At 55.4% G+C, this 115343-nt stretch carries 93 protein-coding genes, 2 pseudogenes and 2 CRISPR repeat arrays; of the genes and pseudogenes, 61 read left to right on the forward strand and 34 right to left on the reverse strand.

Going from position 1 to position 115343, the window contains the following annotated elements:
- Nucleotides 1–159: 159 nt before the first annotated feature.
- From artJ to ACMWL8_RS19375, 6 genes are all read right to left on the reverse strand, one after another.
- Complete coding sequence (gene artJ / locus ACMWL8_RS19350) at nucleotides 160–891, reverse strand: arginine ABC transporter substrate-binding protein ArtJ (protein WP_015571008.1); 732 nt, start codon at nucleotides 889–891, stop codon at nucleotides 160–162.
- A gap of 179 nt (nucleotides 892–1070) precedes the next feature.
- A complete protein-coding gene (artM, locus tag ACMWL8_RS19355; protein WP_028012513.1) occupies nucleotides 1071–1739 on the reverse strand; it encodes an arginine ABC transporter permease ArtM in 669 nt (222 codons plus the stop codon).
- Nucleotides 1739–2455, reverse strand: coding sequence for an arginine ABC transporter permease ArtQ (gene artQ, locus ACMWL8_RS19360; protein ID WP_045261809.1), 717 nt, complete (start codon nucleotides 2453–2455; stop codon nucleotides 1739–1741). The genes artM and artQ overlap by 1 nt, the downstream gene beginning before the upstream one ends.
- Nucleotides 2456–2461: 6 nt before the next feature.
- Nucleotides 2462–3193, reverse strand: coding sequence for an arginine ABC transporter substrate-binding protein ArtI (gene artI / locus ACMWL8_RS19365; RefSeq protein ID WP_008500032.1), 732 nt, complete (start codon nucleotides 3191–3193; stop codon nucleotides 2462–2464).
- 19 nt (nucleotides 3194–3212) lie between these two features.
- Nucleotides 3213–3941 (reverse strand): arginine ABC transporter ATP-binding protein ArtP, encoded by a 729-nt coding sequence (gene artP, locus ACMWL8_RS19370; RefSeq protein ID WP_008500030.1) that lies wholly within the window; start codon nucleotides 3939–3941, stop codon nucleotides 3213–3215.
- 226 nt (nucleotides 3942–4167) lie between these two features.
- Nucleotides 4168–4686, reverse strand: a complete 519-nt coding sequence (locus ACMWL8_RS19375) for a lipoprotein (protein WP_028012515.1) — start codon at nucleotides 4684–4686, stop codon at nucleotides 4168–4170.
- Between the two features lie 97 nt (nucleotides 4687–4783).
- Here ACMWL8_RS19375 and ACMWL8_RS19380 point away from each other — a divergent pair, with 97 nt between their 5' ends.
- The 3 genes from ACMWL8_RS19380 to ACMWL8_RS19390 all read left to right on the forward strand — a co-directional run bounded on the left by ACMWL8_RS19380 (nucleotide 4784) and on the right by ACMWL8_RS19390 (nucleotide 6830).
- Nucleotides 4784–5107 carry a heavy metal-binding domain-containing protein gene (locus ACMWL8_RS19380; RefSeq protein ID WP_028012516.1) on the forward strand — a complete coding sequence of 108 codons (324 nt, stop codon included), beginning with the start codon at nucleotides 4784–4786 and terminating at the stop codon, nucleotides 5105–5107.
- Complete coding sequence (locus tag ACMWL8_RS19385; RefSeq protein ID WP_045261808.1) at nucleotides 5104–5934, forward strand: N-acetylmuramoyl-L-alanine amidase; 831 nt, start codon at nucleotides 5104–5106, stop codon at nucleotides 5932–5934. The genes ACMWL8_RS19380 and ACMWL8_RS19385 overlap by 4 nt, the downstream gene beginning before the upstream one ends.
- Before the next feature lie 272 nt (nucleotides 5935–6206).
- Nucleotides 6207–6830: a helix-turn-helix domain-containing protein gene (locus ACMWL8_RS19390; RefSeq protein WP_045261807.1), complete on the forward strand. Its 624-nt coding sequence runs from the start codon at nucleotides 6207–6209 to the stop codon at nucleotides 6828–6830.
- On the opposite strand, the gene ACMWL8_RS19395 is transcribed toward ACMWL8_RS19390, so the two are convergent.
- Both ACMWL8_RS19395 and ACMWL8_RS19400 read right to left on the reverse strand, forming a co-directional pair.
- Entirely contained in the window at nucleotides 6831–7469 is a 639-nt protein-coding gene (locus ACMWL8_RS19395; protein WP_241276832.1) for a hypothetical protein, read from the reverse strand. It abuts the gene before it with no gap.
- Complete coding sequence (locus ACMWL8_RS19400; RefSeq protein ID WP_045261805.1) at nucleotides 7469–9034, reverse strand: ExeA family protein; 1566 nt, start codon at nucleotides 9032–9034, stop codon at nucleotides 7469–7471. Before ACMWL8_RS19400 ends, ACMWL8_RS19395 begins: the two co-directional genes overlap by 1 nt.
- A 301-nt stretch (nucleotides 9035–9335) precedes the next feature.
- Here ACMWL8_RS19400 and gspC point away from each other — a divergent pair, with 301 nt between their 5' ends.
- The 15 genes from gspC (at nucleotide 9336) to ACMWL8_RS19475 (ending at nucleotide 25573) form a co-directional block, all read left to right on the forward strand.
- The gene (gene gspC / locus ACMWL8_RS19405) at nucleotides 9336–10067 is read left to right on the forward strand and encodes a type II secretion system protein GspC (protein ID WP_045261804.1); all 732 of its coding nucleotides are present in this window, start codon (nucleotides 9336–9338) and stop codon (nucleotides 10065–10067) included.
- 13 nt (nucleotides 10068–10080) lie between these two features.
- Complete coding sequence (gene gspD, locus ACMWL8_RS19410) at nucleotides 10081–12015, forward strand: type II secretion system secretin GspD (protein ID WP_414751610.1); 1935 nt, start codon at nucleotides 10081–10083, stop codon at nucleotides 12013–12015.
- A 14-nt stretch (nucleotides 12016–12029) separates the two neighbouring features.
- A complete protein-coding gene (gene gspE / locus ACMWL8_RS19415) occupies nucleotides 12030–13508 on the forward strand; it encodes a type II secretion system ATPase GspE (protein ID WP_006809432.1) in 1479 nt (492 codons plus the stop codon).
- On the forward strand, nucleotides 13508–14716 hold the full coding sequence (gene gspF, locus ACMWL8_RS19420; protein ID WP_045261802.1) for a type II secretion system inner membrane protein GspF: 1209 nt from the start codon (nucleotides 13508–13510) through the stop codon (nucleotides 14714–14716). The genes gspE and gspF overlap by 1 nt, the downstream gene beginning before the upstream one ends.
- Before the next feature lie 3 nt (nucleotides 14717–14719).
- Nucleotides 14720–15169 carry a type II secretion system major pseudopilin GspG gene (gene gspG / locus ACMWL8_RS19425; RefSeq protein WP_028012525.1) on the forward strand — a complete coding sequence of 150 codons (450 nt, stop codon included), beginning with the start codon at nucleotides 14720–14722 and terminating at the stop codon, nucleotides 15167–15169.
- Nucleotides 15169–15654 carry a type II secretion system minor pseudopilin GspH gene (gspH, locus tag ACMWL8_RS19430; RefSeq protein WP_028012526.1) on the forward strand — a complete coding sequence of 162 codons (486 nt, stop codon included), beginning with the start codon at nucleotides 15169–15171 and terminating at the stop codon, nucleotides 15652–15654. Before gspG ends, gspH begins: the two co-directional genes overlap by 1 nt.
- Complete coding sequence (gene gspI / locus ACMWL8_RS19435; protein WP_028012527.1) at nucleotides 15647–16024, forward strand: type II secretion system minor pseudopilin GspI; 378 nt, start codon at nucleotides 15647–15649, stop codon at nucleotides 16022–16024. Before gspH ends, gspI begins: the two co-directional genes overlap by 8 nt.
- Nucleotides 16021–16662 carry a type II secretion system minor pseudopilin GspJ gene (gspJ, locus tag ACMWL8_RS19440; RefSeq protein ID WP_045261801.1) on the forward strand — a complete coding sequence of 214 codons (642 nt, stop codon included), beginning with the start codon at nucleotides 16021–16023 and terminating at the stop codon, nucleotides 16660–16662. The genes gspI and gspJ overlap by 4 nt, the downstream gene beginning before the upstream one ends.
- Nucleotides 16659–17669 carry a type II secretion system minor pseudopilin GspK gene (gene gspK, locus ACMWL8_RS19445; RefSeq protein WP_045261800.1) on the forward strand — a complete coding sequence of 337 codons (1011 nt, stop codon included), beginning with the start codon at nucleotides 16659–16661 and terminating at the stop codon, nucleotides 17667–17669. The genes gspJ and gspK overlap by 4 nt, the downstream gene beginning before the upstream one ends.
- A gap of 15 nt (nucleotides 17670–17684) precedes the next feature.
- Nucleotides 17685–18818, forward strand: coding sequence for a type II secretion system protein GspL (gspL, locus tag ACMWL8_RS19450; RefSeq protein WP_028012530.1), 1134 nt, complete (start codon nucleotides 17685–17687; stop codon nucleotides 18816–18818).
- Nucleotides 18815–19300: a type II secretion system protein GspM gene (gene gspM / locus ACMWL8_RS19455; protein ID WP_045261799.1), complete on the forward strand. Its 486-nt coding sequence runs from the start codon at nucleotides 18815–18817 to the stop codon at nucleotides 19298–19300. The genes gspL and gspM overlap by 4 nt, the downstream gene beginning before the upstream one ends.
- Nucleotides 19297–20094: a prepilin peptidase gene (locus ACMWL8_RS19460; protein WP_028012532.1), complete on the forward strand. Its 798-nt coding sequence runs from the start codon at nucleotides 19297–19299 to the stop codon at nucleotides 20092–20094. Before gspM ends, ACMWL8_RS19460 begins: the two co-directional genes overlap by 4 nt.
- 255 nt (nucleotides 20095–20349) lie before the next feature.
- A complete protein-coding gene (locus ACMWL8_RS19465; RefSeq protein WP_045261798.1) occupies nucleotides 20350–23076 on the forward strand; it encodes a glycosyl hydrolase family 18 protein in 2727 nt (908 codons plus the stop codon).
- Nucleotides 23077–23178: 102 nt separating this feature from the next.
- Nucleotides 23179–23619 (forward strand): type III secretion system invasion protein IagB, encoded by a 441-nt coding sequence (gene iagB, locus ACMWL8_RS19470; RefSeq protein WP_045261797.1) that lies wholly within the window; start codon nucleotides 23179–23181, stop codon nucleotides 23617–23619.
- Nucleotides 23620–23752: 133 nt separating this feature from the next.
- Nucleotides 23753–25573, forward strand: coding sequence for a chitinase (locus ACMWL8_RS19475; RefSeq protein ID WP_045261796.1), 1821 nt, complete (start codon nucleotides 23753–23755; stop codon nucleotides 25571–25573).
- Between the two features lie 123 nt (nucleotides 25574–25696).
- Here ACMWL8_RS19475 and ACMWL8_RS19480 read toward each other — a convergent pair whose 3' ends face one another.
- The 4 genes from ACMWL8_RS19480 to poxB form a co-directional block, all read right to left on the reverse strand.
- A complete protein-coding gene (locus tag ACMWL8_RS19480; protein WP_052683057.1) occupies nucleotides 25697–26710 on the reverse strand; it encodes an NAD-dependent epimerase/dehydratase family protein in 1014 nt (337 codons plus the stop codon).
- Nucleotides 26711–26801: 91 nt separating this feature from the next.
- A complete protein-coding gene (locus ACMWL8_RS19485; RefSeq protein WP_045261794.1) occupies nucleotides 26802–28238 on the reverse strand; it encodes an SDR family oxidoreductase in 1437 nt (478 codons plus the stop codon).
- Nucleotides 28239–28248: 10 nt separating this feature from the next.
- On the reverse strand, nucleotides 28249–29250 hold the full coding sequence (ltaE, locus tag ACMWL8_RS19490; protein WP_414751611.1) for a low-specificity L-threonine aldolase: 1002 nt from the start codon (nucleotides 29248–29250) through the stop codon (nucleotides 28249–28251).
- A gap of 38 nt (nucleotides 29251–29288) precedes the next feature.
- A complete protein-coding gene (gene poxB / locus ACMWL8_RS19495; RefSeq protein WP_041910648.1) occupies nucleotides 29289–31007 on the reverse strand; it encodes a ubiquinone-dependent pyruvate dehydrogenase in 1719 nt (572 codons plus the stop codon).
- Between the two features lie 151 nt (nucleotides 31008–31158).
- Here poxB and ACMWL8_RS19500 point away from each other — a divergent pair, with 151 nt between their 5' ends.
- Nucleotides 31159–31593, forward strand: a complete 435-nt coding sequence (locus ACMWL8_RS19500; protein ID WP_045261792.1) for a DoxX family protein — start codon at nucleotides 31159–31161, stop codon at nucleotides 31591–31593.
- Nucleotides 31594–31928: 335 nt separating this feature from the next.
- Here ACMWL8_RS19500 and hcr read toward each other — a convergent pair whose 3' ends face one another.
- The 4 genes from hcr to aqpZ all read right to left on the reverse strand — a co-directional run bounded on the left by hcr (nucleotide 31929) and on the right by aqpZ (nucleotide 36481).
- Nucleotides 31929–32897 carry an NADH oxidoreductase gene (gene hcr, locus ACMWL8_RS19505; protein WP_045261791.1) on the reverse strand — a complete coding sequence of 323 codons (969 nt, stop codon included), beginning with the start codon at nucleotides 32895–32897 and terminating at the stop codon, nucleotides 31929–31931.
- A 10-nt stretch (nucleotides 32898–32907) separates the two neighbouring features.
- Entirely contained in the window at nucleotides 32908–34560 is a 1653-nt protein-coding gene (hcp, locus tag ACMWL8_RS19510; protein WP_045261790.1) for a hydroxylamine reductase, read from the reverse strand.
- Nucleotides 34561–34704: 144 nt separating this feature from the next.
- Nucleotides 34705–35604 carry a lysine exporter LysO family protein gene (locus ACMWL8_RS19515; RefSeq protein WP_028012543.1) on the reverse strand — a complete coding sequence of 300 codons (900 nt, stop codon included), beginning with the start codon at nucleotides 35602–35604 and terminating at the stop codon, nucleotides 34705–34707.
- Nucleotides 35605–35785: 181 nt separating this feature from the next.
- The gene (gene aqpZ / locus ACMWL8_RS19520) at nucleotides 35786–36481 is read right to left on the reverse strand and encodes an aquaporin Z (protein ID WP_028012545.1); all 696 of its coding nucleotides are present in this window, start codon (nucleotides 36479–36481) and stop codon (nucleotides 35786–35788) included.
- Nucleotides 36482–36772: 291 nt separating this feature from the next.
- On the opposite strand from aqpZ, the gene ACMWL8_RS19525 reads away from it, so the two are divergent.
- Nucleotides 36773–38431, forward strand: coding sequence for an ATP-dependent endonuclease (locus tag ACMWL8_RS19525; protein ID WP_041910643.1), 1659 nt, complete (start codon nucleotides 36773–36775; stop codon nucleotides 38429–38431).
- On the opposite strand, the gene ACMWL8_RS19530 is transcribed toward ACMWL8_RS19525, so the two are convergent.
- The gene (locus ACMWL8_RS19530; protein ID WP_045261789.1) at nucleotides 38428–39384 is read right to left on the reverse strand and encodes a VirK/YbjX family protein; all 957 of its coding nucleotides are present in this window, start codon (nucleotides 39382–39384) and stop codon (nucleotides 38428–38430) included. The genes ACMWL8_RS19525 and ACMWL8_RS19530 overlap by 4 nt on opposite strands.
- 159 nt (nucleotides 39385–39543) lie before the next feature.
- Between ACMWL8_RS19530 and macA the strand changes: the two genes are divergently transcribed.
- Both macA and macB read left to right on the forward strand, forming a co-directional pair.
- On the forward strand, nucleotides 39544–40659 hold the full coding sequence (gene macA / locus ACMWL8_RS19535; RefSeq protein WP_041910641.1) for a macrolide transporter subunit MacA: 1116 nt from the start codon (nucleotides 39544–39546) through the stop codon (nucleotides 40657–40659).
- On the forward strand, nucleotides 40656–42596 hold the full coding sequence (gene macB, locus ACMWL8_RS19540) for a macrolide ABC transporter ATP-binding protein/permease MacB (protein WP_045261788.1): 1941 nt from the start codon (nucleotides 40656–40658) through the stop codon (nucleotides 42594–42596). The genes macA and macB overlap by 4 nt, the downstream gene beginning before the upstream one ends.
- Nucleotides 42597–42666: 70 nt before the next feature.
- On the opposite strand, the gene cspD is transcribed toward macB, so the two are convergent.
- A complete protein-coding gene (cspD, locus tag ACMWL8_RS19545) occupies nucleotides 42667–42888 on the reverse strand; it encodes a cold shock-like protein CspD (protein ID WP_006809408.1) in 222 nt (73 codons plus the stop codon).
- Between the two features lie 267 nt (nucleotides 42889–43155).
- On the opposite strand from cspD, the gene clpS reads away from it, so the two are divergent.
- Nucleotides 43156–43476, forward strand: coding sequence for an ATP-dependent Clp protease adapter ClpS (gene clpS / locus ACMWL8_RS19550; RefSeq protein ID WP_006174393.1), 321 nt, complete (start codon nucleotides 43156–43158; stop codon nucleotides 43474–43476).
- 27 nt (nucleotides 43477–43503) lie between these two features.
- On the forward strand, nucleotides 43504–45783 hold the full coding sequence (gene clpA / locus ACMWL8_RS19555; RefSeq protein ID WP_241276713.1) for an ATP-dependent Clp protease ATP-binding subunit ClpA: 2280 nt from the start codon (nucleotides 43504–43506) through the stop codon (nucleotides 45781–45783).
- 101 nt (nucleotides 45784–45884) lie between these two features.
- On the opposite strand, the gene ACMWL8_RS19560 is transcribed toward clpA, so the two are convergent.
- The gene (locus ACMWL8_RS19560) at nucleotides 45885–46364 is read right to left on the reverse strand and encodes an Hcp family type VI secretion system effector (RefSeq protein WP_045261787.1); all 480 of its coding nucleotides are present in this window, start codon (nucleotides 46362–46364) and stop codon (nucleotides 45885–45887) included.
- A gap of 233 nt (nucleotides 46365–46597) precedes the next feature.
- Nucleotides 46598–47299: a hypothetical protein gene (locus ACMWL8_RS19565; RefSeq protein ID WP_045261785.1), complete on the reverse strand. Its 702-nt coding sequence runs from the start codon at nucleotides 47297–47299 to the stop codon at nucleotides 46598–46600.
- Between the two features lie 642 nt (nucleotides 47300–47941).
- Here ACMWL8_RS19565 and ACMWL8_RS19570 point away from each other — a divergent pair.
- From ACMWL8_RS19570 to cas6f, 7 genes and pseudogenes are all read left to right on the forward strand, one after another.
- Nucleotides 47942–48382 (forward strand): hypothetical protein, encoded by a 441-nt coding sequence (locus ACMWL8_RS19570; protein WP_045261783.1) that lies wholly within the window; start codon nucleotides 47942–47944, stop codon nucleotides 48380–48382.
- A gap of 176 nt (nucleotides 48383–48558) precedes the next feature.
- Nucleotides 48559–48947: direct repeats of the CRISPR family, unit length 28 nt; unit sequence GTTCACTGCCGTACAGGCAGCTTAGAAA.
- Between the two features lie 331 nt (nucleotides 48948–49278).
- Nucleotides 49279–50262: a type I-F CRISPR-associated endonuclease Cas1f gene (gene cas1f / locus ACMWL8_RS19575; RefSeq protein ID WP_045261782.1), complete on the forward strand. Its 984-nt coding sequence runs from the start codon at nucleotides 49279–49281 to the stop codon at nucleotides 50260–50262.
- A pseudogene (gene cas3f / locus ACMWL8_RS19580) lies at nucleotides 50259–53492 on the forward strand (type I-F CRISPR-associated helicase Cas3f). The gene cas1f and the pseudogene cas3f overlap by 4 nt, the downstream one beginning before the upstream one ends.
- 16 nt (nucleotides 53493–53508) lie before the next feature.
- Nucleotides 53509–54819 carry a type I-F CRISPR-associated protein Csy1 gene (csy1, locus tag ACMWL8_RS19585; RefSeq protein ID WP_045261781.1) on the forward strand — a complete coding sequence of 437 codons (1311 nt, stop codon included), beginning with the start codon at nucleotides 53509–53511 and terminating at the stop codon, nucleotides 54817–54819.
- Entirely contained in the window at nucleotides 54816–55751 is a 936-nt protein-coding gene (gene csy2 / locus ACMWL8_RS19590; protein WP_045261780.1) for a type I-F CRISPR-associated protein Csy2, read from the forward strand. Before csy1 ends, csy2 begins: the two co-directional genes overlap by 4 nt.
- 13 nt (nucleotides 55752–55764) lie before the next feature.
- On the forward strand, nucleotides 55765–56763 hold the full coding sequence (gene csy3, locus ACMWL8_RS19595; protein ID WP_045261779.1) for a type I-F CRISPR-associated protein Csy3: 999 nt from the start codon (nucleotides 55765–55767) through the stop codon (nucleotides 56761–56763).
- 9 nt (nucleotides 56764–56772) lie between these two features.
- Nucleotides 56773–57327, forward strand: coding sequence for a type I-F CRISPR-associated endoribonuclease Cas6/Csy4 (gene cas6f / locus ACMWL8_RS19600; protein WP_045261778.1), 555 nt, complete (start codon nucleotides 56773–56775; stop codon nucleotides 57325–57327).
- A 22-nt stretch (nucleotides 57328–57349) separates the two neighbouring features.
- Here cas6f and ACMWL8_RS19605 read toward each other — a convergent pair whose 3' ends face one another.
- From ACMWL8_RS19605 to trxB, 7 genes are all read right to left on the reverse strand, one after another.
- A complete protein-coding gene (locus ACMWL8_RS19605) occupies nucleotides 57350–57823 on the reverse strand; it encodes an RES family NAD+ phosphorylase (protein ID WP_045261777.1) in 474 nt (157 codons plus the stop codon).
- Nucleotides 57820–58263, reverse strand: a complete 444-nt coding sequence (locus tag ACMWL8_RS19610) for an antitoxin Xre/MbcA/ParS toxin-binding domain-containing protein (RefSeq protein ID WP_045261776.1) — start codon at nucleotides 58261–58263, stop codon at nucleotides 57820–57822. The genes ACMWL8_RS19605 and ACMWL8_RS19610 overlap by 4 nt, the downstream gene beginning before the upstream one ends.
- 240 nt (nucleotides 58264–58503) lie before the next feature.
- Nucleotides 58504–58893: a CRISPR direct-repeat array (repeat unit 28 nt; unit sequence GTGCACTGCCGTACAGGCAGCTTAGAAA).
- Between the two features lie 171 nt (nucleotides 58894–59064).
- Nucleotides 59065–59283: a translation initiation factor IF-1 gene (infA, locus tag ACMWL8_RS19615; protein ID WP_002211347.1), complete on the reverse strand. Its 219-nt coding sequence runs from the start codon at nucleotides 59281–59283 to the stop codon at nucleotides 59065–59067.
- Between the two features lie 284 nt (nucleotides 59284–59567).
- Nucleotides 59568–60272 (reverse strand): leucyl/phenylalanyl-tRNA--protein transferase, encoded by a 705-nt coding sequence (aat, locus tag ACMWL8_RS19620; RefSeq protein ID WP_041910636.1) that lies wholly within the window; start codon nucleotides 60270–60272, stop codon nucleotides 59568–59570.
- Nucleotides 60273–60317: 45 nt separating this feature from the next.
- The gene (gene cydC, locus ACMWL8_RS19625; RefSeq protein WP_045261775.1) at nucleotides 60318–62039 is read right to left on the reverse strand and encodes a heme ABC transporter ATP-binding protein/permease CydC; all 1722 of its coding nucleotides are present in this window, start codon (nucleotides 62037–62039) and stop codon (nucleotides 60318–60320) included.
- Nucleotides 62039–63805: a heme ABC transporter permease/ATP-binding protein CydD gene (gene cydD / locus ACMWL8_RS19630; RefSeq protein ID WP_048999363.1), complete on the reverse strand. Its 1767-nt coding sequence runs from the start codon at nucleotides 63803–63805 to the stop codon at nucleotides 62039–62041. Before cydD ends, cydC begins: the two co-directional genes overlap by 1 nt.
- Nucleotides 63806–63919: 114 nt before the next feature.
- Nucleotides 63920–64888, reverse strand: a complete 969-nt coding sequence (gene trxB, locus ACMWL8_RS19635; protein WP_045261773.1) for a thioredoxin-disulfide reductase — start codon at nucleotides 64886–64888, stop codon at nucleotides 63920–63922.
- A gap of 544 nt (nucleotides 64889–65432) precedes the next feature.
- On the opposite strand from trxB, the gene lrp reads away from it, so the two are divergent.
- The 10 genes from lrp to ACMWL8_RS19685 all read left to right on the forward strand — a co-directional run bounded on the left by lrp (nucleotide 65433) and on the right by ACMWL8_RS19685 (nucleotide 79470).
- A complete protein-coding gene (gene lrp / locus ACMWL8_RS19640) occupies nucleotides 65433–65927 on the forward strand; it encodes a leucine-responsive transcriptional regulator Lrp (protein WP_000228469.1) in 495 nt (164 codons plus the stop codon).
- A gap of 135 nt (nucleotides 65928–66062) precedes the next feature.
- On the forward strand, nucleotides 66063–69764 hold the full coding sequence (locus tag ACMWL8_RS19645; protein WP_045261772.1) for a DNA translocase FtsK 4TM domain-containing protein: 3702 nt from the start codon (nucleotides 66063–66065) through the stop codon (nucleotides 69762–69764).
- 127 nt (nucleotides 69765–69891) lie between these two features.
- A complete protein-coding gene (gene lolA / locus ACMWL8_RS19650; RefSeq protein WP_028012557.1) occupies nucleotides 69892–70506 on the forward strand; it encodes an outer membrane lipoprotein chaperone LolA in 615 nt (204 codons plus the stop codon).
- A gap of 9 nt (nucleotides 70507–70515) precedes the next feature.
- Entirely contained in the window at nucleotides 70516–71859 is a 1344-nt protein-coding gene (gene rarA, locus ACMWL8_RS19655; protein WP_028012558.1) for a replication-associated recombination protein RarA, read from the forward strand.
- A 92-nt stretch (nucleotides 71860–71951) separates the two neighbouring features.
- Entirely contained in the window at nucleotides 71952–73244 is a 1293-nt protein-coding gene (serS, locus tag ACMWL8_RS19660; RefSeq protein ID WP_045261771.1) for a serine--tRNA ligase, read from the forward strand.
- Nucleotides 73245–73455: 211 nt separating this feature from the next.
- Nucleotides 73456–75900, forward strand: coding sequence for a dimethylsulfoxide reductase subunit A (gene dmsA / locus ACMWL8_RS19665; protein ID WP_045261770.1), 2445 nt, complete (start codon nucleotides 73456–73458; stop codon nucleotides 75898–75900).
- Between the two features lie 10 nt (nucleotides 75901–75910).
- Nucleotides 75911–76528, forward strand: a complete 618-nt coding sequence (locus ACMWL8_RS19670) for a DMSO/selenate family reductase complex B subunit (protein WP_014883208.1) — start codon at nucleotides 75911–75913, stop codon at nucleotides 76526–76528.
- A 1-nt stretch (nucleotide 76529) separates the two neighbouring features.
- On the forward strand, nucleotides 76530–77393 hold the full coding sequence (locus ACMWL8_RS19675) for a dimethyl sulfoxide reductase anchor subunit family protein (RefSeq protein ID WP_045261769.1): 864 nt from the start codon (nucleotides 76530–76532) through the stop codon (nucleotides 77391–77393).
- Between the two features lie 275 nt (nucleotides 77394–77668).
- Nucleotides 77669–78817, forward strand: coding sequence for an MFS transporter (locus tag ACMWL8_RS19680; protein WP_045261768.1), 1149 nt, complete (start codon nucleotides 77669–77671; stop codon nucleotides 78815–78817).
- Between the two features lie 122 nt (nucleotides 78818–78939).
- The gene (locus tag ACMWL8_RS19685) at nucleotides 78940–79470 is read left to right on the forward strand and encodes an anti-virulence regulator CigR family protein (RefSeq protein WP_045261767.1); all 531 of its coding nucleotides are present in this window, start codon (nucleotides 78940–78942) and stop codon (nucleotides 79468–79470) included.
- A 36-nt stretch (nucleotides 79471–79506) separates the two neighbouring features.
- On the opposite strand, the gene pflA is transcribed toward ACMWL8_RS19685, so the two are convergent.
- From pflA to ycaO, 4 genes are all read right to left on the reverse strand, one after another.
- Complete coding sequence (gene pflA / locus ACMWL8_RS19690) at nucleotides 79507–80247, reverse strand: pyruvate formate lyase 1-activating protein (protein WP_028012563.1); 741 nt, start codon at nucleotides 80245–80247, stop codon at nucleotides 79507–79509.
- A gap of 203 nt (nucleotides 80248–80450) precedes the next feature.
- Nucleotides 80451–82733 carry a formate C-acetyltransferase gene (gene pflB, locus ACMWL8_RS19695; protein ID WP_023338210.1) on the reverse strand — a complete coding sequence of 761 codons (2283 nt, stop codon included), beginning with the start codon at nucleotides 82731–82733 and terminating at the stop codon, nucleotides 80451–80453.
- Nucleotides 82734–82784: 51 nt separating this feature from the next.
- Nucleotides 82785–83642, reverse strand: coding sequence for a formate transporter FocA (gene focA, locus ACMWL8_RS19700; protein WP_028012564.1), 858 nt, complete (start codon nucleotides 83640–83642; stop codon nucleotides 82785–82787).
- A gap of 406 nt (nucleotides 83643–84048) precedes the next feature.
- On the reverse strand, nucleotides 84049–85809 hold the full coding sequence (ycaO, locus tag ACMWL8_RS19705) for a 30S ribosomal protein S12 methylthiotransferase accessory factor YcaO (RefSeq protein WP_045261826.1): 1761 nt from the start codon (nucleotides 85807–85809) through the stop codon (nucleotides 84049–84051).
- A 127-nt stretch (nucleotides 85810–85936) separates the two neighbouring features.
- On the opposite strand from ycaO, the gene ACMWL8_RS19710 reads away from it, so the two are divergent.
- The 13 genes and pseudogenes from ACMWL8_RS19710 (at nucleotide 85937) to ACMWL8_RS19770 (ending at nucleotide 100862) form a co-directional block, all read left to right on the forward strand.
- Nucleotides 85937–86629, forward strand: a complete 693-nt coding sequence (locus ACMWL8_RS19710; RefSeq protein WP_028012566.1) for a DUF421 domain-containing protein — start codon at nucleotides 85937–85939, stop codon at nucleotides 86627–86629.
- A gap of 162 nt (nucleotides 86630–86791) precedes the next feature.
- The gene (gene serC / locus ACMWL8_RS19715; protein ID WP_045261766.1) at nucleotides 86792–87880 is read left to right on the forward strand and encodes a 3-phosphoserine/phosphohydroxythreonine transaminase; all 1089 of its coding nucleotides are present in this window, start codon (nucleotides 86792–86794) and stop codon (nucleotides 87878–87880) included.
- Between the two features lie 69 nt (nucleotides 87881–87949).
- Nucleotides 87950–89233 (forward strand): 3-phosphoshikimate 1-carboxyvinyltransferase, encoded by a 1284-nt coding sequence (gene aroA, locus ACMWL8_RS19720; protein WP_045261765.1) that lies wholly within the window; start codon nucleotides 87950–87952, stop codon nucleotides 89231–89233.
- 185 nt (nucleotides 89234–89418) lie between these two features.
- Entirely contained in the window at nucleotides 89419–90102 is a 684-nt protein-coding gene (gene cmk, locus ACMWL8_RS19725; RefSeq protein WP_045261764.1) for a (d)CMP kinase, read from the forward strand.
- A 111-nt stretch (nucleotides 90103–90213) separates the two neighbouring features.
- Entirely contained in the window at nucleotides 90214–91887 is a 1674-nt protein-coding gene (rpsA, locus tag ACMWL8_RS19730; protein WP_008499966.1) for a 30S ribosomal protein S1, read from the forward strand.
- A gap of 170 nt (nucleotides 91888–92057) precedes the next feature.
- Nucleotides 92058–92345: an integration host factor subunit beta gene (ihfB, locus tag ACMWL8_RS19735; protein ID WP_008499965.1), complete on the forward strand. Its 288-nt coding sequence runs from the start codon at nucleotides 92058–92060 to the stop codon at nucleotides 92343–92345.
- 214 nt (nucleotides 92346–92559) lie between these two features.
- On the forward strand, nucleotides 92560–94824 hold the full coding sequence (locus ACMWL8_RS19740) for a ComEC family protein (RefSeq protein WP_045261763.1): 2265 nt from the start codon (nucleotides 92560–92562) through the stop codon (nucleotides 94822–94824).
- 36 nt (nucleotides 94825–94860) lie between these two features.
- Nucleotides 94861–96609 (forward strand): lipid A ABC transporter ATP-binding protein/permease MsbA, encoded by a 1749-nt coding sequence (msbA, locus tag ACMWL8_RS19745; protein WP_028012570.1) that lies wholly within the window; start codon nucleotides 94861–94863, stop codon nucleotides 96607–96609.
- The gene (lpxK, locus tag ACMWL8_RS19750) at nucleotides 96606–97583 is read left to right on the forward strand and encodes a tetraacyldisaccharide 4'-kinase (RefSeq protein ID WP_045261762.1); all 978 of its coding nucleotides are present in this window, start codon (nucleotides 96606–96608) and stop codon (nucleotides 97581–97583) included. Before msbA ends, lpxK begins: the two co-directional genes overlap by 4 nt.
- Nucleotides 97584–97627: 44 nt before the next feature.
- A complete protein-coding gene (locus ACMWL8_RS19755) occupies nucleotides 97628–98857 on the forward strand; it encodes a winged helix-turn-helix domain-containing protein (protein WP_045261761.1) in 1230 nt (409 codons plus the stop codon).
- A gap of 45 nt (nucleotides 98858–98902) precedes the next feature.
- Nucleotides 98903–99085, forward strand: coding sequence for a protein YcaR (gene ycaR / locus ACMWL8_RS19760; protein WP_006174474.1), 183 nt, complete (start codon nucleotides 98903–98905; stop codon nucleotides 99083–99085).
- Entirely contained in the window at nucleotides 99082–99828 is a 747-nt protein-coding gene (kdsB, locus tag ACMWL8_RS19765) for a 3-deoxy-manno-octulosonate cytidylyltransferase (protein ID WP_028012573.1), read from the forward strand. Before ycaR ends, kdsB begins: the two co-directional genes overlap by 4 nt.
- A gap of 141 nt (nucleotides 99829–99969) precedes the next feature.
- Nucleotides 99970–100862 (forward strand): annotated as a pseudogene (locus tag ACMWL8_RS19770) (YcbJ family phosphotransferase).
- On the opposite strand, the gene elyC reads toward ACMWL8_RS19770, so the two are convergent.
- The gene (gene elyC, locus ACMWL8_RS19775; protein WP_028012575.1) at nucleotides 100839–101618 is read right to left on the reverse strand and encodes an envelope biogenesis factor ElyC; all 780 of its coding nucleotides are present in this window, start codon (nucleotides 101616–101618) and stop codon (nucleotides 100839–100841) included. The pseudogene ACMWL8_RS19770 and the gene elyC sit on opposite strands and share 24 nt — an antisense overlap.
- A 124-nt stretch (nucleotides 101619–101742) precedes the next feature.
- Between elyC and cmoM the strand changes: the two genes are divergently transcribed.
- From cmoM to ACMWL8_RS19810, 7 genes are all read left to right on the forward strand, one after another.
- Nucleotides 101743–102522: a tRNA uridine 5-oxyacetic acid(34) methyltransferase CmoM gene (gene cmoM, locus ACMWL8_RS19780; protein WP_028012576.1), complete on the forward strand. Its 780-nt coding sequence runs from the start codon at nucleotides 101743–101745 to the stop codon at nucleotides 102520–102522.
- 3 nt (nucleotides 102523–102525) lie between these two features.
- Nucleotides 102526–103848: a chromosome partition protein MukF gene (gene mukF, locus ACMWL8_RS19785; RefSeq protein ID WP_041910621.1), complete on the forward strand. Its 1323-nt coding sequence runs from the start codon at nucleotides 102526–102528 to the stop codon at nucleotides 103846–103848.
- On the forward strand, nucleotides 103829–104533 hold the full coding sequence (gene mukE, locus ACMWL8_RS19790) for a chromosome partition protein MukE (protein WP_008499954.1): 705 nt from the start codon (nucleotides 103829–103831) through the stop codon (nucleotides 104531–104533). The genes mukF and mukE overlap by 20 nt, the downstream gene beginning before the upstream one ends.
- Nucleotides 104533–108984, forward strand: coding sequence for a chromosome partition protein MukB (mukB, locus tag ACMWL8_RS19795; RefSeq protein WP_045261760.1), 4452 nt, complete (start codon nucleotides 104533–104535; stop codon nucleotides 108982–108984). The genes mukE and mukB overlap by 1 nt, the downstream gene beginning before the upstream one ends.
- Before the next feature lie 178 nt (nucleotides 108985–109162).
- On the forward strand, nucleotides 109163–110986 hold the full coding sequence (gene ldtD / locus ACMWL8_RS19800; protein WP_045261759.1) for a L,D-transpeptidase: 1824 nt from the start codon (nucleotides 109163–109165) through the stop codon (nucleotides 110984–110986).
- A 174-nt stretch (nucleotides 110987–111160) separates the two neighbouring features.
- The gene (locus ACMWL8_RS19805; RefSeq protein ID WP_045261758.1) at nucleotides 111161–111712 is read left to right on the forward strand and encodes a YcbK family protein; all 552 of its coding nucleotides are present in this window, start codon (nucleotides 111161–111163) and stop codon (nucleotides 111710–111712) included.
- Between the two features lie 20 nt (nucleotides 111713–111732).
- Entirely contained in the window at nucleotides 111733–112380 is a 648-nt protein-coding gene (locus tag ACMWL8_RS19810; protein WP_028012581.1) for an MBL fold metallo-hydrolase, read from the forward strand.
- A 48-nt stretch (nucleotides 112381–112428) separates the two neighbouring features.
- On the opposite strand, the gene aspC is transcribed toward ACMWL8_RS19810, so the two are convergent.
- Both aspC and ACMWL8_RS19820 read right to left on the reverse strand, forming a co-directional pair.
- A complete protein-coding gene (gene aspC, locus ACMWL8_RS19815) occupies nucleotides 112429–113619 on the reverse strand; it encodes an aspartate transaminase (protein ID WP_045261757.1) in 1191 nt (396 codons plus the stop codon).
- A gap of 184 nt (nucleotides 113620–113803) precedes the next feature.
- The gene (locus ACMWL8_RS19820) at nucleotides 113804–114910 is read right to left on the reverse strand and encodes a porin (protein ID WP_028012583.1); all 1107 of its coding nucleotides are present in this window, start codon (nucleotides 114908–114910) and stop codon (nucleotides 113804–113806) included.
- Between the last annotated feature and the right edge of the window lie 433 nt (nucleotides 114911–115343).

Below are 115343 nucleotides of genomic sequence, written 5' to 3' on the forward strand. Positions count from 1 at the left end.
TGATAATCGGAGCGATGATGCGTAAGCTGGCGCAGGTGGCGTATGGCGTCCTGAAATCAGGACGCCCGTTCGATGCCACGTTGCATCAGGAAAATGCTTGCATGGCATAACAGTATCTACAGACCACCCCCGTAGGCCAGACCACCCGGCAAAAAGAGATTACTGCGGGAACCACTGCTCGCTGATTTTCTGGTACGTGCCGTCTGCTTTAATCGCCTTCAGCGCGCCGTTCAGTTTTTCCAGCAGGGCTTTGTTATCCGGGCGTACCGCGATGCCGAGGCCTGTACCAAAGTACTGTGGGTCGGTCACTTTCTCGGTCGCCGTACCCAGCTGCGGGTTGGTTTTCAGCCATTCGTTCACCACCGCGGTGTCGCCGAATACGCCATCGATACGGCCGTTTTTCAGGTCGATAATCGCGTTCTGGTAGCTGTCATAGGCCACGGTTTTCACTTCAGGATGTTTGTCCTGCAGGTATTTCTGGTGCGTGGTGCCATTTTCCATCCCGATGCGTTTGCCTTTCAGCTCGTCAAAGGACTTGTAAGCCCCTTTCTTCGCAATCACCACCGCCGAGTTGGCGTAGTACGGGTCGGTGAACGCAACCTGCTTGCTGCGCTCCGGCGTGATGTCCATCCCGGAGATCACCGCATCGTATTTCTTGAATTTCAGCGACGGGATCAGGCTGTCGAAGGCATGGTTGGTAAAGGTGCAGTCGGCCTGCATCTGCTTGCACAGGGCTTTCGCCAGGTCGATATCGAAACCGACGATCTGATTGCTGGCGTCCAGCGATTCAAACGGCGGATAGGTGGCCGAAACGCCAAAATTGATTTTATCAGCAGCGGATGCGCCAGCGGCGAAGGTGGCGAGTAGTGCGGCCAGAACTAACTTTTTCATTGTAATGCTCCCGTCTGTCTATCTTGTCATTATGCGCCGTGTCTGCGGCATGGATGTACAATGCCAGTTAATGAATTTATATGCAATAAATATGATTAAATATTGTATGCGGTATAAAAAAAAGCGGATAAGCCATCGGGTTATCCGCTCTGGTAATTACGTTTTATGCACTCGCGTGATTAATTTCTGCGCTCAAACGCTAACGCTTTACGCTCAATCAGTCGCATCATCAGCGTCAGCAGACCGTTCACCACCAGATAGACCACGCCGGCCGCGCCGAACACCATCACGTCATAGGTGCGCCCGTAAAGCAGCTGCCCGTGACCCATCACTTCCATCAGGGTGATGGTGTAGGCCAGCGAGGTACTTTTGAACACCAGCACCACTTCGTTGGAGTAAGAGGAGAGCGCGCGCTTGAAGGCGTACGGCAGCAGGATCGCCAGCGTGTCTTTTTTGCTCATGCCCAGCGCCCCGCAGGACTGCCATTGTCCTTCCGGGATGGCACGGATCGCCCCGTAAAACAGCTGGGTGGTATAGGCCGCGCTGTTCAGCGAAAGGGCAATCAGAGCGCAGAGCCACGGCTCAGAGAGCAGGTGCCAGATAACCGGATACGCCTGCAGTGACGGGAACTGGCCCGGACCGTAGTATATCAGGAAGATCTGCACCAGCAGCGGCGTACCGGTAAACAGGGTGATGTAGCCGCGCACGATCCACACCAGCACCGGCGTTTTCAGCGTCAGGATGATGGTGAAGATGAGCGCCAGGATCAGCGCCACAATGATGGACGCCACGGTCAGCGTCAGGCTGGTGTGCAGCCCTTTCATCAGCTCCGGGAAATATTCAAGCATCAGCCTGGTCTCCGTTCAAAGCGCGTCGCACGCAGGTCAATACGCTTGAGGATGTACTGACTGAGCAGCGTGATTACCAGGTAGATAGCCGCCGCCACGATGTACCAGGTAAATGGCTCCTGAGTACGGGTGGCGATGCTTTTGGTTTGCAGCATCAAATCGTTCACGCTGATCAGGCTCACCAGCGCGGTATCTTTCAGCAATACCAGCCACTGGTTGCCCAGGCCCGGCAGGGCGTGGCGCCACATCTGCGGCATCACCAGACGGAAGAAGATCGCTGCTTTCGACATGCCCAGCGCCTGACCGGATTCCCACTGCCCCTGCGGTACCGCTTTCAGCGCACCGCGCAGGGTTTGCGACGCGTATGCGGAGTAGAGCAGGGAGAGGGCAATCACGCCGCAGAGGAACGGGCTGACGTCAAAGTTGTCAATCTGCATCTGCACCGGTATCTGCGCAAAGCCGAGATTGATCGTGAAGCCGTCCGACAACGTGAGCAGCAGCTGTGAGGAGCCGAAATAGATGAACAGGACCACCAGAATTTCCGGTAGCCCACGCAGTACGGTGACCAGCGCGGAGCCCGCCCAGGCGACGGGGAACCATTTTGCTGATTCCCACGCCGCAAAGAACATCGCCAGCACCAGGCCGATAATCAGTGCGCAAACGGCAAGGCCGACGGTCATCCCGGCGGCGCTTGCTAAAGGAAAAATTTCATTCATCAGGAATTACTTCTGGAACCATTTTTTGTAGATGGTTTCGTAGGTGCCGTCTTTCTTCACTTTTTCCAGCGCAGCGTTGAATTTCTGCTGCAGCTCGGTGTTGCCCTGACGAACGGCAATCCCCAGACCGGTACCGAAGTAATCTTTGTCGGTCACTTTGTCGCCCACTGGCGCCAGTTTGTCGTTGGCTTTCAGCCACTCGGTCACGACAGCGGTATCACCAAATACGCCGTCGATACGACCATTCTGCAGATCCAGCTTCGCGTTCTGGTAGCTGTCGTACGGAACGGTGGTGATTTCCGGATGTTTATCCATGATGAACTTCTGGTGCGTGGTGCCGTTCTGCACGCCGACTTTCTTGCCTTTCAGCTGATCGACAGAGGTGAATTTACCTTTCTGACCAATAAACAGGGCGGAGTTGTCGTAGTAAGGGGTGGTGAACAGCACCTGCTTTTCGCGCTCAGGAGTGATGTCCATACCGGCCATGACGGCGTCAATACGGCGGAACTTCAGGCTTGGGATCAGGCTGTCGAACGCCTGATTGCTGAAGGTACAGGTTGCGTCGATCTCTTTACACAGGGCGTTTGCCAGGTCTACGTCGAAGCCAACAATTTTGTTGTTCGCATCAATGGACTCAAACGGAGGGTAGGAGGCTTCCGTGGCGAAACGAATGGTCTGGGCTGCGGTAGCGGAAAGGGTAACGCCAGCAAGCAGCACGGCAAGTAATACTTTTTTCATTATATTTCCCCTGACACAATCAATGAGATAAATAGTTTTTGAAGGCATCGGTTTGCGGGTTCGCGAAGCAGCTCGCGTCACCTTGCTCAACGATATACCCGTTTTCCATGTAGACCACACGGCTGGCGGTTTTACGCGCCACTTCCACTTCGTGGGTAACAATGACCTGCGTAATATTGGTTTCCGCCAGTTCGCGAATGATGCTGACGATCTGGGCGGTGATTTCCGGGTCCAGCGCCGCGGTCGGCTCATCAAACAGCAGTACCGCGGGCTCCATCATCAGCGCGCGGGCAATTGCCACGCGCTGCTGCTGACCCCCAGAGAGGTGCAGCGGATAGCGGTCGCTGTAGGGCTTAAGGCGCAGACGCTCCAGCAGCTTTTCAGCACGCGCGATGGCCTGATCTTTGCTTAACCCCAGCACGCGGCACGGGGCTTCAATCAGATTTTGCAGCACCGTCAGGTGCGGCCAGAGATTGTATTGCTGGAAGACCATGCCGACGTTTTGACGCAGTTCGCGTATAGCTTTATCTGACGGGGTTTTCGCGAAATCAAAATGGTTACCGGCGATAGCCAGCGTACCGGAACGGGGCATTTCAAGCAGATTAAGGACGCGCAGAAGGGAGCTTTTGCCTGCACCGCTTGGGCCAAGTAAAACCAGCGTTTCGCCTTCCGGGCAGTTCAGCGTGATGTCAAACAGCGCCTGGTGTGCGCCGTAGAAGCAGTTAATGCCGTTTAGTTTAATACTCATCGGGGCAGTCTTTACTCATCCAGGCAATCTATAGCAATTGAGGCCGCAGATAGTACCGTTGACAGAATAGTTATGCAATATTTCTGCGTTAAAAGTTAAATATAACCCGCATTTCCTCTTAAACATAGCACAAAATAGCGAACGGCAAGGTCGGCGAGTATAAATGTCGGCATTCCGCGTGAAATGCCGGACATTTTACGGGGGTAACATTTTTATCACTAATGATCTAGCGGTTCTCAATCGACTGGCGCAGCGTGCCGGCCGGGGCATGAACGCTGCCGCCGATATAGCGCACATCGTCCACCGCCCAGCACTGGCCTTCACGGATCATCAGCACTTCGTCCTGCCAGGTTTGAGTTCCCTGGGTCAGCTTCACGCGCAGCGGAATATTCCGCGCATCGGTGTTCGGGATGGTTGACGCGCTGGCCACCTCGGCGCTGTCCGGCAGCGTGGTGCGGCTGGAGAACGGATCGGATTTCAGCAGGGCATTATGCTGCGGATCGCGAGTGGCATCGTTGAGCAGTTTTGCAAGATTATCGCTCAGGTACGGGCGCAGGGCGGTAAGATCATTTCCGCGATGCTGAATGCGGTAATCATAGAACTGTTGCGCCACGGTATCCGGGCCGCCGTCTATGCAGGGGCCGCTACGGGTACCGATATCCTTAAAGGCTGGCGTGACCGTGGTAGTACAGGCGCTGAGCACCAGCGCGCAGGGCACTAAAAGTGTTAAAGCAGAGTAGCGCATGTTGATTTCCTTATTTATTAACTATCCTTTCAATCATAGCGTAACGAACCGATAATGCTGTTGCTAACGCATTGAACGCTAAAGAAGGAGAGAAAGTATGCAGTTTTCAACAACGCCAACCCTGGAAGGACAGACCATTACCGAGTATTGCGGCGTGGTCACCGGCGAAGCGATTCTGGGCGCGAACATTTTCCGGGATTTCTTTGCCGGGATTCGTGACATCGTCGGTGGACGCTCCGGCGCGTACGAAAAAGAGCTGCGTAAAGCGCGCGAAATTGCGTTTAAGGAGCTGGGCGAGCAGGCCAAAGCGCTGGGTGCAGATGCCGTTGTAGGAATCGATATTGATTATGAAACCGTCGGCAAAGATTCGAGCATGCTGATGGTGAGCGTAAGCGGCACGGCGGTGAAAACCCGTCGATGAGGCGCTCGCTTTCAACGCTCCTGCTGGCGATGTTGCTGGCAGGATGCGCCCAGGAAAAAGGCATTGTTGATAAAGGTGCCTACGAGCTGGATACCCGCCATCAGGCGCAGGCGGCCTATCCGCGGATAAAGGTGCTGGTGATCCACTACACCGCCGACGACTTCGACACCTCGCTGGCCACGCTGACGGACAAAAACGTCAGCTCCCACTATCTCATCCCCGCAAAACCGCCGACGCCGGACGGGAAACCGCGCATCTGGCAGCTGGTGCCGGAGAGCGAGCTGGCCTGGCATGCGGGCATCAGCTTCTGGCGCGGCACCAACCGGATCAACGACACGTCTGTCGGCATTGAGCTGGAGAACCGCGGCTGGCAGAAGCGCGACGGTGTGAAAGTTTTCGCCCCGTTTGAGCCCGCGCAAATCGCGGCGCTTATCCCGCTGGCGAAAGACATTATCGCCCGGTACGACATCAAACCGCAGAACGTGGTGGCGCATGCTGATATCGCGCCCCAGCGTAAGGACGATCCCGGCCCGCTGTTTCCCTGGCAGGCGCTGGCGAAGCAGGGGATTGGGGCCTGGCCCGATGCCGAGCGCGTGAACTTCTATATCAATGGTCGTCCGCGCTATCAGGAGGTGGATCGTGCAGCCCTGCTCGACCTGCTGATGCGCTATGGCTATGAGGTGCCGGACAACGCCACGGATCAGCAGCAGCAACGCGTTATCACCGCCTTCCAGATGCACTATCGCCCGCAGGTATGGAACGGCGTCGCGGATGTGGAAACGATGGCCATTGCAGAAGCCCTTTTAGAGAAATACGGGCAGGGGTAAACCTTCGGTTTGCGCCCGAATGCGCGTTTTCCCCTTATTTGTGCTTGAGATTAATCTTAAGTACAAACTCAATTCATTTTTAGTAAATTGACTTAAAATTATCCGGATTTAAGATAGACACATAGCTTGCTAAGTAAATCAAAAAAATATTGCTGGCGGCAGGTGTTCTTATTTTCTCCTTGAGCCTTTCATCAGGAAAAGATTGTTGGTTTTCGGTTTTAATGCCGCGGCCATGCTATGTCTAATAAATCTAATCTTAAATGGGTATAACAATGTTAAGCATTTACGGTAAAAAATTACGTCCACAACCTGAAATGGAAGCCATTATTTCTGCCACGGAAGGTTTTGAAGAGAAAACCTTAAAGAAATGGCAGAAAATTTCCACTGCTGACTCTCAGTATATTCATATTATCGTCAGCGGCGAAGTCGAATTCCGTCGTGAATCAGACGAACTCTGCATGTTTACCGTCACCGGACAGTGCGTGTTTGGCCTGTCCGCTATTTTCTATCAGTCAGCCCATATGTACGGCCTGGTCCGCGCAAACACCATGGTACGCAGCATCAAAAAAGAGGCCTTCGCGCAGCTTATGACCGAGAAAAATCTGTGGCCTGAATTGACCAAAGTGCTCTCCTGGTACATCTGCCTGCTGAGCAAACGCGATGATGTTCTGGTCGCCCGTAGCGCCTATTCTGTGGTCCGCGAATTCCTCTACGAAATTAATGAGCTGATTGTTCACCAGCAGCGCGATATTAATATCTATGACTATATTCAGGAATATACCAACCTGGCCCGCAGTACCATTATTAAAATCCTCTCCGACCTGAAAAAAGGTCAATATATTGTGGTAGAGAAAGGTCGTCTGCTTAACCTCACCACGCTCCCTGAAAAATATTAACTACTCCAGCTGGTCTCCTTTTTTACTCAAAGGAGACTGGACGTTATCGTTATGCAACAAACTGCTTTGCGATTGATCCTGCGTTTCGTCAACCGGCGGCGCGGGAATTTTGCCTTGAGAATAATCCTGCTCTTGTTCTTTCAACGCCTGCTTAAACAATTCGGCTAACGAAGCATCCTCACTTCCCGACGACGCGGTGGCGTTTTCGTGCGCCTCGGTTCCCGGCAGGGTATCACGCGAGGTATCGTGCCCGGCATCCTGCGGCACGGTGCTGTCAGGGGCCTGCTGCCAGTCAGCATCATCGGTGCTTATCGGCAGATCCTGCATGGGCGGCATCTCTTCCCGTACCGGCGCCGGTTTAGGATGCGGATGCGGGAACGGTTTACTCACGTACACATAATGCATATCGGAAAGCTGCGTTTCCGGTTTAGCGACGCTCGCTTTTACCGGTTCAGGGGCCGGGTGGCGCAAATTCCAGTAAATATGCGCGTACAGCCCTGCCATGACCAGGGCGCACAAACCCAATACCCATAAAAAGGTATGACCACAAATTTTTCTCAGGCTGGGGAGGCGGTACGAAAACCAGACCGCCTCTCCGGTGGTGTAGCTGCGCTGAGCCGCAAGACAGATGGTAGACATTAGGAATGCTTCTCCTGCGTGTTGGCGTCCGGTGTGGCATGCGTGGCCTGAATCAGCACGCTCGGCGTGGTATGGGTTTCACGCATTAACTGCATCAGCGTATCTTCCCCTGGAATACCATCCACATGCAGATGCATTTTTTGCTGGAACTCGCGGGTGCGTTTCATCATCTCAGCCGTCCAGGTCTGAGCATGGGTTTCAGGCTGGCCAAGAGCCAGACTCAGCGCCTGATCCAGCCAGCCCATGTCTTTCGCATCGCTGGCGGCGCTGATGGCATCTTTGCCTTCCGGCGTCAGGCGATGCAGCTGGGTAAAGTTACCGGTGGCATGCTGGTTAAACCAGCTGCGGCTCACCTGCCAGGTGCGGTTATTCATCAGCAGATCCATCGAGTCATCGCCTACGCGGGCGACAACAGCGTAGTTAAGATGGTTACCGGTTTTGAGTTCACTGACCCACGGATAACCCTCCTGTGCCAACGCATCCGGTGACGCGTTGCCCTGTTTACACATCAGATTGACCTTCCCGGCGTTCTGACACAGCGCATCATCCGCGGAGGCGTCATACCCCCACATCAGGTACAGCTGGTGCATCGCATCCGGCTGATTAACCACTTCATTGTCGATAACCGGCACGACAGGCGCGTCGGCTTTTGGCTTCTGCTGTTTCCAGCTCGCCGGAACGGGAAGCTGAATCGGCAGTTTTGCATTGATTGAGGCGGTTAAATACCATCCGCAGGCGGCGAACAGAACCGAGGCGAACAATCCCACGGTCGCCAGGCGCTTACCGTGTTTTTTCGCCGGGAGGATCTCGCCTGCCGCCAGGCGTAAATGACGCGGGCTGACCTGCGCTGCACGTTCGGTCCAGGCCGCGAGCATTGACAGGTGCGCCAGTTCATTCAGTTTGCTGATGTTGCCTTTGGTCAGCGCGTGCATCTTGCGCACGCGCGCCGGGGTTAGCGGCGAATTCTCGCACCCGTGTTCTTCACACTGCGCCTGCACATAGCTGAGAAATTCCCGGCAGGTCAGGGGACGCAATGTATGACGGGTATGGGCATATTCGCGAAGTTCAGATGGGGGTAAGAGGGCGGCTTCCTGCTCCGCGCTGCCCATCAGCACGATGGAGAGACGGAACTCCAGCTCCTGAGCACGCGTAAGCAACATCCCCAGCACCTCACGGCAGGTCTCCTTCATCGCTTCCGCGTGACGGATGACCAGGGTTTTGCTGCGGTTTTTTCCGCCCTGCCACTGATGCAGCACGGCATCCACCGCCTGAATGCGGCTCTTGCTCTCTTTCGTTCCCGGGTTGAGCTTGTACAGCAGGCTACTGGCACTCAGCTTAGGAAACGCGTTGAAGGCAATGGCGCCAGGAAGGCTGGCCTTCAGCGCATCGCTGAAGTGGCCCAGCAGCGGTGCGTCGTTGCAAAAGAGCCCGATAATTCCCGCCACCTGGCTTTTCTCTTTCAGCAGGTTGAATACGTCCTGATGATAAGGCACCAGAAAATCGCCGGAGAAACCCGTGATTGTTCTGAATGGCGGTTGTTTAAATTTAAAGTGGCTCTGATACATAACGACTTACCGTCTCTGATTAGGAATAGCAACAGGACGAGAAAGTAAAGCAACGCCACAGGGTGGTCAATTTGCGCACAGGGTAAAAATATCCAGTTGCAATGACCTAACATCCCGATTTTATTTGGTCAATAGTTTTTTTTATTAAAGTTAATGGCGAAGTCGATGGTCGTAATTACGGCAGTTAATTACTATTTTTCACACATATTGGCGCAGCCCGACGCTGCTTATTTCCGCTTTGCTAAAGGCCAGATGAAAAATGAGGTTCTCATTTCTGTCACGGTGGATAACGCCTTGTATTATGTTTGTGCTGTTAATTTTTTGCGGCCAGCAAGGATATCTCACGTTTAAAGATTATAAAAAAGTTACGAATAAGTTGGCTAAATCTGATGAACAGCCGCTGAAAAATCGTCGTGAAGAAAAGACATTTACTCTGTTCACGGCTGCGGTGCGTCAGGATAACTTACCGGCTGCCGCAAAAGCCCCGCTGGCAGCGGAAATTGAAGGGATTGTCAGCAGTGACGATGCCTGGCTCTCCTTTGCGGTGATTAAAACCCCGGCAGGCCAGCGCAGCTATCGCGAAGGCGAGCCGCTGACCGGTTTTAACGATGCCTTTATTCAGGAAATTAACAAAGACAATGTGGTGGTTAATTACGAAGGTGCTACGCAGGTACTGGCGTTAAATAAGCCTGACTATTTTAAGGGCGGCGTTGACAGCGGCCCGGTAACCAAATCGACGAAAGATGCAGGCGCGGAAAGCGTGCATCTGGATGATTATCTGGTGTTAAAACCGGTAATCGAAAAAGGCCAGCTGGAAGGCTACAACATCAATCCAAGGAATGCCTCAGCGTTCTTCAGCCATTCCGGGCTGGAAAAGGGCGACGTGGCTGTAAAAGTCAATTCTGTCGATATGACCGATGAAGCAAAGGCAAAAACTATTATTGCCAACTGGTCGAAAATGAAAGAAGCGGAGGTCGTCGTCAGACGTCACGCTCACCTTGAAAATATTCGGGTTAATGTTCTAAACAATTAACAAGTGTACAGACATGAAGAAATTTCCTTGGGCGTGCGTGGCGCTGACCGCATTGTCGTTATATTCCAGTTCGCTGCTTGCAGCTAACTTTAGCGCGAGCTTTAAAAATACCGATATCCGCGAGTTTATCGATACGGTAGGCCGCAATCTTAACAAAACCATTCTCGTCGACCCGTCCGTTCAGGGCACGGTGTCGGTCAGAACCTATAACGTGCTGACGGAAGATGAGTATTACCAGTTCTTCCTGAGCGTGCTGGACCTGTACGGTCTGTCGGTGATCCCGATGGACAACGGCATGGTCAAAGTGGTGCGCTCAAGCGTAGCCCGCACAGCCGGGGCCCCGCTGGCCGACAGCAAAAATCCGGGCAAAGGCGATGAGATCATCACCCGCGTCGTGCGTATGGAAAACGTGCCGGTGCGCGAGCTGGCGCCGCTGCTGCACCAGCTGAACGATGCCACCGGTATCGGTAACGTGGTGCATTTTGAGCCGTCGAACGTCCTGCTGTTAACCGGGAAAGCCTCGGTGGTGAACCGCCTGGTGGATCTGGTGCAGCGCGTCGACAGAGACGGCATTCAGCGTCGTGAAATCGTGCCGCTGCGCTTTGCGTCCGCCAAAGAGCTCTCCGACATGTTGAACAACCTCAACAACGAAGAGCAGAAGGGGCAGAACGCGCCGCAGCTCGCCACCAAGGTGGTAGCGGATGACGAGACCAACAGCCTGGTGATAAGCGGTTCGGAAGATGCGCGCATGCGCACCCGTTCCCTGATCCATCAGCTGGATCGCGAGCAGAACAACGAGGGGAATACCCGCGTCTTCTACCTTAAATACGCCAGCGCCACCAAAGTGGTTCCGGTGCTGACCGGTATTGGCGAGCAGCTGAAAGACAAGGCGGGTACGCCGAAGTCGAAAACCGCCACGGCGGCCAGCGATCTGAATATTAGCGCCGATGAGTCAACGAACTCGCTGGTGATCACCGCGCAGCCTAACGTGATGAACTCCCTGGAGAAGGTGATCGACAAGCTCGACATTCGCCGTCCGCAGGTGCTGGTGGAAGCGATCATTGCTGAAGTGCAGGACGGTAACGGCCTGGATCTCGGCGTGCAGTGGACCAGCAAACACGGCGGCGTGCAGTTCGGCTCAACCGGCCTGCCTATCAGCCAGATTAAAAACGGCACCATGAAGGGGGCAAGCTTCACCGGCCTGGCGACCGGTTTCTTCAACGGCGACTTCGGCGCCCTGATGACCGCGCTCTCCACCGACGGTAAAAACGACATTCTCTCCACGCCGAGCGTGGTCACGCTGGATAACAAAGAAGCGTCGTTTAACGTGGGCCAGGACGTGCCGGTCCTTGCCGGTTCGCAGACCACCAGCGGCGACAACGTCTTTAACTCCGTTGAGCGTAAGACCGTCGGTACCAAGCTGAAAATTGTGCCGCAGATTAACGACGGTGACATGATCCACCTGAAGATTGAGCAGGAAGTTTCCAGCGTTGACAACAGCGCGACGGAAGACGCCAGCCTCGGCCCAACCTTCAACACTCGCACCATTAATAACGAAGTGATGGTCCACAGTGGCCAGACGGTGGTGCTCGGCGGCCTGATGGAAAACGTCACCAAGCAGTCGGTTTCCAAAGTGCCGCTGCTCGGCGATATCCCGCTGGTAGGCCAGCTGTTCCGCTACACCTCGCAGGACACGTCGAAACGCAACCTGATGGTGTTTATCCATACCACCGTCCTGCGTGACGACGACAACTACAGCGCCGCGTCGAAAGAGAAATATGACCAGATCCGCGTTCGCCAGATGCAGCGCGTGGAGGAGAAAAAGCTCGGCATTATTGAGCCAGCGGATAACGCCATTCTGCCCGCGTTTCCGTCTGCCGACACTAAGACGGCCACCCATGCCGCACCGGTGAAAACCAGCGCGACACGCAATCCGTTTAAAGAGTAAGGCGGAGGGGCAACGTGGACGAACTGAGTAAAACACTGTGTAGCAGCAGCTACGCAAAAGATAACGGCGTTTTATTTTATAACAATGACGTCTATATCCGTGATGACACCCCGGCATTTGCACTGCTGGAAGTGCGCCGGGTGCTGGGACGCGCGTTCGTCCCGGTCACCCTCACGCCGGAAGCGTTTGACGAGATGCTGGCCAAAATCTGGCAGCAGAGCAGCGGCGTCTCGCAGCAGCTGGTGGACGATATGGACGCCGATATCGACCTGATGGCGTTAACCGAGGAGATCCCGGATAACGAAGATCTGCTCGATAACGACGAAAACTCGCCGGTAATCCGCCTGATCAACGCCATTCTCGGCGAGGCGGTGAAGGACGGCGCGTCGGATATTCATATCGAAACTTTCGAGCGCACGCTGAGCATTCGCTTCCGCGTTGACGGCGTGCTGCGCCCGGTGCTGCAGCCTGCGCGCAAGCTCGCGCCGCTGCTGGTATCGCGCATCAAGGTCATGTCAAAACTCGACATCGCCGAGAAGCGCCTGCCGCAGGATGGCCGTATCTCCCTGCGCATTGGCCGCAAGGCGATCGACGTGCGCGTCTCGACCATTCCGTCCCAGTACGGCGAGCGCGTGGTGATGCGTCTGCTCGATAAAAGCAATCTTAAGCCTGACATCAACAAGCTGGGCCTGATTGATGAAGAGCTGGAGAAGCTGAAAGGGCTGATTGACCGCCCGCACGGCATTATCCTGGTCACCGGGCCGACAGGCTCCGGTAAAAGTACCACCCTGTACGCCATTCTTTCGGCGCTGAACGGTCACGAACGCAACATTCTGACCGTTGAAGACCCGATTGAATACGAGCTGGAAGGGGTGGGGCAGACGCAGGTTAACCCGCGCGTGGACATGACCTTTGCCCGCGGGCTGCGCGCCATTCTGCGTCAGGACCCGGACGTGGTGATGATCGGGGAAATTCGTGACGGTGAGACCGCGCAAATTGCGGTGCAGGCGTCGCTTACCGGTCACCTGGTCATGTCTACGCTGCACACCAACAGCGCCGCAGGGGCGATAACCCGCCTGCGGGATATGGGGCTGGAATCCTTTTTAATCGGTTCATCGTTGCTCGGTGTCATTGCCCAGCGTCTGGTGCGTCGGCTGTGTACGCACTGCCGGACCACCAGTCCGCTGGATGCCAATGAAAAAGCGCTGTTCAGCTTTATGGACGCGCCGCCAAAAGCAATCTACCGCGCGGTAGGCTGTGAACACTGCCGCCAGAGCGGCTATCAGGGCCGGGCCGGTATTCATGAGTTCCTGGTGGTGGACAGCACCATGCGCCGCGCCATTCATGAAGATAAGGACGAAATGTCCATCGAGACGCAGCTCTTTAAGCAGGCTTACAGCCTGCGTGAAAACGGGCTGCTGAAGGTGATTAGCGGCGTGACCTCGCTGGAAGAGGTGATGCGCGTCACCGCCGAGCGTGGGGGGGATGCGTAATGGCCTTCTACGCCTGGACCGCAACGGACGGCGCGGGGAAAACCCAGCGCGGCACGCTGCAGGCCGAGGGGCAAAAGCAGGTTCGCCAGTGGCTTCGCGAGCAAAAGCTGATGCCCGTCAGCATCAACGAAACCCGCGAGGCGGCGGCGTCCGGTAAAGCGAAAACCGGCGCAAAGCTCTCCACGCCGGTGCTGTCGATGTTTACCCGCCAGCTTTCGACGCTGGTCAACGCCGCGCTGCCGCTGGAGAGCGCCCTGAAGGCTATCTCGAAGCAGACGGAGGACAAAAAGCTGGCGGCGATGGTGGTGGAGATCCGCGAGAAAGTAGTGGAAGGCCACACGCTGTTCGACGCGTTTAGCCAGTTCCCGCGCACCTTCGACAAGCTCTACTGCACCCTGGTGATGGCCGGCGAAAAAACCGGCCACCTGGGCGACGTGCTGGAGAAGCTGGCGGAGTACAACGAGCAGCGCCAGAAGATGAAAAGCAAGCTGACGCAGGCGATGGTCTACCCGATTACCCTGACCGTGGTCGCCATCGCGGTCATCAGCATTCTGCTGGTGGCGGTGGTGCCGCAGGTGATCGAGCAGTTCACCCACATGAAGCAGCAGCTGCCGATCACCACCCGCACGCTGATTGCGGTGAGTGATTTTCTGCAGGCGTATGGGATCTACATCGTGGGGATCCTCGGCGGCGGGTTTGTCGGCTTTAAGACCTGGCTGAGAAACGCCAAAAACCGTTTTCGCTGGCACAGCTGGCTGGTGAACGGATCGCCGATCAAAAAGCTGGTGTGCGCCATCAACAGCGCCCGCTACATCCGTACCCTGAGCATTCTTCAGGCCAGCAGCGTGCCGCTGCTGGAGGGGATGTATATCGCGATGGACGGTATCGAAAACCTCTATGCCCGGCAGGTGCTGGAGCAGGCGGCGGATACCGTGCGCCAGGGGGCATCGCTCTATGCCGCGCTGGAACAGGCGAAATTATTCCCGCCAACCATGCTGTATATGATTGCCTCCGGCGAAGAGAGCGGGGAATTAGGCAATTTAATGGACCGCGCGGCGGAGAACCAGGAATCGGCATTGCAGCATCGAATTACATTAACGCTGTCGGTATTTGAACCGGCGCTGGTGGTATCCATGGCGACGATTGTTTTATTCATCGTGCTGTCAATATTACAACCGCTTCTGCAACTTAATAATATGGTAGGTTAAATCATGGCTTTAAAACGTAAAAACCTGGCGCGTCAGGCGGGTTTCACCTTGCTCGAATTAATGGTGGTCATTGTTATTCTCGGCGTACTGGCGAGCATGGTGGTGCCAAACTTAATGGGCAATAAAGAAAAAGCAGATACGCAAAAAGCAACCAGCGATATTGTCGCGCTCGAAGGTTCGCTGGATATGTATAAGCTGGATAACCACCGCTACCCGACAACCGAGCAGGGTTTACAGGCGCTGGTCACCAAGCCTGAAATCGCGCCAATCCCGAACGGCTACCGTGCTGATGGCTATATCCGTCGCCTGCCGCAGGACCCGTGGGGCGGAGATTATATTCTGGTTAGCCCGGGCGAACACGGCGCGGTCGACGTCTTCTCCGCCGGTCCGGACGGTGAAGCCAATACCGCCGATGATATTACGAACTGGTCTCTGGATAAGAAAGAGAAATAATGAATAAACAACGCGGCTTTACGTTGCTGGAAATTATTCTGGCGCTGGTGATATTTGCCAGCTGCGCCATGATGGTGGTGTCAACAATACCTTCACGCAGCGGTGCGGATATATTTGGCCAGCAATTAAAAGCCCTCGTTGATTATGGTTCAGACCGTGCGGTGATGGACGGAAATATCGTCGGGCTGGTCATCACGACGGATAATTATCAGCTGGTGACGCTCGAGGATAAAAACGGCGAACGTCACTGGGTGCCGTTATCCGCCGGGCGTATTACCACCAAAGGCGATTTCCCGGAAGAGATGCACGTTTCGCTCTCGCCCCAGCGCCTTGCCGCCACGGTAAGCGCCGATCCGCAGGTGCTCTTTTTACCGGACGGCGAAATCAGCCGCTTCACGCTGACGCTGCAAAGCTATGACAAACAGCACCATTTCCGCGTGGTGTCGCAAGGCGCTGCGCCTGTATCGGTAGAGAACGATGGCTAACGGCAAAAAGCAAAAGGGGATGACGCTGCTGGAGGTGATGGTCGCGCTGGTGATCTTCTCCACCGCCGCGCTGGCGCTGATGAACTCCGTCTCCCTGAACGTGCGTTTCACTCACGGCCTGGCCGACACGCTGCAGGCCAGCTGGGTGGCGGAAAATCAGCTGGCGGAAGCGCAGCTCACGAAAACCGACTTCCCGGACGCCGAGGCGCAGGGGACGGAAATCATGGGCGGGCGCAGCTGGAACTGGCGCAAGCAGCGGGTGAAAACCGCCGACAACGGCTGGGCGAACGCCATTCGCGTCTACGCGGAAGGGGACGACAGCCAGCCGGTTATCGCTTTGCAGATCGTTCCGCCGGGAGAGAGCAAGTGAAAAAAACGCGACGCCAGCGCGGGTTTACCCTGCTGGAGATCATGATTGCCCTGACCATTTTCGCGGTGATCAGCACCCTGGCCTGGCAAATTCTGGACGGCGCAATGCGCACCAGTTCGGCAACCGACGCCAGCGCCGCGAAGCTCAATCAGCTGCAGCGGGCCTGGAATCTGATGGAGCGCGATTTCTACCAGCTGCAGGCGCGCGCCCCGCGTAACGAGCCGGATCTGTTTCGTCAGGTGGATGATGCGCTTGAGCTGACCACGCTGAATGGCGTGAGCGGAACGATCCAGCTGGAGCGTGTGCGCTGGCGCCTGGAAGAGGGGCGTCTGTATCGCGACGTCTGGCCGGTGATTGATGGCCCGGTGGACGCGAAGCCCGATGAAGTGCCGATTGTCAGCGAGGTGAAATCCCTGCAGTGGCGTTTTTATCGTCAGGGCTGGCAGAAAAGCTGGAGCGACCCGGCGCATCTGCCGGACGGCGTGGAGCTGACGCTGACCATGGAAAATGGCGATACCTGGCGCTGGGTCTTTACGACCCCGGGCGATATGCCTGAAGCGGCGGCGCCAGCGCCCGCCGCTGCGCCAGAGACCACGCCTGCGCCGGTGGCGGCACCGGCACCGGAAGCAAAATCATGAGTGCATTACGTAAACAGAAAGGGGTAGCGCTGCTGGTGGTGCTGATCCTGCTGGTCATGATGTCGGCGCTGGCCGCCAAAATTAGCCAGCAGTTCTGTCGCAATCTGCAGAAAACCCATTATCAGGTCAGCCAGCAGCAGTTGCGCTGGGCGATGCAGGCGCAGGAGAAGGTGGTGAAGGACCGCCTGCAGACCGACGCCACCGGTGAAAACAAGGCTCTGAACCTGGACGGCGACTGGCACCAGCCGCTGGAGACGCGGGGCGAAGATTACACGGTGGTCAGCCAGGTGGAAGACGCGCAGGACTGCTTTAACGTCAATAACCTGCTGGCCGCAGAGAAAATACCACAGGGGCAAAACGCGCCCGCCGTGCCGGAAAAACCGCGCAACGAGCAGATTGTTGAACAGATCCTGACGGAAAGCGGCATCAGCCACACTACGGCAGAAGAGGTTTATCAACAGCTGGTGGACTATCTCGATGGCGACGCGACGACGGCCAAAGACGGTGCAGAGAGCGATGCCTGGGCGGGCGTTGTGCCCGCCCGACAGCCCGCAAACCAGATGATGCGCACCATTGCGGAGATCAAACAGCTGCCCGCGTTCCCGGTAGCGGCATACCCGAAGGTGAGCAAGCTGCTCTGCGCGCTGCCGGACTCTGCCAGCAAAGTGGATGTGAACACCCTGAAACCGGAACAGGCCGCCTTACTGGCCGCCCTGTTCCCCGGAAAATTAACGGAAGATGATGCCGTTCGCCTGATTGATTCGCGTCCAGAAACCGGCTGGGAAAATATGGAAACCTTCAGCAAAGCGCTGGAGCAGACCTTCCCGCAGTTGAAAGACGATCTCCCGCAGGTGGCTGAGCTTCTCTCCATCAGCAGCCGGTATTTCCGCGTGAACTATACCGGCAATACCGATGAATTAACGCTTCGCGTGGTTAGCCAGCTTCAGGTCAATAACGAGGCCGGTGAGATCGTGACGTGGCAACGTCGTTACCGAATGATTGAATAAGAAAAGTAGATCGCTATGAAACAGGTACTTTTTGTTCGTCCCGATAACCGCGAGGGCGGGAAAATAATGGGGTGCGTCTCCGGCAGCCAGCAGGTTGAGACGCTGGAGAGCCTGGACGCGCTGGCGGATCACCCACTGGCGGCCCGTGTTTGTCTGCTGCTGCCCGCCAGCAGCATGATCTTCCGCCATTTTACGCTGCCGAAGAAAGTCGCCTCTCAGGCGACGGCATTCTCCTGGATGGCGGAAGAGACGCTGATTGGCGAGGTGGATAATCTCCACTGGACGGTGCTGAACAAAAAAGGCGCTGAGGTTGATGCGGTGGCGATAGACGCCGATCTGCTGCGCGGGTGGTTAAGCCGCTGTCAGGAGGCGGGGTTAAAAGTGATCCAGGTGCTGCCGGATGCCTGGCTACTGCCCGTGACGGCTGGCGGAAGTACTCTTGTCGCTCAGGACGACGGCTACTGGCTACGTTTATCACCGCATGTTGCCAGCGAAATGGAAGCGAGCCTGCTGCCGCTTCTGATGCAGAAGGCCGGAGAGGGGGAGGTGTGCTGTTACGGCGAAGCGCCTGCTGGTGTGGACGTCGACATCGCCCAGCCCTGGCAGCATCCGTTGGTGCTGATCCAGCCGCAGTGGCAGGCCTGTCGCGTGAATCTGCTTCACGGTGAATTCAGCCTTAAGGCCGGTAACGGGCGCGTCGCGAAAAGCATGAAAGCCGCAGTGGCAATTGCGGGCCTGCTGTCCGTTGGCCTGCTGCTGGGGCCGCGCATTGCGATGGCCTGGATGCTGGTGCAGCAGGAAAACCAGATACAGGAGGAGATCCTCCAGGTGTATAAGCACCATTTCCCCAGCATGCGTCACCAGACCAACATCAAATATCACTTTGGTCAGAACGTCAAAAAACAGAGTAGGGGGATCTTCCTTCAGCTGGACGAGCTGGCGGCCGCCCGGCAGTCAGTGCCTGCGATGGAAATCGATCTGCTGGAATACGATGCGCAGCAAAACACGCTGACGCTGAGCGTCAGCGCGCAAAACCAGCCCGCGTTGCAGGCGTTTGTTAACCAGACCCGTGAGAATTTCGATTTTACCTTACAGCCTGTTTCAACCACCGAACCCTATACCGCCATGATCGCAGGGAAACATAAATGAAAGAGCGAATCGCGCAGCTGAAATCACGCTACCAGAACTACAGCGCCCGGGAGAAAGTTATTTTAAAACTCTGCATCGTTGCCCTGCTTGGGGCTGCGGTGTATTACGCAGGAGTCATCCCTTTGGATAATATGATTCAAAATAGTAAATCGACGCTTAAAAGACAAAAAGAGACGCTTAACTGGATGCGCAATGAAATTGATAAAAATCATCTTCAGGTTCAGTTAGTCAAAACGGATAATCCACGCACGGTGGTCGAGAAAAGCGCCAATGAAATTAACCTGTCGCTGACGGACGTGCGCCAGGAGGGACAAACTTTATCGTTCGTGGTTAATCGGGTAAATGTTTATGAATTAAAAAACTGGCTGCGCGAAATTAATCAAACCTCCGGCGTCAGATTGCAAAAAATAAACCTTACGCCGGTTGACCATCTCAGCGATGTAAAAGCGCAGGTGCAGCTCACCTGGGCAAAAAACGCATGAATACCTTCTCGCTGATCAGGGAGGCCTGCCCGGTTAGTTTTCCGATAGTGAGTGCGATCCTGGGCGGGATTATGGGCAGTTTTCTTGGCGTTGTTGCCGAGCGCCTGCCGGGGATCGTGATGGATGAAGAGGGAAGCGGCAACCTGCTCTTTCCTGCCTCGCACTGTCCGGTGTGCCAGCACACGCTTGCTGCATGGGAAAATATCCCCCTGGTCAGCTGGCTGTTATTACGGGGACGCTGCCACCAGTGCGGCACGACCATCCCGCTGCGGTTATTTTTGATCGAACTTTTCTCGGCGCTGTTTTTTGGCGTTACGGCCTGGTGCATGCCGGACGTTCAGGGGTTGTTTTCGCTGTGGTTACTCGCGCTGTTTTTACTGCCACTGGCGATGATCGACTGGCAGTATCAGCTTCTCCCGGACTGCCTGACCCAGCCGCTGTTGTGGGCAGGTCTCTTACTCCATGCATTTGACCACAGATTGCCGTTGCAGGACGCGTTGTTCGGTGCGGTAGCAGGCTATCTGTCGCTCTGGCTGCTCTACTGGGCCTTTCGCCTGCTGACAGGGCGGGAAGGGCTGGGCTACGGCGATTTTAAGCTGCTGGCGGCCTTAGGCGCCTGGTGCGGTTGGCAGGCGCTGCCTTCAATTGAACTTGCCGCAGCGTTGAGCGGTATCGCGGGCTATTTCGCGTTAAATAATTTAAATAAAAATAACCTCACTATTTCTTTCGGACCCTATCTGTCATTTGCTGGAATAGTCGTGTTTATTGGACAGCAGTTTGCTTTCATATTTTAAATATACAGGTCAAGTTTTTTTATAAGTTTTTTTGACGGTGGAAGAGAAGGATGTCTCTTTGCGCTCAGTGTATCGTAAAAGATATAAGCTACACGGAATTTGGGCTTGTATCTTTTTATGGAGGAATACAACGCAGCAAGACGTTTTTTGTCACGGTTTTCAGGTTGGTTAAATACGCATTACGCAAATAGACTCCATGCTCTCAAGGAAGACATGGATTATTACGTTACGAATAAATTTATCAGGAAATAAAAAATGAAATTTATGAAGCCTAAATATCTGGCGCTTTTTGTTGCAGCCGCAACAAGCTCAGTATTTGCAGCGGCGCCGGGTACACCGTCAATTACATCAGGCAATGATAAGTTTGCGCTGGTAGAGGTGGATCAGGCGGCACAGGACTACAACAACCTCATCAAAGTGCATAAAGATGGCGTTGACGTGAAGGTGGAGTGGAACGTCTGGAGCGGCGATGCCCCAACGTCTGCAAAAGTTTTGCTGGACGGCAAGACCGTCTGGACCGGTGCGGGTAGTGCCGCAGGCTCTGCAACCTTTAAAGTGAAGAAAGGCGGACGCTATCAGGAGCAGGTTGAGCTGTGTAACGACAGCGGCTGCACCAAGAGCGCCAGCAAGCTGATCATCGTGGCGGATACCGACGGTAGCCACCTGCTTCCTCTGAACACCCCGCTGCTGGAAAACAACAAAGCGTTCGCGCAGCACACCGATAAAGTGGTTGGCGCTTACTTCCCTGAGTGGGGCGTGTACGACCGTAACTTCTCGGCAGACAAAATTCCTGTCGCGAACATTAACCACCTGCTGTACGGCTTCATTCCAATCTGTGGCGGCGACGGCATTAACGACAGCGCCAAATCCTCCGGCGCGCTGGAGTCTCTGAAACGCGCCTGTCAGGGCCGCCAGGACTACACCGTGGCGATCCACGACCCGTGGGCTGCGCTGCAAAAACCTCAGCAGGGCGTAAGCAACTGGGACGACCCGTACAAAGGCAACTACGGCCAGCTGATGGCGATGAAAAAAGCCCATCCTGATCTGAAAATCCTGCCATCCGTAGGCGGCTGGACTCTGTCTGACCCGTTCTATCAGATGGATAACAAAGTGCTGCGCGACCGCTTCGTTGCGTCCGTTAAAGACTTCCTGACCACCTGGAAAGTGTTCGACGGTGTGGATATCGACTGGGAATTCCCGGGCGGCGGCGGTGAGAACGCCAAGCTGGGTAACCCGCAGACCGACAAAGCAACTTACACCGCGCTGATGCATGACCTGCGTCAGATGCTGAACGAGCTGTCTGCGGAAACTGGCCGTACCTACGAGCTGACCACGGCAATCGGTGCAGGTAAAGATAAGATCGAAGACGTGGACTACAACACCGCGCAGCAGTACATCGACCATATCTTCCTGATGAGCTACGACTTCTACGGTGCGTGGAGTAATACCGATTTGGGTCACCAGACCGCGCTGTACGGTGCGTCCTGGAAACCAGATACCAACTACACCACCGATAACGCAGTGAAAGAGATGCTGGCGCAGGGCGTTCAGCCTGGCAAGATCGTCGTCGGTGCGGGCATGTATGGCCGCGGCTGGACCGGCGTTCACGGTTACACGGGTGACAATCCATTCACCGGTACCGCGACGGGTCCAATCAAAGGGACATGGGAAAACGGTATTGTTGACTACCGTCAGATTGTAAACCAGATGCTGGGCAAACCAGGCTGGGAATACAAATACGACGAAGCAGCAGAAGCGCCGTACGTGTTCAACAAATCCACCGGTGAGCTGGTGACATACGATAACGCCCGTTCCGTCAATGCGAAAGGCAAATACGTGCTGAACAAAAACCTGGGTGGTTTGTTCGCATGGTCTATCGAATCCGATAACGGCGATATCCTGAATGCCATGAATGAAAGCCTGCTGGGCGGCAGCTCTACGCCTGTTGAGCCGGTTGTAACCAACCATGCGCCGGTCGCTTCTGCAACCGACATGACGGTAACGGGCCCGGCGACTGTCACGCTCGACGGCTCAGCCTCCAGCGACCAGGACGGCGATGCGCTGACCTATAAATGGACGCAGGTTTCCGGCGCCACCGTGACCCTGGCGAACAGCACCCAAGCGAAAGCCAGCTTCAGCGTACCGGCCGTGACTAGCGATCAGAACCTGGTGTTCCGCCTGACCGTGACCGACGCGAAAGGGTTGAGCAACGCTATCGACGTACAGGTAGTGAACAAAGCGCCTAAGGCCAACCAGGCTCCGGTGATCAATGCCATGGAATCCGTTACCGTTGAATCCGGTGAAGCGATTTCTCTGCATGCACAAGCCTCCGATCCTGATGGCGATGCGCTGACCTACAGCTGGAGCGTACCGGCTGATATGAACGCAACGGGTACCGATACTGCTAACGTTCGCATCACTGCGCCAGAGGTGAACAATACCTCTTCTTACACGCTGAGCGTTGTTGTGACGGATGGTAAAACCAGCGTGCAGTCTAACGTGCAGGTGACTGTGAATCCAAAACCGGCTGACGTAACGCCACCGGCTGATGAGGTGACCCCTCCGGCTGACGATGTGACCCCACCAGCTGACGATGTGACCCCTCCGGCTGATGATGTGACTCCGCCATCTGACGAAGGTTCTGCAACCGGTAGCTGCGACGCGCCTGTCGATGCTAACGCCAGCAAATATGCTGCCTGGGATGCCAGCAAAATCTACAACAATGGCGATACCGTAAGCTTCGACCATCTGGTGTGGAAAGCGAAGTACTGGACGCAGGGCAACCAGCCTGGCTTCGGTGTGGATGCATGGGAACTGGTGAGCAACGTGAAGATGAACTGGCGTTCTGACCTGGTCTATAACGGCGGTGATACCACCACTTACCAGGGCAGCGTTTACCGTGCCAAATGGTGGACCCGTGGTGATAACCCGGCTAACAGCGATGTATGGGTAAAAGAAGGCGCAGCAACAGACTGCAAATAATCTAGCCCAATAATTGCTCCCCCCTTATTGGGGGGAGCAATTCAAACTTCATTTTACAGGATGTTGGCCAGGAGAAATAACCGCAAATGTCAGCAGGTAAAAATGAAAAAGTTAATATTGTTGTTATTGATAATAAGCCAAAGCGCACTGGCAAATTGTTGGGACAGAGCTGCGCATTATTATCATGTCGATCCTTATTTGCTGTATGCCATTGCTAACGTTGAATCCGGGATGAACCCGTATGCGGTTGGGCAAAACCACGATGGCACTCGCGATGTGGGATTAATGCAAATAAACAGCTCGCACTTTACGGAGCTTGAGAGCAAAGGCATTGATGAATATCAGTTGATGGCCGAACCCTGTACCTCAATTATGGTGGGAGCGTCAATTCTCTCAAACATGATTAAGGTCTACGGCTATAACTGGGAAGCGGTGGGTGCCTATAACGCCGGGTTGAAAAAAGAGAATTATCCGCAGCGTATGATGTATGCCCACAAAGTCTGGAAAAAATATCAGGAATTGAAATTAGCAGCGCGTTATTAACGTTTTTTATTTTTGAAGAATTCCTTATGGTGTTCTTCGAAAAGTGAAAACAGCTGTCTGTGGTTTATTTATTAATGGATTAATACATAAACCGGGATTCTTTTTTTAATCTTAACGAAACAGGAATATTGAAATGAACAAAAGGACGTTACTGAGTGTACTTGTTGCTGGTGCTTGCGTTGCACCTTTTATGGCGCAGGCTGCCTCTTTGCAGGCGACCACCGGCGAGCCGTACACCATGAAAGCCAGCGATCTGGCGAAGAAAGAGCAGGAGCTCACTAACTTCCCGCTGATGACCTCCGTTAAAGAGACGATTCAGACCCTTGATAACGCGCAGGTCGAAATGATTGAGCCAGGCCGTGCGGCGAACCCGGACAACGTTAAGCGCGTGGAAGGGATCGTGAAGGCCAGCGACTGGGATTATCTCTTCCCGCTGCGCGCTCAGGCCTATACCTACAGCAACTTCCTGAAAGCCGTAGGTAAATTCCCGGCGCTGTGTAAGACCTATAACGACGGTCGCGACAGCGATGCGATCTGCCGCAAAGAGCTGGCCACCATGTTTGCCCACTTTGCCCAGGAAACCGGCGGCCACGAAAGCTGGCGTCCGGAAGCCGAGTGGCGTCAGGCGCTGGTCCACGTGCGTGAAATGGGCTGGAGCGAAGGGCAGAAGGGCGGCTATAACGGCGAATGTGACCCGAAAGTATGGCAGGGCCAGACCTGGCCGTGCGGTAAGGATAAAGACGGCGACTTCCTGAGCTACTTCGGTCGCGGCGCGAAGCAGCTGTCCTACAACTACAACTACGGTCCGTTCTCCGAAGCAATGTACGGCGACGTGCGTACCCTGCTGGATAAACCTGAGCTGGTGGCGGATACCTGGCTGAACCTGGCGAGCGCGATCTTCTTCTTCGCCTACCCGCAGCCGCCAAAACCAAGCATGCTGCAGGTTATCGACGGCACGTGGCAGCCGAACGATCATGATAAAGCCAACGGTCTGGTCCCTGGCTTCGGCGTGACCACCCAGATCATCAACGGCGGCGTAGAGTGCGGCGGCCCGACTGAAATTGCTCAGTCTCAGAACCGTATCAAGTACTACAAAGAGTTCGCGAACTACCTGAAAGTGCCTGTTCCGGCCAATGAAGTGCTGGGCTGCGCCAACATGAAGCAGTTCGACGAATACGGTGCCGGTGCCCTGAAGATTTACTGGGAACAGGACTGGGGATGGAGCCCGGATACGCCAAACGGTTCAACCTATGCGTGCCAGCTGGTGGGCTACCAGACGCCGTTCAGCGCGTTCAAAGAGGGCGACTACACCAAGTGCGTGCAGAAGTTCTATAACGTGAATATCGTGAATGACGACGGTTCTGCGGTGAAGCCGGACGAAACCCCGGTCACACCAACGCCTACGCCATCTGAAGACGTCACGCCGACCCCAGCGCCAACGCCGGATGAAACCCCTGCTGAACCTGTCGCGGTGAACCACGCGCCGGTTGCGCAGATTGCGGGTCCAATCGGTGCCGTTGAAGCGGGTGCGCAGGTGTCTCTGAGCGCGGAAGGCTCTACCGACGCGGACGGCAACAAGCTGACCTACACCTGGCATTCTCAGGATGGCCAGACTGTGACCGGCGAAGATAAAGCGGTGGTGACCTTCAAGGCGCCTGAGTCCGCAACGGCGCAGCAGATTGAAATCAGCCTGACCGTCAGCGATGGCGAGCTGAGCAATACCACCACTTACCTGCTGAACGTGAAAGCGAAAGCGGCAACGCCATCAGGTGACGAAGGTGCTTACCAGGCGTGGAGCGCGAACAGCAAGTACAACGCAGGTGATATCGTGAACAACCACGGTAAACTGTTCCAGTGCAAACCGTTCCCGTACAGCGGCTGGTGTAACAACTCCCCGGCATACTATGAACCAGGCGCAGGTCTGGCATGGGCTGATGCCTGGACGGCTCTGTAAAAGCAAACGGCAACCGAAAGGTTGCCGTTTTAGTATCTGCACTTTCCCCTCACCCTAACCCTCTCCCCGGAGGGGCGAGGGGATGTAGGCCCGGTAAGGCGAAGCCGCCACCGGGCAAAAAGGCTAGCGGTGCAACTTCCCGTGATCCCGTAACCACGCTGCCGTGCGCACAATGCCTTCATCCAGCGTCACAATCGGCTTATACCCCAGCTCAGTCTCCGCGCGCGTGATATCCAGCGTAAAATCAAAGTTAAGCTTCGATACGCCGTAGTGCGTCAGCGCGGGCTCTTTGGCGGATTTACTGCCAAAACGCTCCATGCTGCGGGCGATCATGTCCAGCATCGGGTAGGGCACGGAACGGATACGGCAGTCGATCTGCAGTTCATTAATCAGCCGCTGCACAATGCTGCGCAACGTGCACGGTTCACCGTTGGTGATGTTATAGGCGCGACCGGAGATAAGCTTATCGCAGTCCGGCTGGCTTGCCAGCCACATGGCGTGGACGGCATTTTCGTAATAGGTCATGTCCACCAGCGCATCGCCGCCGCGCGGCAGCAGCACGCTGCCGTAGTGGTGCATCATCTGCGCCAGACGCGGAATAAACACTTTGTCGTGCGGTCCGAAGAGGCTCTGCGGGCGCAGGACGGTAAAACGGGTATGCGGGTTTGACTGCGCCAGCAGATCGATCACCTCTTCGCTGGCCGCCTTGCTGCGGGCAAACTCGCAGGCAAAGCGAGCAGGGCGGAAATCTTCCTGCACGTCGCGATGGTGGTGATAATCAAAATAGAGCGACGGGGAGGATATATGGATAAAGTTACGCACGCCCCAGGCGACGGCCCATTCGCCCAGACGACGCGTGGCGCGCACGTTGGCGAGATCGAAGGCTTCCTGGGTTCCCCACGGGGAGGTAAAACTGGAGCAGTGCCACAGCGTGTCGATACCGGCGAGCATCACCTTCGCCTGCGAGGAGACCAGCTCCGTCAGGTCGGCATGGACGAACTCCGCGCCCATTTTTTGCAGCAGTTTCCCCATCGCTTCGTTGCGACCGGTGGCCCTGACGCTGATGCCCTTGTTGCGCAGAAATTCGACCGCATTTCGGCCTAAGCCGCTGGTCGCCCCGGTAACCAGTACCTTCATATCAATCCACTGTGTTGAAAAGAATTTCGTGCGCATTCTTTCGTGAATTACGATGTGTTGCAATGGGAAAGGTGAAAGAAAGAGGGTTTTATTAACTTATTTTCGTCTTTTGTTCTGCCAGTTGCGCAATGCGTTTTGCCATACCCCGGAAGATAAACAGATGGGCGGGGATCATAAACAGCCAGTAGAACAGACCCGGCATCCCGTGTGGGTGCCACCAGGCGCGAACGTCCAGTTCCCGATGGTCGCCTTTGTCCTTGAGCGTAAAGCAGAGCCGCCCCAGCCCCGGCGCCTTCATGCCGAACAGTAGCGCCAGCTGTTTTTCCGGCTCGACGACGATCACCTTCCAGCTGTCGACCGCATCGCCTGGCTTAAGATACGGATGCGCCGGGCGGCCTTTCGCCAGCCGGTGACCGACCAGCAGATCCATCGCACCGCGCGTCTGCCAGAGGATATTGCCGAAGAAATAGCGCTCTTTGCCGCCGATCTGGTTCACCACCTCCCACAGCGCGTGAAGGCTGGCAGAGGTTTTTACCGTGCAGCCCGCCTGTTTCGGGTAATAGCCGTACTCGGGGCGCCAGCGGGCAAAGGCCTGCGCGTCGTAGCCCCAGTCGCTGGAGTTCACCAGCTTCTCTTCTTCTTTCAGCGTATGCCGCACCGCGTCGTCAAAGCGGATCAACGCCTGGGGGATTAATGCGCGCAGCGCGCGATCGTCCGCCAGCAGATCGTGCTTTAGCCCCTGGATCAGTGCTTTGGCAGTCGTCGGGGGAACCGAGGTGATCACATTCAAAAACCACACCGATATCCAGCGGGTCGGGAAGGGAATGGGGATCAGCCAGCGGCGGCGTCCGCTGACGCGCATGAAATGTTCGAACTGCTCCTGATAGCTGAGCACTTCCGGGCCTGCCGCCTCCAGCACGCGGTGTTGCTCTGCCGGGTGATCCAGCAGGGCCACCAGATAGTGGAGCAAATTCTCCAGCGCAATCGGCGTGGTGCGCGAGCGCACCCAGCGCGGCGGGGTCAGCACCGGCAGGTTGTAGACCATATCGCGCATTACTTCGAAGGCGGCGGAACCCGCGCCGACGATGATCCCGGCGCGCAGTTCGGTGACGGGAATATTCGCCCCGCGCAGCGTGTCTGCCGTCAGTTGGCGGGCGCGCAGATGGTCGGACTGCTCGTGTTCGGGTGCCTGGAGCGAGCTTAAAAAAATCACCTGCTTAACCGGGGTTTGCAGCAGGGCATCGCGGACGTTCATCGCCACCTGACGCTCGTGGGCGATAAAATCCCCGCCTTCGCCCATGCTGTGGACCAGGTAGTAAAGCGTGTCGACCCCTTCCAGCAGCGCGGGGAGTTCCTTCGGCCAGTTGAGATCGACGTTGTGACAGGTCACGCCAGGCAAACCAAGCTTTTGCAGGCGCTCGGTATTGCGTGCCGCTGCCCGCACCTGATGCCCCTGCTGGCTTAATGCAGTAGTGAGGTGCTGACCGATATATCCGCTGGCGCCGAGCACCAGAATACGTTGCGGCACGTGATGCTCCTTAACGCTGTAAAAACGCCTGCCAGTGTTTCACCACGTCCGCCAGCTGTTCGCGGCTCACGTCGAGATGCATCACCAGGCGCACGACCGGGGAGGCGTTGATCATCACGCCACGCGCTTTCATAAATTCACCCAGCGCAGCGGCGTGCTCGTCGCCCACGCGCACAAAAAGCATGTTGGTGTCGTGACGCATCACGTCCGCGCCGATCTCGCGCAGCTGCGTTGCCATCCACGCGGCGTTGTCATGATCGTCCTTGAGGCGCGCCAGGTTATTTTTTAATGCGTACAGTCCGGCAGCCGCCAGAATGCCCGCCTGACGCATGCCGCCGCCGGTCATTTTACGCCAGCGGTTGGCGCGCTTGATGTAGTCTGCGCTGCCGACCAGCAGCGAACCCACCGGCGTACCCAGCCCTTTTGAGAGGCAAATGGTGAACGAGTCGCAATATTGCGTTATCTCTTTTAGCTCGCAGCCGTACTCCACGACGGCGTTGAAAATGCGTGCGCCGTCGACGTGCAGGCCGAGGTTGCGCTCGCGAGTGAATTCCCACGCTGCTTTCAGGTATTCGCGCGGCAGCACTTTACCGTTGTGGGTGTTTTCGAGGCTGAGCAGCCTGGTGCGGGCGAAGTGAATATCGTCAGCTTTGATTTTTGCCGCGACTTTATCCAGCGGCAGGGTGCCGTCCGGCGCGGCGTCAATCGGCTGCGGCTGGATGCTGCCAAGCACCGCCGCGCCGCCAGCTTCGTACAGGTAGTTATGCGCACCCTGGCCGACGATATACTCTTCACCGCGCTCGCAGTGGCTGAGCAGCGCCACCAGGTTAGCCTGCGTGCCGGTCGGCAGGAACAGCGCGGCCTCCTTGCCGCTCAGCTCTGCCGCATAGCGCTGCAGTTCGTTGACCGTCGGGTCATCGCCGTAGACGTCGTCCCCGACCGGGGCGGCCATCATCTCTTCGAGCATGGCGCGGCTCGGGCGGGTAACGGTATCACTACGCAAAACAATCATTTCACATCCCTTTATTTTAAGAGGTCATGCGAAACGTTTTACCTGAGCCAGTTGGTTTTTGCCAGTTCGATCACTTCGTCACCGCGCCCGCTGATGATGGCGCGCAGCATGTAGAGGCTAAAACCTTTGGCCTGTTCCAGCTTGATCTGCGGCGGGATCGCCAGCTCTTCTTTGGCGACGACGACGTCAACCAGTACCGGACCGTCGATGGAGAAGGCGCGCTGCAGGGCTTCATCCACCTCGGAGGCTTTCTCCACGCGAATACCGGTGATGCCGCACGCTTCGGCGATGCGGGCAAAGTTGGTGTCGTGCAGCTCGGTGCCATCCGTGAGATAGCCTCCGGCCTTCATCTCCATCGCCACGAAGCCCAGCACGCTGTTGTTAAAGACCACGATTTTCAGCGGAAGCTTCATCTGCACCACCGACAGGAAATCCCCCATCAGCATGCTGAACCCGCCGTCGCCGCACATCGCCACGACCTGACGCTCCGGTGCCGTCGCTTTTGCCCCCAGCGCCTGCGGCATGGCGTTGGCCATCGAGCCGTGGTTGAACGAGCCGAGCAGGCGACGTTTGCCGTTCATCTTCAGGTAGCGCGCCGCCCAGACGGTTGGCGTGCCCACGTCGCAGGTAAAAATAGCGTCGTCGTCCGCAAAATGGCTGATCTGCTGCGCCAGATACTGCGGATGAATGGCTTTGTCGCTCGGTTTGGCGAGATCGTCCAGCCCCTTGCGCGCGTCGCGGTAGTCGCTCAACGCTTTATCAAGGAATTTGCGGTCCGTTTTCTCTTCCAGCAGCGGCAGCAGGGCGGCAAGGGTGGATTTGATGTCCCCCACCAGCGCCATATCGACCTTGCTGTGCGCACCGATGCTGGCCGGGTTGATATCAATCTGAATGATTTTGGCGTCCGTCGGGTAGAACGCGCGGTACGGGAACTGGGTGCCGAGCAGGATCAACGTGTCGGCGTTCATCATGGTGTGGAAGCCGGAAGAAAAACCGATCAGCCCGGTCATGCCCACATCGTACGGGTTATCATATTCGACGTGCTCTTTGCCGCGCAGGGCGTGGACGATCGGCGCTTTAAGCTTTCCGGCAAATTCCAGCAGCTCTTTATGCGCGCCCGCACAGCCGCTGCCGCACATCAGGGCGATATTGCTGGAGTAGCGCAGCAGCTGCGCCAGCTTTTTCAGCTCCTCTTCGGCTGGCGTTACCACCGGCTGCGGGGCGTGATACCAGTGGGTGCTGGCCCCTTCAGGAGCAGCCTTGAGCGCCACATCTCCCGGGATAACGACCACGGAAACGCCACGGTTTAGTACGGCTTTGCGCATGGCGATCGCCAGCACCTGCGGGATCTGCTCCGGGGATGAAACCAGCTCACAGTAGTGGCTGCATTCACGGAACAGCTCCTGCGGATGCGTCTCCTGAAAATAGCCGCTGCCGATTTCGGAAGAGGGGATATGGGCGGCAATCGCCAGCACCGGCACGTGGTTACGGTGGCAGTCGAACAGGCCGTTGATCAGATGCAGGTTGCCGGGCCCGCACGAGCCTGCACACACGGCCAGTTCCCCTGTGAGCTGCGCTTCAGCACCGGCGGCGAAGGCAGCGACCTCCTCATGACGGGTCGGCATCCATTCGATGGTTTTCATCTTGTTCAGGCTGTCGCTGAGCCCGTTCAGGGAATCGCCGGTCACGCCCCAGATACGTTTTACGCCAGCCTGTTCGAGCGTTTTCGCTATATATGCAGCCACGGTTTGTTTCATGGTTGTCCGTCTCCTTTTTGTGATATCGCTTACAAGCTTAGAAGAAAGTCACTGTATTGCCCGTCAAATCCCCCCATTTAAAAGGTGCTTTTCAGGCGCCACGCTTCGGCATAATCTGGTGATGCCTCAGTGAAAAAAGGAATCATTTCAAATGGTTAAATCATTGTTAATTGCTGTTAATGAAAAGCTATCGTACGACGATCTCGGCAAACTCTTGTTACGACTTGCCGTCGGTGGGCTGATGCTTTTTCACGGTTTGCATAAGCTGTTTGGTGGCGTGGGCTTTATCAGCGGCATGCTGGTAGAGAAAGGGCTGCCGGGATTTATTGCCCACGGCGTGTTGATTGGCGAAGTGGTGGCACCGATCCTGATTATTGTCGGGCTCTTTACGCGCCCGGCCGCGCTGGTGCTGGCGTTTACGATGATCGTGGCATGGCTGATGGTGGGAGTGGGTGAAACGTTCGCGCTCGATAAGGTTGGGGCATGGGCGATTGAAAGTCTGGTGTACTTCTTTGTTGGCTCGCTGGCGGTGGCGTGTTTAGGGGCAGGGCGGTTTGCGTTAGGGAAAGCGCCTGCGTGGCAATAAAGCTGGGTACTGAAAATATAAGGGTCTCTGGACTTTTTTTATTGGTGGTTTTTAAGTCTTTGATTTTATTAAGCGGAATTATTTGTGATGAAAAAAGGGTTTAAGAGGTATTTTTTGAGGGGAATTCTTTATCTGACAAGGTGATAGGTGTAGATTGTTCCCTTCACTGCCGTACAGGCAGCTTAGAAATGAATTGGGATTGACGGGCCATTCAGGTTGTCGTTCACTGCCGTACAGGCAGCATGCACAACGTAGGCCGGGTAAACGCAGTGCCACCCGGCAAAAAAGCCCGGTGGCGCTAGCGCTTACCGGGCCTACGATCGAACGTTTATTGCTTATGCGAGGACCAAATCCCCCTGCGGATGGCACGAGCACGCCAGCACGTAACCCTCGGCAATTTCCGCGTCGGACAGCGTCATGGTGCTGGTGACGGTATATTCCCCGGAAACCACTTTCGTTTTACAGCAGCCGCACACGCCCGCACGGCAGGCCGCGACTACCGGCACCTTGTTGCTTTCCAGCGCTTCCAGCAGCGTGGTGCCCACGCGGCCAAAGAAGGTCTGTGCGGGCTGCAGTTTGGTGAACTGAATCCCGCTGGTTGCCGCTTCCGCCACCGGCGTGAAGAACTGCTCTTTGAAGAAGCGGGTCACGCCAAGCGCTCTAACTTCTTTCTCCACGATATCCATGTACGGCGCCGGGCCGCAGGTCATCACGGTACGGTTCGCAATATCCGGCACGCTTTGCAGCAACTCGCGGCTCAGGCGACCGGGCACAAAACCGTGGGTCGCGTTGTGTTCCGCCACCAGCGTCACCGGATAATCACGCCACTCATCGGCAAAAATCACATCTTCCGGAGAGCGCACGCTGAAGATTGTCTGCACGTCGACCTGCGGGCGGTTCTTCGCCAGCCAGCGGCGCATCGACATGATCGGCGTTACGCCACAGCCCGCCGCCAGCAGAAGGAATTTATCGTCTGCCTTGTCGTCACAGGTGAAATCCCCCTGCGCGTCAGACAGCCAGATGTAATCTCCGCGCTTCACGTCACGGGTCAGCCACTGGGAGCCTGCACCGTCATCAATGCGGCGGATAGTGAGCGTAATGTACTCGCTCACGCCCGGCGTGGAGGAGATCGTATAGGCGCGAAGCGTGTCCGCCGAGTTGCGAATGCTGACCAGCGCATACTGGCCCGCACGGTACGGATAGTAGTCGTGGCAGAGCAGCGACAGCGTCCACACATCCGGCGTCTCCTGATGGATGTGATGAACCTGCATCCGCCACGGACATTGTGAGGTTGGCATGGTCATGAATCGCTCCTTACGCGCTCAGCAGTTGCTTCATATCATCTTCAACATTGGTCACGGAACGCAGACCGAATTTCTCGTTCAGCACCGCCAGCAGGTCCGGCGTCAGGAAGCCTGGCGCCGTCGGGCCGGTCACGATGTTGGTTACGCCCAAAGAGAGCAGGGTCAGCAGGATGACAATCGCTTTCTGCTCGAACCAGGAGAGCACCAGGGACAGCGGCAGATCGTTGACGCCGCAGCCGAGTTTTTCCGCCAGCGTGACCGCCAGAATGATGGCCGAGTAAGCATCATTGCACTGGCCTGCATCAATCAGGCGCGGCAGGCCTTCGATGTTGCCGAAGTCCAGCTTGTTGAAACGGTATTTACCGCACGCCAGGGTCAGGATCAGGCAATCATCCGGCACGCTGGTGGCGAAATCGGTGAAGTAGTTACGCTCGCCGCGCGCGCCGTCGCATCCCCCAACGAGGAAGATGTGGCGCAGCTTTTCACGGCTGACGAGGTCAATCAGAGAATCTGCCGCACCCAGCAGCGTTTCGCGACCGAAGCCAACGGTGATCAGATGTTCGATTTCGCTGTACGGGAAGCCCGCCATCTGCTGCGCCTGCTCGATAACCGGACCGAAATCGTCGCCTTCAAGGTGGCTCACGCCCGGCCAGCCGACGATGCTGCGGGTCCAGATGCGGTCGTCATACGCGCCCACGGTAGGGTCGATGATGCAGTTTGAGGTCATCACGATAGGGCCAGGGAAGCGGGCGAACTCTACCTGCTGATTTTGCCAGCCGCTGCCGTAGTTACCCACCAGATGCTTGAACTTGCGCAGTTCCGGGTAGCCGTGGGCGGGCAGCATTTCGCCGTGGGTATAGACGTTAACGCCGGTGCCTTCGGCCTGCTTCAGCAGGTTGTAGAGATCTTTCAGGTCGTGGCCGGAAATCAGGATGCATTTGCCTTCGGTCGCTTTGACGTTGACCTGCGTCGGGGTCGGATGACCGTAAGTGCTGGTTTCACCGGCATCCAGAATGCTCATGACCTTGAAGTTCATCTGGCCGATTTCCATTGCGCACTCGAGCAGGGCGTTCATGTCGGAAGGCCAGGTGCCGAGCCACGCCATAATTTTGTGGTACTGGGCGTAAATGTCGTTATCTGACTTCCCGAGAACGTGCGCGTGTTCCATATAGGCCGCTGCACCTTTCAGGCCGTACAGGCACAGCAGACGCAGGCCGAGGATGTTCTCGCCAATCGCCGCTTTGTCCTTATTAGGGGTAAATTCTGCGGCCTGGCGCTGTAGCTCGCCCAGGTCGTCGCTCACCAGCTGAAGCTCCGCCATTGGGTTGTCCACGCGGGCACTGGTATCGGCATTCAGGCACTGCGCTTTCAAAGCTTCGCGCAGGGCAATCGCTTCGCGGGCATAGCCGACGATGCGCGGAGAATCGAAGTTGACGTTAGTCAGCGTGGAGAAAAACGCGCGCGGCGCGAAGCTGTCGACGTAATGGTCGACGATGCCGTATTCACGGGCTTTGAAGGCCCAGGCGGAAAGACCATGCAGGGCGGCTATCAGCAGATCCTGCAGGTCTGATGTTTCTGCGGTTTTACCGCACATACCCTGCGCGTAAGAGCAGCCGTTGCCTGCCGGGGTACGGATGGTTTGTTCACATTGCACACAAAACATAATCACACCTGTAAAAGTTATATTTAATATACATGTTTAAGGGTATGCCTGTGCCAGAACGGTGAAAAGAGCTTTCTGCGACAAAATAGAGGGAGATTGATTTAGCGCAATTTTGGCGGCAGGAGCCCTACCGCCACAGAGGTATCAGGCAGAGAAAAACGCCATCAGGACGGGAACCAGCAGGCTCAAAATAAAGCCGTGAACGATGGCTGCGGGCACCATCTCCAGCCCGCCAGAACGCTGGAGGACCGGCAGGGTAAAGTCCATCGACGTGGCGCCGCACAGGCCCAGTGCCGTCGAGCGGCTGCGGCGAACCAGACCCGGGATCAGCATGATGGCAATCAGCTCTCGAGCCAGATCGTTAAAGAAGGCAGCGCTGCCGATCACCGGGCCGAAGGATTCGGTCAGCAGAATACCGGAGAGGGAGTACCAGCCAAACCCGGAGGCCATCGCCAGGCCGGTTTTCAGCGGCAGATCGAGAATAAAGGCATTAATCACGCCCGCGACCATTGAGCTGACGACAACCATAACGGCAACGATCATTCCCCGACGGTTCAGGACAATCTGTTTCAGCGTCATACCGTTATTTCGCAGCTGAATACCAATCAGGAACAGCAGGAAGATCAGGGTATATTCGCTGGCGTCCGTCGCGTGCTGCAAAAATGTCCATCCGGTAAGGCCCAGAAGAAATCCAAGCACCACGACGCCGCAGAGCTTTAATGATTCCAGCGCCATTGCAATTCGGGAGGGAAGCTTTTCCTGGTGGTGATTATTTTTCCACGGAATAGTGCGTTCCAGCCACAGCAGGGCGGCAATATTGCACAGCAAAATAACCACCACGGTGACCGCAGAATAATGCAGGATGGAAAGTAAATTTGTCGCCAGATTATCCAGGAAGGCCAGGCTGATCCCCATAAAGAACAGAATGACGTAAACAATCCAGCTGAGAAAACGGTTAATAAGCTTTAAGGCCGATTCATGACGCAGCGGAATAAGATAGCCCACAATCAGGGGCAGCAGAATAATGAGGAGTCCTGAAAACATGAACAGCCGGTCCTTTTGAGTTTCTGTTAAGCGCCAGAGACACTACCCAATAAAGGCTGTCAGGTAAAGGAGCAATAAAAAAGCCGGGTGGCGGCTGCGCCTTACCCGGCTTGTGTCTATGTGGGGGTGCGGCCTGTTGCCCTCACCCCGGCCCTCTCCCACGGGGAGAGGGAGGGAAAGATTAATCGCGTTTTTCCAGCAGAGTGCGGTACAGCACGCCGCCCAGAATACCGCCGACGATCGGCATCACCCAGAACAGCCAAAGCTGCTCAAGCGCCCAGCCGCCCTGGAAAATGGCGACGGCGGTGCTGCGCGCCGGGTTAACGGAGGTGTTGGTCACCGGAATGGAGATCAGGTGGATCAGCGTCAGCGCCAGACCAATGGCGATGGGCGCGAAGCCTGCAGGCGCGTGTTTGTCGGTTGCACCGTGGATCACCAGCAGGAAGCCTGCGGTCAGTACAATTTCAATTACAATGGCAGAAAGCATGGAATAACCGCCCGGAGAGTGTTCGCCAAAGCCGTTAGAGGCGAAGCCGCTGGCCGCCGCGTCAAAGCCTGCTTTACCGCTGGCAATGACGTACAGCACGCCCGCCGCAATAATACCGCCAACCACCTGCGCCACGATGTAGCCAATAACCTCTTTCGCCGGGAAACGTCCGCCCGCCCATAAGCCTAATGTCACCGCCGGGTTAAAATGACCGCCGGAAATATGCCCCACGGCGAAAGCCATGGTTAATACGGTTAAGCCAAATGCCAGCGCGACGCCGACAAAACCAATACCTAATTCCGGGAATGCTGCTGCCAGAACGGCGCTGCCGCAGCCACCAAATACCAGCCAGAATGTACCAAAGCATTCTGCTGCCAATTTTCTAAACATAACCACCTCAAAATAATTTTCCACGCGTTTTCCCGCGCGCGGGATATATCGCCATAAAGGGATGACGACTCAAAGAGCCCGTATTTTAAAAACCAACAACATCCCTTCGCCACTTAAATAAATTCGGTTAATTTGATTTAAGGCAATGTGATGTTAATCCTTGTTCAAATCAGCGGTAAATAGAGCATAGTTCAAATCCCGCAAGGGTGAATGTTCTGCTGTCGTGCCAGGGTTCCTGCCGCTATACTGCTGATAACTTAAAGGAAAAAGTGATCATTTCGCGGGGGATCTATGCTTCTCGAACGTGTGGAAATTGTCGGGTTTCGCGGTATTAACCGCCTGTCGCTGCAGCTGGAGCAGAACAACGTCCTGATCGGCGAGAACGCGTGGGGTAAGTCCAGCCTGCTTGATGCGCTGACGCTGCTGCTTTCACCCGAAGACAAGCTGTATCACTTCGTCCACGATGATTTCTGGTTCCCGCCCGGCGATATCGCGGGCCGCGAGAAGCACCTGCATATCATCCTGACGTTCCGTGAATCCGAACCCGGCCGTCACCGCGTGCGTCGCTTCCGCCCGCTGTCGCCCTGCTGGGTGCCCTGCGACGACGGTTTCCACCGGATTTTCTATCGGCTGGAAGGTGAGATGGCGGAAAACGAGGGGGTACTGACCCTGCGTGAATTTCTCGATGAGAAAGCCAACCCGATTCCGCTGGAGAATATCGACGATCTGGCGCGTCACCTTATCCGCCTGACGCCGGTGTTACGCCTGCGCGATGCGCGCTTTATGCGCCGTATTCGTAACGGCACCGTACCGAATATGCCGGAGGTGGAAGTCACCGCCCGCGAGCTGGATTTCCTGGCGCGAGAGCTGGTGTCGCGTCCGCAAAACCTCACCGATGGTCAAATTCGTCAGGGGCTGTCGGCGATGGTGCAACTGCTGGAGCACTATTTTTCCGAGCAGGGCACCTCGGAGTCGCGCCATCGTTTGATGCGCCGCCGTTCTCATGATGAACAGCGCAGCTGGCGCTATCTCGACATCATCAACCGGATGATCGACCGGCCCGGTGGGCGTACCCATCGGGTGATTTTGCTGGGGCTGTTTTCAACGCTTCTGCAGGCGAAGGGCACCGTGCGTCTTGACCGGGATGCCCGCCCGCTGCTGCTGGTGGAAGATCCGGAAACGCGCCTGCACCCCATCATGCTCTCCGTGGCGTGGCACCTGCTGAATCTGCTGCCGCTCCAGCGGATTACCACCACCAACTCCGGTGAGCTGCTCTCGCTGACGCCGGTGGAGCACATCTGCCGTCTGGTGCGCGAGTCCTCCCGCGTATCCGCGTACCGTCTCGGGCCCGGCGGGATGAACGCCGAAGATGGGCGGAGAATCGCGTTTCATATACGCTTTAATCGCGCCTCGTCGCTCTTCGCCCGCTGCTGGCTGCTGGTGGAAGGGGAAACGGAGACCTGGGTCATCAATGAACTGGCGCGCCAGTGCGGCCACCATTTTGATGCAGAAGGTATTAAGGTGATCGAATTTGCCCAGTCGGGATTAAAACCGCTGATAAAATTTGCCCGCCGAATGGGAATTGAATGGCATGTGCTGGTGGACGGCGACGAGGCGGGGAAAAAATATGCCTCAACCGTGCGCAGCCTGCTGAACAACGAGCGTGAAGAAGAACGGGATCATTTAACGATGCTGCCCGCGATGGACATGGAGCATTTTATGTACCGTCAGGGCTTTGACGACGTATTCCACCGCATTGCGATGGTGCCGGTCGACGTCCCGATGAACATGCGGCGCGTGATCGCCAAAGCGATTCACCGTTCGTCGAAACCGGACTTAGCCATTGAAGTGGCGACGGAAGCGGGAAGGCGGGGCGTAGAGGCGGTTCCGACCCTGCTGCGGAAAATGTTCTCCCGCGTGCTGTGGCTGGCACGCGGAAGGGCGGATTAACGTTCGGTCGCCTGTTTCACCTGCTGAATCAGGCTATCCAGCAGCGCGTAGCGGCGACGGTATTCGGCGCGTTTCTTGCTCGCGATCTCTTCTATGGGTTTACGCGGCATGGCAAGCGGCAGCATAAAGTGGCCGCTCTCCTGTTTTTCCCCACCGAGGGAACTCCAGAAGCCGTCGTAATCGGCCAGCAGTTTTCCCTCTTTTTTCTTGCGGTAGCGCCAGCTGCGATAAATATGGGTGGCATTACTGACGGCAACAATCTGCACGACCGGGAATGCGGCGCCGAACGTCATGGCGGCTTCAACCAGCAGGCGTTTCGGGAACAGACCGTGGCAGGCCTTCGTCGCTTTCTGGATCAGCTCATGGGGAACATGCGCTTTCGCGCCCTGCAAACCGCCGATGAACAGCGTCGATTTTCCTTCAAACTGGCAGAGCGTAAAGGTTAGCTCCGCCAGCACCGTATTCTGAACGTCGCAGAAGGTGAGGGTGGCCTCTCCCTCTTTATCCAGGAACGCATCGGCACACAGGCGGACGGTAAATTGCTGTTCATCTTTCCCGGTTAAGGTCAGCAGCGTAGTCCCCTGCGTCGAAAGATAGCCCTTCAGGAGCGTGGCCGGGAGCTGGCGGCTCATGGCCTGATAGTGCCAGTTCAGGGATTCCAGCGCGTGCTGGCGATCCATCTTCACCGTCAGCCAGGGACGATGAAGCCGACACGGCAGACCGGGCTGCACCTGCAGCATCTGCATCAGACGCGGCTGCTTAGCGAGGTTTGTTAACAGGCGAGACGTGCTCACGGGCGTCGCCAGAGAACGCAGCATGAACTTGCGGCGATAGGCGGGGTTCTGCCATGCAAGGCCGGGCGCGATCTTGCCGAACGCCAGATTTTTGAAGAGCTGCCAGCCGGATGTCGGCTGCGTCAGGTTTGGAAGAGGTGTATCGACGATAGAAGACATGATAAATCCTGAGTCTTTTGGAATACCGCTATTTCAGCAGGGGAAATATCAACGTCTTGTAAACAAATTAGGGTGATTTCGGAGAACAGGGGTTTCGTTAAGGAGTCGTTTAGATAGAATCAACGTTTATTATTGCCAGAACATTTATTTGGAATATTTATGAACCTCAAGGGAAAACGCAGAACGCTGTTTCTGCTGCTGGCGCTGGTGATTGTAGCCGGTGGATTCTGGTTATGGCAGGTGCTTAACGCGCCTGTGCCGCAGTACCAGACGCTGATCGTTCGTCCGGGTGAACTGCAGCAAAATGTCCTTGCGACGGGCAAACTTGATGCGCTGCGCAAAGTTGACGTCGGCGCTCAGGTCAGCGGCCAGCTGAAAACGCTGTCGGTAGAGATTGGCGACAAGGTGAAAAAAGGCCAGCTGCTTGGCGTTATCGATCCCGAGCAGGCTGAGAACCAGATCCGCGAAGTGGAAGCGACGCTGATGGAGCTGCGCGCGCAGCGTGCGCAGGCGCAGGCAGAGCGTAACCTGGCGCAGGTGACGCTGACCCGCCAGCAGGCGCTGGCGAAAACCCAGGCTATCTCGAAACAGGATTTAGACACCGCCGCGACTGAACTGGCAGTGAAACAGGCGCAGATTGGCACGATCGACGCGCAAATCAAGCGTAATCAGGCCTCGCTGGATACGGCGAAAACCAATCTTGATTACACAAAGATCGTCGCGCCGATGGCCGGGGAAGTGACGCAAATTACCACGCTGCAGGGCCAGACGGTGATTGCCGCCCAGCAGGCGCCAAATATTCTGACGCTGGCGGACATGAGCACCATGCTGGTGAAGGCCCAGGTCTCCGAGGCGGACGTGATCCATCTTAAGCCGGGTCAGAATGCCTGGTTTACCGTACTCGGCGATCCGCAGACCCGCTACGAAGGCGTGCTGAAAGACATTCTGCCGACGCCGGAAAAGGTTAACGACGCCATTTTCTACTATGCGCGTTTTGAAGTGCCAAACCCGAAGGGCGTGCTGCGCCTGGACATGACCGCGCAGGTGCACATCCAGCTGACCGGCGTGAAGAACGTGCTGACCGTTCCGCTCTCCGCGCTGGGTGAATCCGCCGGGGACAATCGCTACAAGGTGAAAGTGCTGCGCAACGGTGAAACGCGCGAGCGCGAGGTGGTGATTGGCGCGCGCAACGACACCGACGTGGTGGTGGAGAAAGGGCTGGAAGAGGGCGAGGAGGTTGTTGTCAGCGAAAGCCTGCCCGGAGCCGCTAAATGACCGCGCTGCTTGAGCTGAAGGACATTCGTCGCAGCTATCCGTCCGGCGACGGCCCGGTGGAGGTGCTGAAAGGCATCTCCCTGAGCGTGGAGGCGGGCGAGATGGTAGCGATTGTAGGCGCATCGGGCTCCGGTAAATCGACGCTGATGAACATTCTCGGCTGTCTGGATAAACCCACCAGCGGTACGTACCGCGTGGCCGGGACGGACGTCTCGACGCTGGACGGCGACGCGCTGGCGAAGCTGCGCCGGGAACACTTTGGCTTTATCTTCCAGCGTTACCACTTGCTCTCTCACCTGAGCGCGGCGCAGAACGTGGAGGTTCCCGCGGTGTATGCGGGCGTTGAGCGGAAGAAACGCCTCGAGCGCGCGAAGGCGCTGTTAACGCGTCTGGGGCTGGCGGAGCGGGTGGAGTACCAGCCGTCGCAGCTGTCCGGCGGCCAGCAGCAGCGCGTGAGTATTGCCCGCGCCCTGATGAACGGCGGGCAGGTGATCCTCGCGGATGAACCGACCGGGGCGCTCGACAGCCGCTCCGGCGAAGAGGTGATGGCGATCCTGCACCAGCTGCGCGATCAGGGCCACACGGTGATTATCGTTACCCACGATCCGCAGGTGGCAAAGCAGGCCGAACGGATTATAGAGATCCACGACGGCGAGCTGGTGAGCAACCCGCCGCCGCGTGAGTCCCGCGCGGCGGCACCGAAGGAAGCGCTGCCTGCGTCGACCGGCTGGGCGCAGTTCTCCAGCGGCTTTCGTGAAGCGCTGACCATGGCCTGGCTGGCGATGGCGGCCAACAAAATGCGCACCCTGCTGACCATGCTCGGCATCATTATCGGTATTGCCTCGGTGGTATCGATTGTGGTGGTGGGCGACGCGGCCAAGCAGCTGGTGCTGGCGGATATCCGCGCCATCGGGACCAACACCATTGACGTTTATCCCGGCAAAGACTTCGGCGACGACGAGCCGCAGTATCAGCAGGCGCTCAAGTATGACGATCTGGCGGCGATTCAGAAGCAGCCGTGGGTGAACTCCGCCACGCCTGCGGTCTCGCAAAACCTGCGTCTGCGCTACGGCAACATCGACGTGGCGGCCAGCGCCAACGGCGTGAGCGGCGACTACTTCAACGTCTACGGCATGACCTTCAGCGAAGGCGCCACCTTCAACGCCGAGCAGCTTGCGGGGAGGGCGCAGGTGGTGGTGCTGGACGCCAACTCGCGCAGGCAGCTTTTCCCCAATAAAGCGAACGTGGTGGGCGAAGTGATCCTCGTTGGCAACATGCCTGCCACGGTCATTGGCGTGGCGGAAGAGAAGCAGTCGATGTTCGGCAGCAGCAAGATCCTGCGCGTCTGGCTGCCGTATACCACCATCTCCGGGCGGATTATGGGCCAGTCGTGGCTTAACTCCATCACCGTGCGCGTGAAGGAGGGCTACGACAGCGCGCTGGCGGAACAGCAGCTGGAACGGCTGTTAACGTTGCGCCATGGGAAGAAGGATTTCTTCACCTGGAATATGGACGGCCTCTTGAAAACGGCGGAAAAGACCACACGTACTCTTCAGCTGTTCCTGACGCTGGTGGCGGTGATCTCGCTGGTCGTTGGCGGTATCGGGGTGATGAACATCATGCTGGTGTCGGTAACTGAACGCACCCGGGAGATTGGCATCCGCATGGCGGTCGGGGCAAGGGCCAGCGACGTGCTTCAGCAGTTTTTAATTGAAGCGGTGCTGGTATGCCTGGTGGGCGGCGCGATGGGCATTGCGCTCTCGATGATGATTGCCTTTGCGCTCCAGCTCTTCTTACCCGGCTGGGAGATTGGCTTCTCGCCGATGGCGATACTCACCGCGTTTTTGTGTTCCACCTTTACCGGGATTTTGTTTGGCTGGCTGCCCGCGCGCAACGCGGCGCGGCTGGATCCTGTGGACGCGCTGGCTCGGGAATAACCCGAAAATAAAAATGCCAGCCGATCGGGCTGGCATTTTGACTGCGTGATGTACACAATAAAACAGAGAGCTATGCAACCGTTTCTGCTTCAACGGGTACGATTAGGCTTGCATGATTGCCTTTTGGTCCCTGGTGTACATCGAACCGGACGGACTGCCCGGCTTTGAGCGTCCTGTAACCATCCATCTGAATGGTGGAATAGTGAGCGAAGATATCTTCGCCGCCGCCTTCGGGGCAGATGAAGCCAAACCCCTTGGCGTTGTTGAACCACTTAACAGTACCCATTTCCATGCTTCGACATCCTTCGTAAATCTTATAAATTAAGATGGAATGAACCGGTGGTGGAGTGGGGGCTGTTCAAAACCTCGCCATCTCACGCTTGTACAATTTAGATAAACGAAAGACGTCGTCAAGCGTTTGGCGCTGGAGTTGGGACAATAATCAACCAAAGTTTGAAGCAGTTAACGCTATTGCAACAGTTTGTGACAGACATCGCGGATGACAGTAATAGATGATTGTTATCTAACATCTGAGGTAGATTCAAAGTGGTTATGCAAAATGGGTAAGACCAACGACTGGCTGGATTTTGACCAGCTGGCGGAAGATAAAGTGCGCGACGCGCTAAAACCGCCATCTATGTATAAAGTTATGTTAATGAACGATGATTACACGCCGATGGAATTTGTTATTGACGTGCTACAAAAGTTCTTTTCTTATGATGTAGAACGTGCAACGCAACTGATGCTTACCGTTCATTATCGTGGCAAAGCTATCTGCGGCATTTTTACCGCCGAAGTGGCGGAAACCAAAGTGGCGATGGTGAACGACTATGCGAGGGAGAACGAGCATCCGTTGCTGTGTACGCTGGAAAAGGCCTGATAAGGCATAAAATTGGGGGAGGTGCCTATGCTCAATCAAGAACTGGAACTCAGTTTAAACATGGCTTTCGCCAGAGCGCGTGAGCACCGACATGAGTTTATGACCGTCGAGCATTTACTGCTCGCACTGCTTAGCAACCCATCTGCCCGCGAAGCGCTGGAAGCCTGCTCCGTGGATCTGGTGGCGCTACGTCAGGAACTCGAAGCCTTCATCGAACAAACCACACCGGTGCTGCCAGCCAGTGAAGAGGAGCGCGACACGCAGCCGACGCTCAGCTTCCAGCGCGTGCTGCAGCGCGCGGTTTTCCACGTCCAGTCTTCCGGACGTAGCGAAGTGACTGGCGCAAACGTCTTAGTCGCCATCTTCAGCGAGCAGGAGTCACAGGCTGCCTACCTGCTGCGCAAACACGAAGTTAGCCGCCTCGACGTGGTTAACTTTATTTCTCACGGAACGCGCAAAGACGAGCCTAACCAGGCATCGGATTCCAGCAATCAGGTCAATAACAATGAAGAGCAAGCAGGCGGGGAGGATCGTATGGAAAACTTCACCACCAACCTTAATCAGCTTGCTCGCGTTGGCGGCATCGACCCGCTGATTGGCCGCGATAAAGAGCTGGAGCGCGCGATTCAGGTGCTGTGCCGTCGCCGCAAGAACAACCCGCTGCTGGTGGGCGAGTCAGGCGTGGGTAAAACGGCGATTGCCGAAGGTCTTGCCTGGCGCATTGTGCAGGGCGACGTGCCGGAAGTGATTGCCGACTGCACCATCTACTCGCTGGATATTGGCTCGCTGCTGGCGGGCACTAAATACCGCGGTGATTTTGAAAAACGCTTCAAGGCGCTGTTAAAACAGCTGGAGCAGGACACCAACAGCATCCTGTTTATCGATGAGATCCACACCATCATCGGCGCAGGTGCGGCTTCCGGTGGCCAGGTGGATGCGGCAAACCTGATCAAACCGCTGCTTTCAAGCGGCAAGATCCGCGTGATGGGCTCCACGACGTACCAGGAGTTCAGCAATATTTTTGAGAAAGATCGCGCGCTGGCGCGTCGTTTCCAGAAAATCGACGTCACCGAGCCGTCGGTTGACGAAACGGTGCAGATCATCAACGGCCTGAAAACCAAGTACGAAGCGCACCACGACGTGCGTTACACCGCGAAAGCGGTGCGTGCGGCGGTGGAGCTGGCGGTGAAATACATCAACGACCGTCACCTGCCGGATAAGGCGATTGACGTGATTGATGAGGCCGGGGCGCGTGCGCGCCTGATGCCGGCCAGCAAGCGTAAGAAAACCGTTAACGTGGCGGATATCGAGTCCGTGGTCGCCCGCATCGCGCGTATTCCTGAGAAGAGCGTTTCTCAGAGCGACCGCGATACGCTGCGTACCCTCGGCAATCGCCTGAAAATGCTGGTCTTTGGTCAGGATAAAGCCATTGAGGCCTTAACCGAAGCGATCAAGATGACCCGTGCCGGACTGGGGCATGACCACAAGCCCGTTGGTTCCTTCCTGTTTGCCGGTCCGACCGGCGTGGGGAAAACCGAGGTGACGGTTCAGCTCTCCAAAGCGCTGGGCATTGAGCTGCTGCGCTTTGATATGTCCGAGTATATGGAGCGTCACACCGTCAGCCGTTTGATTGGTGCACCTCCGGGCTACGTGGGCTTTGACCAGGGCGGCCTGCTCACTGACGCGGTGATCAAGCATCCGCACGCGGTCCTGCTGCTCGATGAAATCGAGAAAGCGCATCCGGACGTGTTCAACATCCTGTTGCAGGTGATGGACAACGGGACGCTGACCGATAACAACGGGCGCAAGGCGGACTTCCGCAACGTGGTGCTGGTGATGACCACTAACGCCGGGGTACGTGAAACCGAGCGCAAATCCATCGGCCTGATCCACCAGGATAACAGCACCGATGCGATGGAGGAGATCAAGAAGATCTTCACGCCGGAGTTCCGTAACCGTCTGGACAACATTATCTGGTTCGATCACCTGTCTACCGAAGTGATCCACCAGGTCGTAGACAAGTTCATCGTCGAGCTGCAGGTTCAGCTGGATCAGAAAGGCGTGTCGCTGGAAGTGAGCCAGGAGGCCCGCAACTGGCTGGCCGAGAAAGGCTACGACCGTGCGATGGGCGCCCGTCCGATGGCGCGCGTGATTCAGGACAACCTGAAGAAACCGCTTGCGAACGAGCTGCTGTTTGGCTCGCTGGTGGACGGCGGTCAGGTGACCGTGGCGCTGGACCAGGCGAAGAACGAACTGACGTACGATTTCCAGAGTGCAGCGAAGCACAAGCCGGAAGCGGCTCACTGAGTTGTAAGGTAAAAGCAAAACGGCAACTTCGGTTGCCGTTTTTGTGTTTGCAAGTAAAGAGACGTATGGTCACATCAGAAAAAGGACTCTTTGGAGTCCTTTTATGCTACTGCTCTTTCATTCCATGAGTCTTTGAACATTATGTTCCCATCACAGTAAATCCATTCTATAGATTCATAACGAATTTCAATTTCTTCCATATGCTTACTTGCAACGCCTATTGGAAATAAAATGGGGGAAATCCTTGTAATTTTTACGTTCTCCATCTTTATATTAAAGTATTCTACTTCTATTCCTGCTTCATTAATCCTGTACATTTTAATTAAAGCAGTTTTAAGTGTTCTACCCTGACATACCGCCCTGAATAAATAGGGAGTGAGGCGATCTATCTCTTTTTCAAATGTAATTGGAACATGTAGGCGCGTACCAGTAAGTTTTCCAGTGTTATAATCTGTAGGGATCCATACAGAATGATTGAACGATTTAAGTTCTGTCGAACCCAATCGTGTCGGCATTAAGCACTCCCCCATTATAGGTGAGTTATTTTCATCGGTAAGCCACATATATGCTGGTATAGACATTTATTTTTTTCCTTTATAAAAAAGTACTAATGAAAATATAGTCACTACTATAGAGACGATAATTATAAATGAAACCTTGTTATTATTTACTAGAGCCGAAACGAAAATGGAGATCATTATAATAAAAAAAATAATCCCCCAACCTATAAGATCATTAATGCAATCATCTTTAATACTGGTAAATAAACGCTTAACACAACGCCAAAGAAATTCATTTATCAAGTTAAACATTATTACATCATTCTCTTTAATGCTTGGGTAATTTCCTCATTCGAGGCTAAGCTAATATTCAGATATCCTGCTTTCAGGATAATCGGTTCGATCAAGAAATACAGCATTTCTAATCCCTCTCTATATAAAGCATTATAAAATAATGGACAAAAATATTTTAGATTATTTGCACTTTCAGCAGCATGTTGAACAATGCCATAAATATTTGCGCCTCCCACCACCCATCCGACTCTGCTACCAATTTTTTTCATTAATGCATCTTGAACTACTAAACTCATCTTATTCCCGTAGCATATATAAGATGTCACAGTATATATTAAACCATTTTTTGAAATGTATTTTATAGAGTAGTGTGTTGTAAAGGGTGTTAATTTCTCAAGGATTGATTTTTTTTCTCCTTCACTCTTATTTTTTAGAAGTGTTTCAATGTATATTTTTATCATCCGGAATATAACATCTCGATGCTTTATCAGTTCATACAGAGAAAACAAAAATCTTTTATCCTCAGATATTAGTTTATTACACACATCTTGATAATTGACTGTAAGACAAGAGGTATAATAAAGTAATCGTGTTACGCCATCCTCCAGACCATTTAAATAATCTACGATCCCCTCTTTAACTCCAGCTAACGCTTTATCTAATCGCACTGCTAGCTCTTTATCGGTTCCAATTTTCCTAATGATTTCTTCGTTGTAATACATAATATATCCCTTTAGTTTAATGCGTTTATCTTCTTATACGAAAACATTTGATCAAGTGATCATGCTCTCACTTTTGTTAAATAGGGAAAAAGATTACTCTTTATCATCTTGATGGATGAATGGGCTTAAATAATTAACGTGGTAAATATAAAACTGGATTATCAGTTGTTTATTATTTTGATTGGCTTATTTTCCGATTTCAAAGTGCGTCCGGAGAAGTAATCACGCATTCCAACCCGTCCTGCACCTCTCTCACTTAAATTACATTATTATTTGTTCTTTTTGGACGTCCTTTGTTGTAGGAGAGGGGGGGAGAGCATGTGGCTGCAGAGGAATTCTGCGAGGCGCTTTCCAGTTTCTTTCGAAGTCAGTTGCTGGGTAAATCCACAGTAATAAAATAGCGGCGCACCTGCAAAATCAGGTGCCGGGATTGGCGTCCTGAAAGTGTGTGAGCAGCAGTAATGCTGCAGGCTTCGTTCGCCCTAAGGAAAAGGGTATAATTCTGCATCTGGCGGGCGAATCGGAAGCTTCTTTTGAAGCGCCAGTAGCACACACACTGGTACGCCAATTCCTTTTCGTCCGCCGCCAGCAAATTGGCGTTTCCTGCGGTGGTAAATTCAAAGTGTGTGAAGGAATTACCCAATGAATACAGAAAACAATCTCGTCCATTTCTACAGCGAGCTCTCCCTCAACCCCGATCTCCCCACCCTGGCTGAGCGCTGCAAACTGCTCACCGAAATCCTGCTCGACTGCAAATCACTCCCGCAAACGCAGCCCGTATGCCGTTGCCTTGGGGCATATCTGGAAGAGGTTAAAACCGGCCTCACGGAATCCATGCGTGATTTTCAGATAGTGGAATTTGAGGACGAGGCGGAACAACCGCGACAAAAAGAGTGGCTGCTGGAAGATACCGAAACGAAATGTGACTACTGCCGGGCGTTGAATCATGTGCTGCTGGTGTCGCATTTTGACCGCGACATGCTGCCGCATCTTACAGGACTGCTCCATGACATCACGCATTCTATGGCCGCAGATGTCGTTGCGCCTGAACGTGCAGAAACGGTAGTTCACATTATTTCCTAAATGTAGTTTGTGACGTCCGGGGTAGGCCCCTGACGCCACCGGCTAGACCCTTTTTTTTGATGATTACGTAACCTTTTGATTTATATAATGCGAATTTACGTACCAGAAAAAAGGGTTTTATGCAGGAAAGTTGATTATTTTCTTTTCTAACAATAAGATGGCATAGTTTCCTTTCAGTTCACTGCCGTACAGGCAGCTTAGAAAGGACGGACAGGATGCACACACCCGACACGTCGGGTTCACTGCCGTACAGGCAGCTTAGAAAGTAGACGTAGTAGAAGGTTCAGAAAACCATCAGTTCACTGCCGTACAGGCAGCTTAGAAAAAAACGAAATACATGCCAGACAACACGATGGTGTTCACTGCCGTACAGGCAGCTTAGAAAACGACTCAGATACAGGAAAAGCTGAATGACGGGTTCACTGCCGTACAGGCAGCTTAGAAAGTAATCGCGCATTCTCAGCGTCGAGCGAACCTGTTCACTGCCGTACAGGCAGCTTAGAAAGTCGAGCATCATACCCACGGAACCCAGCTGATGTTCACTGCCGTACAGGCAGCTTTGAAAGCCCCTCTGGGCTTTAATGCCGTGGAAATGGCGTTACTGTCCCACAGACAGTACAAGTCAACCCATCCCTCACAAATATTCACCTCGTCTATTTAAAAACGAAATACCATCATCCACACGCTTTCCATTTTCAGATTAAATAAAAATCCCATTCAGGGATTAATTATATTTCCGTGTATATATTATTTGTAAAAATAATACTTTTAAAAAAGGATGTGTTTTTGTTTAATTATTACAGGAATTTCCATTCATTTGATATATATCACATTTGTATTTCTCTCATCTCCGATAACATACCCGCATTCAATACCTTGAAATTAAAGCCGTTGCTATGCCTGCAAACAGCGTTACCCCAACAGATTTAAAAACCATCCTGCATTCAAAACGCGCCAACATTTATTACCTGGAGAAATGCCGCATCCAGGTGAATGGTGGGCGTATTGAATATGTCACCCAGGAAGGAAAAGAGTCTTTTTACTGGAATATTCCCATCGCGAATACCACGGCAGTGATGCTGGGAATGGGAACATCCGTTACGCAAATGGCAATGCGGGAGTTTGCCCGGGCTGGCGTGATGGTCGGTTTCTGTGGAACGGATGGCACGCCGCTGTATTCTGCGAACGAGGTGGACATTGACGTCTCCTGGCTCAGCCCGCAAAGCGAATATCGTCCGACGGCATATTTACAAAACTGGGTCTCATTCTGGTTTGATGAAGAAAAACGTCTGCAGGCGGCAAAGCGTTTTCAATTTATCCGTTTACAGCAAATTGAAAAACAGTGGGAGAGGCTGCGAATACAGCGAGAAACGCCTTTTCAGCCTGATAAGGTCGCGCTGGAGGCTACTCTGGAGCGGGCCAGAACGGGCATGGAAAACGCACAGGATCACACCTCGCTGATGCTCCAGGAAGCGCAGCTCACAAAATCGCTCTACAAGCTGACCAGCCAGACGGTGGGATATGGCACCTTTACCCGCGCCAAACGGGGAGGCGGGTCGGATATGGCCAACCGTTTTCTCGATCAGGGCAACTATCTGGCCTACGGGCTGGCGGCTGTCGCGGCCTGGGTCACGGGCATTCCTCATGGTCTGGCGGTTATGCACGGAAAAACCCGACGCGGCGGGCTGGTTTTTGATATTGCCGATTTAATAAAAGACGCCCTCGTTATGCCGCAGGCCTTTATTGCGGCGATGGAGGGTGAGGATAATCAACAGTTTCGTCAGCGCTGCATCAACGCGTTTCAACAGTCTGATGCGCTGGATGTGATGATCGCCACCTTGCAGGACACCTCGCAATCGCTGGCAGGTGTCGCAAAATGAATGTGCTGATTATCTCTCGGTGTACCAAACGTGCGCGCGAGCAAAGCTGCCGGATTATCGATCAGTTTGCTGAGCGTACCGGTGATGCCGCGTGGCAGACGACGATTACGATGGAAGGCGTCGTCACGCTGCGCAAGCTGCTGCGTAAAACGGCCCGTCGTAACACCGCCGTGGCCTGCCACTGGCTGAAAAAAAACGGTCAAACCGAACTGCTGTGGATAGTCGGAAATTTGCGTCGCTTTAATGCACAGGGGCGGGTGCCAACAAATCGCACGACGCTGCAAATTATCCGAAACGACGGTGAACACCGCTGGCAAAGCGCGGAAAGCATCGCCCTGCTGGCGGCGATCGCCGGGCTGTTTCATGATTTTGGCAAAGCGGGGATGTGCTTCCAGCAGACGCTCAAGGGGGAGAGTCAGCACGTTTGTCAGCCGTACCGCCACGAGTGGATTTCGGTTCGTCTGTTCGAGGCGTTTGTAGGAGAGCGTAGCGATGAACAGTGGCTGGCATCCTTAACGCAGCTTAAGGCCGCTGACGAAAAAGCCATGCTGAAAGCGCTGAAGATGGACAGCGCAGAGTGGAGCAATAGCCCGTTTAAAAAATTGCCCCCGTTAGCGAGGGTGGTGGCGTGGCTAATGCTATCGCACCACCGCTTACCTCAACCGTACCCGGCAAATTCCTCGTTACTGTACAGCGAAGGCTGGCTTGAGCGGCAGCTAAACGCAGACTGGAACTCACTTAACCATAAATCCACCGAAAAACATCAGTGGAAAGCGCGTGATTTTAAAAATGTCTGGAAATTCCCCCACGGAACGCCGCTAAAGAGTCAAACCTGGCGCGAGAAGGCCCGACAGATTGGTAAACGCATCCGGAACCTGCCTGCGCTGCTTCACGCGGGATCGCTGGATAATCTCTTCACCCTCCATCTTGCCCGCCTGTCGCTGATGCTGGCCGATCACGTTTACTCCTCACAACCGGCTTATTCCGGATGGCAGGATGATGCCTTTCAGGCATGGGCTAACAGCTATCGAGGGACCGGGGAACTCAGGCAAAAGCTGGATGAGCACAATGTCGGCGTAGCGCATCAGGCACTGTTGATGGGGCGTTCTCTTCCTGCGTTGCGCCGTTCATTGCCCGCCATCGCCAGACATAAAACGTTTCGGGAAAGGGCGAAAGAAGAGCGTTTTGACTGGCAGAACAAGGCCTGGGATGTCGCCTCTTCCCTGCGCGAGAAGAGTGCAGAGCAGGGCTTCTTCGGTATTAATATGGCTTCCACCGGATGCGGTAAAACCTTCGCCAATGCCCGAATTATGTACGCGCTGGCAGATGGGCAGGTGGGATGTCGTTTCAGCGTGGCGCTGGGGTTACGCACGCTAACGCTGCAAACGGGGCAGGCTTTGCAGTCGCGCCTGGGGCTGGATGACGACACGCTGGCCGTGGTGACCGGTGCCGCAGCAGTGAAGGAGTTGTATCAGGGCAATGATACCGAAGATATCAGTAGCGCCAGCGACGAAGCGTTCTTCGCCAGCCATCATTACGTGCATTATGAAGGGGCGACCAGTAGTGGGATCGCGCAGCAATGGCTGGCGAAAGAACCGGCGCTAAACCGTCTGGTCAGTGCCCCGGTGCTGGTGACAACCATCGATCACCTGATGCCTGCCACGGAAGGCGTGCGCGGCGGCAGACAGATCCCCGCCATGCTGCGCCTGCTGACCAGCGACCTGGTACTTGATGAGCCTGATGATTTTGACGTTGATGATTTGCATGCCCTTTGTCGGCTGGTGAACTGGGCGGGCATGCTCGGCTCTCGCGTGCTGCTCTCCTCCGCAACGCTGCCCCCTGCATTAACGGAAGCGCTGTTTGAAGCCTATCGGGAAGGGCGTAAAGCCTGGCAGGCGGCGTGCGGTCAGTCGGACAGACCGACGAGTATCTGTTGCGCCTGGTTTGATGAATACGGCGCGCAATCGCAGGATGTGGCCGACGATGCCCAGTTTCGTCAGGCGCATGACGACTTTGTTCGCCAGCGAATCAAACGTCTGCCTGAACAGCCGCGGCTTCGTCTGGGGAAATTGGCCGCAGTAGTACCGCAGTCTTGCCGTAATGTCGACGTTGTCTCCGTGCTGGCGCAGACGTTGCACCAGCACATGATCGCGCTGCATGGCGATCATCGCAGCACGCACAAAAGCGGTAAAACCGTATCGTTTGGTCTGGTGAGGATGGCGAACATCAACCCGCTGGTTGCCGTCGCGCAGGCGCTGATGGCATTACCTTCTCCGGAGAATTACCGCATTCATTAATGCGTGTACCACAGCCAGCACCCGCTGGCGGTGCGGGCGGCAATTGAAAAACGTCTCGATGCCGCGTTCACGCGGCACAACCCGGAGCGGATCTGGCAGTTGCCTGACGTTAAGCAGGCGCTGACGTCACCGGAACAGCATCATCTATTTGTCGTGCTCGGCACATCCGTTCTGGAAGTCGGGCGCGATTTTGATGCCGACTGGGGGATTATCGAGCCGAGTTCGATGCGTTCACTTATTCAGTTTGCGGGGCGTATTCAGCGGCATCGTCAGATCGTGCCTGAGAGCGAAAACCTTGTGATCCTGGAACGCAACGTTCGTGCGCTTCGCGGAGAAAAGATCGCCTACTGCCGACCCGGTTTTGAAACTGAACATCATCTTCTGCCTCACCACGATCTCCATGAGCTGCTCAGCGAAGAGGGCTATCGCACGCTGAATGCGATCCCGCGCATCGTTGAAAACCTGCCCGGCAATGCGCTGGCGGCGCTGGAGCATGCCCGGTTGCGGGCTGCGCTGCTGGACGGCGGCGATAAGTCAGATGCTGTAGCCGCGTCGTGGTGGCGACTTCCGCTGACGTGGAACGGTGAGTTGCAGCGGCGAACGCCGTTTCGCCGCGCTTCACCGCAGGACACTTTCTTTTTGAGTATGGAAGAGGAAGGCGATGACCCCGAGTTTTGCCTGATGCAGGAAAACGGGGTGTTAAAACCTGCGGGACGGTTTTGCGAGAAGACCTTATCGATGGCTCGCGGCGTAGAGCCGTGGATGGCGATTGATTATGGCGAGGTATTACAGGCGCTGGCCGAGACAAGACAGATGGAGCTGGCCGCGGTATCGCGACGGTATGGTGAAATCACATTGAGGATCAGCAGGGAGGAGGAGACAGAGCAATGGCTGTATCACCCAGTGTTGGGTGTGTTCAGGGAATATCGATAAGGAGCCAGGAGCGAGTATGTCAGTTGAAGCACTAAGCGCTTTCATTGCTGAGTATATTGCCGGACGACGGCAAACAAAGCTGGAAGCATTTGATAAAGAGGCCGCAAAGCGCAGCGATACAGATAGCGCAACGCTTGCGGCAGAACGTCGGGAGCTGGAGCTTCGCTATGAACCGAAAGCCTGGCTGACGGATGCCGCGAAGCGAGCCGGACAAATTAACCTCGTGACCCATGCGGCGAAATTTACCCACGGGGATTCAAAAAGCAGCAGTATCTACAGCGAGGCAGTGGCGCTGGAAGGGTATCTCAGCACCGCTGCGTTGTCAGGTCTGGAACCGGATGCCGTGGGAAACGCCGCGGCGCTGGACGTCGCGAAATTGCTGCAAACGCGGGTTGAAGGCGGTGACTCCCTTCTGGCAAGCCTGAAACGCGGAGATCGCGCTGCGCTGGCCGCTTTTACCGATGACGCGGACCAACTGGATGAATGGATTGCGGGATTTTCCCGTGCCTTAACGCCCGGAGAGCCCGCTTCACACAAGCTGGCTAAACAGGGCTATTTCCCGGTAGGTGAAAATTACCATCTGCTGAGCCCGTTATTTGCCACCTCGCTTGTTCACGCCATGCATCAGAAAATGATTGCCTTCCGTTTTGGCGACGATGTTAAAGCCATCTGGAAAGCGCGCCGGGAGAAAACCTGGCATCCCACTCCGCTGACGCTTTTCCCGGATTCAGCGGAAATACACTTTGGTGGCACCAAACCGCAAAACATTTCCTATCTCAACAGCGTCCGCGGCGGGCGTAGCTGGCTGCTTTCCTGTCAGCCGCCGCAGTGGAAAAAAGCAGACAAGCCGCCGACGACGTTACGTTCTATTTTTACTTCAGGTGGTCAGTTTGATCGACGTGCAAACAGCACTGTTCAACTGCTTGTGTCTTTACTGACCAGAACCGGTGATTACACCAACGTCCGTATTCGCGAAGCGCGTGATGAATACATTGATGCGCTTATCGACCTGCTGTTTGTGGTGGCGTCAGAACTACAGCGTGATACGTGGCAAAACTGGACGCTCTCGTGCGAACGATTAGTCACTCATCAACAACTCTGGCTCGATCCCTGGCGCACCAAAACCGATGAGGCTTTTCGGCTCGAGCGGAATAAAGACGACTGGCAGGTTAGCGTCGCGACAGATTTTGCCCTGTGGCTTAACGCGCGTCTGAGCAAGGTGTTGAAGGACCTGGGGTATGTGGAACAGCGTGAATGGCAAACCCGTGAGCGTTTACGCAGTAACCTGCGTGAGATGGAAAAAATTATCCGGGAGGCGCTGAAATGAGTTCCTTGATCCTGCTTCGCCGTATCAGCGTCGAAAACGCCAACGCGATTGCTGGCCTGACTTACGGTTTCCCCGCCATTACCCATTTCCTGGGATTTGCCCATGCGCTGTCGCGCAGGTTGACCGAAACGCACGGGCTGCGCATTGATGGCTGTGCCGTGGTCAGCCACGAACAACAGATCCATGCGCACACGTCTGGCCGCGATTATCAGTTTGCCCTGACCCGCAATCCGCTTACACGGGACGCGAAAACGGCCTCCTTTAACGAAGAGGGGCGCATGCATATGACGGTTTCGCTGCTGCTCGAGTGTCACGGGGAAATCCCCAACGGTGAATACGGGCAGCGCGACCTGGCCGAGTTTCTGTCTCAGGTGTGCCCTACGCTCCGGCTGGCCGGAGGAATCATCGTGGATATCCAGAATATTTCCGTTATGGCGATGCCTGCCAGCGCTCAGGAGATGGGCCGATTACAGTGGCAACTGATGCCGGGCTTTGCTTTACGCGACCGCAGTAGCTGGCTGGGCGAACATCATCAAATGCTTCTTGAAAACGATCCTAACGCCACGCTGCTTGACGCCTGGCTGGATTTTGCTGCGCTAAAAATACAGGCCGAAACGCCGGAAGACGGCAACATACGCGAAGGTGAACCGGCCAACTGGCATGTTGTTCCCAAACCCAATTCCGGTTATCTGGTGCCATTAATGACCGGCTACCAGCGTATCTCTGAACTCTACGCCCCCGGCGTCGTGGCAAACGCGCGCGATGCGGAAACGTCCTTCGCGTTTACGGAAGCCGTGTATGGCGTGGGCGAGTGGTGCGGAATGCACCGTATTCGGTCACTGGACGAGATTTTCTGGCGTTACCGCACGACGGAAACAGGCTACTACTGTCAGGGCGCGGGCGCGCCGGTGACAACTGAACATCTTAATTAAAAAGGACTTATTTATGGCAAAGGCTCCAACGGCCGTTAAAACGGCATCCGTACTGGCATTTGAACGTAAGCTGGCAACCTCGGATGCGGTGATGTATTCCGGAAGCTGGCAGGGCAAGCAGTGGCAACCGATCCGTATACAGGAAAAAGCGGTCCGCGGTACGATTTCGAACCGCCTGAAAAATGCCCTGACCAACGATCCGGCTAAACTGGATGCCGAGATCCAGAAAGCGAACCTGCAGCGTGTGGATGTGGCGGCGCTTCCTGCCGATGCAGACACCTTAAAGGTGAAGTTTACCCTGCGTGTGCTGGGTAACCTGTCGACGCCATCAGTGTGTAACGATCGCGCCTATCAGGATGAACTTCAGCAGGTTATCGACGGCTATATCAGTGAACACGGTTTTGCAGAACTGGCGCGCCGCTACGCAACTAACCTGGCGAACGGACGTTTTTTATGGCGTAACCGCGTCGGTGCAGAAAAAATTATCGTGACCGTGACGGGCAGTAAGTCGTGGACGTTTGATGCGTACAGTTATGCGCTGCGAGATTTTTCTGCCAGCGACGAGAGCCTAAACGCACTGGCTCAGGAAATCGAAAAAGGGCTTAGCGGCGAAGGTTTTGTGCTGTTGAACGTCGAAGCGCAGGTGCTACTCGGTGCCGGACAGGAGATCTTCCCGTCGCAGGAACTGGTGCTGGACAGCAACAGCAGCAAGAGCCGCCTGTTGTATCAGGTAGACAGCGTTGCGGGTATGCACTCGCAGAAAATCGGTAATGCCATTCGAACTATCGATACCTGGCACCCTCAGGTAGATGCGCTGGGCGCTATTGCCGTTGAGCCGTACGGCTCAGTCACCAGTCGCGGTGTGGCTTGTCGTCAGCCGAAAGAGAAAATGGACTTCTATACCTTGCTGGACAACTGGGTGACGAAGGGCCAAAAGCCTGACGTTGAACAGCAGCATTATGTGATGGCCGTGCTGATCCGCGGCGGCGTCTTCGGTGAGAAGGGCGAGTAAGGAGTGGTTATGGATCACTATCTCGAGATCCGCGTCCTGCCCGACCCGGAGTTCAGCGAGGAGATGCTGATGGCCGCGCTGATGGCTAAACTGCATCGTGCGCTGGGACAGCGGGGGCTGGGGGATATTGGTATCAGCTTCCCTGCACATGGCATAAAGCCCGGCGCGATGTTACGCCTGCACGGTTCGCAACAGGCGTTAAGCGAGCTCGACTCCCTGGCATGGCGAAAGGGACTAAGCGATTACTGCCTGTGCACGGCGATACAACCCGTTCCAGAGGTAAAGCAATGGCGATGCGTGTCCCGTGTGCAGGTGAAAAGCAGCGCGCAGCGGCTTATGCGCCGTTCGGTAAAAAAAGGATGGATCACTGAGGAAGAGGCGCAGCAGCGCCTATTAAAAATGGAAGAGGCGCGGACTGATTTGCCCTGGCTTAATTTACGTAGCCTCTCAACAGGTCAGTCTTTCAGGCTTTTTATTCGTCACGGTGAGTTGCTTCCCGCACCCGTGGATGGACGCTTTTCAACCTACGGGATGAGCGCGACAGCGACGGTTCCCTGGTTCTGAGAAAACACAGCCGCATCAGCGTTCAGGGTGCGGTTTTTTCTGCGAGACGGGTATCAAAAATAAAGGGCATCTGCTGAACAGAACTGAGCGCCGTATGGAATGCCGGATGTAAGGGGTTAAGGATGGCATTGTTTTCATAGGGTATGATGCAGGAAGGTAGGATAAGCGCGAGGGCACTGCTAGCCTGCAACCACCCGGTTCCCAGATCCATCGTCGATACCGGTGCCGGATTTTCCTGCCAGTCCTCGGGGAGCCAGGCTTTATCCAGGTAATCAATCTGGTCATCCGGGATATCAATGCTGAAAAGCTGGTACTGATTTAACACGGTATCTTTTCTGACGTGCACCAAAATTTCCAGTGATGCCAGCGAGATGGAGGTGGACACATACACGGCTGGGTGGCCTTTATGATTCCAGCGACCGCCGTACTGATTTGCGCCGCTTCCACTCCACGCTTCGCTGGCGTAGCGTCCCGTCACCAGCCGATAAAAAATCATGCAAACACTCCGTGTTCCAGACGACCAATCAAATCGGTGACTTCCAGTGCACCGGTTTCCGTAGCGATCAGGTCAACAGGCGCAACATTGCCAAGCCCGCGCACCGGCGACTGAAGCCAGTTCCATGCTTCTTCTTTACTGCCAAAATAGTCGACGGCCGCATCCAGCACCCGAACAAAACGGGCTACGCGTTCGCTCTCATCCGGCGTCAGCGTCCGTCCCGCGCTTTTGCGGCGGGCCACGTTACGTTCATTAATCCCTGTAACGCGTAAAATGTCCGCTTTCGACATGGCCGTCCATTCATGAATATTGTCGAGCACGCTGACGGGCAATCCCTGGTTGAGAAATTCTATCAGCCGCATACCTCTGTTCGCGGGTAAACCGGCGTAGCGCCAAAGTGCGTTATCAGCAGGTTTCTTGGCGGGGATCCAGGTTCTCATGTTACCTCCTGATTAATGTCATTTGTCATGGTTGAGTATAGCCATTTGTCAGATGGAGTGGAATGGGGATTTTTTGTGCAGGGTGGTTTGTGAGAAGAACGATGTTTTGACCCTAATTTTTAACGGTTGTGTAATTCATTGATTTTAAATGAGCATTTTTGGTGGATAAAAAAGAGGGTCAGAGAAGGTTTTTTAGCTTTTTTTGTATGCAAATCAGAAGGGTGTGGAGATATTATTTCAGTGCACTGCCGTACAGGCAGCTTAGAAAGAACCCCGCAATCATGACAGCGTACCGACTGCGTGCACTGCCGTACAGGCAGCTTAGAAAGAATGCTGCGGCCACTTCGTTTGCTTGAGTGCGTGCACTGCCGTACAGGCAGCTTAGAAATGAGTCGTTATCAAGCCAGTACATTATCATCTGTGCACTGCCGTACAGGCAGCTTAGAAAAAGACATTTAAAATGATGCGCCAGCGCCCGTACGTGCACTGCCGTACAGGCAGCTTAGAAAGACGATCTGGAAGAAGCGGCAGCCCTCGCTAATGTGCACTGCCGTACAGACAGCTTAGAAATTCAATCGAATTAACCGACAGTACCGGGAGTAGTGCACTGCCGCACACGCAGCTCAGCAAAATAGAAAATAAGGCCTAACAGTCGTCGCACCGTGCACCGTCGAACAGACAGCCCTGAAGCTGGAACGAACGGCTAAATAATTGTTCAAATAATCAACAGCACCACTAAAAAATAAGGCCGGGAATATCCCGGCCTTATTTAATATTCATCTGCCATTACAGGCGAAAAAATTAGCGACTACGGAAGACAATGCGGCCTTTGCTCAGGTCGTACGGGGTCAGTTCAACAGTCACTTTGTCGCCCGTCAAAATGCGGATGTAGTTTTTGCGCATTTTACCGGAGATGTGCGCAGTTACCACGTGACCGTTTTCCAGCTCTACGCGAAACATGGTATTAGGCAACGTATCAAGTACGGTACCCTGCATTTCAATATTGTCTTCTTTGGCCATCTAATCCTCTGGGGTATCACTACCAAGTTTTGAACCGGCAAGATAATGCCGAAATTCATCAATTAAGTAAAGAATTGCGCGATTAAAACGCAGCAAAACAGTTTCGGCGCATTGCCCAAGCGTCACGGTACAACCGAACAGGAAGCGCATTCGTAAAGGGGAGACGACAGGATAAACGTCAGGACGTTATCTGAAGCGAGGGTCCCAAACGGCGGCGGGGCAACAGGCAGAAGCTACTCTGCGGCATAATTATAACACCCTCACAAAAAATATGCGGAAAACATTTAAGCATTGGGCATAAAGAGCGTTCTGGGGATCCAGAAGTCGCGCGGGAGCTTCTCCTGACGGCAGGCGTCAAGATGCTCAATATACTGTCGTCGCGGGATGTCAACTGCACCGAGAGAGGCCGTGTGCTCGTTGAGCACCTGACAATCGATCAGGCGTCCGCCGCGCTGGGCAAAGGCCTCGCAGAAGACCAGCAGCGCGGTTTTCGAGGCGTTAACCGCACGGGAGAACATCGATTCGCCGCAAAACAGCGTCCCTTGCGCCACGCCGTACATGCCGCCAACCAGTTCCCCCTTTTCCCAGACCTCAATGGAGTGGGCGTAGCCAAGCTCATGGAGCTGGTGGTAGGCGTTGACGATATCGCGGGTGATCCACGTCCCTTCATGGCGATCTTCGGCACAGCCTTCTATCACCTGCCCAAAGGCGTGATTCAGCGTGACGCGATACGGGGATTTAGCATGGAAACGCTTCATGCTGCGGCTCAGATGGAACTGCGCTGGCCACAGCACGGCGCGCGGGTCGGGAGACCACCATAAAATCGGGTCGCCGGGAGAAAACCACGGGAAGATGCCGCGCTGGTAGGCCATTAATAGCCGCGCAGGGCTAAGGTCACCGCCAAGGGCCAGCAGCCCGTTGGGCTCACGCAGCGCTCCCTCCGGCGAAGGAAACGCGATGTTATGACGAGAAAGCTGGACCAGGCGCATGACAGCAAAACTCCAGTACGCGAGTGAGGACGCTACAAATATAGTCTACAGACGCTGTTTGAACTGGTAGTAGCGACCCTGTTTCGCCAACAGCTCTGCGTGACTACCTTGCTCAATAATGTGTCCGTTGTCCATCACAATTATCCGATCAAAACTTGCTAGCCCGCGCAGGCGGTGTGTCACCATCAGGACGGTTTTTCCTGCCATAACGTTTGCCAGTAAATCAAGGATTTGACTCTCGGTTGTCGCATCAAGCCCTTCTGTAGGTTCGTCGAGCAGCATCAGAGGTGCATCATGCAGCAGCGCGCGCGCAATGGCCAGACGGCGCAGCTCTCCGCCGGAAAGCTGACGACCGCCTTCTCCCAGCCAGCTATTCAGTCCTTCGTCCTCAAGCAGCTTTTGCAGTCCGACCTGCTCCAGTACGGCGCGAAGATCATCGTCCGAAGACTCTGGCGCGGCCAGCAGCAGGTTATCGCGCAGGGTGGCGCTAAACAGATGCACGCGCTGTGGAACAACGCTCACGGTCTTGCGCAGGGCCTGCTCGCTGAAATCAGTCAGCAACGTGTTATTAAAACGAATCTGACCGTGCTGTGGATCCCAGGCGCGCGTCAGCAGCTGCAGCAGCGTCGACTTACCGCAGCCGGTACGGCCGAGGATCGCAATCCGCTGCCCTGCATTAACGGAAAGGTTGATACCCTCCAGCGCGTTCTGCGCCTGTTTGTCATAGGCGAAGGTCACGTTATCAAACGTCAGCGCCACCTGCTCAGGCACGGTGGTTTGCCCGGCACTGAACGTGACTTCAGGCTCCTGTTCGGCAATCTGAGTGATGCGCAGGGCAGAGGCGATCACCTGTCCAAGATGCTGGAAAGCGCCCGTCACCGGGGCCAGAGCCTCAAATGCGGCCAGCGCGCAGAAAACAAAGAGGGCAATAAGAGGGCCTGGCTGGGTATTACCTCCAATGCCGCCTGATGCCAGCCATAGCATGGCGATCACCGCCACGCCGCCGATTAACACCATCAGCGCCTGCGAGAAGGCCGTCAGTTCCGACTGGCGGCGCTGGGCTTCATGCCAGTTCAGCTCCGTACTTTCCATTCGGGCACGGTAGCGCTTGCTGGCTCCAAAAATGGTCAGCTCCGCCTGGCCCTGAAGCCAGGAGGTCAGCTGCTGGCGGTAATCCCCGCGCAGCCGCGTCAGGTTTTCCCCGGTGGATTTCCCGGCGCGATAAAACAGCGGTGGCAGAATGATAAGCGTCAGCAGCATGATCCCGCCCAGCGTCAGCGCAACGGGAACATCCAGAACGGACAGCCCCAGCGTAACTACCACAATCACCACAAACGCGCCCACTATCGGGGAGATCACCCGCAGGTAAAGGTGGTCCAGCGTGTCGACATCCGCAACGACACGGTTCAGTAATTCACCCTGGCGAAAACGCGCCAGCCCGGCAGGGGAGAGGGGAAGCAGTTTACTGAAGGTGTAAATGCGCAGGTGCTGCAGGACGCGGAACGTCGCGTCGTGGCTGACCAGCCGCTCGAAATAGCGTCCGGCAGTACGGGTAATGGCGGTACCCCGCACGCCTGCCGCCGGCAGCATATAGTTGAAGCTGTATAATCCGGCGAACCCGGCTACGGCGGAGGCCGACAGGAACCAGCCGGAAAGCGTGAGCAGGCCGATGCTGGCGAGCAGCGTGACAATCGCCAGCACGATCCCCAGCGTCAGCATCCACTTGTGGCGTTTATAGAGCGCAAGATAAGGCAGCAGAGCACGCATCAGATGTCCTCCTGACGGTTCGCCAGCAGGGCGGCGAACGGCCCCTGCGCGGCAACAAGAGCGGCGTAATTGCCTTGCTCAACAATATGTCCGTTTTCCATCACCCAGATCTCATCCCAGTCAGCAATGCCTTCCAGCTGATGGGTAACCATCAGGGTGGTTTGCTGCAGGGAAGCGGCGCTCAGGGCCGCCATGACGCGCTGCTCGCTGTGTGAATCCAGGCTGGCAGCAGGCTCATCCAGCAGCATCAGCTGGCACGGGTTCAGCAGCGCACGGGCGACGGCCACGCGCTGTGCCTGGCCGACAGACAGCCCGGCAGACTGATCGCCTACCACGGTATCGACACCCTGCGGGAGCAGCGGCAGAAATTCACTGACCCACGCGCGGTCGAGAACGGACTGGAGTTCATCTTCACGAGCATCCGGGCGTGCCAGGAGCACGTTTTCGCGCAGCGTGGAAGCAGGTAGCTGAGGGTTTTGTCCGACCCAACTGAGCTGCTTACGCCAGGCGTCGGGATCGAGATTACGCAGTTCAGTTTTGTTTATCCGCAGCGAACCGGTGTAGGCCATAAAGCCGGATAACGCATTCAGCAGAGAACTCTTCCCTGAACCGCTGGTGCCGACCAGCACCACGCGTTTTCCGGCGGGCAGGCTAAAGTTCAGCGGGCCAGCCAACACTTTTCCTTCCGGCGAGAGAATGCAGAAATCGCTCGCGTCGACGGTTACCGGCTCTTTAGCGTTCAGCGCCACGTCACCGCGCTCCGGGTGCGCCAGCGGCGTCTCCAGGAAGGTTTTCAGGCTGTCGGCCGCGCCAACGGCCTGCGCTTTAGCATGATAGAAGGTCCCCAGGTCGCGAAGCGGCTGGAAAAACTCCGGAGCCAGGATGAGCGCGAGGAAACCGGCAGAGAGGGTCACCGCCGTGCCGTAGTGGCCGAAATCCAGCGCGCCGAGATAGGAGAAACCGAAATAAACCGCCACGAGGGCAATCGACAGCGAGGTAAAGAATTCCAGCACGCCGGACGAGAGGAACGCCAGGCGTAACACTTCCATCGTGCGCTGGCGGAAGTCCTGTGATGCCTGGCGAATGTTCTCGGTTTCCGCTTCACCGCGACCAAAAATACGCAGGGTTTCCATCCCGCGCAGACGATCGAGGAAATGTCCGCTCAGCCGGCCCAGCGCCAGGAAGTTGCGGCGGTTGGCATCAGCCGCACCCATGCCGACCATCGCCATAAACAGCGGGATCAGCGGAGCGGTCCCCAGCAGGATCAGCGCCGCCACCCAGTTCACCGGGAAGATGGCAATAACAATCAACAGCGGCACAAAAACCGCCAGCGCCATCTGCGGAAGATAGCGCGCGTAGTAATCGTGCATATCGTCGATCTGCTCAAGGATCAGCGTCGCCCAGCTTCCGGCCGGTTTACCCTGGATCCACGCGGGCCCGGCTTCCTGCAGGCGGTCGAGCACCTGACGACGGATCTCGTAGCGGATATGCTGTCCGGCGTGGAAGCCAACACGTTCACGCAGCCACACCACCCAGGCGCGCAGGACAAAAACCAGGATCAGAACGATAAAGGGCAGCAGGAGCGCTTCACGGGGAATGTTCTCCATGATCATGTGATTAAGAATGCGGGCCAGCAGCCATGCCTGGGCAACAATCAACAGACCGCTAACGAACCCCAGAAGACGGGAGATCGTAAGCCAGCGGCGGGAAATAACGCTTTGCTGTTTCAGCCAGCGTGTTAACTCTTGTTGACGGGTTTTTTCCATTGCGTATTTTGCAGGTGACGTTATAAGAAATTAGACATCTGCATGTTACACGCGAGCAAAAATAAAGGCGACCTGTGGCCGCCTTTATTTACGTTTGTTACTGACTTGTAAAGATTATTTACCTTGTTCAGCCAGTCCGTCGAGGTAGCGTTCAGCGTCCAGCGCGGCCATACAGCCGGTGCCCGCAGAGGTGATCGCCTGACGATAAATATGGTCCATCACGTCACCGGCAGCGAACACGCCCGGGATGCTGGTCTGGGTCGCGTTACCGTGAATGCCGGACTGCACTTTGATATAGCCGTTTTCCAGCTCCAGCTGGCCTTCGAAGATCGCGGTGTTCGGGCTGTGGCCGATTGCCACAAACAGGCCCGCCACTTCCAGCGTTTCGAGGTTATCGGTGTTCTGGGTATCACGAATGCGCAGACCCGCAACGCCCATCTGATCGCCGGTGACTTCTTCCAGGGTACGGTTGGTGTGCAGCACGATGTTGCCGCTCGCCACTTTATCCATCAGGCGCTTAATAAGGATCTTCTCGGCGCGGAAGGTGTCACGACGGTGAATCAGATGCACTTCAGAGGCAATGTTCGCCAGGTACAGCGCTTCTTCCACCGCGGTGTTACCGCCGCCGATAACCGCGACTTTCTGGTTACGGTAGAAGAAACCATCGCAGGTCGCACAGGCAGAGACGCCGCGGCCTTTGAACGCTTCTTCAGACGGCAGGCCGAGATAACGGGCAGAGGCGCCGGTGGCAATGATTAGCGCATCGCAGGTGTATTCACCGCTGTCACCCGTCAGGCGGAACGGACGGTTCTGCAAATCCACTTTATTAATGTGGTCGAACAGGATTTCGGTTTCGAATTTGGCGGCATGCTCGTGCATGCGTTCCATCAGCAGCGGCCCGGTCAGATCGTTCGGGTCGCCCGGCCAGTTTTCCACTTCCGTGGTGGTGGTCAACTGACCGCCTTTTTCCATGCCGGTGATCAGAACCGGCTGCAGGTTTGCGCGTGCAGCATAGACCGCCGCGGTATATCCCGCAGGTCCAGAACCAAGGATTAACAACTTACTGTGTTTGGTCGTGCCCATGAGATCCCCATTGTTGTTGGCAGGCAATGGGCTGGATTGTAGGGAATTTGTTGCCGTAAAAAAAGAGCACTGGGATTTTGCTTTCGATATATGCAATAGCTGCGCCCGATGAATCCAGTGCCGTTACGTCACGTTTTCTACTGAAAACCGCTCGTTTATAAAGCAGTAAAATGAGGATTAATACCCCCCCGTAATGAATATCCGGCATCTTGTACTAAAAAACGATGTTTTGCTTTGACAATCCCCTGCGCATTTGCGAAAACATTCAAGGAAGAAAAAAAACCGCGTTAACCGTATGCCGCATAGGCATGCACGTAAATGCCATTTTTACCGTGTCAGTGAAATCTACGCATGGCGTGGACAGACGCCATACGTGATGTCGGTGACAGCCTTCGGGCAGCGGTCTTCTTACCAACAGAACCCGAATCCGCATCGCGTCTAATACATAACCAGGCGATGTGATGACTAACGGGTACAGGCTCTGAACAGTGATGTGCACAGGGTCCAGGCAGGAGTAGGGAAGGAATACAGAGAGACAATAATAATGGTAGATAGCAAGAAGCGCCCTGGCAAAGATCTCGACCGTATCGATCGTAACATTCTTAATGAATTGCAAAAGGATGGGCGTATTTCCAACGTCGAGCTTTCAAAACGTGTGGGACTTTCCCCGACGCCGTGCCTTGAGCGTGTGCGCCGACTGGAAAGACAGGGTTTTATTCAGGGCTATACGGCTCTGCTGAACCCGCATTATCTGGATGCCTCACTTCTGGTATTTGTTGAGATTACTCTGAATCGTGGTGCGCCGGATGTGTTTGAGCAATTTAACGCCGCTGTACAAAAACTTGAAGAAATTCAAGAGTGTCATCTGGTGTCCGGTGATTTCGACTACCTGTTGAAAACCCGTGTGCCTGATATGTCCGCCTACCGTAAGCTGCTGGGGGAAACCCTGCTGCGTCTGCCAGGCGTGAACGACACCCGTACCTATGTGGTGATGGAAGAGGTCAAACAGAGCAATCGTCTGGTTATTAAGACGCGCTAACACGGAACAGGTGCAAAATCAGCGTAGTTTGATTACACTCCTGTTAATCCATACAGCAACAGTGCCGGGGAGCCCCGGCGCTGTTGTCCGTTTTAGCAAACAGGCAGGATATGCCTGATACCTGGAGAGCCTTTCTTGAGCCAGGAATACACTGAAGACAAAGAAGTCACACTATCGAAGCTAAGCAGCGGACGTCGTCTCCTCGAGGCTTTGCTGATCGTTATTGCCCTTTTTGCCGTCTGGCTGATGGCAGCCTTACTCAGTTTCAACCCCTCCGATCCCAGTTGGTCGCAAACCGCGTGGCATGAGCCTATCCATAATTTAGGTGGCGTACCCGGAGCCTGGCTTGCGGACACGCTCTTTTTCATTTTCGGTGTGATGGCCTACACCATTCCCGTCATAATCATTGGCGGATGCTGGTTTGCATGGCGTCATCGTCAGAACGATGATTACATCGACTATTTTGCGGTTTCCCTGCGCCTGATTGGCGCCCTGGCGCTGATCCTCACCTCCTGCGGGCTGGCGGCGATTAATGCCGATGATATTTGGTACTTCGCCTCCGGTGGGGTGATTGGCAGCCTGCTGAGCTCTGCGCTACAGCCGATGCTTCACAGCAGCGGCGGCACGCTGGCGCTGCTCTGCATCTGGGCGGCCGGGCTGACGCTGTTTACCGGCTGGTCATGGGTGAGCATTGCCGAAAAGATCGGCAGCTTTATTCTGACGATCCTGACCTTCGCGAGCAACCGTACCCGCCGCGACGACACGTGGGTCGATGAAGAAGAATATGAAGATGAGTACGAAGAGGAAGACGATGCGCCGGTGCAACGTCGTGAATCTCGTCGTGCTCGTATTCTGCGCGGTGCCCTGGCGCGTCGCCAGCGCGTTGCTGAAAAATTTGCCAACCCGCTTGGACGTAAAACCGACGCGGCGCTCTTCTCCGGTAAGCGTATGGATGAAGACGAGCAGGTGGAGTACCGCGCAGCGGGTAGTGCAGTCGATCCTGATGATGTGCTTTTCTCCGGCAACCGGGCGATGCCGGGTGATTTCGATGAATACGATCCGCTGCTTAACGGCCATACCGTTACCGCGCCGGTTGCCGCGGCCGCAGCCGCAACGACAGCATCACAGGCGTATGCCGCGCCTGTCGAAGCCGTGATGCCATCCGCGCCGGTTCCGCCTCCGGAATCCGCTATTCAGCAGCCTCAGGTTGCCTGGCAGACCGCGCCGGGTGTCCACACGCCGGAGCCTGTTATCGCGCCGGAACCAGAGAGCTATATCCCCGTGCAGCAGGAGCAGTGGCAGCAGCCTTATCAGCCGCCGCAACCTGAGTATGAACAGCAGCACTATGAGCAGCCTGCGGCCCAGCCTTATCAGGAGTACGTGCCTGAACCGGTTGAACCTGTGCAGCCTTATGTCGAGCCTCAGCCTGAACCTGAGGTGGTGGAAGAGGTGAAACCGTCTCGTCCGCCAATGTACTATTTTGAAGAAGTTGAAGAACGCCGTGCTCGTGAGCGCGAACAGCTGGCGGCATGGTATCAGCCTGTGCCTGAACCGGTGCAGGAACCTGCGCCAAAAGCCCCGTCGGTTTCGGTTCCACCGGTCGACCCGACGCCTGCTGTTGCCCCCGTAGCGGAAAGCGTGAAGCAGGCTACCGCAGCCGCAGCCGCAGCGGCGGCGGCACCTGTCTTTAGCCTGGCAACGGGCGGTGCGCCGCGTCCGCAGGTGAAAGAGGGAATTGGTCCGCAACTGCCTCGCCCTAACCGCGTCCGCGTTCCAACTCGTCGTGAGCTTGCCTCCTATGGGATCAAGCTGCCTTCCCAGCGGATGGCCGAAGAGAAAGCGCGTGGGACGGACTACGAAGATGATGCTGATGAAATGCAGCAGGACGAGCTGGCGCGCCAGTTCGCCGCGCAGCAGAATCAGCGCTACGGTGAAGACTATCAGCATGATGAACCTATGCTGGAAGACGAAGATGACGCTGCTGAAGCCGAATTAGCGCGTCAGTTTGCGGCAACCCAGCAGCAGCGTTACTCAGGTGAACAGCCAGCTGGTGCGAACCCGTTCTCATTATCGGATTTCGAGTTCTCGCCGATGAAAGATCTGGTGGATGATGGCCCGAGCGAGCCGCTGTTCACCCCAAGCGTGATGCCTGAAGCTGAGCCTGTGCGTCAGCCGCCAGCGCCGCAGGCACAGACTTACGCGCAGCCGCAGCAACCTGTTCAGCAGCCATATGCGCAACCGCAGCAGCCACAACAGCAGCCTACGCAGTACCAGCAGCCAGCACCGCAGCCGCAGGAGAGCCTGATTCACCCGCTGCTGATGCGTAACGGTGATAGCCGTCCTCTGCAGCGTCCGAGCACGCCGCTGCCGTCGCTGGATCTGCTGACGCCGCCACCGGCTGAAGTCGAACCGGTTGATACGTTTGCCCTGGAGCAGATGGCCCGTCTGGTGGAAGCCCGTCTGGCAGACTTCCGCATTAAGGCGGACGTGGTGAACTACTCGCCGGGTCCGGTGATCACCCGTTTCGAACTGAACCTGGCGCCGGGCGTCAAAGCCGCGCGTATTTCTAACCTCTCCCGCGACCTGGCGCGTTCTCTGTCGACCGTGGCGGTACGTGTGGTGGAAGTGATTCCGGGTAAACCGTACGTTGGCCTTGAGCTGCCGAACAAGAAACGTCAGACCGTTTACCTGCGTGAAGTGCTGGATAACACCAAGTTCCGCGATAACCCATCTCCTCTGACCGTGGTGTTGGGTAAAGATATCGCCGGCGACCCGGTGGTGGCAGACCTCGCGAAAATGCCTCACCTGCTGGTAGCGGGTACTACCGGTTCCGGTAAATCGGTCGGCGTGAACGCCATGATCCTGAGCATGCTCTACAAAGCGCAGCCTGAAGACGTGCGTTTCATCATGATCGACCCGAAAATGCTCGAACTGTCGGTCTACGAAGGCATTCCGCACCTGCTGACGGAAGTGGTCACCGACATGAAGGACGCCGCCAACGCCCTGCGCTGGAGCGTCAATGAAATGGAGCGTCGCTACAAGCTGATGTCGGCGCTGGGCGTGCGTAACCTGGCCGGTTATAACGAGAAGATCGCCGAGGCGGCGCGCATGGGTCGTCCGATTCCGGACCCTTACTGGAAGCCGGGTGACAGCATGGATGCCCAGCATCCTGTGCTGGAGAAACTGCCTTATATCGTCGTGCTGGTGGATGAATTCGCCGACCTGATGATGACCGTCGGGAAGAAAGTGGAAGAGCTGATCGCGCGTCTGGCACAGAAAGCGCGTGCGGCAGGTATTCACCTGGTGCTGGCGACCCAGCGTCCGTCCGTGGACGTTATCACCGGTCTGATTAAGGCGAATATTCCGACCCGTATTGCGTTTACCGTTTCGAGCAAAATCGACTCCCGTACTATTCTTGACCAGGGCGGCGCTGAGTCGCTGCTGGGAATGGGTGACATGCTGTACTCCGGCCCGAACTCCACCTCTCCGGTGCGCGTACACGGCGCGTTTGTTCGCGACCAGGAAGTACACGCCGTGGTGCAGGACTGGAAGGCGCGCGGACGTCCGCAGTACGTTGACGGCATTACCTCCGACAGCGAAAGCGAAGGCGGCGGTGGTGGCTTTGACGGCGGCGAAGAGCTGGATCCGTTATTCGACCAGGCGGTTAATTTCGTTACTGAAAAACGCAAAGCGTCCATCTCTGGCGTGCAGCGTCAGTTCCGCATCGGCTATAACCGCGCGGCGCGCATCATCGAGCAGATGGAAGCGCAGGGCATTGTGAGCGAGCAGGGGCACAACGGTAACCGTGAGGTGCTGGCTCCGCCGCCGTTTGATTAACCTTCAGCGATTGCAAAGAAGGGTAAATCAGCAAAAATTAAGCATATTCTTCTGTTGCCTGCCTTCGGGCAGGTCCAGAATAGAAACGGAAACCCCATTTCGGGAAGACGTATTTTAAGGAATAACAATGAAAAAAATCGCCATCGCCTGTGCATTACTCACCAGTTTTGTAGCCAGCAGCGTCTGGGCTGATGCAGCCAGCGACCTTAAAAGCCGACTGGATAAAGTAAGCAGCTTCCACGCCAGCTTCACGCAAAAAGTGACGGACGGCAGCGGCAACGCGGTGCAGGAAGGACAGGGTGATTTGTGGGTGAAACGCCCCAATCTGTTTAACTGGCACATGACCCAGCCGGATGAGAGCATTCTGGTTTCTGACGGTAAAACCCTGTGGTTCTTCAACCCGTTTGTTGAGCAGGCCACTGCGACCTGGCTGAAAGACGCGACCAGCAATACGCCGTTTATGCTGATCGCCCGCAATCAGACCAGCGACTGGCAGCAGTACAACATTAAACAGAACGGTGATGAGTTTGTCCTGACGCCGAAAGGCAGCAACGGCAATCTGAAGCAGTTCACCATCAACGTAAGCACCAACGGTACCATTAATCAGTTCGGCGCGGTTGAGCAGGACGATCAGCGCAGCAGCTACCAGCTTAAGTCTCAGCAAAACGGCGCCGTTGACGCATCGAAATTCACCTTTACCCCGCCGCAGGGCGTAACGGTGGACGACCAACGCAATAAGTAAGAGGCGTGAGTGAGCAACCTGTCGCTCGATTTTTCAGATAATGCGTTTCAACCTCTGGCCGCCCGTATGCGGCCAGAAAATTTAGCGCAGTACATCGGTCAGCAGCATCTGCTGGCTGCGGGGAAACCCTTGCCGCGCGCTATTGAGGCGGGGCATCTGCACTCCATGATCCTCTGGGGGCCGCCCGGCACCGGAAAAACCACGCTCGCTGAAGTGATCGCCCGCTATGCCAACGCGGACGTTGAGCGTATCTCGGCGGTAACGTCTGGCGTGAAGGAGATCCGCGAGGCGATCGAGCGCGCGCGTCAAAACCGCAATGCCGGACGCCGCACCATTCTCTTTGTCGATGAAGTCCACCGCTTCAACAAGAGCCAGCAGGATGCTTTCCTGCCGCACATTGAGGACGGGACGATCTTTTTCATCGGCGCGACCACCGAAAACCCGTCGTTTGAACTCAACTCGGCGCTGCTGTCCCGCGCCCGCGTCTACCTGCTTAAATCCCTGACCACGGAAGATATCGAAAAGGTTCTGACCCAGGCAATGGACGACAAAGCGCGGGGTTACGGCGGGCAGGATATCGTTCTGCCTGACGACACGCGACGTGCGATTGCGGAGCTGGTCAACGGCGATGCGCGCCGCGCGCTGAACACGCTCGAAATGATGGCCGATATGGCCGAAGTGGACGATGCGGGCAAGCGCGTATTGAAGCCTGAACTGCTCACGGAAATTGCCGGAGAGCGCAGCGCGCGTTTCGATAATAAAGGCGACCGTTTCTACGACCTGATCTCGGCGCTGCATAAGTCCGTACGCGGCAGCGCGCCGGATGCGGCGCTCTACTGGTACGCACGTATCATTACCGCAGGTGGCGATCCGCTATACGTTGCGCGCCGCTGTCTGGCGATTGCGTCAGAAGATGTTGGCAATGCCGACCCGCGCGCCATGCAGGTTGCGCTTTCAGCCTGGGACTGCTTCACCCGCGTAGGCCCGGCGGAAGGCGAACGCGCCATTGCGCAGGCAATTGTCTATCTGGCCTGCGCGCCGAAAAGCAATGCGGTCTATACCGCGTTTAAAGCAGCGATGTCGGATGCGCGCGAGCGCCCGGACTACGATGTGCCGGTTCATCTGCGCAATGCGCCAACCAAACTGATGAAAGAGATGGGTTACGGGCAGGAGTACCGTTACGCTCATGATGAACCCAATGCCTACGCCGCCGGGGAGGAATATTTCCCGCAGGAGATGGCACAAACGCGCTATTATCATCCCACAAACAGAGGTCTTGAAGGCAAGATTGGTGAAAAGCTCACCTGGCTCGCCGGACAGGATCAAAATAGCCCTATAAAACGCTACCGTTAGTTCAATCGTTGCGGTAATGTTGGCAATTGTATCCTTGTGACCGCAGGCTGTGGTCACATTTCCTATTTTAATTCGATAAGCACAGGATAAGCATGCTCGATCCCAATCTGCTGCGTAATGAGCCAGACGCAGTCGCTGAAAAACTGGCACGCCGGGGCTTTAAGCTGGATGTAGATAAGCTGCGCGCTCTTGAAGAGCGTCGTAAAGTACTGCAGGTACAAACTGAAAATCTGCAGGCAGAGCGTAACTCTCGATCGAAATCCATTGGCCAGGCGAAAGCGCGCGGGGAAGATATTGAGCCATTACGCCTGGAAGTGAACAAGCTGGGTGAAGAGCTGGATCAGGCGAAAGCGGAGCTGGACGTTCTTCAGGCCGAAATTCGTGACATCGCTCTGGCTATCCCGAACATTCCTGACGACAGCGTGCCTGTCGGCAAAGACGAGAACGACAACGTTGAAGTGAAGCGCTGGGGTACGCCTCGCGAGTTTGACTTCGAAGTGCGCGATCACGTGACGCTGGGCGAAATGCACGCGGGCCTGGACTTTGCCGCTGCGGTTAAGCTGACCGGCTCTCGCTTCGTAGTAATGAAAGGTCAGATTGCCCATCTGCACCGCGCCCTGGCGCAATTCATGCTGGATCTGCACACCGAGCAGCACGGCTACAGCGAAACCTATGTTCCGTATCTGGTTAACCACGATACGCTGTACGGTACGGGCCAGCTGCCGAAATTTGCCGGCGATCTGTTCCATACCCGTCCGCTGGATGAAGAAGCAGACAGCAGCAACTATGCGCTGATCCCAACCGCGGAAGTGCCGCTGACCAACCTCGTGCGTGATGAGATCATTGACGAAGACGATCTGCCAATCAAGCTGACGGCACACTCTCCGTGCTTCCGTTCAGAAGCCGGTTCTTACGGTCGCGACACCCGTGGTCTGATCCGTATGCACCAGTTCGACAAAGTCGAGATGGTGCAGATTGTCCGTCCGGAAGAATCCATGGACGCGCTGGAAGAGATGACTGGCCATGCGGAAAAAGTGCTGGAGCTGCTGGGCCTGCCGTATCGCCGCATGGCGCTGTGCTCCGGTGACATGGGCTTTGGTGCCTGCAAAACCTTCGACCTGGAAGTCTGGGTGCCCGCACAGAACACCTACCGTGAAATCTCCTCCTGCTCTAACGTCTGGGATTTCCAGGCGCGCCGCATGCAGGCACGCTGCCGCAGCAAATCTGACAAGAAAACCCGTCTGGTGCATACCCTGAACGGTTCTGGTCTGGCTGTTGGCCGTACGCTGGTTGCTGTGCTGGAAAACTACCAGCAGGCAGATGGCCGCATCGAGATCCCTGAAGTGCTGCGTCCATACATGAAAGGCCAGCAGTACATCGGCTAATTCTTTGCCTCACAACAAAAAAGCGCCTTCGGGCGCTTTTTTTATGCCTCTGAATTGACACGACGCAATACCCCCCCCCTCTAAAGTAGTAATACTCCTCCGAATGAAAGTCAGCATAAGACGCTGATAACGAAGAAATTCGTTATTTACAAAACTATATAGCGGTTCGTGCCGCCTCTTTTTTCTTTGTGAGCAACCAAAGTGAGTCTCTATGAAAATCAAAGCGCCTGAAGCGTTAATGGCTGCCGAGGTCACTCGCCGTGGGTTGATGAAAACCACGGCAATAGGCGGCCTGGCTGTAGCCAGCAGCGCCTTCACGCTCCCTTTTACCCGGCTGGCGTCGGCGGCGGACGCACTATCCGCAGCCGCAGCTCCGGAAAAAGTGGTGTGGAGTGCGTGTACCGTAAACTGCGGTAGCCGTTGTCCGCTGCGTATGCACGTGGTGGATGGCGAAATTAAGTATGTCGAAACCGACAACACCGGGGACGATAACTACGAAGGGTTACACCAGGTTCGCGCCTGCCTGCGCGGTCGCTCCATGCGTCGCCGCGTCTACAACCCGGATCGTCTGAAATACCCAATGAAGCGTGTCGGTAAGCGTGGGGAAGGGAAGTTTGAGCGCATTAGCTGGGACGAAGCCTACGACATTATCGCCACCAACATGCAGCGCCTGATCAAAGAGTACGGCAACGAGTCCATCTACCTGAACTATGGCACCGGGACGCTGGGCGGCACGCTGACTCGCTCCTGGCCACCGGGTAAAACGCTGGTCGCGCGTCTGATGAACTGCTGCGGCGGTTATCTCAACCACTACGGCGACTACTCTTCCGCACAGATTGCCGCAGGTCTGAACTACACCTACGGCGGCTGGGCCGACGGCAACAGCCCGTCCGATATCGAAAACAGTAAGCTGGTCGTCCTGTTCGGTAACAACCCGGGCGAAACCCGCATGAGCGGCGGCGGGGTGACGTACTACCTCGAGCAGGCCCGCGCCAAATCTAATGCCCGCATGATCATTATTGATCCGCGCTATACCGACACCGGTGCCGGGCGCGAAGATGAGTGGATCCCCATTCGTCCCGGTACCGATGCGGCACTGGTTTCCGCGCTGGCGTGGGTGATGATTACTGAAAACCTCGTCGATCAGCCGTTCCTTGACAAATACTGCGTCGGTTATGACGAGAAAACGCTGCCAGCCAGTGCCCCTGCAAATGGTCACTACAAGGCATATATTCTCGGCCAGGGCAGCGACGGCGTAGCGAAAACGCCGGAGTGGGCCTCCACCATCACCGGTATTCCGGTCGAGCGCATTGTTCAGCTGGCGCGTGAGATTGGTTCAGCTAAACCGGCCTACATCAGCCAGGGCTGGGGACCGCAGCGTCATGCGAATGGTGAAATCGCCACCCGCGCTATCTCCATGCTTTCAATTCTGACCGGCAACATCGGCGTTCATGGCGGTAACACCGGCGCGCGCGAAGGTTCTTATGAAGTGCCGTTTGAGCGGATGCCGACGCTGGATAACCCGGTTCAGACCAGCATCTCCATGTTTATGTGGACTGACGCGATCGAGCGCGGCCCGGAAATGACCGCGCTGCGCGACGGCGTTCGGGGCAAAGACAAGCTGGATGTGCCGATCAAGATGATCTGGAACTACGCCGGCAACTGCCTTATCAACCAGCACTCGGAAATCAACCGCACCCATGAAATTCTGCAGGACGACAAGAAGTGCGAGATGATTGTGGTGATCGACTGCCACATGACCTCCTCGGCAAAATATGCCGATATTCTGCTGCCGGACTGCACCGCGTCTGAGCAGATGGATTTCGCGCTGGACGCTTCCTGCGGCAACATGTCCTACGTGATCTTTACCGACCAGGCCATCAAGCCGCGCTTCGAGTGCAAAACCATCTATGAGATGACCTCCGAACTGGCGAAGCGATTGGGCGTCGAACAGCAGTTTACCGAAGGGCGTACTCAGGAAGGGTGGATGCGCCATCTGCACGAGCTCTCTCGTAAAGCAATTCCCGATCTGCCGGACTTCGACACCTTCCGCAAGCAGGGCATGTACAAGCAGCGTGACCCGGAAGGGCATCACGTGGCGTATAAAGCGTTCCGTGAAGATCCGCAGGCGAATCCGCTGACCACGCCGTCGGGCAAAATCGAAATCTACTCCGAAGCACTGGCAAAAATCGCGTCTACCTGGGAGCTGCCGGAAGGAGATGTTATCGATCCGCTGCCGATCTACACGCCGGGGTTCGAAAACTATAACGATCCGCTGACGGCGAAATTCCCGCTGCAGCTGACCGGTTTCCACTACAAGGCGCGCGTGCACTCCACCTACGGCAACGTTGACGTACTGAAGGCCGCCTGCCGCCAGGAGATGTGGATCAACCCGATGGATGCCAAAGCACGTGGTATCCGTAACGGGGATCGCGTGCGTATCTTTAACGGTCGCGGCGAGGTACACATTGAAGCCAAAGTGACACCGCGCATGATGCCTGGCGTAGTGGCACTGGGGGAAGGGGCCTGGTACAGCCCGGATGCCAACCGCATCGACCAGGCAGGCAGTATTAACGTCCTGACCACGCAGCGTCCGTCGCCGCTGGCGAAAGGCAACCCGTCTCACACAAACCTTGTCCAGGTTGAAAAGGTTTAAGGAGTAACCGATGACAACCCAGTATGGATTTTTCATTGATTCCAGCCGTTGCACCGGGTGCAAAACCTGCGAGCTGGCCTGTAAAGATTATAAAGATCTCACCCCGGACGTGAGCTTCCGCCGTATTTACGAATACGCCGGGGGCGACTGGCAGGAAGATAACGGCGTCTGGCATCAGAACGTCTTTGCCTATTACCTGTCGATTGCCTGTAACCACTGTGAAGATCCGGCCTGCACCAAGGTGTGCCCGAGCGGGGCGATGCACAAGCGGGAGGACGGTTTTGTGGTGGTGGATGAAGATGTCTGCATCGGCTGTCGCTACTGCCATATGGCGTGCCCGTACGGCGCGCCGCAGTACAACGCCGCCAAAGGACATATGACCAAGTGCGACGGCTGCCACAGCCGCGTAGCGGACGGCAAAAAGCCAATCTGCGTCGAGTCCTGCCCGCTGCGCGCGCTGGATTTTGGTCCGATAGAAGAGCTGCGTCAGAAACACGGTCAGCTTGCCGCTGTGGCACCGCTGCCGTCCGCGCACTTCACCAAGCCGAGTATTGTCATTAAACCTAACGCCAACAGCCGTCCGACGGGTGACACCACCGGCTACCTGGCAAATCCGAAGGAGGTGTGAGATGGGAAGTGGATGGCATGAATGGCCGCTGATGATCTTCACGGTCTTTGGGCAGTGCGTAGTGGGCGGCTTTATTGTTCTGGCGCTGGCGCTGTTAAAAGGGAACCTCAATGCCGAACAGCAGCAGCGTTTAGTGTTGAGCATGTTTGGCCTGTGGGTGCTGATGGGGATTGGATTTATCGCCTCTACGCTGCACCTGGGCTCACCGATGCGCGCGTTCAACTCCCTGAACCGCGTGGGGGCGTCGTCGCTCAGTAACGAAATTGCCAGCGGGGCAATCTTCTTTGCCGTCGGCGGGCTGGGGTGGCTGCTGGCTGCGTTGAAGAAATTGCCTGCGGGCCTGCGCAGCCTGTGGCTGATCGTCACCATGGTATTGGGCGTGGTGTTCGTGTGGATGATGGTGCGCGTCTATAACACTATCGATACCGTTCCAACCTGGTACAGCGTCTGGACGCCGATGAGCTTCTTCCTGACGATGTTTATCGGCGGGCCGCTGCTGGGCTACCTGCTGCTGCGCGTGGCGGGGGTAAACGGTTGGGCAATGCGTCTGCTGCCAGCCGTTTCGCTGCTGGCGCTGGTGGTGAGCGCGATGGTCGCCCTGATGCAGGGGGCCGAGCTGGCAACCATTCACAGCTCTATCCAGCAGGCTTCTGCGCTGGTGCCGGACTACGGTTCGCTGATGGCCTGGCGCGTGGTGTTGCTGGCAGCTGCGCTGGTGTGCTGGATCGCCCCTCAGCTTAAAGCTTATCAGCCTGCACTGCCGCTCCTGTCACTGGCTTTTGTGCTGGTGCTGGCAGGGGAGTTAATTGGTCGCGGTGTGTTTTACGGCCTGCATATGACGGTCGGTATGGCTATCGCCAGCTAATTTCATTTTTCGTTATAAAAAGCCGGGACATAGCGCCCGGCTTTTCTTTTTTTCATTCATGAAATTTTTCGACTGTCGTTTTGTTTTAATTTAGGTCATTAATAAATAAAAACAGATACATAATTAATATCTATAGCAGGCGCTGCATTAGCAGGATAAGTTTTTTAAATCGACAGGGAACATATTGTGCGAGCCGGCTAAATCTGTGGATTGACTTTGTTTTTGCCAGTGGCATGATGCGCACGAAATCTGAACTTCCTCACGGTTTTTAATCCATGACCACCTATACCCGGCCAGTGCTCCTGTTGCTCTGTGGCCTGCTTCTGTTGACCCTGGCGATCGCCGTGTTAAACACGCTCGTCCCGCTGTGGCTCGCCCATGAAAACTTACCGACCTGGCAGGTGGGTATGGTCAGCTCGTCCTTTTTTACCGGGAACCTGTTGGGCACATTATTAACCGGTAGCCTGATTAAGCGTTTTGGCTTTAATCGCAGCTATTATCTGGCCTCGCTGATTTTCGCTGCCGGGTGCGCCGGGCTGGGTCTGATGGTGGGCTTCTGGAGCTGGATGGCATGGCGCTTTATCGCCGGCGTCGGCTGCGCGATGATTTGGGTGGTGGTTGAAAGCGCGCTGATGTGTAGCGGTACCTCCCGCAACCGCGGACGTCTGCTGGCGGCCTATATGATGGTTTACTACGTCGGTACCGTTCTGGGTCAACTGATGGTCAGCAAACTGCCAACCGACCTGATGAGCGTGCTGCCGTGGGTAACCGGCATGGTGCTGGCCGCGATCCTGCCGCTGCTCTTTACGCGCATTGTGAACCAGAACAGCGAACATCAGGAAGCGACCCACGTCTGGCCGATGTTGAGACTTCGCCAGGCGCGTCTGGGCGTAAACGGCTGCATTATTTCGGGAATTGTACTGGGCTCGCTCTATGGCCTGATGCCGCTCTACCTGAATCATCAGGGCGTCAGCGATTCCGGAATTGGTTTCTGGATGGCGGTGATGGTCAGTGCGGGTATTGTGGGGCAATGGCCGATTGGCCGCCTGGCGGACCGTTTTGGTCGTCTGCTGGTGCTGCGCGTTCAGGTCTTCGTGGTGATCATGGGATGCCTTGCGATGCTCAGCAACGCCGCGATGGCGCCTGCACTGTTTATTCTTGGGGCCGCAGGATTCACGCTTTACCCGGTCGCGATGGCGTGGGCCTGTGAGAAAGTAGAACATCACCAGCTCGTGGCAATGAACCAGGCGCTATTATTAAGCTATACCATCGGTAGCCTGCTGGGACCGACATTTACCGCGATGCTGATGCAGAATTATTCCGATAATTTGCTGTTTATCATGATTGCCAGCGTGTCGTTTATTTATCTCCTGATGCTGCTGCGCAAAGCGGGCGAGCATCCAACCCCTGTGGCGCACGCCTGATTAAATAAAAGCCTGTCGATGACAGGCTTTTTTGTCCCTGTCACATATAAGACTTTTACGCATTGTTTGTTTTTCCCGCCTGGCGATAATTCAAATGAGTTCTACCACAAAAGGCAACAATCATGTCTATACGTCGTTTTTCCACTACCGCACTTGCCGTAGTGTTGTCTTTAACGTTTGCAACGGCTCCGGTCATGGCGAATCCTGGAAACGGGAATGGCGGTGGTCATGGAAACAGTGGCGGACAAGGTAATGGCGGCAATCATGGTAACGGAAATTCTGGTAATTCCGGTAACCATGGTAATAAGCAAAATAGCGGAAAGGAAAACCCTGGAAAATCGGATAAGAGCTTCAAAAACAGCAAAGATGTCGGTAATGACGTCGACGCTCGCGTGAGCTTCGATCATGCCCGCCACCTGGCCCTGAATTATGGCTTAACGGGCTATGAGTCTCTGCCTCCGGGGATTGCGAAAAACCTCGCACGCGGTAAACCACTTCCTCCGGGCATTGAGAAGAAGACCGTACCAGCCTCTATGCTCGGCCAGCTTCCTTCTTACCCGGGCTATGAATGGCGCGTGGTCGGGGACGACCTGGTCTTAATTGCGCTGAGTACGGCAATTGTGACCTCCGTAATTAACGGCGTCTTTAAATAGAATATAAAAAGGCCCGGTTCTTACCGGGCCTTCTCTTTAATACATGACCTTGTGGCCGTACTGCTCAAGAATACCTTTCACGCGTTCCATCGTCTCTTTTTTCGGCGGCTTCACGCCATCAAGCTTGTACTCTTCGCCCATCGCCACCCATTTATGTTTACCCAGTTCGTGATAGGGCAGAAGCTCAATTTTCTCGACGTTGCCCATGTCGCGGGTAAATTCACCCAGGCGATGCGCGGAGTCATCGTCATCTGACCAGCCGGGAACAACAACGTAGCGGATCCAGGTTTTGATGCCTTTATCGGCGATGTATTTGGCAAACTCCAGCGTACGGTGGTTAGAAACGCCAACCAGATTCTGGTGGATCTCATCGTTCATTTGTTTGAGATCGAGCATCACCAGATCGGTCACGTCGAGCAGTTCATCAATGACCGGATCGTAGCGGCGTACAAAGCCGTTGGTGTCGAGACAGGTATGAATGCCTTCTTTATGGCAGGCGCGGAACCAGTCGCGGACAAACTCAGCCTGAAGAATAGCTTCACCGCCGGACGCGGTCACGCCACCGCCGGATGCGTTCATAAAGTGGCGGTAGGTCACCACCTCTTTCATCAGATCTTCCACGGTGACTTCTTTACCGCCGTGCGTGTCCCAGGTGTCGCGGTTATGGCAGTACAGGCAGCGCATCAGGCAGCCCTGGAAAAAGGTAATAAAGCGGATCCCCGGGCCATCGACGGTGCCACAGGATTCAAAGGAGTGAATGCGACCAATAGTTGACATTGCGGTGATATCTCCGAATTTGGCCCATCCGGGGGCCTGTGTAGTTGCACAGCTCAAAGGCTATGTCGAGTCTGTTTTGGCTGTTATCCATAAAGTATAGATAGCGGACAAAAGAGACTGGTGAAGCGAGGGTGTTAAAAAGGCCCCACTTGCGTGGAGCCTTTATTGTACGCTTTTTAACGCGTGATTTCAGTCAATTCCACTTACATGGACTGAGTGAAAGTACGGGTGATAACGTCCTGCTGCTGTTCTTTCGTCAGGGAGTTAAAACGTACTGCGTAGCCAGATACGCGGATGGTCAGCTGAGGATATTTCTCAGGATGTTCCATCGCGTCGAGCAGCATTTCACGGTTCATTACGTTCACGTTCAGGTGCTGACCACCTTCGATGGACGCTTCGTGGTGGAAGTAACCATCCATCAGACCCGCGAGGTTAGTTTTACGCACTTCGTCGTCTTTACCCAGCGCGTTTGGCACGATAGAGAAGGTGTAAGAGATACCATCTTTCGCGTAAGCAAACGGCAGTTTAGCAACGGAGGTCAGAGAAGCTACAGCACCTTTCTGGTCACGACCGTGCATTGGGTTAGCACCTGGGCCAAATGGCGCGCCAGCACGACGACCGTCTGGGGTGTTACCGGTTTTCTTACCATACACAACGTTAGAGGTGATGGTCAGAACAGACTGAGTCGGGATAGCGTTACGGTAGGTAGTGAGTTTCTGAATTTTCTTCATGAAACGTTCTACCAGGTCAACCGCCATGTCATCAACACGAGCGTCGTTGTTACCAAACTGCGGGTATTCACCTTCGATTTCGAAGTCTACGGCCAGACCGTCTTCGTCACGAATTGGTTTAACTTTCGCGTATTTGATTGCAGACAGGGAGTCCGCCGCAACGGACAGACCTGCGATACCACACGCCATGGTGCGGATAACGTCACGGTCGTGCAGCGCCATCAGAGAGGCTTCGTAGCTGTACTTGTCGTGCATGTAGTGGATAACGTTCAGCGCGGTCACGTACTGCTTAGCCAGCCAGTCCATGAAGTGGTCCATGCGCTCCATGACTTCGTCATAGTTCAGCACGTCGCCTTTGATTGGCTCAGACTTAGGACCAACCTGCATTTTCAGTTTTTCATCAACGCCGCCGTTGATAGCGTACAGCATGGTTTTCGCCAGGTTTGCACGCGCACCGAAGAACTGCATTTGTTTACCAACAACCATTGGGCTTACGCAGCAAGCGATAGCGTAGTCGTCGTTGTTGAAGTCCGGACGCATCAGGTCATCGTTCTCGTACTGCAGAGAAGAGGTGTCGATGGACACTTTAGCGGCGAATTTCTTGAAGTTCAGAGGCAGTTTTTCAGACCACAGAACGGTGATGTTCGGCTCCGGAGAAGGACCCATGGTGTACAGGGTGTTCAGGAAGCGGAAGCTGTTTTTGGTAACCAGCGTACGACCGTCAACGCCCATACCACCGATAGATTCGGTTGCCCAGATTGGGTCACCAGAGAACAGTTCATCATATTCTGGGGTACGCAGGAAGCGAACCATACGCAGTTTCATGACCAGGTGGTCAATCATTTCCTGAGCGTCTTGCTCGGTGATTTTGCCTGCTTTCAGGTCACGTTCGATGTACGCATCCAGGAAGGTGGATACGCGGCCGAAGGACATTGCTGCACCGTTCTGAGACTTAACTGCGGCCAGGTAGCCGAAGTAGGTCCACTGGATAGCTTCCTGAGCGTTGGTCGCAGGACCAGAGATATCACAGCCGTATTTAGCCGCCATCTCTTTGATCTGACCCAGCGCGCGGTGCTGTTCAGCAATTTCTTCACGCAGACGGATAGTCGCTTCCAGGTTTACGCCGTTTTCCAGGTCAGACTGCAGGGAAACGAACTGCGCGTATTTGTCTTTCATCAGGAAGTCGATACCGTACAGCGCAACGCGACGGTAGTCACCGATAATACGGCCACGGCCATAGGCATCTGGCAGACCAGTCAGAACGCCAGACTTACGGCAGTTCAGAATGTCTTTGGTATAAACATCGAATACGCCCTGGTTATGGGTTTTGCGGTATTCGGTGAAGATTTTTTTCAGCATTGGGTCCAGCTCGCGGTTATACGCTTTGCAGGAACCTTCAACCATTTTGATACCACCGAACGGGATGATGGCGCGTTTCAGTGGTGCTTCAGTCTGCAGACCAACAATTTTCTCAAGGGCTTTGTTGATGTAGCCAGCATCGTGAGAAGTGATGGTGGATGCAACGGAGGTGTCAAAATCAACTGGCGCGTGAGTGCGGTTTTCCAGTTTAACGCCTTCCATTACGCTGTCCCACAGCTTGGTGGTCGCGTCAGTTGCGCCAGCCAGGAAGGATTCGTCACCTTCATACGGGGTATAGTTTTTCTGAATGAAGTCACGCACGTTGACTTCATTCTGCCAGTCACCTTTCGCAAAACCTTCCCAGGCTGTGGCTAACTTTTCATTAAGCTCGGACATGTAACACCTACCTTCTTAAGTGGATTTTTTATTTACTGCCTGAGACAACCATTAATGATGGTCGCCGCCACGCAGGTAAATGACCCAGTATGTCAACCCAACTAACAGACCCCCACCGATAATGTTCCCGATAGTGACGGGGATCAGGTTATCAGTAATGAAATTCATAATAGTCAGGTGAGAGAAACTTTCCGGGGATGAACCAACTGCGGTCCAGAACTCCGGGCTTGCAAAGTTGCGGATAACAATCCCCATCGGGATCATGAACATATTCGCAATACTGTGCTCGAAGCCGCTGGCAACAAACATCGCAACCGGCAGAACCATAATCATGGCTTTATCCATCAGGCTACGGCCAGAGTAGCTCATCCAGACCGCCAGGCAGACCATCAGGTTTGCGAGGATGCCGAGAGCAACGGCTTCGATAAATGTGTGATGCATTTTGTGGTCAGCGGTTTGCAGGACATTAAGCCCCCAGCCGCCGTTGGCGGTCATATACTCGCCAGAGAGCCACATCAACAGAACAAAGAGCAGACAGCCAATCAGGTTACCAACGTAGACGTTAAGCCAGTTGCGCGCCAGTTGACCCCAGGTAATTCTTCCGCTGGCTTTCGCCACAACAATCAGCACCGTTGAGGTGAAGAGGTCGGCGCCGCAAATGACGCAGAGAATCAGACCCAGTGAGAAGCAAATGCCGCCAATCAGTTTGGCCATGCCGAAAGGCATTCCGGCAGTACCGGTGGTGGCGGTGATGTAGAAGACGAAAGCGATAGAGATGAACACACCAGCGGTGATCGCCAGATAGAACGTCTTCATCGGGTGTTTCGTTGCTTTATAGACACCCGCTTCTTCGGCAACTTTTGCCATCGCGGCGGGGAGTAAAAGATCAAAAGGGTTGTCAGCTTTCACACTAACTCTCTCTTTATTAAGTCGGCGACGAGATACTAACAAAGCATTATAGAAGAGAAATTGATATAGATCATATCTCGCCTGGCTTATAGGCCCGCAGTATGTATGGTTTTACAACAAATGCGGAGTAAGTATTTGATTATCCGTATAAAAATAAATTTTAAAAGTTATGAAAAGAGTTGAATTTTTTCGTTCGGCCCCCTTCGAAACAGTTAATTAATATGGAGTATTTACCATAAAAAGTAACAATAAAGCCCAGGCAAATATTATTATATTTACCCGTGTTTAACTTTATTATTACAATCAACAATCATTGCCGAAGAGAATAAAAAACGGGGCAATGAAATTGCCCCGTAATATAGCCCAGACGATTGAATACGCCTACTGCCGTTAATGTTATATGCGTTTATTTTGACCAGTAAGCGGCTTTTGCTTTCTGCAGTTTTTCATAGGCCTTCAGCAGAGACTGATGCGCCGGGAAGGCTTTCAGATCGCTGTCAACCGCCTGCAGACCGTAGAACGGCTCTTCACCGCTCAGCGCCGCGCTGGCGGCTTCAACCGCTTCAGCACCGTACATACGTACGAAAGCGTTCAGGTACTGCAGTGGCTCACGATCGTCTTCCTGCGCAAGCAGCAGCAGGGTTTGCAGGCAGCGGTAATAGTTGGTGCGCTCGGCGGAGAAGACCGACTGGTTAAACTCCATGGTCCATTCTGTCCAGGCCAGAGCCTGATCCAGATCGCCGCCCGCGAGGGCCAGCATCGCTTTCAGTTCACCGATGCGCAGCGTGTACCAGCCGTTATCTTTCCCGGTCGCCAGACCCAGCAACTCGCGCACGCGGGTAAAGTCATCGTGGCCTTCATCGTCCAGCTGGGCTATCAGGTTGAGATAATCTTCTTTTTCCCACTCGCTGCCCGGCAGGGAGAGTAGGGTTTCACGCAGGTGCGCGCCCATGCTGTTGTTTGCGAGCCACAGATCTTCCGCCGGGTAGATATCGGACATGCCAGGTACGATGATGCGGCACGCGTAAACGCCCAGGTGTTCGTAGTCGGCAATGTAGACTTCCTGATCTTCGGCGTTGAAGATTGCCATCAATGTAGCGAACTCTTCTTCGGTGGTACCGGCAAAGCTCCAGTCCACGAACGGAAAGTCCGCGTCCTGCTTGAACATATCCCAGGAGATCAAACCGCTGGAGTCGATGAAGTGGGTTTCGAGGTTGGTGTGCTCGGCCACTTCTTCATCGTCAAACGTTGGCGGGGTGAATACGTCGAGATCTTTCAGGCTACGGCCCTGCAGCAGCTCGGTCACGGTACGCTCCAGCGCCACGCCGAAGTCAGGGTGCGCGCCGAAGGAGGCGAAGCAGGTTCCGTTAGTCGGGTTAAACAGCACGACGCAGATAACCGGATATTTACCGCCCAGCGAGCCGTCATAGGCAAAGATTGGGAAACCTTCGGCTTCCAGTTTGGCGATGGATTCCACCACGCCCGGGTAGCGCGCCAGCACGTCTGCCGGAATTTCAGGCAGGCTGATGGATTCGGCAATAATACGGTTTTTGATATGACGCTCGAAGACTTCAGAGAGACCCTGCACGCGCGCTTCATTGCGGGTGTTACCGGCGGACATACCGTTAGACACATACAGGTTGCCGACGATGTTCATCGGGATATAGACGGTCTGCTCGTCAGACTGACGGGTGAACGGCAGGGCGCAGATCCCACGCTCTTCATTACCAGACTGCAGATCGATCAGCATGCTGGCGGTCAGTTCGTTTTCCGGATCGTAGAAGGCACGCAGACGGCCATCCAGAATGCCTTCCGGCAGTTCATCGTCTTCGGTCAGCGGGAACCATTTTTCGTTCGGATAGTGAACGAACGGGCCGTTGGCGATGGTTTCACCCAGCCAGAAGTCAGCGAAGAAATAGTTGGTGGACAGACGCTCAAAATACTCACCCAGCGCAGAGGCCAGTGCCGCTTTTTTCGTCGCACCTTTACCGTTGGTAAAGCAGAGCGCGCAGTCTTTGTCGCGAATGTGCACGGACCAGACGTGAGGCACCGGATTGAGCCAGGAGGCTTCTTCGATGTTAAAGCCCAGGTCGGTCAGTTTCTGCTGGAAGCGAGCGATGGAATCTTCCAGAGCGGCGTCTTTGCCGGGGATAAACGTTTGAGTCATGGCGTTCACTTTTATCGTACGTAAAGCGCGCAATGATACGGGTTTTGCGTGACGGGTGCTATCTCCGGCGAAAATAAATGGCTGGGCTATGCTTAGTAGCAGTAACTGACTGTTAAGGCATAGAAAAATGAAAGCATTTGATCTCCAGCGGATGGCGTTTGATAAAGTTCCACCTGAATTTCTGGGCGAAGTGGCGCTGCGCAGCCTGTATACCTTCGTACTCGTCTTCCTATTTCTCAAAATTACCGGCCGTCGTGGCGTTCGTCAGATGTCGCTGTTTGAAGTGCTGATCATCCTGACGCTGGGCTCGGCGGCGGGGGACGTCGCGTTTTATGACGACGTGCCGATGGTGCCGGTGTTTATCGTTTTTGTTTCCCTCGCCTTGCTTTACCGGCTGGTGATGTGGCTGATGTCAAAAAGTGAAAAGCTGGAAGATCTGCTTGAAGGGAAACCGGTCGTTATTGTCGAGGACGGTCAACTGGCCTGGGAAAATGTGCAAAGCGCCAATATGACCGAGTTTGAGTTCTTCATGGAGCTGCGCCTGAATAGCGTTGAACAGCTCGGACAGGTGCGGCTGGCTATTATGGAAACCAATGGGCAAATCAGCGTCTATTACTATGCTGATGACGACGTCAAGCCCGGCCTGTGTATCCTGCCGGATATGTTAGTAGAACGGTTCAGGGTGATACCTGAAACCGGGGAGTATGCATGTATAAAATGTAGTCATGTTGTGGGGATGCATGCAGGCGATCATCAATTATGCCCTCGTTGTGCAAATCCGGAATGGACAAAGGTTAGCCGGGCTAAACGCCTCGTCTGACAGCGATTTTGTCGGTTTTGTGACGACGAGGCGGCAGATTGTTTTGTGTGACGAAGGGCACATTTCCCCGGTCATAAGTTTTAGACATTGCGGCGCGTGTCACTGAATGATAAAACCGATATCCACAGTTATAACTTATGGCTTTTAGCGTGGTGAGGGGAAATGGCTCAAGTTTTTAATTTCAGTTCAGGTCCGGCAATGTTACCGGCAGACGTGCTCAAACAGGCTCAACAGGAGCTGTGTGACTGGAACGGTCTGGGTACGTCGGTGATGGAAATCAGCCACCGGGGTAAAGCGTTTATTCAGGTGGCGGAAGAGGCAGAAAAGGATTTTCGCGATCTGCTGAACATTCCCTCGAACTACAAAGTATTGTTCTGTCACGGCGGTGGACGCGGCCAGTTTGCTGGCGTACCCCTGAATATCCTGGGCGACAAAACGACGGCTGACTACGTTGACGCGGGTTACTGGGCGGCAAGCGCCGTAAAAGAAGCGCACAAATACTGCACGCCGAACGTTATTGACGCCAAAGTGACCGTTGACGGTCTGCGCGCCGTGAAGCCAATGCGCGAGTGGCAGCTTTCTGATAACGCCGCCTACCTTCACTACTGCCCGAACGAAACCATTGACGGAATTGCCATCGACGAGACGCCAGACTTCGGCAAAGACGTTGTGGTTGCCGCCGACTTCTCCTCCACCATTCTGTCTGCGCCACTAGACGTCAGCCGTTACGGCGTTATCTATGCGGGCGCGCAGAAAAATATCGGTCCTGCGGGCCTGACTATCGTCATCGTGCGTGAAGACTTGCTGGGTAAAGCCCATAAGTCCTGCCCGTCAATCCTGGATTACACCATCCTGAATGACAACGACTCCATGTTCAACACCCCACCAACGTTTGCCTGGTACCTTTCCGGCCTGGTCTTCAAATGGCTGAAGCAAAACGGCGGCGTGGCGCAGATGGACAAGATCAATCAGCAAAAAGCCGAGCTGCTGTACGGCACGATCGACAAGAGCGATTTCTACCGTAACGATGTAGCGAAAGCGAACCGTTCGCGCATGAACGTACCGTTCCAGCTGGCAGACAGCAGCCTGGACAGCGTGTTCCTGGAAGAGTCGTTCGCAGCGGGTCTGCACGCGCTGAAAGGCCATCGCGTGGTTGGCGGGATGCGTGCTTCCATTTATAACGCCATGCCGCTGGAAGGCGTTAAGGCCCTGACCGATTTCATGATCGACTTCGAACGTCGTCACGGTTAATTTGCTGTTTTTCACCTCCGCAGCGTCCCTGCGGGGTTTTTATTATGTTGAGTTGAGAGTTTAGTTTTCATGGAATCCCTGACGTTACAACCTATCGCGCGGGTAGATGGCACCATCAATCTGCCTGGTTCAAAAAGTGTCTCGAACCGCGCTCTGCTGCTGGCAGCTCTGGCAAACGGCACCACCGTCCTCACCAACCTGCTGGACAGCGATGACGTGCGCCATATGCTCAATGCGCTGAAAGCGTTGGGCGTTCATTACACACTCTCTGACGATCGTACCCGCTGCGAAGTGACCGGCAACGGCGGCGCGCTGCAGGCGAGTGACGAGCTTGAGCTGTTTCTGGGTAACGCGGGTACCGCGATGCGTCCGCTGGCGGCAGCCCTGTGCCTCGGGAGCAATAACATCGTGCTGACCGGCGAGCCGCGCATGAAGGAACGTCCGATCGGCCATCTGGTAGATGCCCTGCGTCAGGGCGGCGCGCAGATTGAGTATCTGGAGCAGGAAAATTACCCGCCACTGCGTCTGCGCGGGGGCTTTACCGGCGGTACCGTCGAGGTTGACGGCAGCGTCTCCAGCCAGTTCCTGACGGCGCTGCTGATGACCGCGCCGCTGGCCCCGCAGGATACGGTTATCACGATTAAAGGTGAGCTGGTCTCCAAACCGTATATTGATATTACGCTGCATCTGATGAAAACCTTCGGCGTTGAGGTTGAAAACCAGTCTTATCAGCGTTTCGTGGTTCGCGGCGCGCAGCAGTACCAGTCGCCGGGCAACTACCTGGTTGAAGGCGATGCTTCATCCGCATCCTATTTCCTTGCCGCTGGCGCGATTAAAGGCGGTACGGTAAAAGTGACCGGCATTGGCCGCAACAGCGTGCAGGGCGATATTCGTTTTGCTGACGTGCTGGAAAAAATGGGCGCGGTTGTCACCTGGGGGGATGATTTCATCTCCTGTACCCACGGTGAGCTGAACGCCATCGACATGGACATGAACCATATCCCGGATGCGGCGATGACCATTGCCACGGCGGCGCTGTTTGCCAAAGGCACCACCACGCTGCGCAACATCTATAACTGGCGCGTAAAAGAGACGGACCGCCTGTTCGCGATGGCAACCGAGCTGCGTAAAGTCGGTGCTGAGGTAGAAGAGGGCGAAGATTACATTCGCGTTACCCCTCCGGCAAAACTGAACTTTGCTGAAATCGGGACCTATAACGATCACCGTATGGCGATGTGTTTCTCGCTGGTGGCGCTGTCCGATACCCCTGTGACCATTCTCGATCCGAAATGTACGGCGAAAACCTTCCCGGACTATTTCGAACAGCTGGCGCGCATTAGCACCCTGGCATGATGAAGTCTTGCCGCATCACCTGATGCGGCATTTCCTTACGCTTCCTGACGATCTTTCCCGCTCATTTCTTCTACACTCTGCTTCTATCATTCCGTAATTTGCACGCAAAGGTAACAGTTGCGCACGTTGGCGCGTATAATGCGCGGCGTTCATGTTAACGGTATGCCTTATTTAAGGAGAAAAAGATGACGGCAGTTGCCCCGGTAATCACCATTGATGGGCCGAGTGGCGCAGGGAAAGGTACTCTGTGCAAAGCGATGGCGGAAGCATTGCAATGGCATCTTTTAGATTCGGGAGCAATCTATCGCGTGCTGGCGCTGGCTGCGCTGCATCATCACGTGGATGTCGCCTCTGAAGAAGCGCTGGTACCGCTGGCTGCGCATCTGGATGTGCGTTTTGTTTCCACCGATGGCAACCTGGAAGTGATCCTGGAAGGGGAAGACGTGAGCGGCGAAATCCGTACGCAGGAAGTCGCTAATGCGGCCTCCCAGGTGGCGGCTTTCCCACGCGTTCGCGAGGCGCTGCTGCGTCGCCAGCGAGCGTTTCGTGAAGCCCCGGGTCTGATCGCTGATGGACGCGACATGGGAACCGTGGTCTTCCCTGATGCGCCAGTAAAAATCTTCCTTGACGCCTCTTCGGAAGAACGTGCTCAACGCCGTATGCTTCAGTTGCAGGAAAAGGGGTTTAGTGTTAACTTTGATCGCCTTTTATCCGAGATAAAAGAGCGCGATGACCGCGATCGTAACCGCGCCGTCGCACCGCTTGTTCCTGCAGCAGATGCATTAGTTCTGGATTCAACCAGTTTAACTATTGAGCAAGTGATTGAAAAAGCGCTACAATATGCGCGCCAAAAACTGGCACTCGCGTAATCGCGACCGATTTAGCAGTACCCCCGCTGCAATGGATTGACGGCGGGTATGTGAAACAACCCCATCCGGCACGGAGCCAGGTGGACGTTAATATTAACCTGAAGATTAAACATGACTGAATCTTTTGCTCAACTGTTTGAAGAATCCTTAAAAGAAATCGAAACCCGTCCGGGTTCCATCGTTCGCGGTGTTGTTGTTGCTATCGACAAAGACGTAGTACTGGTTGACGCCGGTCTGAAATCTGAGTCCGCCATTCCGGCTGAGCAGTTCAAAAACGCCCAGGGCGAGCTGGAAATCCAGGTTGGTGACGAAGTTGACGTTGCTCTGGACGCAGTAGAAGACGGCTTCGGCGAAACCCTGCTGTCTCGTGAGAAAGCTAAACGTCACGAAGCATGGATCACGCTGGAGAAAGCTTACGAAGAAGCTGAAACTGTGGTCGGTGTTATCAACGGCAAAGTTAAAGGTGGCTTCACTGTTGAGCTGAATGGTATTCGTGCGTTCCTGCCAGGTTCACTGGTAGACGTTCGTCCAGTCCGTGACACCCTGCACCTCGAAGGCAAAGAGCTTGAGTTCAAAGTAATCAAGCTGGACCAGAAGCGTAACAACGTTGTTGTTTCCCGTCGTGCCGTTATCGAATCCGAAAACAGCGCAGAACGCGATCAGCTGCTGGAAAACCTGCAGGAAGGCATGGAAGTCAAAGGTATCGTTAAGAACCTCACTGACTACGGCGCATTCGTTGACCTGGGCGGCGTTGATGGCCTGCTGCACATCACCGACATGGCGTGGAAACGCGTTAAGCACCCAAGCGAAATCGTGAACGTGGGCGACGAAATCACTGTTAAAGTGCTGAAGTTCGACCGCGAGCGTACTCGTGTATCCCTCGGCCTGAAACAGCTGGGCGAAGATCCATGGGTAGCTATCGCTAAGCGTTACCCAGAAGGTACTAAACTGACTGGTCGCGTAACCAACCTGACCGACTACGGCTGCTTCGTTGAAATCGAAGAAGGCGTTGAAGGCCTGGTGCACGTTTCCGAAATGGACTGGACCAACAAAAACATCCACCCATCCAAAGTTGTTAACGTTGGTGATGTAGTGGAAGTGATGGTTCTGGATATCGACGAAGAACGTCGTCGTATCTCCCTGGGCCTGAAGCAGTGCAAAAACAACCCATGGCAGCAGTTCGCGGAAACCCACAACAAGGGCGACCGTGTTGAAGGTAAAATCAAGTCTATCACTGACTTCGGTATCTTCATCGGCCTGGACGGCGGCATCGATGGCCTGGTTCACCTGTCTGACATCTCCTGGAACGTTGCAGGCGAAGAAGCAGTTCGTGAATACAAAAAAGGCGACGAAATCGCTGCAGTTGTTCTGCAGGTTGACGCAGAGCGTGAGCGTATCTCCCTGGGCGTTAAACAGCTCGCAGAAGATCCGTTCAACAACTGGGTTGCACTGAACAAGAAAGGCGCAATCGTAAACGGTAAAGTGACTGCAGTTGACGCTAAAGGCGCAACCGTAGAACTGGCTGACGGCGTTGAAGGTTACCTGCGCGCTTCTGAAGCTTCACGTGACCGCGTTGAAGATGCCACTCTGGTTCTGAACGTAGGCGACGACGTTGAAGCTAAGTTCACCGGTGTTGACCGTAAGAACCGTGCAATCAGCCTGTCTGTTCGTGCTAAAGACGAAGCTGATGAGAAAGATGCAATCGCAACTGTTAACAAACAGGAAGATGCAAACTTCTCTAACAACGCAATGGCTGAAGCTTTCAAAGCAGCTAAAGGCGAGTAATATCAGGTTCTCAGCATCATTTGAGCTGTAACGCATTTACAGCGCGAAGGATGAGGAGCAAACTTGACAGATTACAGGATTCGTCCTGTAATCAATAACAAAGGGCGGCTACGGCCGCCCTTGTTTAATGAGCTGTTCAGCTAATTGGTTTGAAAGGAACCGGAGGAATCATGACCAAGTCAGAATTGATTGAAAGACTTGCCAGTCAGCAACCGCATATCCCTGCCAAGGCAGTGGAAGATGCCGTAAAAGAGATGCTGGAGCATATGGCCTCCACTCTTGCCCAGGGCGAGCGCATTGAAATCCGCGGTTTCGGTAGTTTTTCTCTGCACTATCGTGCTCCACGTACCGGGCGTAACCCGAAAACTGGTGATAAAGTCGAGCTGGAAGGGAAGTACGTTCCACACTTTAAGCCGGGTAAAGAACTGCGCGATCGCGCCAATATTTACGGCAACTGAGTTTAGCCAGCCGGTTAAACTGGGTTCGAAAGAAAGCACCTGCGGGTGCTTTTTTTGTCTCCGTCACTTTCATTCTGAAGGTGTCTCGCATTTTAAGTTGCGTTTTCTGCAACGCGCTAAAAACCTTGCAGTGCTTGCTGTAGATTGCATTTTTCACATCTGACACCCCGCTCGATCTGCCCGCATACTGCCACCCATAAACAGGGAGGTAGCAATGGGAATTCCCGCTTTAGGTATCTGCGCCATTCTGGCGATAGCCCCGTTACTCTGGTTACCTGAACTGCCATCGCGTTATACCATCTGGATAATGATGGCTGGCGGGGTTGCACTGGCCGCGCGCCAAAACGTACGGCTGAAGTATGTGGGGATGACGCTGTTATTTTGCGTGTGGGGCATTCTGGCCGCGCAAGAGAGCGTCTGGCCGATGCAGCATTTAACCGCAGGTGCCGTGCAGGCCGAGGTGGAGATCGCCGCGACTGATGGTGCCACTGTGCATCAGGGAAAATTACTCACCGTTGATGGCCAGCGCTGGTGGGCGTCAACAGGCGTAACGCTTTATGGTCATTATCTGCCGCAGAAAGCGTGTACCGGTCAGCGCTGGGCGATGACGCTCCGGCTCAGGCCTGTACACGGCGAACTGAACGACGGAGGGTATGACCCCCAGCGCAGCGCTATTGCCCGCCATCAAACGCTAAGTGGGCGTTTTACCCATGCAGAACTCATCGATGGACGCTGCAGCCTGCGAGCGCAATACCTGACATCGCTGCAAAACCGACTTTCAGTTTATCGCTGGGGCGCGGTTATCCTCGGGCTGGGCATGGGAGAACGTCTGGATGTCCCCAGGGAAATAAAAGACCTGATGCGTGAAACCGGCACGCTGCATCTGATGGCGATTTCGGGTCTGCATATCGCGCTGGCGGCCTCCATCGTCTGGTTTCTTGTGCGCGGGCTTCAGTTTTTATTACCTTGCCATCGGGTCAACTGGCAGATGCCTCTGCTGGCAGGGGTATTCTTTGCTGCTTTCTACGCCTGGCTGACCGGTCTGCAACCGCCCGCGCTACGCACGGTCATCGCACTTTCTGTGCTGGCGGCGCTGCGGATCGGTTCCCGGCAATGGTCTCCATGGCAGGTGTGGATCTGCTGTGTCGCGGCGATCCTGATAAGCGATCCCTTAGCCATATTTTCGCAGAGTCTGCTTTTGTCTGCATTTGCCGTCGCCGCGCTGATTTTCTGGTTTCAGTGGTTGCCGCTTCCTCACTGGCAGTGGGCTCGCCGGATACGTCCGCTGCTGAACCTGGTCTATCTGCAGGTCGGCATGCTGTTACTTCTCATGCCGCTACAGGTTCTGATTTTCCATGGCTTTAGCATTTCATCGTTGATCGCCAACTTCTTTGCCGTTCCGTTGGTGACGTTTGTCTGCGTACCGCTGATTTTACTCGGCATGCTGCTCCATCTGCTGCCGCTGGCGGGGCTGGAAAGCGGCATCTGGTATGCAGCCGATAAGACGCTTGCCGGGTTGTTCTGGTTGCTGATGCGCCTGCCAGACGGCTGGCAGAGTGTGGACCAGCGCTGGCAGTACATGACGTTACTGCCGTGGCTTATCCTCATCGGCTGGCGTTTCCGTGCCTGGAAAACCGTTCCTGCCGTTTGTCTGGCGGGAACTGTCTTGCTGGCTTCTCCCCTCTGGCGGACGGCGAAAAGCGACGCCTGGACGCTCCATATGCTGGACGTGGGGCAGGGGCTGGCAATGGTTATTGAACGACAGGGAAAAGCCATTCTTTACGATACCGGGCTTGCCTGGCCGGGCGGGGATAGTGCACAGCGGTTAATTACTCCATGGCTGCGCTGGCATCATCTGCAGCCGGAAGGCGTTATTCTCAGCCATGAGCATCTCGACCATGCGGGAGGCCTTGTATCGCTGCAAAAAACATGGCCCGAAATGTGGGTAAGAAGTCCGTTGCACCAGACTGGGCATCGACCCTGCTTTCGCGGGCAAAGATGGCAATGGCAGGGGTTAACGTTCACCGTCCACTGGCCCACTGAAAATTATCCGGCTCAGGGTAACAATCACTCCTGCGTGGTAAAAATTGACGACGGCGAGCAGAGCGTTCTGCTGACGGGAGACATTGAAGCACAGGCAGAACAGGCTATGCTTAGCCATTACTGGCAGCATCTAACGTCCACCCTCATACAGGTACCTCATCACGGCAGCAATACCTCGTCGTCATTGCCGCTGGTACAGCGGGTTGAGGGACAGATAGCTCTGGATTCAGCGGCCCGCTATAACGCATGGCGATTCCCGTCGGCTAAAGTAGTCCGGCGCTATCGAAAAGAGGGATATATCTGGCACGATACCCCCCATTCCGGGCAAATATCGGTGACATTTTCGCACCATCGCTGGCAAATCCGGCGCGTGCGGGATCAATTTTTACCCCCCTGGTATCATCAGTGGTTTGGCGCGCCCGTAGATAACGGGTAGAATATGCGGCTATTTCAACAAATGCTGGTTTTTTGAATGCATAACGACAAAGATCTCTCCACGTGGCAAACCTTCCGCCGACTCTGGCCGATGATTGCACCCTTTAAAGCAGGCCTGATCGTGGCGGGTGTAGCGTTAATCCTCAACGCAGCCAGCGATACTTTTATGTTATCGCTCCTCAAACCGTTACTGGACGACGGTTTTGGTAAAACGGATCGCTCAGTGTTGCTATGGATGCCTCTGGTGGTTATCGGGCTGATGATCTTACGTGGTATCACCAGCTATATCTCCAGCTACTGTATCTCCTGGGTTTCCGGGAAAGTGGTTATGACCATGCGCCGTCGTCTGTTCAGCCACATGATGGGCATGCCGGTCTCATTCTTTGACAAGCAATCCACCGGGACGCTGCTGTCTCGTATTACCTACGATTCAGAGCAGGTTGCCTCCTCCTCTTCAAGCGCGCTGATTACCGTCGTGCGCGAAGGAGCGTCGATCATCGGTCTGTTTGCAATGATGTTCTATTACAGCTGGCAGCTGTCGCTGATCCTTATCGTGCTGGCACCGGTCGTGTCCATTGCTATCCGCGTCGTCTCAAAGCGCTTCCGCAATATCAGTAAGAATATGCAGAACACCATGGGGCAGGTGACGACCAGCGCAGAACAGATGCTGAAAGGGCACAAAGAAGTGTTGATCTTCGGCGGTCAGGAAGTTGAAACCAAACGCTTTGACAAAGTCAGCAACAAAATGCGTCTGCAGGGGATGAAGATGGTCTCGGCCTCTTCCATCTCTGACCCGATCATTCAGCTGATTGCCTCACTGGCGCTGGCGTTCGTTCTTTATGCGGCAAGCTTCCCGAGCGTAATGGAGACGCTGACGGCGGGTACTATCACCGTAGTCTTCTCCTCGATGATTGCCCTGATGCGCCCGCTGAAATCCCTGACCAACGTGAACGCCCAGTTCCAGCGCGGGATGGCCGCCTGCCAGACGCTGTTCAGCATTCTGGATTCTGAACAGGAAAAAGACGAAGGTACACGCGAGGTAGAGCGCGCCCGTGGCGACGTGGAGTTCCGCAACGTGACCTTCACCTATCCAGGCCGCGAAACGCCGGCTCTGCGCAATATCAACCTGACGATTCCGGCAGGTAAAACCGTTGCGCTGGTAGGCCGCTCCGGCTCCGGTAAATCCACCATTGCGAGCCTCATCACTCGTTTCTACGATATTAACGAAGGTGAGATCCTGCTGGATGGTCACGATCTGCGGGAGTACACCCTGCAGTCGCTGCGTAACCAGGTTGCGCTGGTTTCTCAGAACGTGCATCTCTTCAACGATACGGTTGCCAACAACATTGCTTATGCACGCACTGACGAGTACAGCCGCGAGCAGATTGAGAACGCCGCGCGTATGGCGTATGCAATGGACTTTATCAACAAGATGGATAACGGTCTGGACACGATAATCGGTGAAAACGGGGTACTGCTCTCCGGCGGTCAGCGCCAGCGTATCGCCATTGCGCGCGCGCTGCTGCGCGATAGCCCGATACTGATCCTGGACGAAGCAACCTCTGCACTGGATACGGAATCTGAACGCGCGATTCAGTCGGCGCTGGATGAACTGCAAAAGAACCGTACTTCGCTGGTGATTGCGCACCGTCTGTCCACTATTGAGCAGGCAGATGAGATCGTCGTGGTTGAGGACGGCATCATTGTTGAACGCGGAAGCCATGCCGATCTGCTGGAACATCGTGGCGTTTACGCCCAGCTTCATAAGATGCAGTTCGGCGAATGATTGCACGCATCTGGTCCGGTGAATCCCCGCTGTGGCTGCTGCTTTTGCCGCTCTCCTGGCTGTACGGTTTGGTGAGCGGCATTATTCGCCTGTTTTACCGTCTGGGGATCAAGCGTGCCTGGCGCGCGCCGGTTCCGGTAGTCGTGGTGGGTAACCTCACGGCGGGCGGCAACGGCAAAACGCCAGTGGTGATCTGGCTGGTGGAGCAGTTGCAAAAACGCGGCATCCGCCCCGGCGTGGTGTCGCGTGGGTATGGTGGTAAAGCGGCGCACTACCCATTGCTGCTGTCGGCGGAAACCACGACCGCAGAAGCGGGTGATGAGCCAGTATTGATTTTCCAGCGTACCGGCGCGCCGGTTGCGGTCTCCCCGGTGCGCAGCGACGCCGTGCAGGCGCTGCTTGCCGCGCATGCAGTACAAATCATTATTACTGACGATGGCCTGCAGCATTACGCTCTGGCGCGTGATAAAGAGATTGTAGTTATCGACGGCGTTCGTCGTTTCGGCAACGGCTGGTGGCTGCCCGCTGGCCCCATGCGTGAACGCGCTTCGCGTCTGAAGTCCGTTGATGCGGTGATTGTTAACGGCGGTGAAGCCGAGGCGGGTGAAATTCCTATGCGTCTGTTACCGGGAATGGCGGTCAACCTGGTGACGGGTGAACGCCGGGCGGTTGCAGAACTGCCTTCGCTGGTGGCAATGGCGGGTATTGGTCATCCGCCGCGCTTCTTCGCGACGCTGGAACAGTGTGGCGCCCGGCTGGAAAAACGCGTTCCGCTGGCTGACCATCAGGCGCTGGTGGCAGAGCAGGTTGAGGCGCTTACCGCGCCTGGCCAGACGCTCATTATGACCGAAAAAGATGCGGTGAAATGCCGTGCCTTTGCGAAAGAAAACTGGTGGTATCTGCCGGTTGACGCTGAACTCAGCGGCGAACAGCCGGAACAATTGCTTAAGGAACTGATTGCGTTGGTGCAGTAGAGGCTTACGCGGTTCTGGTGGCGCTTTGACTGACAGGAAAACGCATGTCTTTACCGCAACTCTCGCTTTCAGCCGCACGTCATTTACACCTTGCCGCGCAGGGGCTGCTCAAAAAGCCCCGTCGCCGCGCGCAGCCTGCCGATATCCTCTCTACCGTCCAGCGCATGTCGCTGCTCCAAATCGACACCATTAACATTGTCGCCCGTAGCCCTTACCTGGTGCTGTTTAGCCGCCTGGGGAGTTATCCTCCGCAGTGGCTGGATGAGGCGCTCTCCAAAGGGGAGCTGATGGAGTACTGGGCTCACGAAGCCTGCTTCCTGCCCCGTAGCGATTTCGCCCTGGTGCGTCACCGTATGCTTGCTCCGGAAAAGATGGGATGGAAATACCGGCAGGCGTGGATGGAGGAACATGAGGCCGAAATAGAGCAGCTTATCAGCCATATTCAGGAAAACGGCCCCGTTCGATCCGCCGATTTTGAACATCCGCGCAAAGGTGCAGGCGGATGGTGGGAGTGGAAGCCGCACAAGCGTCATCTTGAAGGGTTGTTCACGTCAGGCAAAGTCATGGTCATTGAACGGCGTAATTTTCAGCGCGTTTATGATCTGACGCATCGCGTGATGCCTCACTGGGACGACGAGCGGGATCTGCTTACCCAGGAGGTGGCCGAGGCCATCATGCTGGAGAACAGCGCCCGCAGCCTGGGCATTTTCCGTCCGCAATGGCTGGCAGACTATTACCGCCTCCGTCAGCCTGCGCTGAAGCCTCTGCTGGAGATGTGGCAGCGTGAACAGCGAGTTATTCCCGTTATGGTGGAAACGCTGGGAGAAATGTGGCTGCATGAGGATCTTGTCCCTCTGCTGCCCGAGGCTCTGGAGGGGAAACTCCGGGCGACCCACAGCGCGGTGTTGTCACCTTTCGATCCGGTGGTTTGGGACAGAAAACGCGCCGAGCAGCTGTTTGACTTCAGCTACCGGCTTGAATGCTATACCCCGGCGCCAAAGCGGCAATACGGCTACTTTGTTTTACCGCTGCTGCACAAGGGACAACTGGTCGGACGCATGGATGCCAAAATGCACCGCAAGACCGGCACGCTTGAAGTCATTGCCCTTTATCTGCAAGAGGGCATCAGGGTCACGGCGAGCCTGGAAAAAGGGTTAACGTCCGCCATTAGCGAGTTCGCGCGCTGGCAGGAGGCTCGCGACGTAACGCTTGGCCGGGTACCTGACGGGTTATTCACATCCTGTCGAAGTGGCTGGGAAACAGGCACGCCCTGAAAAGGGAATGTGTTAAGCTTTAGCGATTACCCATACGGAGGAACTATGGATCACCGTTTACTTGAAATTATTGCCTGCCCGGTATGCAACGGCAAACTTTACTACAGCCAGGACAAACAGGAGCTGATCTGCAAGCTGGACAGTCTGGCCTTCCCGCTGCGTGACGGCATTCCGGTACTGCTGGAAAATGAAGCCCGTTCCCTGGTGGCAGAAGAGAGCAAACCATGAGTTTTGTTGTCATTATTCCTGCACGTTATGCCTCAACGCGTCTGCCGGGTAAACCGCTGGTAGATATCAACGGCAAGCCGATGATTGTGCATGTCCTTGAGCGGGCGCGTGAGTCCGGTGCCGACCGCATTATCGTTGCAACCGATCATCCTGATGTCGCCCGTGCGGTTGAGGCCGCAGGCGGTGAGGTGTGCATGACCCGCGCCGATCACCAGTCCGGCACCGAGCGTCTGGCGGAAGTGGTTGAGAAATGTGGTTTCAGTGACGATACGGTCATCGTCAACGTGCAGGGCGACGAGCCGATGATCCCGGCCGTTATTATCCGTCAGGTGGCGGAAAACCTGGCGCAGCGTCAGGTCGGTATGGCGACGCTCGCGGTGCCTATTCACCACGCTGAAGAGGCATTCAATCCGAATGCGGTGAAGGTGGTGATGGATGCCGAAGGCTATGCGCTCTATTTCTCCCGCGCTACGATTCCGTGGGATCGCGATCGCTTTGCGCTCTCTAAAGAGACCATCGGTGATTCTTTCCTGCGTCATATTGGGATCTACGGCTATCGCGCCGGCTTTATTCGCCGCTATGTAGCCTGGGCGCCGAGCCCGCTGGAGCATATCGAAATGCTGGAGCAGCTTCGCGTGCTCTGGTATGGCGAAAAAATCCACGTTGCCGTTGCCCGCGAAGTACCGGGAACGGGCGTTGATACCCCAGAAGATCTTGAGCGCGTCCGCGCCGAGTTGCGCTAATCCCGCCTGCATCCCTCCTTTCGGAGGGATGTCCTCTCCCCGCAAATTCCCCTTTCTTTACCCTAATTGATCTCTTCCGGGTGACATCTTCACGCTGTGCGCTCATTATAAAAGCAGTAGTCTTAATAGGGGTAATCTCATATGGAACAGCTGCGTGCCGAACTTAGCCATCTGCTGGGTGAGAAGTTAAGCCGGGTCGAATGCGTGAGTGAAAAGGTCGATACCGCGCTCTGGTCGTTGTATGACGGCCAGGGCAACCCGATGCCGTTGATGGCACGAAGCTTCTCGTCGCCGGGCGTGGCCAGGCAGCTTGCCTGGAAAATGTCGATGCTGGCACGGGAGGGAACCGTCCGTATGCCGACCGTGTACGGCGTGATGACCACGAGGAACATCCCGGCTCGGACGTACTGCTGATTGAGCGTTTACGCGGTGTGCCGGTTGAAGCGCCCGCGCGTACGCCGGAACGCTGGGAACAGCTGAAGGATCAGATTGTTGAGGCGCTGCTGGCCTGGCACCGACAGGATAGCCGCGGGCTTGTTGGTCCGGTTGACAGCACCCAGGAAAACCTGTGGCCGCTGTGGTATCGCCAGCGGGTGGAAGTGCTGTGAGGGACGCTTAACCAGTTCAACAATACCGGTTTGACCATGCAGGACAAACGTATTCTGTTTCGCACCCGCGAGTGCTTACCGGCGCTGTTCGACGGCTTTAACGACAACTGCGTGCTGATCCACGGCAATTTTACTCTGCGCAGTATGCTCAAAGACTCCCGCAGCGATCAGCTTCTGGCGATGCTAGGGCCGGGGATCATGCTCTGGGCACCGCGGGAATATGAGCTGTTCAGGCTCAGCGACAGCGGGGCGGCGGAAGGTTTACTGTGGCACTACCTTCAACGCGCGCCCGTTGCAGAGGCGTTTCTCTGGCGTCGCTGGCTTTATTTGCTCTGGGACGAAGTGGCGCAGCTGGTCAACACCGGACGTTTCAATCGCGCCAACTTCGATCTGGCGGCTAAATCACTCTTGCCCTGGCTCGCCTGACGAGCCTTTCAGCCATTGCCAGAGGCGTCCGAGCGTCTCGTAGCCGACGCGATCGCTATGCATCAACCACATCGGAGAGGGGATCACCCGTTCCCATGGGTTGAGCGGCGCGCTGATGGCCATCTGGTTTGCCGGTGCGGGAAGCGGGTGCAAACCTTGCTTCTCGAAGAAAATCATCGCTCTTGGCAGGTGCGAGGCGGAGGTCACCAGTAAGAACGGAACATCGCCAATCGCCTGCTTCACCGCGGCAGCCTCTTCCTCGGTATCCTTTGGGCTGTCCAGCGTGATGATAGAGGAACGCGGTACGCCGAGCGATTCCGCGATTCTGGCTCCCGCTTCAGCCGTACTCACCGGGTTGGTTTTGGCCGCTGCGCCGGTGAAGATCATTTTTGATCCCGGATTCGCCAGCCACAGGCGAATACCTTCGTTTAGCCGCGGCAGGCTGTTGTTGATCAGGTTCGAACTGGGGGCCCAGTCAGGGTCCCAGGTATACCCGCCGCCCAGCACAACGATGTAATCAACTTTCTGGTTTCCCTGCCACGTAGGATACCTGTTTTCGATGGGGCGCAGCAGTCCATCCGCCACCGGCTGCAGGCTCAGCAGCAGCAGGACCAGCCAGCCGAACGTAATAAGCGTTTTGCCACTCTTCTGAAAGCGACTAAACCACACCAGCGCCAGCCCCAGCGCGATGATGATAAGCAGCAGCGGAAGGGGAAGCATCATCCCTCCAACGTATTTCTTAAGGGTAAAAAGCATCCTTTTTGGTTCCTTTTTTGACCATACAGCAGATGATTACCGGTGATATTACACCAGAGAGGTTCATTCTCCGCGCGGGTGTGACAAAATAGCGGTTTTGCAGTTAGCGAGTGGAACTCTCCCAATGCGGGATCGCAATTTTGATGACATCGCGGAAAAGTTTTCGCGCAACATTTATGGCACCACGAAAGGGCAGCTCCGTCAGACGATCCTCTGGCAGGATCTGGACACTATTCTGGCGACGTTCGGTGGTCAAACGTTGCGCGTGCTGGACGCCGGAGGCGGTGAAGGGCAGACGGCGATAAAAATGGCTGAACGCGGTCATCACGTCACGCTTTGCGATCTTTCTGCTGAAATGGTCGCCCGCGCGACGCGTGCGGCAGAAGAGAAAGGTGTGAGCGACAACATGCATTTTATACAATGCGCCGCTCAGGACATCGCGCAGCATTTGGAAACCCAGGTTGATCTGATATTGTTTCATGCGGTGCTGGAGTGGGTTGCCGATCCGCAAAGCGTGTTACAAACCCTGTGGTCAATGTTACGTCCGGGCGGTACGCTGTCGCTGATGTTCTACAATGCTAACGGCTTCCTGATGCACAACATGGTGGCAGGGAACTTCGACTATGTTCAGGTCGGGATGCCGAAAAAGAAAAAACGCACGCTTTCCCCGGACTATCCGCGCGATCCGCAGCAGGTTTACGGCTGGCTGGAAGAGATTGGCTGGCAGATCGTCGGGAAGACGGGCGTCAGGGTGTTTCATGATTATCTGCGTGAAAAACACAAACAGCGTGACTGTTTTGACACCTTAACAGAATTAGAAACGCGGTATTGCCGCCAGGAGCCGTTCGTCAGCCTTGGCCGCTATATTCACGTCACCGCGCACAAGCCGCAGATGCAAGGATAACCTATGAGTGAATTTTCCCAGACAGTCCCCGAACTGGTTGCCTGGGCCAGGAAAAACGATTTCTCCATCTCGCTGCCGGTAGACAGACTCTCTTTCCTGCTGGCGGTTGCCACGCTGAACGGCGAACGGCTGGATGGTGAAATGAGCGAGGGTGAACTGGTGGATGCGTTCCGCCACGTCAGTGATGCGTTTGAGCAAACCAGCGAAACCATTAGCGTGCGTGCCAATAACGCAATCAACGATATGGTGCGTCAACGTCTGCTGAACCGCTTTACCAGCGAGCAGGCGGAAGGAAACGCCATCTATCGCCTGACGCCGCTGGGCATCGGCATCACCGATTACTACATTCGCCAGCGCGAATTTTCCACGCTGCGTCTCTCCATGCAGCTGTCGATCGTGGCGGGTGAGCTTAAACGTGCCGCCGACGCGGCCGATGAAAACGGTGACGAATTCCACTGGCACCGCAACGTTTACGCGCCGCTGAAATACTCGGTGGCCGAGATTTTCGACAGTATCGATCTCACTCAACGTCTGATGGATGAGCAGCAGCAGCAGGTGAAAGACGATATCGCGCAGCTGCTGAACAAAGACTGGCGTGCGGCCATTTCCAGCTGTGAACTTTTATTGTCAGAAACCTCCGGTACGCTGCGTGAGCTGCAGGATACGCTGGAGGCCGCAGGGGACAAGCTGCAGGCCAACCTGCTGCGCATCCAGGATGCGACCCTGGCGCACGACGATCTGCATTTTATCGACCGTCTGGTGTTTGATCTGCAGAGCAAACTTGACCGCATTATTAGCTGGGGCCAGCAGTCGATCGATCTGTGGATCGGCTATGACCGCCACGTGCATAAATTTATCCGTACCGCGATTGATATGGATAAAAACCGCGTCTTTGCTCAGCGTCTTCGTCAGTCGGTACAGACCTACTTTGATGCACCGTGGGCGCTGACCTATGCCAATGCCGATCGTCTGTTGGATATGCGCGACGAAGAGATGGCGCTGCGCGATGAAGAGGTCACCGGTGAACTGCCGCCGGATCTGGAGTACGAAGAATTCAACGAAATTCGTGAGCAACTTGCGGCGATGATCGAAGAACAGCTCGCCGTCTACAAAACCAGACAAGCGCCGCTGGATCTTGGGCTCGTGGTGCGCGACTATCTGGCGCAATATCCGCGCGCGCGCCACTTCGACGTTGCCCGCATTGTGGTAGACCAGGCGGTGCGCCTGGGTATCGCGCAAGCAGACTTCACCGGACTGCCGCCGAAGTGGCAGCCAATTAACGATTACGGAGCCAAGGTACAGGCGCATGTCATTGACAAATATTGAACAAGTGATGCCAGTTAAGCTGGCACAGGCGCTGGCGAATCCGTTATTTCCGGCGCTGGACAGCCAGCTGCGTGCCGGTCGTCACATTGGCCTGGACGAGCTGGATAATCACGCCTTTTTGATGGACTTCCAGGAGTACCTGGAAGAGTTTTACGCCCGCTATAACGTGGAGCTTATCCGCGCGCCGGAAGGCTTTTTCTATCTGCGCCCGCGTTCCACGACCCTGATCCCGCGCTCCGTGCTCTCCGAGCTGGACATGATGGTTGGCAAAATTCTTTGCTATCTCTACCTCAGCCCGGAACGCCTGGCAAATGAAGGCATCTTCACCCAGCAGGAGCTGTACGATGAACTGCTGACGCTGGCGGATGAGAGCAAACTGCTTAAGCTGGTGAATAACCGTTCGACGGGGTCGGATCTTGACCGTCAGAAATTACAGGAAAAGGTTCGCTCTTCCCTGAACCGTCTGCGCCGTCTGGGGATGGTCTGGTTTATGGGCCACGACAGCAGCAAATTCCGCATCACGGAATCGGTCTTCCGCTTCGGCGCCGACGTTCGTGCGGGCGATGACGCGCGTGAAGCGCAGCTTCGCATGATCCGCGACGGTGAAGCGATGCCGGTGGAAAACCATTTGCAGCTCAATGATGAGCATGAAGAGAATCTGCCGGATAGCGGGGAGGAAGAGTAATGATTGAACGCGGTAAATTTCGCTCACTGACGCTGATTAACTGGAACGGCTTCTTTGCCCGAACCTTCGATCTGGATGAGCTGGTCACGACGCTCTCCGGTGGTAACGGGGCGGGTAAATCCACCACCATGGCGGCGTTTGTAACGGCGCTGATCCCCGACCTGACGCTGCTTCACTTCCGTAACACCACCGAAGCGGGCGCGACAAGCGGCTCCCGCGATAAAGGCCTGCACGGTAAGCTGAAAGCGGGCGTCTGTTATTCCGTGCTGGACGTCATCAACTCCCGTCACCAGCGCGTAGTGGTGGGCGTACGTCTGCAACAGGTTGCCGGCCGCGACCGTAAAGTGGATATCAAACCGTTCGCCATTCAGGGGCTGCCAACCTCCGTACAGCCGACCGCGCTGCTGACGGAAACGCTGAATGAACGCCAGGCGCGCGTCCTGACGCTGCAGGAGCTGAAGGACAAGCTTGAAGCCATCGAAGGGGTGCAGTTTAAGCAGTTCAACTCCATTACCGACTATCACTCCCTGATGTTCGATCTGGGCGTGGTGGCGCGCCGTCTGCGCACCGCTTCAGACCGTAGTAAATACTACCGTCTGATCGAAGCGTCCCTGTACGGCGGTATCTCCAGCGCCATTACCCGTTCCCTGCGTGACTACCTGCTGCCGGAAAACAGCGGCGTGCGTAAGGCCTTCCAGGACATGGAGGCGGCACTGCGTGAAAACCGCATGACGCTGGAAGCGATTCGCGTTACCCAGTCTGACCGCGACCTGTTTAAACATCTGATCAGCGAAGCGACCAACTACGTGGCGGCGGACTACATGCGCCACGCCAACGAGCGCCGCGTCCATCTCGATCAGGCATTAGAATATCGCCGCGAGCTGTTTACCTCCCGTAAACAGCTGGTGGCCGAGCAGTACAAGCACGTCGAAATGGCGCGCGAGCTGGGTGAGCACAACGGTGCCGAAGGCGATCTGGAAGCCGACTACCAGGCCGCCAGCGATCACCTGAACCTGGTGCAGACCGCGCTGCGTCAGCAGGAAAAGATCGAACGCTACGAAGCGGACCTCGATGAGCTGCAAATTCGTCTCGAAGAGCAAAATGAAGTAGTGGCCGAAGCCGCCGAGATGCAGGAAGAGAATGAAGCCCGCGCCGAAGCCGCCGAGCTGGAAGTGGACGAGCTGAAAAGCCAGCTTGCGGACTACCAGCAGGCGCTGGACGTGCAGCAGACGCGTGCGATTCAATACAACCAGGCGCTGCAGGCGCTACAGCGTGCGAAAGAACTGTGCCATCTGCCAGACCTGACGCCGGAAAGTGCCGACGAATGGCTGGACACCTTCCAGGCCAAAGAGCAGGAAGCCACCGAGAAACTGCTCTCGCTTGAACAGAAAATGAGCGTCGCGCAAACGGCGCACAGCCAGTTTGAACAGGCTTATCAGCTGGTAGTTGCCATTAACGGCCCGCTGGCGCGTAGCGAAGCATGGGACGTTGCCCGTGAATTGCTGCGCGACGGCGTCAACCAGCGCCATCTGGCCGAGCAGGTGCAGCCGCTGCGTATGCGCCTGAACGAGCTGGAACAGCGCCTGCGCGAGCAGCAGGAAGCCGAACGTCTGCTGGCCGAGTTCTGCAAGCGTCAGGGTAAACATTACGATTTCGACGAGCTTGAGGCCCTGCATCAGGAGCTGGAAGCACGTATTGCGGCCCTGTCCGATACCGTATCAAATGCCAGCGAACAGCGTATGACGCTGCGTCAGGAGCTGGAGCAGCTTCAGTCCCGTTCGAAGGCGCTTTTGCAGCGTGCGCCGGTCTGGCTGGCAGCGCAAAGCAGCCTGAACCAGCTCAGTGAACAATGCGGCGAGCAGTTCGAGTCCAGCCAGCAGGTGACCGAATACCTGCAACAGCTGCTGGAGCGCGAGCGCGAAGCCATTGTTGAACGTGACGAAGTGGGTGCCCGCAAGCGTGACGTCGATGAAGAAATCGAGCGCTTAAGCCAGCCGGGCGGGTCAGAAGATCCGCGTCTGAACGCCTTAGCCGAGCGTTTTGGCGGCGTACTGCTGTCTGAGATTTACGATGACGTTGGCCTGGACGATGCGCCGTACTTCTCCGCGCTGTACGGTCCATCCCGCAACGCAATTGTGGTGCCGGATCTGTCGCTGATTTCTGAGCAGCTCGCAGGGCTGGAAGATTGCCCGGAAGATCTCTATCTGATCGAAGGGGATCCGCAGTCGTTTGATGACAGCGTTTTCAGCGTTGACGAGCTGGAAAAAGCGGTGGTGGTGAAAATCGCCGATCGCCAGTGGCGTTACTCCCGCTTCCCGGAGCTGCCGCTGTTTGGCCGCGCCGCGCGCGAAAGCCGCATCGAGAGCCTCCACGCCGAGCGTGAAACGCTGTCTGAACGCTTTGCTACTCTGTCGTTTGACGTACAGAAAACCCAGCGTCTGCACCAGGCGTTCAGCCGCTTTATCGGCAGCCATCTGGGCGTGGCGTTTGAAGCCGACCCGGAAGCGGAAATCCGCAAGCTCAACACCCGCCGTGGCGAGCTGGAGCGCGCGATTGCCAGTCATGAAAGTGACAACCAGCAGAGCCGCGTCCAGTTCGAACAGGCGAAAGAGGGCGTCGCTGCCCTTAACCGCATTCTGCCGCGCCTGAACCTGCTGGCGGATGACACGCTGGCCGACCGCGTGGATGAGATCCAGGAACGTCTGGATGAAGCCCAGGAAGCCGCGCGCTTCGTGCAGCAGCACGGCAACCAGCTGGCGAAGCTGGAGCCCGTCGTGTCTGTACTGCAGAGCGACCCGGAACAGTTCGAGCAGTTAAAAGAAGATTATGCCTGGTCGCAGCAGGTGCAGCGCGAAGCGCGTCAGCAGGCGTTTGCCCTGACGGAAGTGGTGCAGCGTCGTGCGCACTTCGGCTACTCCGATTCGGCTGAAATGCTGAGCGGTAACAGCGACCTGAATGAAAAACTGCGCCAGCGCCTTGAGCAGGCGGAAGCGGAACGTACCCGCGCTCGCGAAGCGATGCGCAGCCACTCCGCTCAGCTGAACCAGTACAACCAGGTGCTGGCTTCGCTGAAAAGCTCCTTCGACACCAAGAAAGAGCTGTTAAACGACCTGCAGAAAGAGCTGCAAGACATTGGCGTTCGTGCCGACAGCGGGGCGGAAGAGCGCGCGCGCATTCGTCGTGATGAGCTGCATAGCCAGCTCAGCAATAACCGCGCGCGTCGTAATCAGCTGGAAAAAGCGCTCACCTTCTGCGAAGCGGAAATGGATAACCTGACCCGCCGCCTGCGCAAGCTGGAGCGCGACTATCATGAAATGCGCGAGCAGGTCGTGACGGCGAAAGCGGGCTGGTGCGCCGTGATGCGGATGGTGAAAGATAACAACGTTGAACGTCGCCTGCACCGTCGCGAGCTGGCATACCTTTCTGCCGATGAGCTGCGTTCGATGTCGGATAAGGCGCTGGGTGCGCTGCGTCTGGCGGTGGCGGATAACGAACACCTGCGCGATGTGCTGCGCATGTCAGAGGATCCGAAACGTCCTGAACGTAAAATTCAGTTCTTCGTTGCGGTTTATCAGCACCTGCGCGAGCGTATTCGTCAGGACATTATCCGTACCGACGATCCGGTCGAAGCCATCGAACAGATGGAAATTGAGCTGGGTCGCCTGACGGAAGAGCTTACCTCCCGCGAGCAGAAGCTGGCGATCAGCTCCCGCAGCGTGGCGAATATCATTCGCAAAACCATTCAGCGCGAGCAGAACCGTATCCGCCAGCTGAACCAGGGGCTGCAGAGCGTCTCGTTTGGTCAGGTCAACAGCGTGCGTCTTAACGTCAACGTGCGTGAAGCCCACGCGACGCTGCTGGAAGTGCTCTCTGAGCAGCACGAGCAGCATCAGGATCTGTTCAACAGCAACCGTCTGACCTTCTCCGAAGCGCTGGCGAAGCTGTATCAGCGCCTGAATCCGCAGATTGATATGGGCCAGCGTACGCCGCAAACCATCGGTGAAGAGCTGCTGGACTATCGTAACTACCTGGAAATGGAAGTTGAGGTAAACCGTGGTTCAGACGGCTGGCTGCGTGCGGAATCCGGAGCGCTGTCGACCGGTGAAGCGATTGGTACCGGGATGTCGATTCTGGTGATGGTGGTGCAGAGCTGGGAAGATGAAGCGCGCCGCCTGCGCGGGAAAGACATCTCCCCATGCCGACTGCTGTTCCTCGATGAAGCGGCGCGTCTTGATGCCCGCTCGATTGCCACGCTGTTTGAGCTTTGCGAACGTCTCGATATGCAGCTCATCATTGCGGCACCGGAAAACATCAGCCCTGAAAAAGGCACCACCTATAAGCTGGTGCGTAAAGTGTTCCAGAACAGCGAACACGTGCACGTTGTAGGGCTGCGTGGCTTTGCGCCGCAGCCGCCGGAGTCATTGCCGGAAACCACGGCAGACGCTTCCTGAGGCGTTTTGTTACAAAGAGCGGCGCAGAAGCGCCGCTTTTTTTATTCTCTTAACTTGTGTTCAGGGCTGCGTTATCTTTAAACTTCTTTACATAAGGTAAGGCAACAGAGTTGTCGTCTACCTATAATAAAATAAAGCCCCACCGTGATGGGCATGTCGTGAAAACAGGGGGCAAGGGATGTTGCTAAAGAAAGAATGTGGTCGTCAGCTGTCAGCGCTGAGTTTATGTCTGGCAGTGATGTTTGCTCCACTGTTAACCGCCCAGGCCGACGAGCCTGAAATTGTGCCGACTGACAGCACCGCAACGACAGGCGCGCAGCCGACGTCATTATCTCAGCCGCTGGAACAGTCTACGGCAACGGCCATCATGGCCGGGATTAAGCCGCTGCCGGAAGGCATCGACGTTGAATCGCTCAGCCAGCAGCTCCAGACAGGCCTGCCTTCAGGCTACACGCCTGCCTATATCAATCAGCTCACGCTGCTTTATGCTGCCCGCGATATGAAACCCATGTGGGAAAATCGTGAAGCCGTGCGCGCCTTCCAGCAACAGCTGGCGGAAGTGGCGATTGCGGGATTCCAGCCGCAGTTTACGAAGTGGGTTGAGCTGTTAACCGATCCTGCCGTCACCGGTCAGGCGCGGGACGTGGTCCTTTCCGATGCCATGATGGGCTACCTGCAGTTTGTGGCGGGTATTCCGGTCAATGGCAACCGCTGGCTGTACAGCGATAGGCCCTATAAGCTGGCGACGCCAGCCCTGTCGGTGATTAACCAGTGGCAATTAGCGCTGGATAACGGCGACCTGCCGCGCTTCATTGCCAGCCTCGCGCCGGCGCATCCACAGTATGCCACGATGCACCAGTCGCTCCTCGCGCTGGTGGGGGACTCGCGTCCATGGCCGCAAATGCGGGGGACCGCAACGCTGCGTCCGGGTCAGTGGAGCAGCGATGTGCCAGCCCTGCGCGAGATCCTTAAACGCTCCGGTATTCTTGATGGCGGGCCGAAGATTGCCCTGCCGGGCGACGATCCGCAAAGCGCAGTGGTCAGCCCGTCAGCGCCCGTAAAAGAGAACAGGGCCACTACCCTGAGCAATAAGCCCGAGGCTTACGATCGCGAGCTGGTCGCCGCGGTTAAACAGTTCCAGGCCGCTCAGGGGCTGGGAGCCGATGGCGTCATTGGACCCTCAACGCGTGACTGGCTTAACGTATCGCCTGCGCAGCGGGCCGGGGTGCTGGCGCTTAATATTCAGCGTTTGCGTTTGCTGCCGGGCACGCTGTCTACCGGCATTATGGTCAATATCCCGGCCTATTCACTGGTTTATTATCAGGATGGTAGCGAGAAGCTGGCCTCGCGCGTGATTGTCGGGCGTCCGGATCGCAAAACGCCGATGATGAGCAGCGCGTTAAATAACGTGGTGGTTAACCCGCCGTGGAATGTGCCGCCGACGCTGGCGCGTAAGGACATTCTGCCTAAGGTCTGGAACGATCCGGGTTATCTGGAACGTCACGGCTATACGGTCATGCGTGGCTGGAACAGTAAAGAGGCGATCGATCCTTACATGGTTGACTGGTCGACGATCACGGCCTCCAACCTGCCGTTCCGCTTCCAGCAGGCTCCCGGAGCGCATAACTCGCTGGGGCGCTACAAATTCAACATGCCAAGTTCAGATGCTATCTATCTGCACGATACGCCGAACCACAATCTGTTCCAGAAAGATACCCGGGCACTGAGTTCAGGCTGCGTGCGCGTGAATAAAGCCTCGGAGTTGGCCAACATGCTGCTGCAGGATGCGGGCTGGAACGATACGCGTATTTCTGACGCCCTGAAGCAGGGTGATACGCGCTACGTGAATATTCGCCACAACATTCCGGTTAATCTTTATTATCTGACAGCGTTTGTGGGTGAAGACGGTCGCACGCAGTACCGTACAGATATTTACAATTATGATCTCACCGCGCGATCCGGCGCACAAATTTTGCCAAAAGCGGAACAATTAATCAGGTAAATGAAGTAGTTCGGGAAAAATGATTGTCGTAAGTTATGGTGAATCGGGGCCAATATCGCTGTAAGCCGCGTATTCACTGGGGTTGGGCGCCTTGACGTACCCTGTTTTGCCAGTTAAGGTGCCCTTCGTGCGCTAAGCATATTACGATTTCCTTGACCTGTAGACCTGATTATCATGGACAAATTTGACGCTAATCGCCGCAAGCTGCTGGCGTTAGGTGGTGTTGCGCTTGGCGCAGCGGCCATCTTACCGACGCCAGCATTTGCCACCCTCTCGACACCTCGTCCGCGCGTTTTAACGCTCAGCAATCTTCACACCGGTGAGTCGCTAAAAGCGGAGTTTTTCGATGGCAGAGGCTATATTCAGGATGAATTAGTAAGACTCAACCATTTTTTCCGTGATTTCCGCGCGAATAAAGTAAAAGCCATCGACCCAGGACTGTTTGATCAGCTTTTCCGCCTTCAGGGCCTGCTGGGCACCAGCAAGCCGGTGCAGCTTATTTCTGGTTATCGCTCGATTGATACCAACAATGAACTGCGCGCCCATAGCCGTGGGGTAGCGAAAAAAAGCTACCACACGAAGGGACAGGCAATGGATTTCCACATTGAAGGCGTTTCGTTAGCCAATATTCGCAAAGCCGCGTTATCTATGCGCGCGGGTGGTGTAGGATATTACCCACGTAGCAACTTTGTGCATATTGATACCGGGCCGGTTCGGCACTGGTAATAACGAAACACAGGAGCAGTATGAACTATCGTATTATTCCGGTTACCGCGTTCTCCCAGAACTGTTCATTAATCTGGTGCGAGCAAACCAAACTGGCCGCGCTTGTCGATCCCGGCGGTGACGCTGAGAAAATCAAGCAGGACGTTGCCGACAGCGGCGTGACGCTGATGCAGATTTTACTGACGCATGGTCACCTCGACCACGTAGGCGCAGCGGCTGAACTGGCTAAACACTACGGTGTGCCGATTATTGGCCCGGAAAAAGAAGATGAGTTCTGGCTGCAGGGGTTACCCGCCCAAAGCCGCATGTTTGGCCTTGATGAGTGTCTGCCATTGACGCCCGATCGCTGGCTGAACGAAGGAGAGCGCGTTAACGTAGGGAATGTGACTTTACAGGTGTTGCATTGTCCTGGGCATACGCCAGGCCATATCGTCTTCTTTGACGACCAGTCCCGTCTGCTGATTTCCGGCGATGTGATTTTCAAAGGTGGCGTAGGACGCAGCGATTTTCCGCGCGGCGATCACGGGCAGCTGATTCAGTCGATTAAACAGAAGTTATTGCCGCTGGGTGATGACGTAACGTTTATCCCTGGACACGGTCCGATGTCGACGCTGGGCTATGAACGGCTCCATAACCCGTTCCTTCAGGATGAAATGCCTGTCTGGTAACCAGCATAAAAAAAGCCTGCTTAACGCAGGCTTTTTTGTGGGCGCAAATTACAGGACGGCGACAATCGCTTCGCACAGTGGCGCCATGTTGTCAGGGGTCATGCCTGCAACGTTTACGCGGCCAGAGGCTACGGCGTATACGCCAAACTCTTCACGCAGACGCAGAACCTGCTCTTTGGTCAGGCCGCTGAACGAGAACATACCGTTCTGTTTGATGATGAAGCTGAAGTCGCGGTCAGCGCCTTTCTCAGCCAGGGTGTTCACAAACAGCAGGCGCATGCGCTGGATACGCTGACGCATATCGTTCAGCTCTTGTTCCCAAATCGCGCGCAGCGCATCGTTGCTCAGAATGGTCGCAACAACAGACGCACCGTGTGCCGGCGGGTTGGAGTAGTTCGCGCGGATCACGGATTTCATCTGGCTGAAGGCGCGATCGACGGTTTCATCGTTCGCCGCAACCAGCGTACAGGCACCTACTCGCTCATTGTACAGACCAAAGTTCTTGGAGTAGGAGCTTGCAACGATCAGCTCCTGATGAACGGCAGCGAACGCGCGCAGGCCTTCTGCATCTTCTTCCAGACCGCGGGCGAAGCCCTGGTAAGCAAAGTCAAACAGCGGCAGCCAGCCTTTCTCAACGGAGAGCTTCGCCAGGTGTTCCCACTGCTCAAGCGTTGGATCGATACCGGTTGGGTTGTGGCAGCAGCCGTGGAACAGCACCACGTCACCCGCCTGCGCTTCGCTCAGGCTTGAGAGCAGGCCGTCAAAGTCGAGAGCGTGGTTTGCCGCGTCGTAGTAAGCATATTCGCGCACTTCCAGACCTGCAGAGTTAAAGACGCTCTTGTGGTTCGGCCAGCTTGGGTTGCTCACCCAGACGCGCTTAACAGAGGTGTTTTTAGCAAGGAAATCCGCCGCCACGCGCAGCGCGCCGGTACCGCCAGGGGTCTGTGCCGTGCGGGCACGTTTGTCACTCACAATTGCGCTGCCTTTACCGAACAGCAGCTCCTGGGTGCAGCGACCAAATTCAGGGATACCATCAATACCGAGGTAGTTTTTGGTGGTTTCATTTTCCAGCAGATACTGCTCAGCTTTCTTAACGCTGGTCAGTACCGGAGTTTTGCCGGTTTCATCTTTATATACACCAATACCCAGGTTGATTTTGCCAGGGCGGTCGTCGGCACGAAACAGATCGGCCAGGCCCAGAATAGGGTCGGCAGGAGCGGCGGTAATGTTCTCAAACATGACGAAGTTCCATTGTGATTACAGAAGTGAAATCCGCTATCAGGTTAACGGGAGATTTACAAAATGCCAACCGTTTGCGACGAAAAGCGTGCGGCTTTTCAAAAGTCGCCATTATTTTCTGTCAGGCATAAAAAAACAGGGCCGAAGCCCTGTTCATTATGCATATAACAAAGTGGTGTTCTGATTAGAACTGGTAGGTTACACCCACAGCAGCCATATCGTCGTTGCCGTTCAGACCGCCAACAGCTTTCGCGTAGTCGGTGTCTTTATCCAGCAGGTTGATGTAGTAGTCAGCCCACACGTTGAAGTTTTTGTTGAAGTAGTAAGTGGTACCAACCTGGATGAATTTAGCCAGGTCTGCATCGCCACCGCTGAAGCCGCCGACGGCAGCCAGGTCTTTACCTTTGGTCTGCACGTAGGAGATTGCTGGACGCAGGCCGAAGTCGAACTGGTACTGAGCAACCACTTCGAAGTTCTGAGTTTTGTTAGCAAAACCTGCATCACCGCTAGAACCGGTACGGGTGGTGTTACGGGTTTCTGCATAGGTAGTTGCCAGGTAGAGGTTGTTAGCGTCGTATTTCAGACCCACGCCCCATGCTTCAGCTTTATCACCCTGGCCATCAGCTTTCTGGTTCAGAGTACGGTTAGCGTTGCTGTAAGATGCGATTGCACCGAAGCCTTCGCCGAAGTCGTAACCCAGGGAGTAACCTACGCCGTCACCGTTAGAGGTTTTAACGTCAGCACGGTCATTTTTACCCTGGTACTGTACGCCCAGGCTCAGACCGTCAACCAGACCGAAGAAATCGCTGTTACGGTAGGTCAGCAGGCCGGTGCTGCGGCTGGTCATAAAGTTATCAACGTAGTTACCGCCCCAGGTCATACCGGAGAAGGACGGCGCCATATCGGTGTATGACTCAACGTCGTATACGATACCGTAGTTACGACCGTAGTCGATGCTGCCAGCGTCGCCCGCTTTCAGACCAGCAAAGGCCAGACGGTTTTTGTTAGCCTGAGCGGTGTTCTCAGCCTGGTTAGCCATGAAGCGGTATTCCCACTGGCCGTAACCGGTCAGCTGGTCGTTGATCTGAGTTTCGCCTTTGAAACCGATCTGCGCGTAGGTAGCGTCGTTATTGTTAGTGTCATCGCCGGAGGTCACAAAATCGTGCTCGGCGTTAACTTTACCGTAGAAGTCCAGTTTGTTGCCGTTCTTGTTATAGATTTCTGCAGCGTTAGCTGCACCGGCTACCAGCAGGGCAGGGATTACCACTGCCAGAATATTGCGCTTCATCATTATTTATTACCCTCATTGGTTTTTTTATGACACTCGCCACTGCCGTCAATAAATTCTGTCAATAAATATTTCCGGAACTATTGATGAGAGTTTGGTGTCTTTATGTATCTGACAGGCATCTTTCCATTCACCGAAGCGTTTCGCTAGCCTGAAAGTGCTACAATTCTCAAGATTGAGTTACAGAAAGAAAATATGTGTAACTAAATGTGTATTTTTGGGAACTTTGTGAACCATCTCAAATTTCAGAACCCCCTGGCGAATTAAGCATCGGTTTGTTTCCTATATATATGAATTCCTTATGTTTAATTTGGATAAAGGCAATTCCTATAAACGAATGTTAAACGACTCGTTTTTTCTTATGACCCAATAAAGACTTCTGGATGGCTGAAAAATTGGTTGAAATTTGTGCTATTACTTCAGAATGTAATAATCG

The organism is Enterobacter sp. 04-C-12-SI-ECC (assembly GCF_047530715.1).
Classification (GTDB): domain Bacteria; phylum Pseudomonadota; class Gammaproteobacteria; order Enterobacterales; family Enterobacteriaceae; genus Enterobacter; species Enterobacter bugandensis.

Excerpts from the sequence above, each read along its gene's own strand:
- pflA (WP_028012563.1), bottom strand. The coding sequence starts at position 80,247 with ATGTCAACTATTGGTCGCATTCACTCCTTTGAATCCTGTGGCACCGTC.
- elyC (WP_028012575.1), bottom strand. The coding sequence starts at position 101,618 with ATGCTTTTTACCCTTAAGAAATACGTTGGAGGGATGATGCTTCCCCTT.
- ACMWL8_RS19380 (WP_028012516.1), top strand. The coding sequence starts at position 4,784 with ATGCAGTTTTCAACAACGCCAACCCTGGAAGGACAGACCATTACCGAG.
- ACMWL8_RS19400 (WP_045261805.1), bottom strand. The coding sequence starts at position 9,034 with ATGTATCAGAGCCACTTTAAATTTAAACAACCGCCATTCAGAACAATC.
- iagB (WP_045261797.1), top strand. The coding sequence starts at position 23,179 with ATGAAAAAGTTAATATTGTTGTTATTGATAATAAGCCAAAGCGCACTG.
- ACMWL8_RS19610 (WP_045261776.1), bottom strand. The coding sequence starts at position 58,263 with ATGAGAACCTGGATCCCCGCCAAGAAACCTGCTGATAACGCACTTTGG.
- aat (WP_041910636.1), bottom strand. The coding sequence starts at position 60,272 with ATGCGCCTGGTCCAGCTTTCTCGTCATAACATCGCGTTTCCTTCGCCG.
- ACMWL8_RS19680 (WP_045261768.1), top strand. The coding sequence starts at position 77,669 with ATGACCACCTATACCCGGCCAGTGCTCCTGTTGCTCTGTGGCCTGCTT.
- serC (WP_045261766.1), top strand. The coding sequence starts at position 86,792 with ATGGCTCAAGTTTTTAATTTCAGTTCAGGTCCGGCAATGTTACCGGCA.
- ihfB (WP_008499965.1), top strand. The coding sequence starts at position 92,058 with ATGACCAAGTCAGAATTGATTGAAAGACTTGCCAGTCAGCAACCGCAT.
- clpS (WP_006174393.1), top strand. The coding sequence starts at position 43,156 with ATGGGTAAGACCAACGACTGGCTGGATTTTGACCAGCTGGCGGAAGAT.
- cas1f (WP_045261782.1), top strand. The coding sequence starts at position 49,279 with ATGCCTGCAAACAGCGTTACCCCAACAGATTTAAAAACCATCCTGCAT.
- gspH (WP_028012526.1), top strand. The coding sequence starts at position 15,169 with ATGAATAAACAACGCGGCTTTACGTTGCTGGAAATTATTCTGGCGCTG.
- gspI (WP_028012527.1), top strand. The coding sequence starts at position 15,647 with ATGGCTAACGGCAAAAAGCAAAAGGGGATGACGCTGCTGGAGGTGATG.
- mukF (WP_041910621.1), top strand. The coding sequence starts at position 102,526 with ATGAGTGAATTTTCCCAGACAGTCCCCGAACTGGTTGCCTGGGCCAGG.
- infA (WP_002211347.1), bottom strand. The coding sequence starts at position 59,283 with ATGGCCAAAGAAGACAATATTGAAATGCAGGGTACCGTACTTGATACG.
- artQ (WP_045261809.1), bottom strand. The coding sequence starts at position 2,455 with ATGAATGAAATTTTTCCTTTAGCAAGCGCCGCCGGGATGACCGTCGGC.
- ACMWL8_RS19385 (WP_045261808.1), top strand. The coding sequence starts at position 5,104 with ATGAGGCGCTCGCTTTCAACGCTCCTGCTGGCGATGTTGCTGGCAGGA.
- lrp (WP_000228469.1), top strand. The coding sequence starts at position 65,433 with ATGGTAGATAGCAAGAAGCGCCCTGGCAAAGATCTCGACCGTATCGAT.
- macB (WP_045261788.1), top strand. The coding sequence starts at position 40,656 with ATGACCGCGCTGCTTGAGCTGAAGGACATTCGTCGCAGCTATCCGTCC.
- gspC (WP_045261804.1), top strand. The coding sequence starts at position 9,336 with ATGTTTGTGCTGTTAATTTTTTGCGGCCAGCAAGGATATCTCACGTTT.
- ACMWL8_RS19525 (WP_041910643.1), top strand. The coding sequence starts at position 36,773 with ATGCTTCTCGAACGTGTGGAAATTGTCGGGTTTCGCGGTATTAACCGC.
- msbA (WP_028012570.1), top strand. The coding sequence starts at position 94,861 with ATGCATAACGACAAAGATCTCTCCACGTGGCAAACCTTCCGCCGACTC.
- rpsA (WP_008499966.1), top strand. The coding sequence starts at position 90,214 with ATGACTGAATCTTTTGCTCAACTGTTTGAAGAATCCTTAAAAGAAATC.
- dmsA (WP_045261770.1), top strand. The coding sequence starts at position 73,456 with ATGAAAATCAAAGCGCCTGAAGCGTTAATGGCTGCCGAGGTCACTCGC.
- gspM (WP_045261799.1), top strand. The coding sequence starts at position 18,815 with ATGAAAGAGCGAATCGCGCAGCTGAAATCACGCTACCAGAACTACAGC.
- ACMWL8_RS19805 (WP_045261758.1), top strand. The coding sequence starts at position 111,161 with ATGGACAAATTTGACGCTAATCGCCGCAAGCTGCTGGCGTTAGGTGGT.
- cspD (WP_006809408.1), bottom strand. The coding sequence starts at position 42,888 with ATGGAAATGGGTACTGTTAAGTGGTTCAACAACGCCAAGGGGTTTGGC.
- hcp (WP_045261790.1), bottom strand. The coding sequence starts at position 34,560 with ATGTTTTGTGTGCAATGTGAACAAACCATCCGTACCCCGGCAGGCAAC.
- cydC (WP_045261775.1), bottom strand. The coding sequence starts at position 62,039 with ATGCGTGCTCTGCTGCCTTATCTTGCGCTCTATAAACGCCACAAGTGG.
- ACMWL8_RS19565 (WP_045261785.1), bottom strand. The coding sequence starts at position 47,299 with ATGTATTACAACGAAGAAATCATTAGGAAAATTGGAACCGATAAAGAG.
- mukB (WP_045261760.1), top strand. The coding sequence starts at position 104,533 with ATGATTGAACGCGGTAAATTTCGCTCACTGACGCTGATTAACTGGAAC.
- cmoM (WP_028012576.1), top strand. The coding sequence starts at position 101,743 with ATGCGGGATCGCAATTTTGATGACATCGCGGAAAAGTTTTCGCGCAAC.
- ACMWL8_RS19740 (WP_045261763.1), top strand. The coding sequence starts at position 92,560 with ATGGGAATTCCCGCTTTAGGTATCTGCGCCATTCTGGCGATAGCCCCG.
- csy3 (WP_045261779.1), top strand. The coding sequence starts at position 55,765 with ATGGCAAAGGCTCCAACGGCCGTTAAAACGGCATCCGTACTGGCATTT.
- gspD (WP_414751610.1), top strand. The coding sequence starts at position 10,081 with ATGAAGAAATTTCCTTGGGCGTGCGTGGCGCTGACCGCATTGTCGTTA.
- ycaO (WP_045261826.1), bottom strand. The coding sequence starts at position 85,809 with ATGACTCAAACGTTTATCCCCGGCAAAGACGCCGCTCTGGAAGATTCC.
- ACMWL8_RS19465 (WP_045261798.1), top strand. The coding sequence starts at position 20,350 with ATGAAATTTATGAAGCCTAAATATCTGGCGCTTTTTGTTGCAGCCGCA.
- gspF (WP_045261802.1), top strand. The coding sequence starts at position 13,508 with ATGGCCTTCTACGCCTGGACCGCAACGGACGGCGCGGGGAAAACCCAG.
- hcr (WP_045261791.1), bottom strand. The coding sequence starts at position 32,897 with ATGACCATGCCAACCTCACAATGTCCGTGGCGGATGCAGGTTCATCAC.
- clpA (WP_241276713.1), top strand. The coding sequence starts at position 43,504 with ATGCTCAATCAAGAACTGGAACTCAGTTTAAACATGGCTTTCGCCAGA.
- mukE (WP_008499954.1), top strand. The coding sequence starts at position 103,829 with ATGTCATTGACAAATATTGAACAAGTGATGCCAGTTAAGCTGGCACAG.
- ACMWL8_RS19560 (WP_045261787.1), bottom strand. The coding sequence starts at position 46,364 with ATGTCTATACCAGCATATATGTGGCTTACCGATGAAAATAACTCACCT.
- ACMWL8_RS19570 (WP_045261783.1), top strand. The coding sequence starts at position 47,942 with ATGAATACAGAAAACAATCTCGTCCATTTCTACAGCGAGCTCTCCCTC.
- lpxK (WP_045261762.1), top strand. The coding sequence starts at position 96,606 with ATGATTGCACGCATCTGGTCCGGTGAATCCCCGCTGTGGCTGCTGCTT.
- ACMWL8_RS19500 (WP_045261792.1), top strand. The coding sequence starts at position 31,159 with ATGGTTAAATCATTGTTAATTGCTGTTAATGAAAAGCTATCGTACGAC.
- ACMWL8_RS19480 (WP_052683057.1), bottom strand. The coding sequence starts at position 26,710 with ATGAAGGTACTGGTTACCGGGGCGACCAGCGGCTTAGGCCGAAATGCG.
- ACMWL8_RS19390 (WP_045261807.1), top strand. The coding sequence starts at position 6,207 with ATGTTAAGCATTTACGGTAAAAAATTACGTCCACAACCTGAAATGGAA.
- csy2 (WP_045261780.1), top strand. The coding sequence starts at position 54,816 with ATGAGTTCCTTGATCCTGCTTCGCCGTATCAGCGTCGAAAACGCCAAC.
- cmk (WP_045261764.1), top strand. The coding sequence starts at position 89,419 with ATGACGGCAGTTGCCCCGGTAATCACCATTGATGGGCCGAGTGGCGCA.
- ACMWL8_RS19515 (WP_028012543.1), bottom strand. The coding sequence starts at position 35,604 with ATGTTTTCAGGACTCCTCATTATTCTGCTGCCCCTGATTGTGGGCTAT.
- aroA (WP_045261765.1), top strand. The coding sequence starts at position 87,950 with ATGGAATCCCTGACGTTACAACCTATCGCGCGGGTAGATGGCACCATC.
- aqpZ (WP_028012545.1), bottom strand. The coding sequence starts at position 36,481 with ATGTTTAGAAAATTGGCAGCAGAATGCTTTGGTACATTCTGGCTGGTA.
- ACMWL8_RS19755 (WP_045261761.1), top strand. The coding sequence starts at position 97,628 with ATGTCTTTACCGCAACTCTCGCTTTCAGCCGCACGTCATTTACACCTT.
- csy1 (WP_045261781.1), top strand. The coding sequence starts at position 53,509 with ATGTCAGTTGAAGCACTAAGCGCTTTCATTGCTGAGTATATTGCCGGA.
- ltaE (WP_414751611.1), bottom strand. The coding sequence starts at position 29,250 with ATGATTGTTTTGCGTAGTGATACCGTTACCCGCCCGAGCCGCGCCATG.
- poxB (WP_041910648.1), bottom strand. The coding sequence starts at position 31,007 with ATGAAACAAACCGTGGCTGCATATATAGCGAAAACGCTCGAACAGGCT.
- ACMWL8_RS19710 (WP_028012566.1), top strand. The coding sequence starts at position 85,937 with ATGAAAGCATTTGATCTCCAGCGGATGGCGTTTGATAAAGTTCCACCT.
- ACMWL8_RS19670 (WP_014883208.1), top strand. The coding sequence starts at position 75,911 with ATGACAACCCAGTATGGATTTTTCATTGATTCCAGCCGTTGCACCGGG.
- lolA (WP_028012557.1), top strand. The coding sequence starts at position 69,892 with ATGAAAAAAATCGCCATCGCCTGTGCATTACTCACCAGTTTTGTAGCC.
- serS (WP_045261771.1), top strand. The coding sequence starts at position 71,952 with ATGCTCGATCCCAATCTGCTGCGTAATGAGCCAGACGCAGTCGCTGAA.
- ACMWL8_RS19395 (WP_241276832.1), bottom strand. The coding sequence starts at position 7,469 with ATGTCTACCATCTGTCTTGCGGCTCAGCGCAGCTACACCACCGGAGAG.
- ACMWL8_RS19810 (WP_028012581.1), top strand. The coding sequence starts at position 111,733 with ATGAACTATCGTATTATTCCGGTTACCGCGTTCTCCCAGAACTGTTCA.
- gspK (WP_045261800.1), top strand. The coding sequence starts at position 16,659 with ATGAGTGCATTACGTAAACAGAAAGGGGTAGCGCTGCTGGTGGTGCTG.
- pflB (WP_023338210.1), bottom strand. The coding sequence starts at position 82,733 with ATGTCCGAGCTTAATGAAAAGTTAGCCACAGCCTGGGAAGGTTTTGCG.
- cydD (WP_048999363.1), bottom strand. The coding sequence starts at position 63,805 with ATGGAAAAAACCCGTCAACAAGAGTTAACACGCTGGCTGAAACAGCAA.
- ACMWL8_RS19375 (WP_028012515.1), bottom strand. The coding sequence starts at position 4,686 with ATGCGCTACTCTGCTTTAACACTTTTAGTGCCCTGCGCGCTGGTGCTC.
- kdsB (WP_028012573.1), top strand. The coding sequence starts at position 99,082 with ATGAGTTTTGTTGTCATTATTCCTGCACGTTATGCCTCAACGCGTCTG.
- cas6f (WP_045261778.1), top strand. The coding sequence starts at position 56,773 with ATGGATCACTATCTCGAGATCCGCGTCCTGCCCGACCCGGAGTTCAGC.
- ACMWL8_RS19605 (WP_045261777.1), bottom strand. The coding sequence starts at position 57,823 with ATGATTTTTTATCGGCTGGTGACGGGACGCTACGCCAGCGAAGCGTGG.
- gspG (WP_028012525.1), top strand. The coding sequence starts at position 14,720 with ATGGCTTTAAAACGTAAAAACCTGGCGCGTCAGGCGGGTTTCACCTTG.
- artI (WP_008500032.1), bottom strand. The coding sequence starts at position 3,193 with ATGAAAAAAGTATTACTTGCCGTGCTGCTTGCTGGCGTTACCCTTTCC.
- gspL (WP_028012530.1), top strand. The coding sequence starts at position 17,685 with ATGAAACAGGTACTTTTTGTTCGTCCCGATAACCGCGAGGGCGGGAAA.
- ACMWL8_RS19460 (WP_028012532.1), top strand. The coding sequence starts at position 19,297 with ATGAATACCTTCTCGCTGATCAGGGAGGCCTGCCCGGTTAGTTTTCCG.
- aspC (WP_045261757.1), bottom strand. The coding sequence starts at position 113,619 with ATGTTTGAGAACATTACCGCCGCTCCTGCCGACCCTATTCTGGGCCTG.
- ACMWL8_RS19675 (WP_045261769.1), top strand. The coding sequence starts at position 76,530 with ATGGGAAGTGGATGGCATGAATGGCCGCTGATGATCTTCACGGTCTTT.
- artP (WP_008500030.1), bottom strand. The coding sequence starts at position 3,941 with ATGAGTATTAAACTAAACGGCATTAACTGCTTCTACGGCGCACACCAG.
- ACMWL8_RS19685 (WP_045261767.1), top strand. The coding sequence starts at position 78,940 with ATGTCTATACGTCGTTTTTCCACTACCGCACTTGCCGTAGTGTTGTCT.
- ACMWL8_RS19475 (WP_045261796.1), top strand. The coding sequence starts at position 23,753 with ATGAACAAAAGGACGTTACTGAGTGTACTTGTTGCTGGTGCTTGCGTT.
- macA (WP_041910641.1), top strand. The coding sequence starts at position 39,544 with ATGAACCTCAAGGGAAAACGCAGAACGCTGTTTCTGCTGCTGGCGCTG.
- ACMWL8_RS19530 (WP_045261789.1), bottom strand. The coding sequence starts at position 39,384 with ATGTCTTCTATCGTCGATACACCTCTTCCAAACCTGACGCAGCCGACA.
- artM (WP_028012513.1), bottom strand. The coding sequence starts at position 1,739 with ATGCTTGAATATTTCCCGGAGCTGATGAAAGGGCTGCACACCAGCCTG.
- ycaR (WP_006174474.1), top strand. The coding sequence starts at position 98,903 with ATGGATCACCGTTTACTTGAAATTATTGCCTGCCCGGTATGCAACGGC.
- ldtD (WP_045261759.1), top strand. The coding sequence starts at position 109,163 with ATGTTGCTAAAGAAAGAATGTGGTCGTCAGCTGTCAGCGCTGAGTTTA.
- artJ (WP_015571008.1), bottom strand. The coding sequence starts at position 891 with ATGAAAAAGTTAGTTCTGGCCGCACTACTCGCCACCTTCGCCGCTGGC.
- ACMWL8_RS19820 (WP_028012583.1), bottom strand. The coding sequence starts at position 114,910 with ATGATGAAGCGCAATATTCTGGCAGTGGTAATCCCTGCCCTGCTGGTA.
- trxB (WP_045261773.1), bottom strand. The coding sequence starts at position 64,888 with ATGGGCACGACCAAACACAGTAAGTTGTTAATCCTTGGTTCTGGACCT.